At 62.7% G+C, this 109,974-nt stretch carries 115 protein-coding genes, 1 tRNA gene and 2 pseudogenes (2 of these 118 cut by a window edge); 65 read left to right on the top strand and 53 right to left on the bottom strand.

From position 1 onward, the window contains the following. The 14 genes from RPG13_RS02610 to RPG13_RS02675 form a co-directional block, all read left to right on the top strand. On the top strand, positions 1-1,149 hold the 3' portion of the coding sequence (locus RPG13_RS02610; protein ID WP_128242978.1) for an ABC transporter substrate-binding protein. The gene continues 198 nt to the left of window position 1, outside the view; 1,149 of the gene's 1,347 nt are visible here — the last part of the coding sequence; its start codon lies beyond the left edge, outside the window; its stop codon occupies positions 1,147-1,149. Between the two features lie 4 nt (positions 1,150-1,153). Beyond that, positions 1,154-2,083, top strand: coding sequence for a carbohydrate ABC transporter permease (locus RPG13_RS02615; protein ID WP_095487064.1), 930 nt, complete (start codon positions 1,154-1,156; stop codon positions 2,081-2,083). Further along, positions 2,080-2,916, top strand: coding sequence for a carbohydrate ABC transporter permease (locus RPG13_RS02620; protein ID WP_095487066.1), 837 nt, complete (start codon positions 2,080-2,082; stop codon positions 2,914-2,916). Before RPG13_RS02615 ends, RPG13_RS02620 begins: the two co-directional genes overlap by 4 nt. A gap of 21 nt (positions 2,917-2,937) precedes the next feature. After that, a complete protein-coding gene (locus RPG13_RS02625; protein WP_128242977.1) occupies positions 2,938-3,759 on the top strand; it encodes a sugar phosphate isomerase/epimerase family protein in 822 nt (273 codons plus the stop codon). 10 nt (positions 3,760-3,769) lie between these two features. After that, complete coding sequence (locus RPG13_RS02630; RefSeq protein ID WP_095487070.1) at positions 3,770-4,846, top strand: Gfo/Idh/MocA family protein; 1,077 nt, start codon at positions 3,770-3,772, stop codon at positions 4,844-4,846. Further along, on the top strand, positions 4,846-5,664 hold the full coding sequence (locus tag RPG13_RS02635; protein ID WP_095487072.1) for a sugar phosphate isomerase/epimerase family protein: 819 nt from the start codon (positions 4,846-4,848) through the stop codon (positions 5,662-5,664). Before RPG13_RS02630 ends, RPG13_RS02635 begins: the two co-directional genes overlap by 1 nt. Beyond that, positions 5,664-6,497, top strand: coding sequence for an alpha/beta fold hydrolase (locus RPG13_RS02640; protein ID WP_095487074.1), 834 nt, complete (start codon positions 5,664-5,666; stop codon positions 6,495-6,497). The genes RPG13_RS02635 and RPG13_RS02640 overlap by 1 nt, the downstream gene beginning before the upstream one ends. Then, positions 6,494-7,216: a ribulose-phosphate 3-epimerase gene (locus tag RPG13_RS02645; protein WP_095487076.1), complete on the top strand. Its 723-nt coding sequence runs from the start codon at positions 6,494-6,496 to the stop codon at positions 7,214-7,216. The genes RPG13_RS02640 and RPG13_RS02645 overlap by 4 nt, the downstream gene beginning before the upstream one ends. Continuing rightward, complete coding sequence (locus RPG13_RS02650) at positions 7,216-8,253, top strand: ROK family protein (RefSeq protein ID WP_095487078.1); 1,038 nt, start codon at positions 7,216-7,218, stop codon at positions 8,251-8,253. The genes RPG13_RS02645 and RPG13_RS02650 overlap by 1 nt, the downstream gene beginning before the upstream one ends. Continuing rightward, a complete protein-coding gene (locus RPG13_RS02655) occupies positions 8,246-9,331 on the top strand; it encodes an ABC transporter ATP-binding protein (RefSeq protein ID WP_095487080.1) in 1,086 nt (361 codons plus the stop codon). Before RPG13_RS02650 ends, RPG13_RS02655 begins: the two co-directional genes overlap by 8 nt. 377 nt (positions 9,332-9,708) lie before the next feature. Beyond that, a complete protein-coding gene (locus RPG13_RS02660) occupies positions 9,709-10,698 on the top strand; it encodes a sugar ABC transporter substrate-binding protein (protein ID WP_126104658.1) in 990 nt (329 codons plus the stop codon). Continuing rightward, positions 10,695-11,696: an ABC transporter permease gene (locus RPG13_RS02665; RefSeq protein WP_095487084.1), complete on the top strand. Its 1,002-nt coding sequence runs from the start codon at positions 10,695-10,697 to the stop codon at positions 11,694-11,696. Before RPG13_RS02660 ends, RPG13_RS02665 begins: the two co-directional genes overlap by 4 nt. Beyond that, positions 11,693-12,457 (top strand): ATP-binding cassette domain-containing protein, encoded by a 765-nt coding sequence (locus RPG13_RS02670; protein ID WP_095487086.1) that lies wholly within the window; start codon positions 11,693-11,695, stop codon positions 12,455-12,457. Before RPG13_RS02665 ends, RPG13_RS02670 begins: the two co-directional genes overlap by 4 nt. A gap of 56 nt (positions 12,458-12,513) precedes the next feature. Beyond that, positions 12,514-13,599, top strand: a complete 1,086-nt coding sequence (locus RPG13_RS02675; protein ID WP_337124338.1) for a Gfo/Idh/MocA family protein — start codon at positions 12,514-12,516, stop codon at positions 13,597-13,599. Between the two features lie 10 nt (positions 13,600-13,609). Here the strand turns inward: RPG13_RS02675 and RPG13_RS02680 are convergent, their stop codons facing one another. Further along, complete coding sequence (locus RPG13_RS02680) at positions 13,610-13,885, bottom strand: hypothetical protein (RefSeq protein ID WP_095487090.1); 276 nt, start codon at positions 13,883-13,885, stop codon at positions 13,610-13,612. 211 nt (positions 13,886-14,096) lie between these two features. Here RPG13_RS02680 and RPG13_RS02685 point away from each other — a divergent pair, with 211 nt between their 5' ends. Next, positions 14,097-15,071, top strand: a complete 975-nt coding sequence (locus tag RPG13_RS02685; protein ID WP_337124339.1) for an ABC transporter substrate-binding protein — start codon at positions 14,097-14,099, stop codon at positions 15,069-15,071. A gap of 78 nt (positions 15,072-15,149) precedes the next feature. Then, positions 15,150-16,826 (top strand): ABC transporter permease, encoded by a 1,677-nt coding sequence (locus RPG13_RS02690; protein WP_126104653.1) that lies wholly within the window; start codon positions 15,150-15,152, stop codon positions 16,824-16,826. A 6-nt stretch (positions 16,827-16,832) separates the two neighbouring features. Here RPG13_RS02690 and RPG13_RS02695 read toward each other — a convergent pair whose 3' ends face one another. The 3 genes from RPG13_RS02695 to RPG13_RS02705 all read right to left on the bottom strand — a co-directional run bounded on the left by RPG13_RS02695 (position 16,833) and on the right by RPG13_RS02705 (position 19,385). After that, positions 16,833-17,900, bottom strand: a complete 1,068-nt coding sequence (locus RPG13_RS02695) for an ABC transporter ATP-binding protein (RefSeq protein WP_126104652.1) — start codon at positions 17,898-17,900, stop codon at positions 16,833-16,835. 121 nt (positions 17,901-18,021) lie between these two features. Next, positions 18,022-18,774 (bottom strand): 3-hydroxybutyrate dehydrogenase, encoded by a 753-nt coding sequence (locus RPG13_RS02700; protein WP_337126974.1) that lies wholly within the window; start codon positions 18,772-18,774, stop codon positions 18,022-18,024. Between the two features lie 74 nt (positions 18,775-18,848). Beyond that, a complete protein-coding gene (locus tag RPG13_RS02705) occupies positions 18,849-19,385 on the bottom strand; it encodes a TetR/AcrR family transcriptional regulator (RefSeq protein WP_337124340.1) in 537 nt (178 codons plus the stop codon). A 150-nt stretch (positions 19,386-19,535) separates the two neighbouring features. On the opposite strand from RPG13_RS02705, the gene RPG13_RS02710 reads away from it, so the two are divergent. Together RPG13_RS02710 and RPG13_RS02715 are read left to right on the top strand one after the other, a co-directional pair. Further along, positions 19,536-20,795, top strand: coding sequence for an efflux RND transporter periplasmic adaptor subunit (locus RPG13_RS02710; protein ID WP_442921325.1), 1,260 nt, complete (start codon positions 19,536-19,538; stop codon positions 20,793-20,795). Then, positions 20,795-23,881: an efflux RND transporter permease subunit gene (locus RPG13_RS02715; RefSeq protein ID WP_292714039.1), complete on the top strand. Its 3,087-nt coding sequence runs from the start codon at positions 20,795-20,797 to the stop codon at positions 23,879-23,881. Before RPG13_RS02710 ends, RPG13_RS02715 begins: the two co-directional genes overlap by 1 nt. 73 nt (positions 23,882-23,954) lie before the next feature. Here RPG13_RS02715 and RPG13_RS02720 read toward each other — a convergent pair whose 3' ends face one another. Continuing rightward, positions 23,955-24,416 carry a L,D-transpeptidase gene (locus RPG13_RS02720; RefSeq protein ID WP_337126976.1) on the bottom strand — a complete coding sequence of 154 codons (462 nt, stop codon included), beginning with the start codon at positions 24,414-24,416 and terminating at the stop codon, positions 23,955-23,957. Between the two features lie 367 nt (positions 24,417-24,783). Between RPG13_RS02720 and RPG13_RS02725 the strand changes: the two genes are divergently transcribed. Next, a complete protein-coding gene (locus RPG13_RS02725) occupies positions 24,784-25,116 on the top strand; it encodes a hypothetical protein (RefSeq protein WP_127206378.1) in 333 nt (110 codons plus the stop codon). A 34-nt stretch (positions 25,117-25,150) separates the two neighbouring features. After that, entirely contained in the window at positions 25,151-25,318 is a 168-nt protein-coding gene (locus tag RPG13_RS02730) for a hypothetical protein (protein ID WP_126104649.1), read from the top strand. Positions 25,319-25,415: 97 nt separating this feature from the next. Here RPG13_RS02730 and RPG13_RS02735 read toward each other — a convergent pair whose 3' ends face one another. Beyond that, on the bottom strand, positions 25,416-26,102 hold the full coding sequence (locus RPG13_RS02735; protein ID WP_095487104.1) for a response regulator transcription factor: 687 nt from the start codon (positions 26,100-26,102) through the stop codon (positions 25,416-25,418). Positions 26,103-26,149: 47 nt separating this feature from the next. Here RPG13_RS02735 and RPG13_RS02740 point away from each other — a divergent pair, with 47 nt between their 5' ends. Further along, on the top strand, positions 26,150-26,929 hold the full coding sequence (locus RPG13_RS02740) for a response regulator (protein WP_185928140.1): 780 nt from the start codon (positions 26,150-26,152) through the stop codon (positions 26,927-26,929). Positions 26,930-27,002: 73 nt separating this feature from the next. After that, entirely contained in the window at positions 27,003-29,090 is a 2,088-nt protein-coding gene (locus RPG13_RS02745; RefSeq protein WP_337124341.1) for a PAS domain S-box protein, read from the top strand. 134 nt (positions 29,091-29,224) lie between these two features. On the opposite strand, the gene RPG13_RS02750 is transcribed toward RPG13_RS02745, so the two are convergent. Beyond that, on the bottom strand, positions 29,225-29,635 hold the full coding sequence (locus RPG13_RS02750) for a hypothetical protein (protein WP_095487107.1): 411 nt from the start codon (positions 29,633-29,635) through the stop codon (positions 29,225-29,227). A gap of 432 nt (positions 29,636-30,067) precedes the next feature. Between RPG13_RS02750 and RPG13_RS02755 the strand changes: the two genes are divergently transcribed. Beyond that, positions 30,068-31,270, top strand: a complete 1,203-nt coding sequence (locus RPG13_RS02755; protein ID WP_337124342.1) for an aromatic ring-hydroxylating oxygenase subunit alpha — start codon at positions 30,068-30,070, stop codon at positions 31,268-31,270. Positions 31,271-31,446: 176 nt separating this feature from the next. Here RPG13_RS02755 and RPG13_RS02760 read toward each other — a convergent pair whose 3' ends face one another. Both RPG13_RS02760 and RPG13_RS02765 read right to left on the bottom strand, forming a co-directional pair. Then, positions 31,447-32,859 carry an aminotransferase gene (locus RPG13_RS02760; RefSeq protein ID WP_337124343.1) on the bottom strand — a complete coding sequence of 471 codons (1,413 nt, stop codon included), beginning with the start codon at positions 32,857-32,859 and terminating at the stop codon, positions 31,447-31,449. Continuing rightward, a complete protein-coding gene (locus RPG13_RS02765; protein WP_337124344.1) occupies positions 32,828-33,109 on the bottom strand; it encodes a hypothetical protein in 282 nt (93 codons plus the stop codon). Before RPG13_RS02765 ends, RPG13_RS02760 begins: the two co-directional genes overlap by 32 nt. 60 nt (positions 33,110-33,169) lie before the next feature. Between RPG13_RS02765 and RPG13_RS02770 the strand changes: the two genes are divergently transcribed. Genes RPG13_RS02770 through RPG13_RS02780 form a run of 3 tightly spaced genes read left to right on the top strand, consistent with a single transcriptional unit; the run spans position 33,170 to position 36,051 of the window. Next, positions 33,170-34,087, top strand: coding sequence for an ABC transporter permease (locus tag RPG13_RS02770; RefSeq protein WP_126104646.1), 918 nt, complete (start codon positions 33,170-33,172; stop codon positions 34,085-34,087). 25 nt (positions 34,088-34,112) lie between these two features. Next, positions 34,113-34,937 (top strand): ABC transporter permease, encoded by an 825-nt coding sequence (locus RPG13_RS02775; protein ID WP_095487113.1) that lies wholly within the window; start codon positions 34,113-34,115, stop codon positions 34,935-34,937. 40 nt (positions 34,938-34,977) lie between these two features. Continuing rightward, positions 34,978-36,051, top strand: a complete 1,074-nt coding sequence (locus RPG13_RS02780; protein ID WP_126104645.1) for an ABC transporter ATP-binding protein — start codon at positions 34,978-34,980, stop codon at positions 36,049-36,051. Here the strand turns inward: RPG13_RS02780 and RPG13_RS02785 are convergent. The 5 genes from RPG13_RS02785 to RPG13_RS02805 all read right to left on the bottom strand — a co-directional run bounded on the left by RPG13_RS02785 (position 36,015) and on the right by RPG13_RS02805 (position 41,138). Then, positions 36,015-37,325, bottom strand: a complete 1,311-nt coding sequence (locus RPG13_RS02785; protein WP_126104644.1) for a flavin monoamine oxidase family protein — start codon at positions 37,323-37,325, stop codon at positions 36,015-36,017. The genes RPG13_RS02780 and RPG13_RS02785 overlap by 37 nt on opposite strands. Continuing rightward, positions 37,322-38,395 carry an extracellular solute-binding protein gene (locus tag RPG13_RS02790; RefSeq protein ID WP_292637335.1) on the bottom strand — a complete coding sequence of 358 codons (1,074 nt, stop codon included), beginning with the start codon at positions 38,393-38,395 and terminating at the stop codon, positions 37,322-37,324. Before RPG13_RS02790 ends, RPG13_RS02785 begins: the two co-directional genes overlap by 4 nt. Positions 38,396-38,509: 114 nt before the next feature. Beyond that, positions 38,510-39,592, bottom strand: a complete 1,083-nt coding sequence (locus RPG13_RS02795) for an ABC transporter substrate-binding protein (protein WP_337124345.1) — start codon at positions 39,590-39,592, stop codon at positions 38,510-38,512. A gap of 28 nt (positions 39,593-39,620) precedes the next feature. After that, entirely contained in the window at positions 39,621-40,337 is a 717-nt protein-coding gene (betI, locus tag RPG13_RS02800; RefSeq protein ID WP_126104641.1) for a transcriptional regulator BetI, read from the bottom strand. 6 nt (positions 40,338-40,343) lie between these two features. Further along, complete coding sequence (locus tag RPG13_RS02805) at positions 40,344-41,138, bottom strand: class I SAM-dependent methyltransferase (protein ID WP_337124346.1); 795 nt, start codon at positions 41,136-41,138, stop codon at positions 40,344-40,346. Between the two features lie 184 nt (positions 41,139-41,322). Here RPG13_RS02805 and RPG13_RS02810 point away from each other — a divergent pair, with 184 nt between their 5' ends. The 4 genes from RPG13_RS02810 to RPG13_RS02825 all read left to right on the top strand — a co-directional run bounded on the left by RPG13_RS02810 (position 41,323) and on the right by RPG13_RS02825 (position 46,204). Next, on the top strand, positions 41,323-42,942 hold the full coding sequence (locus RPG13_RS02810; RefSeq protein WP_292502301.1) for a phytoene desaturase family protein: 1,620 nt from the start codon (positions 41,323-41,325) through the stop codon (positions 42,940-42,942). Then, the gene (locus RPG13_RS02815; protein WP_337124347.1) at positions 42,929-44,494 is read left to right on the top strand and encodes a phytoene desaturase family protein; all 1,566 of its coding nucleotides are present in this window, start codon (positions 42,929-42,931) and stop codon (positions 44,492-44,494) included. The genes RPG13_RS02810 and RPG13_RS02815 overlap by 14 nt, the downstream gene beginning before the upstream one ends. A gap of 211 nt (positions 44,495-44,705) precedes the next feature. Further along, positions 44,706-45,941 carry an aminomethyltransferase family protein gene (locus RPG13_RS02820; RefSeq protein ID WP_337124348.1) on the top strand — a complete coding sequence of 412 codons (1,236 nt, stop codon included), beginning with the start codon at positions 44,706-44,708 and terminating at the stop codon, positions 45,939-45,941. A gap of 2 nt (positions 45,942-45,943) precedes the next feature. Then, on the top strand, positions 45,944-46,204 hold the full coding sequence (locus RPG13_RS02825; RefSeq protein WP_095487132.1) for a hypothetical protein: 261 nt from the start codon (positions 45,944-45,946) through the stop codon (positions 46,202-46,204). A gap of 249 nt (positions 46,205-46,453) precedes the next feature. On the opposite strand, the gene RPG13_RS02830 is transcribed toward RPG13_RS02825, so the two are convergent. From RPG13_RS02830 to RPG13_RS02845, 4 genes are all read right to left on the bottom strand, one after another. Continuing rightward, positions 46,454-47,512, bottom strand: coding sequence for a dipeptidase (locus RPG13_RS02830; RefSeq protein ID WP_128242996.1), 1,059 nt, complete (start codon positions 47,510-47,512; stop codon positions 46,454-46,456). 171 nt (positions 47,513-47,683) lie between these two features. Further along, entirely contained in the window at positions 47,684-47,983 is a 300-nt protein-coding gene (locus tag RPG13_RS02835) for a GNAT family N-acetyltransferase (protein WP_095487136.1), read from the bottom strand. Positions 47,984-47,986: 3 nt separating this feature from the next. Beyond that, positions 47,987-48,610 carry an alpha/beta hydrolase gene (locus RPG13_RS02840; RefSeq protein WP_127204268.1) on the bottom strand — a complete coding sequence of 208 codons (624 nt, stop codon included), beginning with the start codon at positions 48,608-48,610 and terminating at the stop codon, positions 47,987-47,989. 10 nt (positions 48,611-48,620) lie between these two features. Continuing rightward, positions 48,621-49,553, bottom strand: a complete 933-nt coding sequence (locus RPG13_RS02845) for a VOC family protein (RefSeq protein ID WP_337124349.1) — start codon at positions 49,551-49,553, stop codon at positions 48,621-48,623. A 223-nt stretch (positions 49,554-49,776) separates the two neighbouring features. On the opposite strand from RPG13_RS02845, the pseudogene RPG13_RS02850 reads away from it, so the two are divergent. Then, positions 49,777-51,353, top strand: a pseudogene (locus RPG13_RS02850) (alkaline phosphatase family protein). 49 nt (positions 51,354-51,402) lie between these two features. Here RPG13_RS02850 and RPG13_RS02855 read toward each other — a convergent pair. Beyond that, positions 51,403-52,803, bottom strand: coding sequence for a PRC-barrel domain-containing protein (locus RPG13_RS02855; RefSeq protein WP_337124350.1), 1,401 nt, complete (start codon positions 52,801-52,803; stop codon positions 51,403-51,405). 290 nt (positions 52,804-53,093) lie between these two features. On the opposite strand from RPG13_RS02855, the gene RPG13_RS02860 reads away from it, so the two are divergent. After that, the gene (locus tag RPG13_RS02860; protein WP_126104630.1) at positions 53,094-54,014 is read left to right on the top strand and encodes a diacylglycerol/lipid kinase family protein; all 921 of its coding nucleotides are present in this window, start codon (positions 53,094-53,096) and stop codon (positions 54,012-54,014) included. Positions 54,015-54,043: 29 nt separating this feature from the next. Here the strand turns inward: RPG13_RS02860 and RPG13_RS02865 are convergent, their stop codons facing one another. Continuing rightward, complete coding sequence (locus RPG13_RS02865) at positions 54,044-54,244, bottom strand: hypothetical protein (RefSeq protein ID WP_095487148.1); 201 nt, start codon at positions 54,242-54,244, stop codon at positions 54,044-54,046. A 163-nt stretch (positions 54,245-54,407) separates the two neighbouring features. Between RPG13_RS02865 and RPG13_RS02870 the strand changes: the two genes are divergently transcribed. Continuing rightward, positions 54,408-55,940 carry a sensor histidine kinase gene (locus RPG13_RS02870; RefSeq protein WP_126104629.1) on the top strand — a complete coding sequence of 511 codons (1,533 nt, stop codon included), beginning with the start codon at positions 54,408-54,410 and terminating at the stop codon, positions 55,938-55,940. A gap of 101 nt (positions 55,941-56,041) precedes the next feature. Here RPG13_RS02870 and RPG13_RS02875 read toward each other — a convergent pair whose 3' ends face one another. After that, positions 56,042-56,506 (bottom strand): hypothetical protein, encoded by a 465-nt coding sequence (locus tag RPG13_RS02875; protein ID WP_126104628.1) that lies wholly within the window; start codon positions 56,504-56,506, stop codon positions 56,042-56,044. Positions 56,507-56,517: 11 nt separating this feature from the next. After that, the gene (locus RPG13_RS02880; protein WP_095487154.1) at positions 56,518-56,844 is read right to left on the bottom strand and encodes a DUF883 family protein; all 327 of its coding nucleotides are present in this window, start codon (positions 56,842-56,844) and stop codon (positions 56,518-56,520) included. 337 nt (positions 56,845-57,181) lie between these two features. Between RPG13_RS02880 and RPG13_RS02885 the strand changes: the two genes are divergently transcribed. Beyond that, positions 57,182-57,562 (top strand): response regulator, encoded by a 381-nt coding sequence (locus tag RPG13_RS02885; protein WP_095487156.1) that lies wholly within the window; start codon positions 57,182-57,184, stop codon positions 57,560-57,562. Between the two features lie 39 nt (positions 57,563-57,601). Here RPG13_RS02885 and RPG13_RS02890 read toward each other — a convergent pair whose 3' ends face one another. Both RPG13_RS02890 and RPG13_RS02895 read right to left on the bottom strand, forming a co-directional pair. Continuing rightward, on the bottom strand, positions 57,602-58,153 hold the full coding sequence (locus tag RPG13_RS02890) for an RNA polymerase sigma factor (protein WP_029348707.1): 552 nt from the start codon (positions 58,151-58,153) through the stop codon (positions 57,602-57,604). A 3-nt stretch (positions 58,154-58,156) separates the two neighbouring features. Next, positions 58,157-58,351 (bottom strand): NepR family anti-sigma factor, encoded by a 195-nt coding sequence (locus RPG13_RS02895; protein WP_095487158.1) that lies wholly within the window; start codon positions 58,349-58,351, stop codon positions 58,157-58,159. Positions 58,352-58,588: 237 nt separating this feature from the next. On the opposite strand from RPG13_RS02895, the gene RPG13_RS02900 reads away from it, so the two are divergent. Beyond that, entirely contained in the window at positions 58,589-59,383 is a 795-nt protein-coding gene (locus RPG13_RS02900; protein ID WP_095487160.1) for a response regulator, read from the top strand. Between the two features lie 17 nt (positions 59,384-59,400). Here the strand turns inward: RPG13_RS02900 and RPG13_RS02905 are convergent, their stop codons facing one another. Then, the gene (locus RPG13_RS02905) at positions 59,401-59,601 is read right to left on the bottom strand and encodes a hypothetical protein (protein ID WP_128243003.1); all 201 of its coding nucleotides are present in this window, start codon (positions 59,599-59,601) and stop codon (positions 59,401-59,403) included. Here RPG13_RS02905 and RPG13_RS02910 point away from each other — a divergent pair. From RPG13_RS02910 to RPG13_RS02930, 5 genes are all read left to right on the top strand, one after another. Beyond that, the gene (locus RPG13_RS02910; RefSeq protein WP_023797107.1) at positions 59,600-59,767 is read left to right on the top strand and encodes a DUF1328 domain-containing protein; all 168 of its coding nucleotides are present in this window, start codon (positions 59,600-59,602) and stop codon (positions 59,765-59,767) included. The genes RPG13_RS02905 and RPG13_RS02910 overlap by 2 nt on opposite strands. A gap of 155 nt (positions 59,768-59,922) precedes the next feature. Beyond that, positions 59,923-60,957, top strand: a complete 1,035-nt coding sequence (locus RPG13_RS02915) for a sensor histidine kinase (protein WP_095487162.1) — start codon at positions 59,923-59,925, stop codon at positions 60,955-60,957. Positions 60,958-61,100: 143 nt separating this feature from the next. After that, positions 61,101-61,283 (top strand): hypothetical protein, encoded by a 183-nt coding sequence (locus RPG13_RS02920; RefSeq protein WP_245467561.1) that lies wholly within the window; start codon positions 61,101-61,103, stop codon positions 61,281-61,283. A 135-nt stretch (positions 61,284-61,418) separates the two neighbouring features. After that, positions 61,419-61,745 carry a hypothetical protein gene (locus RPG13_RS02925; RefSeq protein WP_337124351.1) on the top strand — a complete coding sequence of 109 codons (327 nt, stop codon included), beginning with the start codon at positions 61,419-61,421 and terminating at the stop codon, positions 61,743-61,745. 79 nt (positions 61,746-61,824) lie between these two features. After that, positions 61,825-62,067: a YMGG-like glycine zipper-containing protein gene (locus tag RPG13_RS02930; RefSeq protein ID WP_095487166.1), complete on the top strand. Its 243-nt coding sequence runs from the start codon at positions 61,825-61,827 to the stop codon at positions 62,065-62,067. A gap of 94 nt (positions 62,068-62,161) precedes the next feature. On the opposite strand, the gene RPG13_RS02935 is transcribed toward RPG13_RS02930, so the two are convergent. The 4 genes from RPG13_RS02935 to xylF all read right to left on the bottom strand — a co-directional run bounded on the left by RPG13_RS02935 (position 62,162) and on the right by xylF (position 67,244). Continuing rightward, positions 62,162-63,784 (bottom strand): CHASE domain-containing protein, encoded by a 1,623-nt coding sequence (locus RPG13_RS02935; RefSeq protein ID WP_126104625.1) that lies wholly within the window; start codon positions 63,782-63,784, stop codon positions 62,162-62,164. Positions 63,785-63,913: 129 nt separating this feature from the next. After that, positions 63,914-64,714: an ATP-binding cassette domain-containing protein gene (locus RPG13_RS02940; RefSeq protein ID WP_095487170.1), complete on the bottom strand. Its 801-nt coding sequence runs from the start codon at positions 64,712-64,714 to the stop codon at positions 63,914-63,916. Positions 64,715-64,726: 12 nt separating this feature from the next. Further along, the gene (locus tag RPG13_RS02945) at positions 64,727-66,058 is read right to left on the bottom strand and encodes a sugar ABC transporter permease (protein WP_095487172.1); all 1,332 of its coding nucleotides are present in this window, start codon (positions 66,056-66,058) and stop codon (positions 64,727-64,729) included. Between the two features lie 145 nt (positions 66,059-66,203). Continuing rightward, complete coding sequence (xylF, locus tag RPG13_RS02950; protein ID WP_095487174.1) at positions 66,204-67,244, bottom strand: D-xylose ABC transporter substrate-binding protein; 1,041 nt, start codon at positions 67,242-67,244, stop codon at positions 66,204-66,206. A gap of 268 nt (positions 67,245-67,512) precedes the next feature. On the opposite strand from xylF, the gene RPG13_RS02955 reads away from it, so the two are divergent. After that, positions 67,513-68,760 (top strand): ROK family protein, encoded by a 1,248-nt coding sequence (locus RPG13_RS02955; RefSeq protein ID WP_095487176.1) that lies wholly within the window; start codon positions 67,513-67,515, stop codon positions 68,758-68,760. A gap of 34 nt (positions 68,761-68,794) precedes the next feature. Here the strand turns inward: RPG13_RS02955 and phoB are convergent, their stop codons facing one another. The 7 genes and pseudogenes from phoB to RPG13_RS02990 all read right to left on the bottom strand — a co-directional run. After that, positions 68,795-69,484: a phosphate regulon transcriptional regulator PhoB gene (phoB, locus tag RPG13_RS02960; protein WP_031254097.1), complete on the bottom strand. Its 690-nt coding sequence runs from the start codon at positions 69,482-69,484 to the stop codon at positions 68,795-68,797. 16 nt (positions 69,485-69,500) lie between these two features. Further along, on the bottom strand, positions 69,501-70,208 hold the full coding sequence (phoU, locus tag RPG13_RS02965) for a phosphate signaling complex protein PhoU (RefSeq protein ID WP_126104622.1): 708 nt from the start codon (positions 70,206-70,208) through the stop codon (positions 69,501-69,503). Between the two features lie 36 nt (positions 70,209-70,244). After that, on the bottom strand, positions 70,245-71,060 hold the full coding sequence (gene pstB, locus RPG13_RS02970; protein ID WP_095487180.1) for a phosphate ABC transporter ATP-binding protein PstB: 816 nt from the start codon (positions 71,058-71,060) through the stop codon (positions 70,245-70,247). Positions 71,061-71,072: 12 nt separating this feature from the next. After that, positions 71,073-72,686 carry a phosphate ABC transporter permease PstA gene (pstA, locus tag RPG13_RS02975; protein ID WP_337124352.1) on the bottom strand — a complete coding sequence of 538 codons (1,614 nt, stop codon included), beginning with the start codon at positions 72,684-72,686 and terminating at the stop codon, positions 71,073-71,075. Continuing rightward, positions 72,679-74,067, bottom strand: coding sequence for a phosphate ABC transporter permease subunit PstC (gene pstC / locus RPG13_RS02980; RefSeq protein WP_126104620.1), 1,389 nt, complete (start codon positions 74,065-74,067; stop codon positions 72,679-72,681). The genes pstA and pstC overlap by 8 nt, the downstream gene beginning before the upstream one ends. Before the next feature lie 121 nt (positions 74,068-74,188). Next, positions 74,189-75,193: a PstS family phosphate ABC transporter substrate-binding protein gene (locus RPG13_RS02985; protein WP_126104619.1), complete on the bottom strand. Its 1,005-nt coding sequence runs from the start codon at positions 75,191-75,193 to the stop codon at positions 74,189-74,191. 505 nt (positions 75,194-75,698) lie between these two features. Beyond that, positions 75,699-76,160: pseudogene (locus RPG13_RS02990) on the bottom strand (response regulator); the annotation flags it as partial. Positions 76,161-76,328: 168 nt separating this feature from the next. Between RPG13_RS02990 and RPG13_RS02995 the strand changes: the two are divergent. Next, a complete protein-coding gene (locus tag RPG13_RS02995) occupies positions 76,329-76,565 on the top strand; it encodes a hypothetical protein (RefSeq protein ID WP_337124353.1) in 237 nt (78 codons plus the stop codon). A gap of 328 nt (positions 76,566-76,893) precedes the next feature. Here RPG13_RS02995 and RPG13_RS03000 read toward each other — a convergent pair whose 3' ends face one another. Beyond that, on the bottom strand, positions 76,894-77,595 hold the full coding sequence (locus RPG13_RS03000) for a DUF2865 domain-containing protein (RefSeq protein ID WP_337124354.1): 702 nt from the start codon (positions 77,593-77,595) through the stop codon (positions 76,894-76,896). Positions 77,596-77,629: 34 nt separating this feature from the next. Here RPG13_RS03000 and RPG13_RS03005 point away from each other — a divergent pair, with 34 nt between their 5' ends. Continuing rightward, positions 77,630-78,055: a hypothetical protein gene (locus RPG13_RS03005; RefSeq protein ID WP_245465468.1), complete on the top strand. Its 426-nt coding sequence runs from the start codon at positions 77,630-77,632 to the stop codon at positions 78,053-78,055. A 270-nt stretch (positions 78,056-78,325) separates the two neighbouring features. After that, positions 78,326-78,541, top strand: coding sequence for a hypothetical protein (locus RPG13_RS03010; RefSeq protein WP_292401395.1), 216 nt, complete (start codon positions 78,326-78,328; stop codon positions 78,539-78,541). Between the two features lie 206 nt (positions 78,542-78,747). Here the strand turns inward: RPG13_RS03010 and RPG13_RS03015 are convergent, their stop codons facing one another. Next, positions 78,748-79,119: a hypothetical protein gene (locus RPG13_RS03015; protein WP_127288593.1), complete on the bottom strand. Its 372-nt coding sequence runs from the start codon at positions 79,117-79,119 to the stop codon at positions 78,748-78,750. 428 nt (positions 79,120-79,547) lie between these two features. Between RPG13_RS03015 and RPG13_RS03020 the strand changes: the two genes are divergently transcribed. Beyond that, on the top strand, positions 79,548-80,432 hold the full coding sequence (locus RPG13_RS03020; protein ID WP_245329979.1) for a hypothetical protein: 885 nt from the start codon (positions 79,548-79,550) through the stop codon (positions 80,430-80,432). A 445-nt stretch (positions 80,433-80,877) separates the two neighbouring features. On the opposite strand, the gene RPG13_RS03025 is transcribed toward RPG13_RS03020, so the two are convergent. The 5 genes from RPG13_RS03025 to RPG13_RS03045 all read right to left on the bottom strand — a co-directional run bounded on the left by RPG13_RS03025 (position 80,878) and on the right by RPG13_RS03045 (position 83,538). Beyond that, entirely contained in the window at positions 80,878-81,768 is an 891-nt protein-coding gene (locus RPG13_RS03025; protein ID WP_337124355.1) for a glutathione S-transferase family protein, read from the bottom strand. Between the two features lie 26 nt (positions 81,769-81,794). Then, positions 81,795-82,376 (bottom strand): VOC family protein, encoded by a 582-nt coding sequence (locus tag RPG13_RS03030; RefSeq protein WP_127204280.1) that lies wholly within the window; start codon positions 82,374-82,376, stop codon positions 81,795-81,797. A 215-nt stretch (positions 82,377-82,591) separates the two neighbouring features. Further along, positions 82,592-82,666, bottom strand: a tRNA-Glu gene (locus tag RPG13_RS03035). Between the two features lie 90 nt (positions 82,667-82,756). Beyond that, complete coding sequence (locus RPG13_RS03040) at positions 82,757-83,164, bottom strand: VOC family protein (protein WP_127204281.1); 408 nt, start codon at positions 83,162-83,164, stop codon at positions 82,757-82,759. Next, complete coding sequence (locus tag RPG13_RS03045) at positions 83,161-83,538, bottom strand: fimbrial protein (RefSeq protein ID WP_337124356.1); 378 nt, start codon at positions 83,536-83,538, stop codon at positions 83,161-83,163. The genes RPG13_RS03040 and RPG13_RS03045 overlap by 4 nt, the downstream gene beginning before the upstream one ends. A 27-nt stretch (positions 83,539-83,565) precedes the next feature. Here RPG13_RS03045 and RPG13_RS03050 point away from each other — a divergent pair, with 27 nt between their 5' ends. The 3 genes from RPG13_RS03050 (at position 83,566) to RPG13_RS03060 (ending at position 86,651) form a co-directional block, all read left to right on the top strand. After that, positions 83,566-84,651 (top strand): RluA family pseudouridine synthase, encoded by a 1,086-nt coding sequence (locus tag RPG13_RS03050; RefSeq protein ID WP_128284117.1) that lies wholly within the window; start codon positions 83,566-83,568, stop codon positions 84,649-84,651. 207 nt (positions 84,652-84,858) lie between these two features. Beyond that, positions 84,859-85,770 (top strand): RNA polymerase sigma factor RpoH, encoded by a 912-nt coding sequence (gene rpoH, locus RPG13_RS03055; protein ID WP_029348727.1) that lies wholly within the window; start codon positions 84,859-84,861, stop codon positions 85,768-85,770. Positions 85,771-86,141: 371 nt separating this feature from the next. Then, the gene (locus tag RPG13_RS03060) at positions 86,142-86,651 is read left to right on the top strand and encodes a hypothetical protein (RefSeq protein WP_127204284.1); all 510 of its coding nucleotides are present in this window, start codon (positions 86,142-86,144) and stop codon (positions 86,649-86,651) included. A 33-nt stretch (positions 86,652-86,684) separates the two neighbouring features. Here the strand turns inward: RPG13_RS03060 and RPG13_RS03065 are convergent, their stop codons facing one another. The 4 genes from RPG13_RS03065 to RPG13_RS03080 form a co-directional block, all read right to left on the bottom strand. Then, a complete protein-coding gene (locus RPG13_RS03065) occupies positions 86,685-87,557 on the bottom strand; it encodes an MBL fold metallo-hydrolase (RefSeq protein WP_337124357.1) in 873 nt (290 codons plus the stop codon). 151 nt (positions 87,558-87,708) lie between these two features. Beyond that, the gene (locus tag RPG13_RS03070) at positions 87,709-88,368 is read right to left on the bottom strand and encodes a peroxiredoxin (RefSeq protein ID WP_095487241.1); all 660 of its coding nucleotides are present in this window, start codon (positions 88,366-88,368) and stop codon (positions 87,709-87,711) included. Positions 88,369-88,550: 182 nt separating this feature from the next. Beyond that, entirely contained in the window at positions 88,551-88,916 is a 366-nt protein-coding gene (locus tag RPG13_RS03075) for a cell division protein ZapA (RefSeq protein ID WP_095487243.1), read from the bottom strand. A gap of 11 nt (positions 88,917-88,927) precedes the next feature. Next, the gene (locus RPG13_RS03080; protein ID WP_023797069.1) at positions 88,928-89,200 is read right to left on the bottom strand and encodes a DUF4164 domain-containing protein; all 273 of its coding nucleotides are present in this window, start codon (positions 89,198-89,200) and stop codon (positions 88,928-88,930) included. Between the two features lie 272 nt (positions 89,201-89,472). Here RPG13_RS03080 and tkt point away from each other — a divergent pair, with 272 nt between their 5' ends. The 7 genes from tkt to RPG13_RS03115 all read left to right on the top strand — a co-directional run bounded on the left by tkt (position 89,473) and on the right by RPG13_RS03115 (position 99,101). Further along, positions 89,473-91,464: a transketolase gene (gene tkt, locus RPG13_RS03085; protein WP_095487245.1), complete on the top strand. Its 1,992-nt coding sequence runs from the start codon at positions 89,473-89,475 to the stop codon at positions 91,462-91,464. Between the two features lie 154 nt (positions 91,465-91,618). Continuing rightward, the gene (gene gap / locus RPG13_RS03090; RefSeq protein ID WP_337124360.1) at positions 91,619-92,629 is read left to right on the top strand and encodes a type I glyceraldehyde-3-phosphate dehydrogenase; all 1,011 of its coding nucleotides are present in this window, start codon (positions 91,619-91,621) and stop codon (positions 92,627-92,629) included. Positions 92,630-93,045: 416 nt separating this feature from the next. After that, entirely contained in the window at positions 93,046-94,935 is a 1,890-nt protein-coding gene (locus RPG13_RS03095) for a potassium/proton antiporter (protein WP_126104596.1), read from the top strand. Positions 94,936-95,043: 108 nt separating this feature from the next. Beyond that, positions 95,044-96,240 (top strand): phosphoglycerate kinase, encoded by a 1,197-nt coding sequence (locus RPG13_RS03100; RefSeq protein ID WP_337124363.1) that lies wholly within the window; start codon positions 95,044-95,046, stop codon positions 96,238-96,240. 129 nt (positions 96,241-96,369) lie between these two features. Next, positions 96,370-97,395: a class I fructose-bisphosphate aldolase gene (locus RPG13_RS03105; RefSeq protein ID WP_127204287.1), complete on the top strand. Its 1,026-nt coding sequence runs from the start codon at positions 96,370-96,372 to the stop codon at positions 97,393-97,395. A gap of 135 nt (positions 97,396-97,530) precedes the next feature. Continuing rightward, complete coding sequence (locus RPG13_RS03110; protein WP_126104593.1) at positions 97,531-98,271, top strand: DUF899 domain-containing protein; 741 nt, start codon at positions 97,531-97,533, stop codon at positions 98,269-98,271. Between the two features lie 98 nt (positions 98,272-98,369). Beyond that, positions 98,370-99,101 (top strand): SGNH/GDSL hydrolase family protein, encoded by a 732-nt coding sequence (locus RPG13_RS03115; protein WP_095487257.1) that lies wholly within the window; start codon positions 98,370-98,372, stop codon positions 99,099-99,101. A gap of 116 nt (positions 99,102-99,217) precedes the next feature. Here the strand turns inward: RPG13_RS03115 and RPG13_RS03120 are convergent, their stop codons facing one another. Both RPG13_RS03120 and RPG13_RS03125 read right to left on the bottom strand, forming a co-directional pair. Next, the gene (locus RPG13_RS03120) at positions 99,218-99,397 is read right to left on the bottom strand and encodes a hypothetical protein (protein WP_164759070.1); all 180 of its coding nucleotides are present in this window, start codon (positions 99,395-99,397) and stop codon (positions 99,218-99,220) included. A gap of 48 nt (positions 99,398-99,445) precedes the next feature. Then, positions 99,446-100,399 carry a ring-cleaving dioxygenase gene (locus tag RPG13_RS03125; RefSeq protein ID WP_337124366.1) on the bottom strand — a complete coding sequence of 318 codons (954 nt, stop codon included), beginning with the start codon at positions 100,397-100,399 and terminating at the stop codon, positions 99,446-99,448. Between the two features lie 262 nt (positions 100,400-100,661). On the opposite strand from RPG13_RS03125, the gene RPG13_RS03130 reads away from it, so the two are divergent. The 5 genes from RPG13_RS03130 (at position 100,662) to RPG13_RS03150 (ending at position 103,136) form a co-directional block, all read left to right on the top strand. After that, the gene (locus RPG13_RS03130; RefSeq protein WP_126104591.1) at positions 100,662-100,826 is read left to right on the top strand and encodes a hypothetical protein; all 165 of its coding nucleotides are present in this window, start codon (positions 100,662-100,664) and stop codon (positions 100,824-100,826) included. Between the two features lie 77 nt (positions 100,827-100,903). Then, the gene (locus RPG13_RS03135; RefSeq protein ID WP_337124367.1) at positions 100,904-101,506 is read left to right on the top strand and encodes a DJ-1/PfpI family protein; all 603 of its coding nucleotides are present in this window, start codon (positions 100,904-100,906) and stop codon (positions 101,504-101,506) included. A 53-nt stretch (positions 101,507-101,559) separates the two neighbouring features. After that, complete coding sequence (locus tag RPG13_RS03140) at positions 101,560-101,925, top strand: VOC family protein (protein WP_126104589.1); 366 nt, start codon at positions 101,560-101,562, stop codon at positions 101,923-101,925. A gap of 7 nt (positions 101,926-101,932) precedes the next feature. Continuing rightward, a complete protein-coding gene (locus tag RPG13_RS03145) occupies positions 101,933-102,343 on the top strand; it encodes a hypothetical protein (RefSeq protein ID WP_337124369.1) in 411 nt (136 codons plus the stop codon). A gap of 73 nt (positions 102,344-102,416) precedes the next feature. Further along, complete coding sequence (locus RPG13_RS03150) at positions 102,417-103,136, top strand: helix-turn-helix transcriptional regulator (RefSeq protein ID WP_337124371.1); 720 nt, start codon at positions 102,417-102,419, stop codon at positions 103,134-103,136. Positions 103,137-103,315: 179 nt separating this feature from the next. Here RPG13_RS03150 and RPG13_RS03155 read toward each other — a convergent pair whose 3' ends face one another. Beyond that, on the bottom strand, positions 103,316-104,011 hold the full coding sequence (locus tag RPG13_RS03155) for a DUF1013 domain-containing protein (RefSeq protein ID WP_095487269.1): 696 nt from the start codon (positions 104,009-104,011) through the stop codon (positions 103,316-103,318). Between the two features lie 378 nt (positions 104,012-104,389). Here RPG13_RS03155 and RPG13_RS03160 point away from each other — a divergent pair, with 378 nt between their 5' ends. Continuing rightward, on the top strand, positions 104,390-105,532 hold the full coding sequence (locus RPG13_RS03160; protein ID WP_127206716.1) for a helix-turn-helix transcriptional regulator: 1,143 nt from the start codon (positions 104,390-104,392) through the stop codon (positions 105,530-105,532). A gap of 127 nt (positions 105,533-105,659) precedes the next feature. Next, positions 105,660-106,277 carry a LysE family transporter gene (locus RPG13_RS03165; protein WP_292622570.1) on the top strand — a complete coding sequence of 206 codons (618 nt, stop codon included), beginning with the start codon at positions 105,660-105,662 and terminating at the stop codon, positions 106,275-106,277. A 193-nt stretch (positions 106,278-106,470) separates the two neighbouring features. Here the strand turns inward: RPG13_RS03165 and RPG13_RS03170 are convergent, their stop codons facing one another. Both RPG13_RS03170 and RPG13_RS03175 read right to left on the bottom strand, forming a co-directional pair. Further along, entirely contained in the window at positions 106,471-106,611 is a 141-nt protein-coding gene (locus RPG13_RS03170; protein WP_065011316.1) for a DUF1127 domain-containing protein, read from the bottom strand. Between the two features lie 131 nt (positions 106,612-106,742). Beyond that, entirely contained in the window at positions 106,743-107,756 is a 1,014-nt protein-coding gene (locus RPG13_RS03175; protein WP_337124373.1) for an NAD(P)H-quinone oxidoreductase, read from the bottom strand. A gap of 191 nt (positions 107,757-107,947) precedes the next feature. On the opposite strand from RPG13_RS03175, the gene RPG13_RS03180 reads away from it, so the two are divergent. The 3 genes from RPG13_RS03180 (at position 107,948) to RPG13_RS03190 (ending at position 109,780) form a co-directional block, all read left to right on the top strand. Continuing rightward, a complete protein-coding gene (locus RPG13_RS03180) occupies positions 107,948-108,142 on the top strand; it encodes a DUF1192 domain-containing protein (RefSeq protein ID WP_126104587.1) in 195 nt (64 codons plus the stop codon). Between the two features lie 83 nt (positions 108,143-108,225). Then, positions 108,226-109,473, top strand: coding sequence for an MFS transporter (locus RPG13_RS03185; protein ID WP_095487280.1), 1,248 nt, complete (start codon positions 108,226-108,228; stop codon positions 109,471-109,473). Positions 109,474-109,504: 31 nt separating this feature from the next. Then, positions 109,505-109,780 carry an ArsR/SmtB family transcription factor gene (locus tag RPG13_RS03190; RefSeq protein WP_095487281.1) on the top strand — a complete coding sequence of 92 codons (276 nt, stop codon included), beginning with the start codon at positions 109,505-109,507 and terminating at the stop codon, positions 109,778-109,780. 93 nt (positions 109,781-109,873) lie between these two features. Here the strand turns inward: RPG13_RS03190 and RPG13_RS03195 are convergent, their stop codons facing one another. Continuing rightward, positions 109,874-109,974, bottom strand: partial view of a glutathione S-transferase family protein gene (locus RPG13_RS03195; RefSeq protein ID WP_292221444.1) — the final stretch only. The gene runs 556 nt beyond the window's last position; the window shows 101 of its 657 coding nt (coding positions 557-657); its start codon lies off the right edge, out of view; the stop codon is at positions 109,874-109,876.

Here is a 109,974-nt window from a genome sequence, read left to right on the forward strand (position 1 = left end):
GGCAAGGAGACTTTCGGCGACCTGATCAAGGCCTTCAACGAATCGCAGGACCGCATTCTGGTCAAGAACATCGAGCTGCCGCCGCCGAGCTCATCGACGGAAGTCTACCAGGGCCTTGTCCAGCAGCTCGCCCGGCGCACTGGCACGCCCGACGTCTTCAGCCAGGACGTGATCTGGATCGCCGGCTTCGCCGCCGCCGGCTGGGCGCTGCCGCTCGACGAGTATTTTCCCGCGGACAAGCGCAGCGCCTACTTCTCCGGAACCCTCAACGCCTGTACCTATGACGGCAAGCTGACCGCCCTTCCCTGGTTCATGGATTCGGGCATGTTCTATTACCGCAAGGACGTGCTGGAAAAGCATGGCGGCAAGGTGCCGGAAAACTGGGCCGACATGGCGACCATCGCCGCCGCCGCGCAGAAGGCCGGCGACGTCGATTTCGGCTATCTCTGGCAAGGCAAGCAGGCCGAGGTTCTGGTCTGCGACGCCGTCGAGATCATCACCTCCAACAACGGCGCGATCCTGGCGCCCGACGGCAAGTCGTCGCTGATCAACCAGAAGGCGGCGGTCGACGCGATCCAGTTCCTGCACGACACCGTCAACGGGACCAAGATCAGCCCGCAGGACGTCCTGTCCTGGGACGAGGAGCCGTCACGCCAGCCTTTCACCTCGGGCAAGGCGATGTTCATGCGCAACTGGTCCTATGTCTATCCGATCGCCCAGGACGCCAAGGCCTCCCAGGTGGTGGACAAGGTCGGTGTCGCACCGCTACCGGCCTTCCCCGGCGGCAAGAGCTCGGCCTGTCTCGGCGGCTATCAGCTCGGCGTCAACGCCAACTCCAAGCAGCGCGAAGCCGCGATCGAGCTGCTGACCTGGCTGTCGTCGACCGAAACCCAGCATCGCATCGCCCTAAACTTCGGCCTCGCGCCAACGCGCCCGGCACTGTTCCAGGACGAGAAGATCAAGACCGAACAGCCGTTCATGGCGAGCCTCGAAAAAGTATTCACCGGCGCCACGGCCCGTCCGATCACACCCGAATATGCGAAGGTGACGCTGGCCTTGCAGTCGGGCATCTCCAAGGCGCTGGTGTCGGGCAATGTCCAGGCCGAGATGGACGCGCTGGCGGCGCAAATCGACCAGATCGTCGGCTGAACCCATGACCGCTGCGGCCACTGTTTCTGGCATTGGCCGGCCGCGGCTTGGCAAGGCGCTTCCCAGCGCGCTCTGGGCCTTGCTCCTGCTGACGCCGGCCTTCGTGTCCCTGGCGTCGGTTTCCTTCTACCCGATCATCAACGGGCTCTATCTCTCGCTCACCAACACCTCGCTGATCACCCAGGAGAACGAATTCTCCGGTTTCGCCAATTATGTGCAGCTCTGGGGCGACGCGCAGTTCTGGAACGCCTGGTGGCACACGATGTGGTTTACCGCGGCATCCACGATACTGGAGACCGTCATCGGGCTCGGCATGGCGCTCATCCTGTGCGAGGCTTTTAAAGGCCGCGGGCTCGTCCGCGCGGCCATGCTGGTTCCCTGGGCGATGCCGACCGTCGTCACCTCGAAAATGTTCGGCTGGCTGTTCGACGGCCAGAACGGCATCATCAATTACATTCTCCTGCATGCCGGGCTGATCGACCAGAAGGTCAACTGGTATGGCTCTCCCGACACTGCGATGACCACCATCATCATCGCCGACGTCTGGAAGACGACGCCGTTCATGGCGCTGCTGCTTTTGACCGGGCTGCAGACGGTGCCTAATTCGCTGATCGAGGCAGCGCGCATGGATGGTGCCAAGGGCTGGATCACCTTCTGGTACATCCGCCTGCCGCTCTTGATGCCGACCTTGCTGATCGCCGGCCTGTTCCGCGCGCTCGACGCCTTTCGCGTCTTTGACCTCGTTTATGTGCTGACCGGCGGCGGTCCGGCCGATTCGACCGAGACGCTGTCGACTCTGTCCTACAAGGTGCTCTTCTCGACGCTGCAATTCGGCTATGGCTCAGCCGTTTCGACGGCCATGTTCGTCACCGAGGGCATCATCGCACTGGCGTTTTGCCTCTATCTCATCAGGCAGATCAGGAGGGCGCAATGAACGACACACGCTCGCCGCTGCAGACCATCGCCATTTATCTTGGCGCTCTGCTGATCCTGGTCTGGTCCGGCGGCCCGTTCATCTGGCAATTCTCGACCTCGTTCCAGCTCGACAAGGCGCTGACCTCGGGCTCGCCATCGCTGATCCCCGCGCCCTTCACGCTTGAGCACTACTACAACGCCTTCATCGAGAAGCAGCTGCACCGCTATGTCTGGAATTCGCTGGTGGTCTCGCTGGCCACGACATTCCTGTGCCTCTTCGTCGGATCGCTGGCTGCCTTCGCGCTATCGCGGCTGAACGTCAAGGGCCGCTTCGGCATCCTGATGGTCATCCTTTCGGTGTCGATGTTCCCGCAGATCGCGCTGGTCGGGCCGCTCTATCTGGTGGCTACCAATCTCGGCCTGCTCGATACCTATACTGCGCTGATCATAACCTACCTCGCGCTCGGGCTGCCGCTCGTCACCTGGGTGCTGTTCGGCTATTTCGAGACGCTGCCGCGCGAGATCGACGAAGCGGCGCGCATGGACGGCGTCAGCGTTCCCGGCCTGCTCTGGCACATCATCCTGCCGATGTCGCTGCCGAGCCTGGTGACCACGGGCCTGCTTGCCTTCATCACCGCCTGGAACGAATTCCTGTTCGCCCTCGCCTTCACCTCCAACATCGATCGCCAGACGATCCCCGTCGGCATCGCCAACTTCACCAACCTCTATTATGTGCCCTGGGGCGACATCGCCGCAGCTTCGGCCGTTGTCACCGTTCCTTTGATCGTGCTGGTGCTGTTCTTCCAGCGGCACATCATCGAAGGGCTGACCCAAGGTGGCATCAAAGAATGAGCGGCATCAAGGAATGAAAGGATGAACGTGAAAGACCTGAAAGTCGGATGCCAGACCTTTACCTGGGAAATGCTCGGTGACCGGTTTTCCGGTGGCCCCGACGATCTCTTGAAGGCGATCGCCGATGGCGGTTATGCCGGCATCGAGATCACCGACACGATGATCGGCCGCTATGTCGACAGGCCGGCGGAATTCGCCACGGCACTGAAGTCGGCCGGCCTCACCCTGGTTTCCTTCGCCTTCGGCTCGGAAAGCGGCTTCACGCTGAAGGAGAAGATCGGCACCGACCTCGAGACCGCCAAGCGCTGGATCGACTTCGCCGCCGCCTTTCCAGGCGCGCTGGTTTCGATGGGCTCGGCCACCGTCGTGTCCGACGGCCCGCGCGACGACAAATTCGCCATCGCGGCCGACCTCTACAACAAGGCCGGCGAACTCGGTCGCAGGGCCGGCGTCAATGTCGCCGTCCATCCGAGTTCCCATCACAACACGCTGCTCTTTGACCGTGCCGATTATGACCGGATTTTCGGGCTGGTCGATCCGTTGCTCGTCGGCTGGGTGCCCGACACCGGCCACATATTGCGCGGCCATGAAGACATGATCGACACGCTCACCACCTACCGGGACCGCATCCGCTACGTCCACCTGAAGGACGTCGATGCCGGCGGCACATGGGCGATGCTCGGCAAGGGCGTCTGCGATACCGCGGCAGTGATCGACATCGCAAGTGCGGCACCGCGCTTCAACGGTTGGCTGGTGCTGGAAGAGGAATCCGAGACTGCCGCCGCCGATCCAGCGGCCGCCGTCAAGACCAACCGCCAGACCATGCGCGGCTACGGCGCGTGAGGAAGAGACCATGATCCGGAAGCAAGACCGTCGCCTTCGTGTCGGTGTGCTCGGCTGCGGGCCGATCGCGCAATTCGCCCATCTCGAATCCTGCGTGAAGGCCAGTAATGCCGACCTCTATGCGATCTGCGATGCCGCCCCCGATCTCTTGGCGCGCATGGGCGCGACCTATGAACCCGAAAAGATGTATGGCGATTACGATGAGATGCTCGCCGACCCGCAACTGGAGGCGGTGATCGTCGCGACCTCGGACGCCTATCATGTTCCGATGTCGATCAAGGCGCTCGAGGCCGGCAAGCACGTGCTGTGCGAGAAGCCGATCGGCGTCTCGGTCGAGGAAGGCGAGATGCTCGCCGATGCGGTCAGGCGCTCCGGCAAGGTGCTGCAGGTCGGCCATATGAAGCGCTTCGATCCGGCGCTGGAGGCGGCGCGCGATTTCGTCCGCGACGAGATGGGCGAAATCCTGGCGCTGAAGGCCTGGTATTGCGATTCCACCCATCGCTACACCAACACTGATGCGGTCCAGCCGCTTCCCGTCACCAGCAAGCTGGCAAGGAAACCTGGCGGCAATCCGAAAGCCGATCTCAGGCAGTATTTCATGCTCGCGCACGGCTCGCACCTCGTCGACACGGCGAGCTTCCTGTGCGGCGAGATCGTCGCCGTGCGTGCCCGCCTCAACGAGCGTTTCGGCGCCTATTGCTGGTTCGTCGAAACGGAGTTCGCCAACGGCGCGCTTGGCCATCTCGATCTCACCGTGGCCGTCCGCATGGACTGGCACGAGGGTTTTCAGCTCTATGGCGAGAACGGCTCAGTGATCGCGAAGACCTTCAATCCCTGGTATTTCCGGGCGAGCGAGGTTGATATTTTTCACGAGAAGGATGCGACATCACGAAAGCCGCTGGGCGCCGACGGGCATTTCTTCAGGCGCCAGCTCGAAGGCCTCGCCGAGACAGTCCTTGACAACAAGCCGATGCGCGGCGCCAACGTCGAGGACGGCCTTGCCTCGATCCGCGCCATGGTGGCAATCGCCCGTTCGGTCGAGAGCGGCGAGCGCGTCGAGATCGCCAGCGTGACGGGAGCGGTCTGATGCAGATCGGGGTGTTCGCCAAGACCTTCCCGGGGCGTGAGCCGGCCAGTGTGCTGGCGGCGGTGCGCGACGCGGGATTTGCCGTCACCCAGTTCAACCTGGCCTGCGCCGGCCTGCCCTCGATGCCGGATGCGGTCCCTGACGACGCCATCAGCGCCATCGCGGCCGCGTCGAATGCTTGCGGTGTCGCCTTGGTGGCGCTCTCGGGCACCTACAACATGGCCCATCCGGACAGGACTGTGCGCGACGACGGCCTGCGCCGGCTTGGCGTGATCATCGAGGCCGCGGCAGATCTTTCCGTTCCCTTGGTCACGCTGTGCACAGGAACCCGCAACCCGGACGACCAGTGGGCGCACCATCCCGACAATCCCGATCCCTCGGCATGGGCCGACATGGCGGGCGAAATGGAAAAGGCGCTTGATCTCGCCGAACGTCACGGTGTCGACCTCGGCATCGAACCCGAACAGGCCAACATCGTCACCTCGGCGGGAGACGCGATGCGCCTCATTGCAGCGATGGGCTCTAAACGGCTGCGCATCGTGCTCGATCCGGCAAACCTGTTCGAGCAGGCCAGCCCCGCCGAAGCACGCGCCATCGTGGCCGCTGCGGTCGAGACCACGGCCGGCCATGTCGCCATGGCCCATGCCAAGGACCGTTTCGCCGACGGACGCTTCGCCACCGCCGGGCAAGGTGTCGTCAATTTCCCGGATTTTGTCGCCCGACTGAAGGCATCAGGCTTTGACGGGCCGCTGGTGACACATGGGCTTTCGGCTGAGGAAGCGCCCGAAGTCGCCCGTTTCCTCAAGGGGCTGGTGTGATGACCCGCCCGACTACCTTGCTTCGCGACGACGCCGCGCTGCGGGTTTCCGACACAGGCGACGGGCTGGCGGTCGTGTTCCAGCACGGGCTGGGCGGTGGCGAGGCGCAGGTCGCCCAAGCTTTCCCTTCCGGGTCGGGGTCGCGGCGCGTCACGCTGGAATGCCGGGGGCACGGCGCCTCCGAACTGGGCACCAGCCGTCCTTTTTCCCTGAGCATGTTCGCGGACGATGTTGTTGCCGCCGCCGATCAAGCCGGTCTCGACCGTTTCGTCGCCGGCGGCATTTCCATGGGCGCCGCGATCGCCATGCGCCTTGCCTGCCGTCATCCGGACCGTGTCGCGGGCCTGATGCTTGTGCGTCCGGCTTGGATTTTCGGCAGCGCACCCGTGAACATGCGGCCGATCGCCGAGGTTGCCGGCCTCATCCTCGACCACGGCCCTGGCAAGGCGAGAACGATCTTCGCACAATCGCAGACGGCAGCGCGCCTCCAGCGCGACGCACCCGACAATCTCGCTTCGCTGTTCGGCTATTTCGACCGGCCGGATGCCGCCGCGTTCGCGCAGGTACTCGCCGACATCGCCGCCGACGGCCCAGGTGTTTCAGCGAACAACGCCGCGGCCTTTGGCATCCCCACGCTGGTCATCGGCAACGCCATGGATGCGGTGCATCCCCTTTCTGCCGCCCACACGCTTGCCTCGCCCATCCCCGGCGCGGCCTTTGCCGAAATCACTCCCAAGGCGCTCGACAGCGTCAGGCATTTCGCCGAGCTACAGACTGAGATCACCACCTTCCTTCACGCTCACTTCAACATCCGGAGCCTCGTTCCGTCATGACGATCAAATCCCTGTCCGGCCCCGCTGCCATCGCCGCCCTGCCGCGCAAGCGGCTGCTGGGCGAGTTTTCGTTGTGGTCGTCAGACCTTGCCAATATGGAGCGCGACCTGAAGCGCATAGATCCATTTGTCGACCTCCACCACATCGACGTCGCGGACGCCCGCTTCACCCCCGGATTCCTGTTCTTCCCGGATCTGGTGGGGCGGATCGCCGGGCTGACGGCAAAGCCGATCCATGTGCACCTGATGGTCGAAGCGGAGATCGTCGAGGAGCAGACCCGCCAGTTCATCGAGGCCGGTGCCGACCTGATCAGCGTCCATGCCGAAAACGGCGAAGCCGGCCTGCGCGCCGTGCGGCTGGCGCGTGATCTCGGCGCCGAGGCCGGTGTGGTGCTCAGGCTGGAAACGCCGGTCGCTGCGGTCACGCCTTTCCTGTCGCAAGTCGCGTTCGTGACGCTTCTCGGCACATCCATCGGCGTCAAGGGCCAGAGCCTTTCCGACCAGGCCTGCCCACGCCTGTTAGAGGCGCGCACGCTGATGCGGCAAGCCGGCCGTGAAACCGACATCATCCTGGCTGCCGACGGCGGCATCCGCCACGAGACGGTGCCGCGCTTGCGCGCCGCCGGGGCCGAGACGGTGGTGCTCGGATCGCTGGCATTCGGCGACCCCGACCTCGCGCAACGCATGGCCTGGCTGCATGGGCTGAAGGTCGCCGCCTGATGACAAGACTAGCCCTCGCCTTCGATCTCGGCGGAACGGAGCTGCGCGGCGCGCTGGTCGAGAGCGGCGGCCGCGTTGTCGCGCAAGTTTCGGCGCCGACGATGGCGATCGCGGGATCCGATGCGGTGATCGGCCAGATCATTGCACTGGCCGGGGCTCTTCTGACACAGCGCCCACAGGCGGATGTCGTCGGCATCGGCATCGGCGCGCCGGGGCCGCTTGATCCCAAGGCCGGCATCGTGATCGCCCCGCCGACCCTGGCCGGCTGGCACGACGTGCCGTTGATCGACATTCTCGGCCGGCAATTCGGCCTGCCGGTGCGGCTGGAGAACGACGCCAATGCGGCGGCTCTCGGCGAATGGCGCCTCGGCGCCGGCCGTGGCAGCGGCTCGCTGGTGTTCGTCACCGTGTCGACCGGCATTGGCGGCGGCGTGGTTGCCGACGGCCATATCTATCACGGCCGGCGCGGTCTGGCGGCCGAGATCGGCCACATGACCATCACCGGCGAGGGCGATCGCTGCTTCTGCGGCGCTGTCGGCTGTTTCGAGGCGGTCGCCTCCGGAACCGCGCTCGGGCGGCGCGCCACGGCGCTGACAGCGCCGGGCGATGGCTCCCTGCTCAGGCGCCTTTCGGCTGACGGCGACGTTTCGGCCAGGCACGTCGTCGACGCCGCGCGTGCCGGCGATATCAGTGCGCTCGAATTGATCGAGGCGGAAGCGAAGTGGCTCGGCATCGGCTTCACCAACCTGCTTCACCTCTATTCGCCGGACCTGATCGTCATGGGCGGCGGCCTCGCCAACGGTTTCGACCTGTTGGCTCCAACCATCAGGGCAACCGTCGAGCAGCGGGCCATGCCGGCCTACCGGGATGTGCCGATCGTGCCGGCACAGCTCGGCGACCGCGCAGGACTGATCGGCGCGGCCAGCCTGATCCTGTGGGAGGGCGAACCGGGCGCCCCACTGGCGATGGCGCAGGACGACGACAACGAACACGGCGCGACCGAACGTGCCGATGCCAGGGAGACAAGCCATGGCTGAGCTCAAGCTGCGTGGTGCGCGCAAGTCCTACGGATCCGTCGAGATCATCAAGGGCCTTGACCTGGACGTCGAGGACCGCGAATTCGTCGTCTTCGTTGGCCCGTCCGGCTGCGGCAAGTCCACGCTGCTGCGCATGATCGCCGGCCTGGAAAAGATCACCGCCGGCGATTTGCTGATCGATGGCGTGCGGGCCAACGACATCGATCCGTCCGAGCGGGGGCTCGCCATGGTGTTCCAGTCCTACGCGCTCTATCCGCACATGACGGTGGCCGAGAATATGGGCTTTGCACTGAAGATCGCCGGTGTTTCCGCCGCGGAAAAGGAACGCAAGGTGCGAGAGGCAGCCGAGGTGCTGCAGCTTTCGCATCTTCTCGACCGGCGGCCGAAGGCGCTGTCGGGCGGCCAGCGTCAACGTGTCGCCATCGGCCGCGCCATCGTGCGCAATCCCAAAGTTTTCCTGTTCGACGAGCCGCTGTCCAATCTCGACGCCGCCTTGCGGGTCAGCATGCGGCTTGAGCTGATGCGCCTGCATGAACATCTGGCCGCGACGATGATCTATGTCACCCACGACCAGACCGAGGCCATGACCATGGCCGACAAGATCGTCGTGCTGAACGGCGGCAACATCGAGCAAGTCGGTTCGCCGCTCGATCTTTATAACAAGCCGGCAAACATCTTCGTCGCCGGCTTTATCGGCTCGCCGAAGATGAACCTGCTGAGGCTGAAAGTAGCCGCGACTGGTCCCAAAGGCGTCTCCGTCACATTGCCGGACGGCTCGGCCTTGTCCGTGCCAGTTGCGGCGGGCGCAACCCGACCCGGCGACGAGTTGCTGCTCGGCATGCGGCCGGAGCATCTCCGCACCTCGGCCAACGGACAGTTCAAGGGGCAAGCCGTGCTGGCGGAGCGGCTGGGCAGCCTGACAATACTGCATGTCGAGGTCGCGCCCGATGTCACCCTGGTGGTGCAGGCCGAAGGTGGCGACACCACGCCGCTGCACAGCCCCATCGCGCTCGATATTTCTCCCGCGGTCTGCCATCTGTTTCGTATGGATGGCCCGGCGCTGGCCTCGCTGTCTTGAGTTGAATTCCCCGACATTCGGGAGACGTTGGCGGGACAGCGCCAGCGCCTGTCCTTCATCGTCGCGTTCTTCCTCCCTTTCCCTGCTGCGCTGCAGCACATCAAAAGCCGCTGCATACCATTTTAAATCTTGACGCGTGTCAAATTTTTCTAAAACATGCGGAAATGCTGACAGGCATCGGTCAGCGCTCTGGGAGGAGAAATGCCTGACGAAAAGTGGCCCGAACCGGGCGCGGAACCCGCAAACCGTTTGGCAATCGCTGATCGGTCGGCAGCTTGTCATCGCAAGCGCCGGGCTGGCCTTCGCCGGCACAGGCACTCCGTTAGCCGTACAACGGTTCGATTGCGACACAACCAACAATTAGGAGGAGGAAGAGCATGCGTATGTTCAATTGCCTGACGCTTGGCGCAGGTCTGTTTGCAACCGTTATTTCCATGCCCGCCCAAGCCGAAGACGCGGCGAAGGTCGCCGCTATCGTCAAAGGTCTCGACAATCCCTTCTTCCAGTACATGCACCGGGGCATCGAAGAGCAGGCCAAGGCCGACAACGTGGCCGTCACTATCCAGGCAGCCGCCAATATGGGCGACGCCACCGGGCAGGCCGATCGGCTGACCGCCATGGCCATGCAGGATTTCGATTGCTATCTGGTCAATCCGATCAGTGTCAGCAACCTCGTCCAGGCACTGGTCCCTGTCGCCCAGAAGAACAAGCCGATCATCAACATCGACAGCACCATCGACGCCGAGCAGGCCAAGGCCGCCGGCTTCACCATCTCAACCTATATCGGCACCGACAACGTTGCCGCCGGCGTATTGGCAGGCGAGGAGATGCTGAAGCTGGTTCCTGCGGGCTCCAAGGTCGCGCTGGTGGCCGGCATCGTCGGCGATGTCGGCAGCAACGCCCGCATCAAGGGCTTCAAGCAGGCCGTCGAAGGCAAGCTCGAAGTCGTGGTGATGGTCAGCGCCGACTGGGACCGCGAGAAGGCCCTGACCGCGGCCACCGATATCCTGGCCGCGCATCCCGATCTCGCCGGTTTCTTCGCCGCCAACGACATCATGGCGCTCGGCGTCCAGCGCGCCGTCCAGACCTCGGGCAAGGACGTCAAGGTGATCGGCCTTGACGGCATCGTCGATGCGCTGAAATCGGTCGCGGCCGGCGAACTCTCCGCCACCGTCGCCCAGTATCCCTATGTCGTCGGCGCCATGGGCGTGGAGGCCTGTAAGGCGGCGGCCTTGGGCAAGGAACTGCCCGCCAACGTGCCGGCGCCGGTCTTGCTGATCAACAAAGACAATGCCGAAGCCTCGCTGAAGAACTTCCCGCGCCCGGGCGGCGACTATCCCGATCCCTTCCGCGAGATGTTGAAGTGAGCACTCCTGAACAAAACGCGCCCGTGCATACCGCGGGCGCGGCGGAGGAGAGCCGCCCCTCCCTGTCGGCTCTCCTCCTGGATCCTTCCTTCTGGGCCGACTGGGCATCGGTCGTCGGCCTTGTCGGCCTCGTCATCGTCTTCGGCATCGCCCAGCCGGTCTTTCTCAGCATCGCCAATCTGCAGGCCCTGCTGCTAGCGGCGGCGATCCTGGTCGTGCTGTCGATCGGCCAGACCTTCGTCGTGGCGACCGCCGGCATCGATCTCTCGCTGGCTGCCGCGGTTATGCTGGGCGCCATCATCCTCGGCCTCGTCGACGCCGCGGGTTATGGCATCTTCCTCGCCTGCGCGCTGGCTGTCGCCGCCACCAGCGCGGTCGGTTTCCTGAACGGCGTGCTCATCACAGCCGGGAAAATACCCGACTTCGTGGTGACGCTCGGCACGCTTTCGGGCGTCACCGGCCTCGGCCTAATCCTGTCAGGCGGCGAGCCGATAATGGTCGGCTCGACCTTCCTGCTGCGGCTGGCTTCGGGTTCCTTAGGGCCGTTCGGCTATCCCGTCTGGGTGGCGATCGCAGCCGTCATCGTGGCGCATATAGCGCTCTACCACACCCGCTTCGGCGTGCATCTGCTGGCGACCGGCGGCCAGGTCGAAAGCGCCGGCGCGCTCGGCATCCGCACCAACCGGGTCAAGATCGCCGCCTATACGATTTCAGGCTTCTGCGCCGGCATCGCCGCACTGCTCCTGGTGGCGCGCATCGGCTCGGCCGAACCGCAGATCAACACCAGCCTTCTCCTGAATTCGGTGGCGGCGGTGGTGCTCGGCGGAGTCAGCCTGTTCGGCGGCCGCGCCAGCATTCTTGGGCCGGCGATCGGCGCGCTGATGCTCACCGCGTTGGTCAACGGACTGACCCTGCTCAGCGTTTCGGCGTTCTACCAGCCGCTCGCCGTGGGCGCCATCGTGGTGCTGGCCGCTCTGATCATGCGGTACCAGAAATGAGCGCGGTCCATCATATCCCGCCATCCGAGGCGATCCTCGCCTGCCAAGGGCTGAGCAAGCATTTCGGCAGCATTCGCGCCTTCACCGACGTCGCGTTCCAGGCCCGCCGCGGCGAGGTCACCGCTGTCATCGGCGACAATGGCGCCGGCAAGTCGACGCTAATACGCTGTCTGGTCGGCGTGCATGTGCCGGATGGCGGCGAAATCTTCTTCGACGGCCAGCCGCGTCCCTTCGCCAACCCCGACGAGGCGCGCAAGGCCGGCATCGAGACGGTGCACCAGAACCTGGCGCTGATCGACGAATTGACCGTGGCGCAGAACCTGTTCCTCAACCGCGAGATCGTGCGCCGGATCGGCCCCTTTGCCCTGCTCGACCGCAAAGCCATGAAACAACAGGCGCGCGCCATGCTGTCACGCCTGTCGATCAACATGCCTTCGGTCAGCCAGCGCGTGCGGCGCCTGTCGGGCGGACAGCGACAGGCGATCTCAATCTGCCGCGCCGCGGGTTCAGGCGCCAAGGTGGTGGTGATGGACGAACCGACGGCAGCGCTCGGCGTGCAGGAGACGGCCAATGTCGAAGCCCTGATCCGGCGGCTGCGCGAACAGGCCGTCAGCGTCATCCTGGTCAGCCATAATTTTGATCAGGTGCGGCGCCTGTCCGACCAGATCTGGGTGATGCGGGCGGGACGGATGGTGGCAACGGTCCGATCGTCCGAGACCACCGGCAACGAACTCGTCGCACTTGTCACCGGCGCGGCGTAGAGGCAACCCATCCGGCCATCTCGTTACGAATTGAATGATACAAAGGGAGTTTGCGAGTGGCGATAATCCGTGTCGGACTTGTGGGTCTTGGCGAGGTCGCGCAGTCGATCCATCTGCCGGTGCTGGCCGACCAGCGCGATCGCTGGGTGATAGCGGGCGTCCATGACGTCTCGCCGAGCCTGGTGGCGCTGTGCACATCCGAATACCCAACCGCCAAGGCCTTCGAAACGGCAGAAGCGCTGATCAATTCGCCCGACATCGACGCAGTTTTTGTTCTGTCATCAGATGACACCCACAGCCGTTTCGTCCGAGCTGCCGTAGCAGCCGACAAGCACGTCCTTCTGGAAAAACCCGCTTGTCTGACGGTGCGCGAGATCGACGAACTGCTGGTGCTGACGACGAATTACGCCAAGACGATCTTCGTCGGCTACATGCGCCGCTATGCACCTGCCTATCTGGCTGCCAGGGACGAACTACCCGCCTTCGCCGACATCACTCATGTGCGCATCTTCGACCTGATCTCCGAAGGCCGGCATTTCCTGAAGAGGAGCCAGAACATCCTCTATCCCAGCGATATCGACTCGGCGCTACTGGCACGCGGCGCCAGGGAGCGCGACACGCTGATCCGCGAAATCGTGGGTGCCGATGCGCCGGCCGATCTCGTGCGCGCCTATCGCGGCCTGACCGCGCTGTCGTCGCACCACATCTCAGCGATGCGCGGGCTCATCGGCGAACCGGTTCGCGTGCTCGCCGCGCACCGGACCAATGGCGGCGCCAACACCTCAGTGACCTTCGACTACGGCCATTTCGCCTGCCAGTATGACGCGGTGGTCGACGATCTCGGCCTGTTCGATGCCATGATCGAGGTGCGCTCGAACACCAAACGCATCCGCATCGTCTACGACACGCCCTATATCCGCAGCCTGCCGACACGGCTCGAAGTGACGGAAGCCGGACCGCTCGGCCCGGTCACGCGGACCTTCGGGCCGCTCTATGGCGACGCCTTCTCCAACGAGCTGGAGACTTTCCACCGCCACATCTCAGATGGCACCAGGCCATTGACGGACCTGGCGGATTCGCGCCGCGACCTGGCGCTGATGGCCGAGATCATCGCGCGGATGAAGGAGGCTGGCGGGCGCTGAGTGCCCGCGCCTACTTCCCGCAATGGTGATCGTTGATCTTGTTTAGCGCATTCGCGTCGGGTCCGATCCGGTGGTAGGAGCAGGCTCCTGCGGCTGTGGTGACCAACTGCTGGTCATAGTAGCGCGGGCCGCCAAACAGGATGTCGATGATATCGTCTTCGGCGGGAACGTAGCGTTCGGATTGAACCCGGTGGTCGCGGTGCTTGTCGCCCGCGAAGGCGGAAGCGGATAGGCTACAGCCTATCGCGAGAGCGAGCACGCGGATCGCAAAGCGTCTTGTCGTCATCGGCAATCACCTTCTGGCCGTTCAGCGTCTCCCCATACATCCAAAATCGCCAGCCGAGCAAAAGTTCCCCGGATCGTCCGAGGCGACGAAAAACCTGCCATCCTTGCCGATCCCCGCCTGTCACAATAGGTTTATCCTGCGGCGCTAGGGAGAGCGTTCTCGCATCCGGCGCTCAGCCGGATCCGTCTCTTCACACGAAGTGGGGTTTTCCATGCGCAAGATCATTCTCGCCGCCATGTTTTTGGCATCCGCCATCGCAGGCGCTTCAGCTGCCGACGGCACGCTGGTCCTCTATACCAGCCAGCCCAACACCGACGCTCAGCAGACCGTCGATGCCTTCATGGCGAAATACCCCGCAGTCAAGGTCGAATGGGTGCGCGATGGAACACCGAAGATCCTGGCCAAGCTGCGTGCTGAGATCGAAGCCGGCCAGCCGCAGGCGGACGTGCTTCTGATCGCCGACGTTGTGACCATGGAAGGGCTGAAGAAGGAAGGAAGGCTGCTCGCCTATCCCGAGGCCGATGTCTCCGGCATCGACGCCACCCTCTACGACAAGGACAAGACCTATTTCTCGACCAAGCTGATCACCACCGGCATTGTCTACAACACCAAGGCGCCCTTCGTGCCGGCGAGTTGGGAAGACCTCACCAGGCCGGAGGCGAAGGGCCTTGTCGCGATGCCCAGCCCGCTGACCTCGGGTGCGGCGATGATCCACACCGTGACGCTGACCGGAAACCTGCCGGAAGGCTGGGACTATTACAACGCGCTCGCCAAGAACGGCGCCCAGGCAAGCGGCGGCAATGGCGACGTGCTGAAGGCCGTCAGCGGCGGCGACAAGCTGTTCGGCATGATTGTCGACTACATGCCCATCCGCGAAAGGGCCAAGGGCGCGCCCGTCGAGTTCGTATTCCCGAGGGAAGGCGTCTCGGCCGTCACCGAGCCTGTCGCCATACTGTCCACGGCCAAGAACACCGAGGCGGCCAAGGCCTTCGTCGATTTCCTGCTGTCCAAGGACGGACAGCAAGCCGCCGCGAAGATGGGCTACATTCCGGCGCGCGCCGATATTGCCTTGCCGGCCGGCTATCCCGATCGCTCGTCGATCAAGGTGCTGCGCTACGATGCGGCCGCCGCGCTCGCCAACGACGCCGCCAACAAGGAAAAGTTCGCCGCCGTGATGAGCCAGTAGCGAGTCCAGCCGCCAGTGGTATCGTCCGCGCAGTATATCCTCCCCGGGCAGTCCGTGCCGGCACGGCGCGGGCCCGGGGTGCGGACCACATCGGGGTTTCGCGCGTCGGCGCTCGCCGTTCTGCTGGTCATCGCCCTGCTCAGTCTGCTGCCGATGGTCAGGCTCCTCGTCGCGGCCGTCGCGCCGGGCGGTGAGCTCGATTTCGGCGCATTCGCCGAACGCCTGGCCAAGCCCGCCGCCTTACGGGCGACGTGGCATACGCTGGATACTGCCTTTTTCGGCGCCGTGCTGGCGGTCTGCCTCGGTGGCCCCGTCGCCATCGCCGTCACCATGACCGACCTGCCCGGGCGAAAGCCCCTTGGTTTCCTGCTTTTGCTGCCGCTGATGATCGCGCCGCAGGTGACCGCTTTGTCGTGGCTGCATCTGTTTGGCCCGTCCAGCACGCTTCTCGGCATGGTCGGCATGGCGCCGCCACCGGGCACACCCAATCCGATGCTCGGCCGCAATGGCATCATCCTGCTTTACGCAGTCCAGCACGCGCCGATCGTCTTCATCACGTTGCGGGCGGGGCTTTCGCGGATTCCTCGCGATCTCGTCGAAGCAGCCAGGGCCTCCGGCGCCAGGCCGCTCTTCGTGCTGCGAACCATCGTCCTGCCAATCGTGCGTCCTTATATCGTGGCTGCGGCGGCACTCGCCTTCGTTTCCGGCGTCGGCAATTTCGGTATCCCGGCCCTGCTTGGAATGCCGGTCAACTATCTGACGTTGCCGACGCTGATCTATCAGGACCTGTCGAGTTTTGGACCTGGCGTCTTGCCGCAGATCACCGCGCTGTCGGTGCTGGTCGGCGTGCTGGCGCTGGCCGGTGTCACTTGCCAGTCGCTGGCTCTGCGCGGCGCCGCTCACCGCTTTACTTCAGGCACGCCGGCGCGTTTCGAGCTCGGGCGCTACCGCCTGCTGCTGGCCGGTCTCGGTTGGCTGGCGATCGGCTTCATCCTCGTGCTTCCGGCTTGCGCTCTGCTGGCGACGTCGCTCGTGCCGTCCTTCGGTGTCCCGCTTGGCTGGCAAACGTTGACCGCGTCCAACTATGCCGAGGTTCTTGTCCGCCAGGCTTCGACCGTTCGCGCCTTCCGCAATTCCCTTCTTTTTGCCGGTGCTGCGGCACTGATCCTCGCCATCGGCGTCATCCCGGTGACCGCTGTGCTCGAACGGCTCGGCCGGCGTTGGCAGCGTCTCCTCAGCGGCATCGTCGACCTTCCCTATGCGGTCCCCGGCGTCGTGCTTGCGATAGCCTGCATCCTCCTGTTCCTGCGCCCGCTGCCGCTGGTCGGCAGCCTCTATGCAACGGCCTCGATCATCGTGGTCGCCTACGCGATGCGGTTTTTCACGCTCGCCTTGAAACCAGTGGCTACCGCGGTCGGGCAGATTTCACGCGACCTCGACGAGGCGGCGGCGGTGTCGGGTGCTGGGTCCCTGCGCCGGCTTGCAACGATAACCGCGCCGCTCGCCGCACCCGCGGCAGTGGCAGGCGGGCTGCTCGTCTTCATGAGCGCCTTCAACGAGCTGACGGTCTCGGCCTTGCTCTGGTCGAGCGGCAATGAGACGCTCGGCGTGGTGCTGTTCAGCCTCGAGGAAGCAGGCTTGGGAACGCAGGCCGCCGCGATCGCCGTTTCCACGATTGCCGTTGTCGTCGTCCTGCTGCTTGTGCTCGACCGGTTCGGCCGGCGGCTTCCGGCAGGCGTCTTGCCCTGGCGGTAAGCAGCGTTAGGCGCCTGGAATAATCCAGGCGTCCGAGACGGCGACATTCACGCTCTGGCCGACTGCCACTGCCTCGGTGCTGTCGATCAGCAATTCCTGTCCTGGTCCTGGTCCTGGCCCTGGCCCTGGCATCGGCAAGGCCAGCCGCACCTCATGCACCGGACCGCGATAGACGCTGTCGAGCACCGTCGCCGGCATGCCCTCAGGTGAAATCCGCAGCGCTTCCGGTCGCAGCAGGATTTTCACCGGCCCTGCCGATGTCCCGGCACTTCGCGCCACGAGGCGATGCCCGGCTATGTCGACCGTCGCGGTTTCTTCGGCATGATCGATGACTGTCCCCCCAACGATGGAACCGCGCCCAACGAAGCCGGCAACCGTGGCATTGGCCGGGGCGCGATAGACCTCCTGCGGCGCCGCCGCCTGCAGCACCTTGCCTCGGCTCATAATGGCAACGCGGTCGGCCAGCGCCAGGGCCTCGGCCTGGTCGTGGGTGACATAGACGATGGTGGCGCCGGTGCGGCGATGGATGTCGCGAAAGGCGTCGACCATCGACGAGCGCAAATGCATATCGAGATTGGCGAGCGGTTCGTCGAACAAGATAATTTTGGCGTCGGCAACGAGGCAGCGCGCCAGCGCCACGCGCTGGCGCTGGCCGCCGGACAGTTCCTCGATGCGGCGGCTTTCAAACCCATTGAGTCCCACGATATCGAGAACCGCGCCGACACGGCCAGCGATCTCGCCCCGTTTGACGTGCCGGGCTTTCAGCGGATAGGCGACGTTTTCGGCGACATCCATATGCGGCCAAAGCGCATAGGACTGGAAGACGACACCAACGCCGCGCGCTTCCGGCGGCACCTGCCGCTGCGGATCGGCCATCAATTCGTCGCCAAACAGCACGCGGCCTTGGCTGGGCGCCTCGAAGCCGGCGATCAGTCTCAGCATCGTGGTCTTGCCGCACCCGGACGGGCCGAGCAGCGCCGTAAATGAGCCCGCCGCAAAGTCGAGCGAAACGGCGTCAAGCGCGGCGGTTTCATTGAACCGCTTGGTGAGACGCTCCACCTTGATTTCGCTCATGCTTCACCAATCGGCATATCATTGCGTCCCGCCGATTGTTCACGCAACCGGTGCGGCATGGCGTCGGCATACGTTGGAAATCCGGCCGTGACAATGATGGCTGCGGCAATGGCGCCGGTGCTTACTGCGCCGTCCGGCCGCCATCAATCGGCAAGGTTGTGCCGGTGATCTGCTTTGCCGCATCCGAGCATAGGAACAACGCCAGTGCGGAAAGCTCGTCCACGGTGACGAACTCCTTGGTCGGCTGGGCGGCGAGGAGCACGTCGCGCTTAACCTCTTCCTCGGTCATGCCGCGCGCCTTCATCGTGTCCGGAATCTGCTTTTCGACCAGCGGCGTCCAGACGTAGCCGGGCGCGATCGCATTGACGGTGACGCCGTCAAGTGCCGCCTCCAGCGCCACTGTCTTGGTCAGGCCCGCTATGCCGTGCTTGGCCGACACATAGGCTGATTTGAACGGCGAGGCGACCAACGCGTGCGCCGACGCAGTGTTGATGATGCGGCCCCATTTGCGCGCCTTCATACCGGGCAGCACCGCCTTGATTGCAAACAAGGCGGCGAGCAAATTGATGCGGATGATGGCTTCCCATTTGTCGTCCGGGAATTCCTCGATCGGCGCGACATGCTGGATGCCGGCATTGTTGACCAGGATGTCGAGACTGCCGAAGGTCTCTTCGGCCTCGCGCACCATGGCGCTCACCGCTGCCGCATCCATCATGTTGGCGCCGGAGTAACGGCATTTGACGCCGAAATCCGCTTCGATGCCGGCGCGCTCCCGCTCGATGGCAGCTGCTTCGCCCAGGCCGTTGATGGTGACGTTGGCGCGCTCAAAAGCGCTGCTATCGACCTGACCCGAGGGTGCGCACCGGTTTTGGATAGGACGGAAAGGCTGCGCTGGACCGCATCGGACGAGAAACCGTTGGCCGGACGGCTTCTGATGGCATCCTCGATCTATCCCGCAATCTCCAGCAAGGACGATACCAGCAATCGACGTTCGTCCCGTGAAAGGACGTCCGAATCGAAGAGGTTCATGCTGCGAAGCCCTTCGATGGCGAGATAGCAGACCAGCAGTGCCTTGAGGTCCGGCGTCTCTCCCTTGAGCCGCTCGAAGACCTGCCGCCTGAACGATTTTATCGGTGTCAGGAAATCGGGATCCTCGGCGATCGCCGAAAATATCCAGGAAGCCGACGGTTTCGACTCCTCGGCATGTTCGGCTGAAAGCTTGATGTAAGTCGCAAGCGGGCTTTCGCCGATGACGCCGGCCGTGCGGGCGGACTCCAGCGCCTGCTCGAAGGCGCGCAGGTAATCCTCCACCAGCGCCTGCATCAGTTTCGCCTTGGTCGGGAAATTGTACAGCAAGCCGCCTTTCGACACGCCGGCACGGCTGGCGACGGCGTCCAGCGACAGGCTGCCGGGCCCCGTCTCGCGCGCCACGGCGGCGGCGGCGGCGAGAATCTTCTCGCGCGAATTCGCTCTTCGGGCTTTCATCAATCGCTCCCCATACATTAGCCTATGCGGAATTGACAAGACCGTCCAGACGGTACAGTAAGATCGCCGTCATTTGAAATCGGGACCAGTCACAGGTATGTGTTTCGGTCATCCGACCGTTATGCCGGGCCATGGCCAAGGGGACTGTTCGTGATCAAGCGCTTCATCATCGCCTTCATTCTGCTCGTGCTGGTGTGCGGCGGCATCGTCGGCTTCAATTTGTTCCGCGACAATGCGATCCAGCAATTCTTCGCCACGATGAAGCCGCCGGCCGCGACGGTGTCGACGACAATCGTCGAGCCGACCAACTGGACTCCGGGCGTCGAGGCGATCGGCACGGTAAGCGCGGTACGCGGCGTCGACCTGACCGTCGAAACCGCCGGCATCGTCAAGGACATCCTATTTCACGCCAATCAGAAGGTTGAAGCCAACGCGGTTCTCCTTCAGCTCGACGATGCCGCCGAGCGCGCCGATCTCGATGCGACGAAGGCGCAAGCAGCGCTCGACCAGACGGCTTTGACACGCGCCCTTGAATTGCAGAAACGCGGTGTCGGCTCGGAATCGACGCTCGACACGGCGCGGGCAACCGCATCGGCTTCCGCTTCGCAGGTCAACAGGCTGCAGGCGGTGCTCGATCAGAAGCTGCTGACAGCGCCCTTCGGCGGCACGGTAGGTATCCCCAGGATCGATCTCGGCCAGTACCTCTCACCCGGCACTTCCGTAGTGACACTGCAGGACCTGGAGACGATGCGGGCCGATTTCTCGATTCCCGAACAGCAGCTTCCGCTACTGAAGATCGACCAGAAGCTGCGGCTGGGCATTGGCGACGGCGAGCTACCGTTCGCCGGCACCATCCGCGGTATCGACCCGAAGATCGACCCGACCAGCCGGCTGGTGACGGTCAGGGCCGAGGTCGCTAACCCCGAAGGCAAGCTGACCCCTGGCCAGTTCGTGCAGGTGCGCGTCGAATTGCCCGAGGAAAACAACGTGCTGACGGTGCCGCAGACCGCGCTGACCTCCAGCCTGTACGGTGACTTTGTCTTTGTGGTGCGCCCTGCGAAGCCGGCCTCGGCCAATGGCGCGACCCCTGCTGCTGCGAAGCCGGAAGAAAAGCCCGCCACGGATACTGCGAAGCCCGCGGCCGACGCACCCGCGGCAAAACCGGAGGAAAAACCGGCTGCTGCCCCGGCCGAACCGAAAGCGGAAGAACAGAAGCCGCAGCTCGTGCTTGCCCAGGTGTTCGTCAAGCCCGGCCGCCGCAACGCCGGCCTGGTTGAGATCCTGGAAGGCATCGCGCCCGGCGACGAAGTCGTTACCGCCGGCCAGAACCGGCTCTCCAACGGCATGTCCGTTGCCGTCGACAACACGATCGACCCGACCAAGCCGGCAAACCAGCAGGCAACCCAGTAATGAGCTTTTCCGACCTCTTCATCCGCCGTCCGGTCCTTTCGACCGTGCTCGCCTTGATGATCCTGCTTCTGGGTTTCCAGGGCATCTTCAACCTTTCGATCCGGCAGTATCCGGAAGTTGAAGAAACGGCCATCACCATCACCACGGCCTATCCCGGCGCCAGCGCCGACTTGATCCAAGGGTTCATTTCCGCGCCGATCGCCCGTGCCGTCGCTTCGACCGAAAACATCGATTATGTCACGTCGGCGAGCCGGCCGTCCTCCAGCACCGTGACGGTGCAGATGAAACTCGGCTCCAACCCCGACATCGCGCTGAACGAAGTCTTGTCGAAGGTACAAGGCGTGCGCGGCGAGCTGCCGGACGAGGCCGAAGACCCGGTGATCGTCAAGGGCACCGGCGAGCAGTTCGCGATGATGTATATCTCGATGCAAAATCCGAACATGACGCCGGAACAGCTCACCGAATATATCGAACGAGTCGTGCGGCCGCGCATGTCGACGGTCGAGGGCGTTGCCGACGTGCAGATCTTCGGGGCCGCCGAATATTCGATGCGCGTCTGGATCGACCCGATCAAACTGGCGGCGCGCGGCGTGACGGCGGCGGAAGTGCTGACCGCCATCAACGAATCGAATTTTCTCTCCGCGCCCGGTAATACCGAAAACGAGTATGTGGCTTCCTCGATCACCGTCCGCTCGACGCTGCAGACGCCAGAGGCTTTCGCCGCCCTTCCGCTCCGCTCCAACAACGGCAATGTTGTGAGACTGCGCGACGTCGCGCGCGTCGAGCTCGCCGCGGCGAACACCGACACCAGGGTCAGCTTCAACGGCAAGCCCGGCATCTTCCTCGCCATCTTCCCGACGCCGGCCGCCAATCCGCTGACGACAGCGGAGGCGATCCACGAAATTGTGCCGACCATCCAGGAGACGCTGCCGCTCGGCATGACGATCGAGATCGTCTACGATTCGACCGAGCAGATCAGCGCTTCGATCGAGGAGGTGTTCAAGACCATCGGCGAGGCGGTCATCATCGTCATCGTCGTCATCCTGCTCTTCCTCGGCTCATTCCGCTCGGTGTTGATGCCTATCGTGACCATTCCGCTGTCGCTGATCGGCGTCTGCTTCCTGCTGTTTTCGTTGGGCTATTCGATCAACCTTTTGTCGTTGCTGGCTATGGTGCTGGCGATCGGCCTCGTCGTCGACGATGCCATCGTGGTGGTGGAAAACATTCACCGCCACATGGAAGAAGACAACATGTCGCCGATGCAGGCGGCCTTCAACGGCATGCGGGAGATCTCCTCCGCCGTCGTCGCCATGACGATAACGCTGGCCGCCGTGTTCGCGCCGCTGGCCTTCACCGGCGGCCTGACCGGCGCACTGTTTCGCGAATTCGCGGTGACGCTTGCCGGCTCGGTGGTGCTTTCGGGTGTCGTCGCCCTCACCATCACACCGATGATGTCGGCACGCATCCTGAGGGCCGGCTCGCACAGCCGCTTCCAGCGCATTGTCGACAACACGTTCGGGCGCGTCGAAAACCTCTACGAGCGGCTGGTCAGCGGCTCGCTGAAATATCGCCCGGTGACGCTGATGATCGTCATCGCACTGGTCGCCACGACCGGCTTCATGTTCACCAGGACCGCGAGCGAACTGGCGCCGGAAGAAGACCAGGGCTTCCTGCTTTCCCTGGTGACCGCGCCGCGCTACGCGACATCGGACTATACCGAGAGCTACGTCAATCAGATACTCGGCCTGGTCGATGACCTGCCTGAGACGCGGGCACGGTTCTCGGCGGTCGCCTTCGGCGGCGGCCAGACGAACACCGCTTTCGTCGGCTTTGCGTTCAAGGATTGGGCCGAGCGTACGCGCAGCTCGAAGGAACTCCAGGAAGACATCACGGGTCGCCTAAGCAAGGTGGCGGGCGTCGAAGCTTTCGTCTTCGCACCGCCGACGCTCCCAGGCTCCGGCGGCGGCCTGCCGATCACGATGGTGGTGCGCTCGACCGGCGAGGCCTCCCAGGTCTACGAGGCGGCCGAGGACATCAAGAACAAGGCGCAGGCCTCCGGCCGCTTCATGGTCGTGCAGAATTCGATGACCTTCGACGCGCCGCAAGTGACGGTGACGATCGACCGCGACCGCGCCGCGGCGCTCAACCTGCCGATCGCCGACATCGGTCGGACGCTGACCCTCTTGGTCGGTGGCGCCGAAGTGGCGCAATTCGACCGCGAATCCAACAGCTACGACATCATCCCGCAAGTGCCGCAGAAATTCCGCGACAACCCTGAAAAGCTGGCCGAGTATTTCGTGCGCAGCGCGTCGGGCGAGATGGTGCCGCTCTCGGCAGTGGTGAAGATCTCGACCAATGCCTCGCCGGCCGTGATCGAGCAGTTCAACCAGTTGAACTCCGCCACGATTTCCGCTCTGCCATTGCCCACCGTCACCACCGGCGATGGGCTGAAGACCATCGAGGATATCGCGAGGGAAAGCCTGCCCGACACGTTCTTCATCGACTATACCGGCCAGTCGCGGCAGGAGAAGGAACAGGGCTACACGATCATCATCGCCTTCGCGGCAGCCGTTCTCGTCATCTATCTGGTGCTGGCGGCGCAGTTCGAAAGCTTCCGCGATCCGTTGATCATCATGATGTCGGTGCCGCTGTCGATCTTCGGCGCGATCGTGCCGCTCAATCTGGGGCTGGGAACGCTCAACATCTATACGCAGGTCGGCCTGATCACGCTGATCGGCCTGATCACCAAGCACGGCATTCTTCTGGTCGAGTTCGCCAACCAGCAGCGCGAGCTCCACGGGATGCGGCGCCGCGATGCCATCATCGCCTCGGCCAAGGTGCGGCTGCGGCCGATCCTGATGACGACGGCGGCGATGGCGCTCGGCGTGGTGCCGCTGATCATCTCCAGCGGCGCGGGTGCCGCGGCGCGCTATTCGATGGGCCTGGTGATCTTCACCGGCATTCTGGTGGGAACCATGTTCACCCTGTTCGTGGTGCCGATGTTCTACACCTTCATCGCCAGCAAGGACCTGCCGCATCACGCCGAGAAGCCGGACCCGAAGCTGATGCCGGTGCCGATTGATTGATTGACGAAAAAAGGCCGGAACTTCCGGCCTTTTTCTTGGGCAGTCATACCCGTCAGGCCGATCGTCTTGGTAGCTATTTGACGATGACGATCCGGGTGTTGGCCGGGCCAAAAATCTCGACAAGCTGGTAGAAATCGGCGGCGTTGGCCGGATGCAGCCGCACGCAGCCATGCGAGGCCGGCTGTCCCAGGCGCCTGACGAAATTGGTCGCATGGACGGCGTAGCCGCCCTTGAAGAAAACCGAATGCGGCATCGGCGCGTTGTCGTATTTCCTCGAATACCACATTTGGTGCATGCGGGTCGGCTTGAACGAGCCGGTCGGGGTGACATGCCCCTTGGCGCCGGTCGAAACCTTCCACGCGAAGGTCGGCCGCCCATCGACCAGGACTTCCATCGTCTGCTGCGAAAGCGAAATCCGTGCCACGATCTGATTGGCGGCATGGGCAACGCCATTGCCGGCGCCGAACAGAAGAACCGCACCCGTCAGGGCGGCGGCAGCGATGTTGATGAGCTTGGCAGAAATGGCAGTGTACATGAGATCCCCCTGTCTGCCGGACATGGCCGGCTCCAATTCGATGATCGGCTTATCGTCGGGTGATGTTTCGAATTGATTTCGTATCGCAGCCATTTCTGTTTCGAATGTGTTTCCTCTGGTTAACGGCCGGAAGCCTCTCCGAGGGACATCCCGAAGGCGGAACCAAGGACATGACGCCCTCGGCTGGCCGGGCCCGGACCAGCGGAAGGTGCAGTCATCGCTAAACGAAAGCGCGATCTTCCCTCATATGAAAGAAATTTGACTTTCCTCGAAACCAATTTGCAACAAGGCGCGCGCACTAGCGGCATGATCTGGATACAGGCCACCCGCAGAGTTGACCCAACGAAAACAGCCGGCACAAACGAAGATGAACCTGCAATCGAACGCGATGTCCTGGCTTTTCAGGATAAGCATAGCCGCAGCGATCCTTGGCGGCGTCGGCACCTTCGCCGGCGGCCCGACGACGAAGCTTGCGGGGATGACTTCAAGCGAAGTTTCGACCCTGCATGCTGCACTGTTTTTCGCCACGGTCTGGATTGTGTCCAGCCTGCGCATCAACCGGCTCAAGGCCCTCTGGCGGGTCGGTTTTGGGCTGAAGAAGATGCGCGGCCCCTCCGGCAACTTGCAGCCGAGAGGACCGAAGGCCCGCGCCGCGACGGGGGGCTCCGCTGGCGGCGCGGGCGCTTCGGGGTTTCCCTGAAGCAAACCTGAAACCGAATTGGGGAACAAAAACGATGAACACGAAATTTGCTGCTTCGGTGCTTTCCGCACTGCTCTACGCGCAGGGCCTGCTCGGCTTTGCCGGCCTCGCCACCGTGCTCCTGAAAGATCGGGCCCATGCCAGCGAACTCGGCACGGCCTACGAAAGGCCGTCAGGGCCGTCGCTCCTCGTGGTGCGCTGAGTTGCAAGCGCATGCCCCCGAAATCGGAGACGATTTTCGCTGGGGATCATGCGCAAAATTGAAGTGCTACAGTATCCTTTGCGAGGTGGGCCAGCCGTCAGTCGGCGAACTGCGTCGGCGGATCGAACCGGTAACCCGCCCCCCTTATGGTGGTGATGGTTTCGGTGTCGAGCTTGCGGCGCAGCCGCACGATGCGCGAATCGATCGAGCGATCGAAGGCATCGGCATTTTCGGCGGGCGCGGCGGCAATGATGTCGTCGCGCGTCAAAACCTTGCGCGGGCTGGCCAGAAACAGTCTGAGCAGCGCCACCTGACCCGGCGACAATTGTTCTTCAGTGCCGGAGCGATGCATGACCATGGCCGACCGGAGGTCGACCGTCGCGTTCTCCAGCACGACCAATTCCCCGGCGTTCCTGCCGCGCCGTGCCAGCAAGCCGCCGATACGGGCGGCGAGTTCCCTGACGTTGAGCGGGCTTTCGACGACGTCGGCAGCACCGAGTTCGAGCGCCAGCACCTTGTCGACGAGATCGGCCGGCCGGCAGATCAGGATGAAATCCGGCCCGCCCTCGCCGCCATGGCGCCTGAGCAGATCACGCCCTTCCGCCTGGCTGAGGCTGTCGCCGACGACGACGACATCGATGCCCTTTCCGGAAAGCAGGGATTCGGCCTCCCACGGCTGCCGCACCGCGCGCACGTCATGACCGCGCCGTTCAAGATGGTCAGCGAGATTGGTCGCGACCACTTCGGCGACGGAAACAAGCGCGATAATGGATCGTGCAGCCATTTTTTTCCCACCCTGCAACCGGCAACCCAAGATGAGCGCTGGACATGATGTTTATACCCAATCTACTTTCCACTGAAAGCGGGAGCGAGAGCATAGTGCGGGCACGAATTGTCATCGTCGAGGACGAGCCCGATCTGAGAGACGCGGTCGCCGAGTATCTCGGCGCCAGTGGCTATGATGTCGCCACGGCCGAGAGTGCCAGCGCCGCGCGAACCTTGCTGGAAACGCAGTCGTTTCACCTGGCCATCCTCGACATCGCCATGCCAGGCGAAGACGGCCTGTCGCTCGGCCGCTGGCTGCGCTCGAAAATGCCAATCGGCATCATCTATGCCACCGCCGCCGGCACCGCGCTCGACCGCATCGTCGGGCTGGAACTTGGGGCCGACGACTACATCGTCAAGCCTTATGAATTGCGCGAGGTGCTGGCGAGGGTCCGCAGCGTGCTGCGCCGCGTTCCGCAGCCGACCGAGCCGCAGAGCGCCAAGGCCGAAGCAACAGCCAATCGCCGTTACATGAGCTTTGGCCCCTTCCATGCCGATCTCGACGGCAGGTTTGTCACCGGCACCAATGGGACGGTCATCGACATGGCCAAGAGCGAGTTCGACGTGCTGGAGGTCTTCCTGACACGCGCCAACCGATTGTTGACGCGTGCGGCGATCTCCGAGGCGATCGGCTTCGTGGAAGATCCTGAATCGTCGCGCGCGGTCGACATCCGCATCATGCGGCTGAGAAAGAAGATCGAGGCGGACCCGGCCAATCCGAAATTCCTGCGCACGGTGCGCGGCGAAGGCTATATCTTCTCGCTGCCGACCGGCGAAAGCAACTGAGCGGAGCGACCGCCTGGTATCATCTAGCCCGGCGTCACTCTGGCTTGGTACGATTCTGAAATGATGGCTGACCATGACGGTTGAAGCAGCACCCAGCGATATGCACGGCGTCAGGCAGGGCGCGGCGATGGCCGCTGTCCATGTCGTTCGCCGGCTTCGCGAAGCTGGCGACTGGCAGCGCGAGATGGACAGCATTCTTGAAACGCTCTGCGGGGCCATGGATTGCCAGCGCGGCATCCTGTTCCGGTTGCGCGAGTTGCCCGGCCAGGGGTTTGCCCAGTCGGTCGCGGCCTACTGGATCGATCCCCGATTTGGCGGCGAGCTGGCGTCGCCGACGATCATCATGCAGTCGGTCGTCAATTCGGACCCGCTGCTGGAACGGTTGGCGGAGGACGAGCGGCAAGGCAAGATCTTCGCCGGACACACGCGCGACCTCGAAGGCTTTCTGAGGACCGACTTCGAAAAGCAGCACATCAAGTCATTCCTGTCGGTGTCGGTCTTTGCGCATGGCCATTTGTGGGGCACGCTGGCGGTCAACGCCTGCGTGAACGAGCGTGAATGGACCGACGAGGAAGAGGCGACGCTGCACATCGTGGCACTGGCCATCGGCGACGCCATCGAACGATCGCTTTCCGATGCCCATGCCAGCGAAGTGATCCGCCGCACGATGCTGCAGGCTTCTCTCGACGCCATCATCGTCATCGACGAGACCGGTTCTATCATCGAATTCAATCCGGCCGCCGAAAAGATGTTCGGCTACCAGCGCAGCGGCATCCTCGGCAAGGACCTGCTCGACACCGTCGTTCCGGAATATTATCGCAAGGGCTATGTGTCGGGCGCCGAATACATGTCGGGCCGCGGCGCGCCGATGGTCGGCCAGCGGATCGAGACCGTCACCCAGAATGCGGCCGGCGAGGTCTTTCCGATCGAACTGACAGCGACCGAGATGCGAGTCGCCGACCGCCGCCTGATCTTCGGCTCGATCCGCGACCTGCGCGACAAATTGCGTGCCGAGGAAGAGATCGGCCGCCAGCGCGAAAAGCTGCACCAGAACGAGAAGATGGCGGCGATGGGCTCGCTGCTGGCCGGCGTGTCACACGAGCTCAACAACCCGCTTGCCGTGGTCGTCGCCCAGTCGACGCTGTTGCATGAATTCGCGTCTGACCCGCAGACCAAGGTGCGCGCCGAAAAGGTGCGCGCCGCCGCCGAGCGCTGCGGCCGCATCGTCAAGAGCTTCCTCTCGATGGTCCGCCTGCATCCCGCTTCGCAAGCCGAGACCGACCTCAACCAGGTGGTCCGCGCGGCACTCGAAGTGACCGCCTACGGCGCCAGGTCGAGCGGCATCATCATCGACACCGATTTCGCCAGCGGTCCGCTGCTGGCCATGGCCGATGCCGACCATGTGACGCAAGTGGCGGCCAATTTCCTCATCAACAGCCAGCACGCCTTGGCCGGCATTGCCGGCGACCGGCTGATCAAGGTCCGTACGTTTCGCGGCGACCGCGGCAATCCCGGATTTTCGGTCGAGGACAACGGGCTGGGCGTGCCGGAAGCGATACGCTCCCGCATCTTCGAATCCTACTTCACCACCAAGCCGGTCGGCGTCGGCACCGGCATCGGCCTGTCGATCTCGAAATCGATCATCGAACGCCACAATGGCAATGTCTGGTTCGAAGAAGTTCTGCCGAGGGGCGCCCGTTTCGTCGTCCAGTTGCCGGCGATCTCCGCCGGCGCGGCCATCGCCGGCGAAAGCCCGGCGCGCTCGAGCGGATTGCGTCATGCCCTGATCATCGACGACGAGCCGGATGTCGCGGCATCGCTGTCCGACATTCTGGAGTTAATGGGCATCAAGTCGCGGGTCGTGCCGGCCTGGGCATCGGCCGCTGCGACCTTGAACGGCCATATGCCGCCGGACATCGTTTTTTCCGATCTGCGCATGCCCGGCATCAGCGGCATCGCCATCTATCGCGAGCTGCTCGCCGAAAAACCTGATCTGGCGCGGCGTTTCGTGCTGGTCACCGGCGATCTGATCGGTGCGAAAGCCGAAATCGAGGCGTTGCCTGCGCCGCAGCGGCCGCAGATCCTGGAAAAGCCGTTCAGCACGCTGGACGTGCGCGGCGTGCTCTCGGCCATTGCCGAGCAGGCCGCCTTGGGCAGCTAGAACTTCGGACCGGTGGAAACCGGTTTTGGAAAAATCCGATTCTCAACAAAGAGCTAGCGCCCGGAGAAAAAAGACTCCCGACCGACGATGCGGTGGGAGCCTGCCTGGAGCGCTGGAGGGTCGCTCGGGGGGCATCAAAAAACGTTCGGCGTATCGGTGGCTGGCGCGGCATTGGCGATCACGCGGACCGTGCGAGCCTTGTGGATGCCGGACTGCTCGGCGATGACGCGCAGGCAGTCCGCACTCTCGGCGCCCCAGGCCTGCCCTTTGCAGACAAAATCGATCTCCGGCATCGGCAGGCGCGCGGTCTTGGTCGTGGTCGGCGCGCCGTCGACGATGTTTGCCGGCGGGTTTAGTGAAGCGAAGGCTGGGCCAACGGTCGGCGCGAACGCCATGCCGACGAATGCGGCGGCGGCCAGCACCGCGAACAGCGCCATCGGATGGTCGTTGGCGCGTTGGCGCAGCGCCAGCTTTGGCCGGCGGTCGTTGCGCTCCGGCGCCTGCACACGGCGGTCATTGTAGGCAGTCTGGATTTTCGTATACATCGCCGTTCCCTTCGTTGATTTTCTTTTTCTGTTGAAACGAACGTACTCGCGCTTTGTAACAAGCCAACGATGACGCGCATCCGGCAATGTAACGGGCAAGAAACCGGTTTTTCGGCATCTTGGGCAAAACCGGTTCGAGCATCGGCGGACATCGGAATTGCCCTGAAAACAGGCGAGCCCTGGGCTGTTTTTTTCCATCTTCGGGAGCCATGTTTCCCACGCGGCTCTCATGGCTCAAGCCGAGATAAGACGTCTATGCGAACCTTGGCTAACACCCGGAATTTTCGAGATTTCTCAAGCCTTGAGCGTTTGGCTTCCGACAAACAACGTCGGAAGATTTCGCAGCAAGAACTTGATCAATTTCGACAAGCCATTGCAATTCAATGGAAAATATGCTTTTATTGAATGAGCATTCAACAAATGAGAGCTTTTATGAACCCGCACCTCCGCGACGTGGCGATCCCCAACAATTGGGACCGGCGTGGCCTGCCGGCTTGGAGTTATCATTCCGACGCCCTGCTCGAACTCGAGAAAGAATACGTCTTCTGCAACCATTGGCAGATCGCCGGCCACATCTCCGACCTGCCGAACGCCGGCGACTATCTGACCATGGACGTGGTCGGCGAGCGGGCGCTGATCGTGCGCGGCAAGGACGGCGTCGTCCGCGCCTTCAACAACATGTGCCGCCATCGCGGCAGCCGCGTCGTCGCCGATAGCCAAGGCACCTGCAAGAATGCTCTGGTCTGCCCTTTCCACGGCTGGGTCTATAATCTCGACGGCACACTGCGGGGCGCCGCCCGTCCGCGTTCTTTCCCCGATCTCGACAAGACTGAATTCGGCCTGATGCCGCTCGACCTCGAGATCTGGATGGGTCTCATCTTCATCCGCTTCCGCAAGGGTGGCCCGCAGCCGTCGGTGGCCGAGCTCCTGAAGCCGATCGAGGCCGAGATCGCCCACTATGGCGTCGCCGAGATGGTGCCGTCCTGGGGCATCTGGACCCAGAAGAGCCCGGTCAACTGGAAGTCGGTGCGCGACGTCGACAATGAAGGCTACCACGTTGCCATGGCGCATCCCGCATTGCAGGACCTTTACGGCGCGACCTATTTCGACGAGCCGTTCATCAATGGCGTGTCGCGTTCCTTCGCCACTTACAATCCGCATGCCGGACGGCGCTGGAGCGTCGGGCAATACATCAAGATCGCGCCCGTGGCGACGCGTCTGCCGGAACACCTGCGCAAGGCCTGGATCTATTACGGCATCTTCCCTAACAACGCGCTGTCGATCATGCCGGAATCCGTGCAGTTCTATCAGGAGTTTCCGCTATCGACCGGCGAGACGCTGCTGCGCGGCGCCATCTACCGCTACCCCGACGAGACCAGGGGGCAGGCAGCGGCACGCTATCTCGCCTACCGCATCGATCGCGACACCATGAACGAGGACGTGCAGCTTTCCGTGTGGTCCAACGAATCCATGCTATCGGAAGCCTTCGGCGGCTTCTATCTCTCCGACCTCGAATATGGCGTGCGCACCCACCACGACCATCTGCGCAAGCAAATCCCCGTGCTCGGGCTGGAAACGGCGCCGGAGGAAAAGGATATGTGGGCGCTCAACGACGCGCTGCGGTCGAAGTCGTAAAGGCGAGACGGAGAAGCTGCCGATCTCCCCCCTTGCGGGGGAGATGGCCGGCAGGCCAGAGGGGGTCGCCCCACATAGAGCGCCAACCTCCATCTACCGCAGTAGGTCGCGTCCGGTCGAACCGACCCCCTCTGTCGCCTTCGGCGACATCTCCCCCTCAAGGGGGAGATCGGCTGTCACCCTTGCCACACCCCTTCCTTCCGCAAATCGTCCATCGTGCGCGAAATGCCTTCGCGCAGGATCGACACCATGTCATCGATCTGCTCTCGCGTAATGATCAGCGGCGGCGACATCACGCACATGTTGATCAGCGGCCGAACCAGCAGCCCAAGTTCATGGCAATGCGCATCGATGCGCTTGCCGACATCCTTGTCGAGCTGCAGCGGATCCTTGCTTTCGCGATCGGCGACGCACTCGACGCAAGCCATCAGCCCGAGGCCTCGCACTTCGCCGACCAGCGGCAGCTCTTCCAGCGTCTTCAGTTGCGCCTGGAAATAGGGCGCAACCTCACGCGCGTGCGTCAGCACGCTTTCTTCCAGGATATCGAGGTTCTTCAGCGCCACTGCACAACCGACCGGATGGCTGGTGTAGGTCAATCCATGGCCGAACATGGCGTCCGGATGGTTTGAGCGGCGCAGCTGCTCGAGAAGCCGTTCCGAGATGATGACGCCGCCAAGCGGGAAATAGCCTGACGTGACGCCCTTGGCAAAGGTGATCATATCAGGATCGATGCCGAACATATCGCCGGAAGCAAAGACATGGCCAAGCCGGCCGAAGGCGGTGACCACCTCGTCGGAAACATAGAGGATGTCGTTGTCGCGGCAGATTTGGCGGATGCGCTTGAGATACCCGTCAGGCGGCACGATGACGCCGCCGGACGCCTGCACCGGTTCGCCGACGAACGCGCCTATCCTGTCGGCGCCAACACGGCCGACAGTATCGCGGAATTCGTCGACCAGGACATCGGTGAAGGCTGAAATACTCATGCCGCGCGGACGGCGGAACGGATCGGGCGACGACAGCTTGACGACCAGATCGTCGGCGCCGTCCATCCAGTCGCGATCGCGCGGGCGCCCGTTGAGCGAGGCCGACAGATAGGTTGAGCCATGATAGGCGCCGCCCCGGCTCAGGATCAGCTTCTTTTCCGGGCGGCCGCGGACATTGTTGTAGAACTGCATGAAGCGCAGCGCCGTCTCCACGGCCGAGGAGCCGCCGGTGGTGAAGAAGACATGGTTGAGATCGCCCGGCGCATGACCGGCGATGTGCGTGGCGAGTTCCGCTGACGGCGCGTTCATCGTGTACCACGGCGTGTTGTAGGACAGCGCCATCGCCTGATCGTACATCACCCGCGCCAATTCCTCGCGGCGGTGGCCGATATTGACACACCACATGCCGGCCGGCCCGTCGATCAGCTTTTTGCCGGTGCCGTCGGTGATGTAGATGCCGTCACCCTCACCGATCAGGGCGCGCGCCTCTGCGCCGACCGAGCCGGCGAACGGCCAGGGCTGGACGAGGTGGCGCTTGGCCAGCTCGACGGCATGGCTAGGCCCAGCCGTTTCAGTCGCCCTCAAATCTCTTGCAGCCGCCATCGTTGCCTCGCATCGTTTCATCGCAAATTTCATCGGACTGAATTTCGGCGCCAAGCACCGGAAAACCCGGCTTTCTTGGCACAATTTTGACTGTCCGTTCAATCAACATTGCAGAAATAGCGCTTGATTTCAATCCACGGATGCGCGCATGATGAAAGAAAGCCGGCAAGCTCGGAGCGCGATCCGCGATGGCGCCCTGGGTACAAAATTGGGAACAAACAGCCGGTGCGCTAGCAATGGGACGCCGCATGGCAGGACAATCCGCGCCAGCAACCGAGATCACGCCCAGGGCCCTGCCCGAGGGCCCGCAATGACGGCGGCTGCAGAAGGATCGCCCACGTTTGGCATGACGCGGGCCAGGCGAAACGCCCTTCTGCAGTCCGAACCCGTCCAGGGCTTTGCCCTGATCAGCCCGACCTTTCTCTACGCGCTCGTGCTTCTGGTGCTGCCGATATTGGTCGTCGTCGCGCACTCCTTCTGGACGCAGAACTACCTGACCATCGATCGCACCTTCACGCTGGAAAACTACCGAGTTGCGCTGACCGAGCCGATCTATCGCGACCTGCTCTGGCGCTCGCTCTACATCTCGCTGATGGTGAGCTTCTTCACGGTGGTCCTCGCCTATCCGATCGCCTACTTCATCTCGTTCCATGGCGGCCGCCACAAGAGCCTGTGGCTGTTCCTGATCACCATACCGTTCTGGACCAGCTATCTGCTGCGCGTGATGTCGTGGAAGGTCATCCTCGGCTACAATGGCGTGCTCAATTCCGGCCTGATGGGTCTTGGCGTCATCGACGAGCCGTCGACCGCGCTGCTTTACAATTCGAGCGCCGTCATCATCACGCTGACCCACGCCTGGGCGGCCTTCGCAATACTGCCGATCTTCGTCTCGCTGGAAAAAATCGACCGCACGCTGGTCGAAGCGGCCAAGGATCTCGGCGACGGTCCCATTCGCTCCTTTCTGCGCGTGACGCTGCCGCTGTCGACGCCCGGCATCATCTCGGCGGCGCTGATCGTCATGATCCCGACCGTCGGCGACTATGTCACGCCGAAGCTTGTCGGCGGCAAGGACGGCGTCATGATCGCCAACGCCATCCAGGCGCAGTTCGGCAAGGCCTCCAACTGGCCGCTTGGCGCCGCGCTTTCGGTCACCACGATGCTGATCGTGACCCTGATGGCCGGCGCCACCGTGCTGGTCATCCGCGCCGCCCAGAGGCTAGCACGATGACGGCTGGCACGATGAGGCTGGCGCGATGACGGCGATGCGGCGCTTCCTGGCCAGCGGCTGGCTGTCGACCTATGCGTTCCTCTATGTCGTTTTCCTCTACCTGCCGGTCATCTTCCTGCCGATCTTTTCGGTCAACAGCGCCGCGACGCCGAAATTCCCGCTCTCCGGCTTCACCCTCAAATGGTATGAGGACCTGCCACGCACGCCGGCGCTGCTTGACGCTGCCTGGAACAGCCTGGTCGTCGGCGTATCGGCTTCCATCCTCTCCACCGTGCTCGGCATTCTCGCCGCCCGCTCGATCACCCGTTATCGCTACCCCGGCCGCCGTGCCATCAACGGCCTGATCATGGCGCCGCTGGTGCTGCCCGAAATCATCGTCGCCATCTCTATGCTCCTGGTGATACTGCAACTGGGTTTGAGCCTGTCGCTGTTCACCATCGTGCTCGGCCACGTCCTGATCTGCATTCCTTATTCGATGACCGTGCTGACCGCCGGCTTCGAGGGCTTCGACCGCAGCCTGGAGGAAGCCTCCGCCGATCTCGGCGAGAGCGCCTTCGGCACCTTTAGACGGGTGACGCTGCCGATGGTGGCGCCGGCCATCATTTCCAGCCTGCTCGTCTGCTTCACCATCTCGCTCGATGAGTTCATCATCGCCTTCTTCCTGACCGGCACCGAGGCGACGCTGCCGATCTATATCTGGGGCCAGTTGCGCTTCGCCTCGAAGCTGCCTGGCGTGCTGGCGCTGGGCACGCTCTTGCTGGCTGCTTCCTTCCTGCTGATGACCATCGCTGAAATCCTGCGCCGCCGCGCGGCAAGGCGCACTCAGAACGAGGGAGGCCTCCATGCCTAAGCCGCCTCAAGCCGAACGATCCCACCAAACCGAACGACCAATGATCGAGATTCGCAACGTCACCCGCAACTATGGGTCGTTCAAGGCGCTAGACGACGCCTCGCTGACCATCAAGGAGGGCGAATTCTTCTCGCTGCTCGGCCCGTCAGGCTGCGGCAAGACCACGTTGTTGCGCATGATCGCCGGCTTCGACAATCCGACCAGCGGCTTGATCTCGGTCGACGGTCAGTCGATGGAGGGCATCCCGGCCAATCGCCGGCCAACCAACATGGTGTTTCAGAGCTATGCGATCTTCCCGCATCTCAATGTCGAGCAGAACGTCGCCTATGGGCTGAAGCGGTTGAGGCTCGAACGGTCGGAAGAAAAGCGCCGCGTCGAAGAGGCGCTGGACCAGGTGTCGCTGACCGGCCTCGGCAAGCGCCTCGCCACCGAGCTGTCCGGCGGCCAGCGCCAGCGCGTGGCGCTGGCCCGCGCGCTGGTGATGCGGCCCAAGGTGCTGCTGCTCGACGAGCCGCTGTCGGCGCTGGACAAGAAGCTGCGCGAGCAGATGCAGGTCGAGCTGCGCCGCCTGCAGCAGGCGGTCGGCATCACCTTCGTCCTGGTCACGCACGACCAGTATGAGGCGCTGGCGATGTCGGACCGCATCGCCGTGATGTTCGGCGGCAGGATCGCGCAGGTCGCTTCGCCCAAGGAGATCTACCAGCGGCCGGTCAACCGTCAGGTCGCCGACTTCCTCGGCGGCATGAATTTCGTCAAGGCCGAGATCGTCGAGGAGAACGGCGCTTCGCTGGTCCTCGACACGCTGGGCTTCGGCCGCGTCAAAACCGACAAGCCTAGGGCTTTCGTCCGCAATGGCGGCGCTGCGACGCTCGGCATCCGGCCGGAGCGTCTGCGCGTGTTGTGGGACAACGCCACGGCGAAGTTCGAGGTGGCCGGCAAGGTGGTGGAGCGCCATTACTTCGGCGAGATCACCCATCTGATCGTCGAGATCCCGGGATTGGAAAAGCCGCTTTCGGTGACCGAAACCAACGATTTCGGCGCCGACGACATACCGGTCGGCACCTCGATCCGCCTCGCCTACGATCCCGAGGCGCTGGTGGCGATGGCAGACTGAAGGCCCGAGATGATCTTTCGTGCAGCGATGCGCCCAGCCATAACAGCGCCCTCAATGTAGCCCGGGAATGACGGCGACAGTTCGGACGCGGCGAAATGCAGTGGCTGCGCGCCGGCAAGGATGATGCGTTCGGCATCGGTCGCCGTCGCATCGACGATAAGATCGCTGTAGCCGCCGCCGCTCCAGCGATCATGCGTCCAGTCGCGATAGCTGAAATCGAGCATGTCGGCGGCCTCCGTGCCGAGCGCATCCTTCAGCCTCGTCGTCACCTCGGCGCGCAATGCCGTGTCGCCGAGCTCACGCCAGCGCAGGGCCAGCGGCCCGCCGACGAAGACGACCAGCGCGGCATGGTCGTTGTCCTTGCTCACGTCGCAGGCAAACAGCCCTGGCAGGTCGCGCCACATCACCACGCCGCTCAGACCTCTTGCACGCCAGAAGGCGCTGGGATAGCGCACCAGCACTTTGATCACCGCGCCGCTTTGCCAGACACCGAGCGCCCTTCTCAGGCCAGCCGGCAGCGGCGGTGCAAAGTCCAGCTTCGAGGCCGTCATCGGCGGCACCGCGACCAGGGCCGACCGCGCTTCGACCACACCCATCGCCGAGGCGAGACGAACCCCTTCCGGCCCGTGCTCGATGGTTCCGACCGGCGTGTTCAGCCGCACGCGATCACCGAGGTCGCCGGCCAGATCGTCCGCCAGCGACTGCATGGTTTCACGCACGAAATATTGCAGCTCCGAAACCTCGTTGGTGATGCGACGGTCATTGTCGATCAGGTGCCACAGCGGCAGCTTTTCGAGCGCCTGGCACCACAAGCCCTCGATCATCGAACGGAAGGCCGCCTTGGCCTGGTCGGGATCAGGCTGACGGTCGAGCCATTCCGCGACGGTCAATCCGGCAATATCAGGCTCGTCCGGCGCGATCGCATTCATCCGGTCGCGAATCGCCATCGAGCCCAGGTAAGCTCGGTCGGCTTGCTGAGCGCTCATCCGCGGTTGCGTGATGAATTCCCCCTTTACATAGGTCTCAACCAGCGTCTTGCCGCGAGCCTCGACCAGCGCCATCAGTTCCGGCATGTCCTCGCACAGGAATTGGCCACCGCTGTCAACGCGCTCGCCGAGGCCGATCTCCATTGACTCAACCCGCCCGCCGACACGGTCGCGCGCTTCGAGCAGCAGGAAATCGACGCCGGCCTTCTTTAGTTCCAGCGCCGCCGACAGGCCGGTGAAACCGGCGCCGACGATGACGACATCGGTTCGTTCGATCCCGCTCTTCAATAGCCGGCCTTGATCTTCTCGAACTCCTCGATCATCCGCTGCTTGAACTCCGGCGCCACCGGCTGCTGGAACAAGGTCTTGTCGAGGAATTTGTCGAGATTGTCGAAGCCCCGCTCGGCCAACAGCTTGGGCTCGATCGCTTCCATGCCGGCGCCGTTGCCATGACCATAGCCGAATGTCGTGACCATGTAGCCTGACACATCAGGCGCATTGACGGCGTTCAGGAAATCATAGGCGTGGTCGAGATTGCCCGGCGCGTCCTTCATCAGCACATAACCGCACACCCAGGTCGACAGGCCCTCCTTGGTGTTGCGGTTCATGGCGATCGGCACGCCTTGGCCCTTGAGCGTCACAAACGTCTCGTTCCAGCCCCAGGCCAGATCGACCTCGTTGCCGGAGAAGGCCTGATTGATGTCGGTATCGTCGGTCCAGTAGAAGCGGATGTTCTTGTGCACCTGGCGCAGGAAATCGGACGCCTCCTTGAACTGCGCATCGGTCATCTTGGTCCAGTCCTTCAACCCGATGACGAGGCTTGCCAGTGCATAGGCGTCGTCGACATTGTCGCCTATGGTGACGCGCCCTTTGAATTTCGGATCAGAGAAGATCCGCAGCGACTGCGCTTGTTCCGCCGTCACGTTGTCGGTGCGATAGAGCAGCGATGTGTTGCCCCAGTCGAAAGGCATGAACCAGGCCTTGCCGTCGGCGGCAGTAGTGAGATCCTTCATCGCCATGATGCCGGGATTGAGGTCTTTCCAGCCGGCGATGCGGCTGGTGTCGAGCGGCTGCAGCATGCCGGCCTCGCGCCACTTCACCACGCTTTGCGAGCAGGGGTGCGCAATGTCGGCCCTGAAGCCGGCCCGCATCTTCTGGAAGGCCTCGTCCTCGTCACCAAAGAAAGCGAAGGTCGGTTCAGTGCCGTATTTGACGACGTAGGCCGGATGGAGCAGCGGATCCTCGTAGCCCGACCAGTCGAACACGACGAGGTCGCCCCCGTCCGCCGCAACGGCGAGGGCAGCTGGGCCGATCGTGCATGCGGCCGCAACGGCAAGGCGGCGAAGCATGGAACCCATGGCGCGAAACTCCTCATCGTGGGAAGTGGCGCAGCGACGTTACGGAATTTCAGTGACCTTGGCGAGCCCGCCTGCCCGCCGGTTTGGTGGGCAGGCGAGATAGGTAAAACAAGCTCAATAGCCGGCTTTGATCTTCTCGAACTCGGCGATCATCTTGAGCTTGAGATCCGATGGAACCGGCGCCTGGAACAGCGTCTTGTCGATGAATTTCTGCACGTCGTCGTAGCCCTTTTCCTTCAGCACGGCCTGATCGACAGCGGCCATGCCCTTGGCGTTGGCCTGGCCATAGCCCCAGTCCTTGACCAGGATGTTGGCGACTTCCGGATCGTTGACGGCATTGAGATAATCATAGGCCTTGTCGGTATTCCCCGGCGCATCCTTGAACAGCACATAGCCGCAGACCCAGGTCGAAATCCCCTCTTCGGTATCCTTCTTGGCCTTGATCGGCACGCCGGCGGCTACCGACTGCACCGTCGCGTCGTTCCACGCCCAGGCAAGGTCGACCTCGCCGCCGCTCAACAGCTGGACGATATCGGTGGAATCGGTCCAATAGGAGCGAACATTCTTGTGCACCTGGCGCAGGAAGTCCGACGCCTGCTTGAACTGGTCGTCGGTCATCTTTGTCCAGTCCTTGAGCCCGATCGCCAGCGAGGCCAGCGCATAGGCGTCGTCGACATTGTCGCCGATGGAAACCCTGCCCTTGAACTTGGGATCGGCCAAGGCCTTCAGCGACTGGACGTCCTTCTCATCGACCTTGTCGGAATTATAGGTCAGCTGCGAGTTGCCCCAGTCCCAAGGCATGAACCAGGCCTTGCCGTCGGCGGTGGTAGCGAGATCCTTCATCGCCATGATACCGGGATTGAGGTCTTTCCAGGCCGATATCTTCGAGGTATCGAGCGGCTGCAGCAGCCCCGCCTCACGCCATTTCACCACGCTTTGCGAGCAGGGATGGCCGAGATCGGCCTTGAAGCCTGAACGGGCTTTTTCGAACGCCTCGTCCTCATCGCCGAAGAAGGTGAAGGTCGGCGAATCGCCGTTCTTCTCGACATATTTCTGGTGGAAACCGGGATCCTCATAGCCGGACCAGTCGAACACGATCAGGTCCTTGTCCGCGGCAACCGCAAGCGTTGCGACCGAAGCCGCCAGCACACCAGTCAGTGCCAATGTCAGTGTCAGGCGTCGGGCCATGGTCTTCATTGCTGTTCCATCCTCTTTTTTTGATTGTTCATGCAGTCTTGTCGCTGCCGGCTGTTGGCCACGGATAATGCTTTGGAAATGCCGCCGACAGGAACTCGTTCGCCGCCTGCAGCGCGGTTTCGCGGGTGACGTCCTCTGTTCCCATCATCAGGCGCAGCCACAGACCCTCCAGCATGGCACTGAGCGCCAGCGCCATGACTTGCGGCTCGAAGGCATAGCCGCCGCTTTGCTTGAGCGTCGCGCAAAGATCGATGAAGACTTTCTGATAGGCCGCGTCGCGCGCGCCGCACAGCGCCTGATAAGTCGGGCGCGACTTGGCCTCACCCCAGAAGGCGCACCAGGCGGCCAGCTTGCGCTTGTTGCAGATCGAGCGGTCGAAATCGGCGGCAACCAGAGCCTGCAACTGGCGGGCAGGATCGTCGCCAGCCTTGGTGAGGGCAGCGCGCCAGTGCGCGGCATATTCGTCGGCCATGTATGCTAACGTGGCGACGAGCAGCTTCTCCTTGCTCTCGAAGTGAAAGTTGACGATCCCGCGCGACAGGCCGGCGCCATCGGCGACATCGGCCATCGTCGTCTCCGAATAGCCGCGCTTGGCCAGCGAGTCGATTGTCGCCTCGATCAGCTGCAGCTGCCTGACCTCCTTCGACGCCTTGCGACCGCGCTTTTCGGGCTCGTGTCTGCGCGCGGATTCGAGGAGGGCCTCCCTGGCCTCGGCTGTCTTCATGGGCGTGATGGTCTCCAGCATCGCCAGCTATCCAACCGGCTTTCGACCGCGAAGATGAGTGGGACGGTGCTCGCCGCTGTCAAGAACCTTCTGCATGGCTTCCCAGGTTCGTATGTTCTTGTCGACATAGGCCGCACCGACCGCAGCCACAACCGCCGGGTAGAGCGGGCCCTTGAGGCGCTTCAATTCCTCCCGCGCGACGTCGCGATACCAGGGATTGCGGTCATGCACCGTGACGTCTGCAAAGCCTGCCCGGCGCATCGCCGCGGCATAGCGGGCCGGCGATGCCATGGCGAAGGACAGGCCTTCCGCGGCGACATAGGCCTTCATCTCAGGCGACGGCTCGCCGTCGTGCGAGATCATCCAGTTCGATGCCGCGAAGACACCGCCCGGCTTCAGCACGCGAAAGATTTCGGCCAACAAGGTTTCCTTGTCAGACACATGCAGCAGCGCATCCTTCGAGAAAATGACGTCGAAGGAACTGTCGGCGAAGGGCAACGGCCCGGGCGGCGTCTGGACGAAATTGGCGCGACCGGAAAGCCCGCGTGCGGCCGCTCTTTGCCTGGCCATCTCGATCACCGGCGGCTCGACATCGAAGCCTGTAACGTGGGCAGCGCCATGGCGCTCGAGCAGATGCAGCGTGATGCCGCCCGAGCCGCAACCTATGTCGAGGATCGTCTTGCCCTCGAGCGCGAGGCCCTCGACAACCCGGTCGACCTCATCCGGCCCGCCAGGCGACAGATAGCCGTCGCCCCACAGCGCCTCGAGGAAGCGGATGGCAGTGTCGTCATACTCCGGCTCGGCATCTACCGTTTCGATCATCAGACCTCAGTCCAAAGCCCATATCGAATGTTGGCAAAGCCTAGCGGATTAACGCGAAAACGCAACATCATTTGTTGAACATTCATTCAAAATGGCTGGACAATACGGCGACAGCCATGCCAGATTTCGCGTATTCGGGATCGATCACACGAAGCGGTCGGGCAGAAATGAAGGCTGAGCCAAGATGAAATCCTGGGATGCGATCGTCATCGGTGGCGGCCACAACGGTCTGGTCAATGCCTGCTATCTGCAGCGCGCCGGGCTCGACGTGCTGGTCGTGGAGAAGAACGGCTGGGTCGGCGGCGCCGCCACCAGCAGGGAATTGACGCCCGGCTTCCTCTATTCCAACTGCTCCTATGTCTGCTCGCTGTTTCGCCCCGAGATCATGCGCGACCTCGAACTGCCGCGCTTCGGCCTGCAGGTGATTTCCTACGAGGGCGGCGCGGTGTTCACCCGCGACGGCGACTACCTCGCCAACTACCGCGACCACGATGCCCACCGGCGCGAATTCGCCCGCTTCTCCAGGCGCGACGCGGAAGCCTATGACCGCTATTCCCGTGACGTGACGCGGCAGTGCCGCTTCATCCAGCCATTGCTGATGCGCACTGCACCCGACCCGACCAGTTTCCGGCCACGCGACCTCGGCGAACTTCTGTATCTGGGCAGAAAGTTCGCCGGGCTCACGCCTGAGGAAATGGCGCTGACGCTGCGCTTCTGGACCATGTCGATCTCGGACTTCCTCGACGAATATTTCGAGACCGATGTCATCAAGGCGAATTTCGCGCTGTCCGGCATCATCGGCACTGCGCTCGGCCCGATGTCGCCGGGCACCGCCTATGTGCTGCTGCATCACTATATGGGCGAGGTCGACGGCTCCGTCGGCGCCTGGGGCTATGCGCGCGGCGGCATGGGCGCCGTCACCAAGGCGCTTGCCGCGAGCTTCCAGGCCTCCGGCGGCACCATCCGCACCGGCGCCGAGGTCGATCATGTGCTGATCCAGCGCGGCAGGGCCAAAGGCGTCATGCTGGCCGACGGCGAGGAGATTTATGGCAAGCTCGTCGTCTCCAACGCCGATGTGAAACGCACTTTCCTCAAGCTGGTCGAGGAAAAGGAACTGCCCGACGTCTTCCTGCGCCGAGTCAGGAATTTCAAGATCCGCGGCTCGTCGGGCAAGGTCAACATCGCGCTGGATTCGCTGCCCGAATTCCCGGCGCTGCCGAAGGATTCGCCGGTCTATCGCGGCGATATGCATTTCACCGATTCGATGGAGCGCATGGAGCGCGCCTATGACGACTGGAAGGCCGGACGCTGGTCGGCCGACCCTTTCCTCGACATGGTGATCCCGACGACGCTCGACCCGACCATGGCGCCGCCTGGCAAGCACTTCATGAGCTGCTTCGTGCAGTACGCGCCACCGAAGGTGAACGGCCGCGACTGGACCGACGCCGACCGCGATGGTTTTGCCGAAAGCGTGATTTCGCAGATCGCCGAGTATTCGCCGGGCTTCCGCGACCGCATCGTCCATATGGAGGTGCGCACGCCGCGTGAGATCGAGGCCGAGGTCGGCCTCACCGAAGGCAATATCTTCCAGGGCGAACTGACCTTCGACCAGCTGCTGTTCAACCGCCCGGTGCCGGGCTACGCGCAATACCGCTCGCCGGTCACGGGGCTCTATATGTGCGGGTCCTCGACCCATCCCGGCGGCGGCGTCATGGGCGCGCCCGGTCGCAATGCAGCGGCCGAAATCCTGCGCGACCTTGCCAAGCCGACTAAGCATATGAGCCCGGCCCATGACGTTATTTGATGTTGTTGTCATCGGCGGCGGCCACAACGGCCTCGTCGCTGCCGCCACGCTGGCGAAAGCCGGCCGCAAGGTGCTGGTGTTGGAAGCCGCCCGAGACGTCGGCGGCGCGGCGCGCACCGAGGAGTTCGCGCCGGGTTTTCGCGTCTCCTCAATCGCTCACCTGCTGAACCGTCTTCACCCCGAAGTGGTGAAGACGCTGGAGTTGGAGAAGCACGGCCTGCAATTCGCGCGCGACGACTTCGTGCCGTCCGTGGCGCTGTCGAAAGACGGCCCGTCGCTTGTCCTGCACGGCGCCTATGGCGAGGTGCTGACCGGCGCCAGTTCCTCCGAGCAGACCGCCTGGAAGGAGCTGCGTGCGCAACTGCTGCGCTACGCCGGCATCCTGAAGCCGTTCCTTGCACGCCGGCCGCCCGACCTCGGCAGCATGTCGCTGCTTGAGACGGCATCGCTCGGTCAGACCGCGCTGGCATTGAAGAAGCTTGGTAAGGAGGATATGCGCGATTTCCTGCGCGTGCTGCTGATGAACGTTGCCGACCTGCTCGATGAACAGCTTGCCGATATCAGGCTGAAGGGGCTGCTCGCCTTCGATGCCACGCTCGGCAGCCATCTCGGCCCGCGCTCGCCGACCTCGCTGCTCGGTCTCTACTTTCGGCTGGCAGGCGAGGCAGGCGGCACAGCCGGCGCGCAGGTTCTGCCAAAGGGCGGCATGGGTGCTGTCATTTCAGCCATCCGCGCTGCAGCGGAAAAGGCAGAGGTGACCATCCGCACGGCGACTCCGGTGGCAAGGATAATCGTCGAGAAAGGCTGCGCCGTCGGCGTTGTGCTGGCCAGCGGCGAGATGCTCCGCGCCAAGACGATCGTCTCCGCCATCAATCCGGCGACCGCTTTTTTCGATCTTGTCGGGCCGCGCGAGTTAGACACAGGCTTCGTGCGCAAGATGAAAAATATCCGCATGAAGGGCGATGCGGCGAAGCTGCATCTGGCGCTCGACCGGCCGCCGCAATTCACCGGCGTCGATGCCGCCGGCCACAAGGGCCGTCTGGTGATCGCGCCCTCGCCCGATCATGTCGAGCGCGCCTTCAATCCATCGAAGTACGGCGAGTTCTCGCCGGAGCCGGTGATGGAGATCACGCTGCCCAGCCTTGCCGACTTGTCGCTGGCGCCGGACGGCGCCTGTGTGCTGTCTGCGGTCGTGCAGTATGCGCCCTATGCGCTGAAAGAAGGCTGGAGCGTTGGCAAGCCGAAATTCCTCAAGGCGATCATGGCTCAATTGGAGACCTCTGCGCCGGGAATCAGCAAGACTGTGCTTCATGCAGAGCTGCTGACACCGGCCGACATCGAGGCGCGCTACCGGATGCCGGGCGGTCACTGGCATCACGGTGAACTGCAGGCCGACCAGATGCTGATGTCGCGCCCCGTCTCCGGCTGGTCGGGCTACGACACGCCGATCGACGGGCTGTTTCTCGCCGGCGCCGGCTCGCATCCGGGCGGCGGCGTTTCCGGCGCGCCCGGCTTGAATGCCGCGCGGCGCATTATTGGGATGAAGGGGTAGGCATGAATACTCAATCGGCCAAGGCCGTGCTCTACGGCGCCCCCCTCTGTCCTGCCGGACATCTCCCCCACTTGGGGGGAGATTGGCCGCCATCCCGACTTTCGCCAATCACCAACGCCCGAGGAACAAGAGGAGGCGCCCAAGCTGCCGATCTCCCCCCTCGTGGGGGAGATGTCCGGCAGGACAGACGGGGGCGCGAAGGAATGCAGTCATGAATCAGCTACCTACCCTCGACGCCTCAGCAGCCCGCGCCGCAGCACAATCCCATTTCCGTACCTTGCGGCTCGGCACGCCGTTCCAGCCGCGCATCGACGCGCTGGCCAGGACCAATGACTGGTACAATTGGGCCGGCTACCGTGCCCCACATTCGCTGTGGGACGAGGAGCTCGAATATTTCGCCATCCGCAGCCAGGCGGCCCTGTTCGACATCTCGCCGATGACGAAATACCGCATCGCCGGGCCGGACGCCGAGGCCTTCCTCAATCGCGTCACGTTGCGCGACGTGACCAAGCTGAAGTCGGGCCGCGTCCACTACACCGCCTGGTGCGACGACGACGGTTTCGTCCTCGACGACGGCACGCTGTTCCGCCTGTCGCCAACACGGTTCCGGCTGTGCTCGCAGGAACGGCATCTGCCCTGGCTGCTGGATAGCGCCACAGGCTTCGACGTGACGGTCGAGGAAGAAACAGAGGCCGTCGCCGGTCTGGCGCTGCAAGGCCCAACCTCCTTTGCCGTGCTGCGCGATGCCGGTTTCGCCGGCGTCGAAAGGCTGAGGGTTTTTGATCTAGCCGAGTTCCCGCATGACCACGGCACCATCACCATCTCGCGAACCGGTTTCACCGGCGATCTCGGCTACGAACTGTTCGTGCCGGCCGACAAGGCGCTCAGCCTCTGGGACCGGCTGATACTGGCCGGCGAATTACGCGGCATCCGCGCCATCGGCTACACCGCGCTCAATCGCGCCCGGCTCGAAGCTGGGCTGATCGTTGCCAATGCGGATTTCACGACGTCCGAGCATGCCATTCGCGCCGACCGCTTGCGCATGCCGGACGAGATCGGTCTCGGCTTCATGGTCGACCTGCAAAAGGGTCATTTCAATGGCCGCCGCGCCATTCAAGGCGCGCGGGCGAAGAAGCGTCTTCGCCATGTGCTGGTCGGGCTTGAGATCGAGGGCAACATTCCCGCCGAACACGCCATCGTCTACTATCGGAAAAGCCAAGAGGTCGGGCTGGTCAGCGCCGCCATGTGGTCGCCTATGGCCAAGCGCAACATCGCCATCGCGTCGCTGGCGCGGCCGTTTGGCGACACGGTCGTCGACGACCTCTGGGTCGAGATCTACGCCATGCGCGAGTTGCAATACCAGAAGCTGATGAAGCGGGCCAAGGTGGTGCAGCGACCCTTCATCAAGCTCGACCGGCGCACCGCCAATCCGCCGGCAGATTTCTGACCATGACGGATGAGGCAAACAAGCACGACGTCGATGCAGAAGCCAGCGAGCAGTGGGAGCTGGTCAACACGCCGCTCGGCGAAAAATGGTCGGGGCGCACGCGCTATGCCGCGGCCATGTTCTTCTACAAGCGCGGCGAGATGAGCGCCGAGACGCTCGAAGTCTACCGCATCTGCGCGCGGCTGGATTCGACGGATCCGCTGCCGATCATCCGCGACCGCGGCGTCGGCCAGGATTGGCTGAAGCGCATGAGCTTTGAATAGCTCGCCCCAGGGTGTGTTGAGATTCAGGTCAGGCCGCGCCGAGAATGGTGGTTTCCGAGAACCGGAGCGGAGCGTACTTAAAGTACGTGAGCCCGCGCATGACCCCGAAATCGAGATCGATTTCGGAAAGATCATGCGCAAAATCAAAGTTCTACAGCGTCCTTTGCGCGCCCAATAGGGCGCGCGGCGCTGTAGGTAAGCGCAGGAACCGCCGTTCGCAGGCCGGCATCACCTGAATATCAGCAGACCCTACCCGATCGTCTTTTCCAGCATGCTGATCCAGTTGCGATAGGCGATCTTCTCGATCAGCGCGCGACCGAAGCCGCGCGCGGCGAGCGCATCGATGAGCTTCGGCAGGCCGGTCACATCGCCGATCACAGCCGGGATCATGGCGCCGTCGAAATCGGACCCGAGGCCGACGCCGTCTTCGCCCAGCGCCTGCAGCAGCGAATCGACATGGCGCGCCATGATGTCGAGACTGGTGTCGGCATTCATCCTGCCGTCTTCGCGCAAGAATCCGGTGGCGAAATTCAGCCCGACCATGCCGCCCGAGTCGCGGATCGCGCCGAGCTGCCAGTCGGTGAGGTTGCGGGAATGGCCGCAGATCGCATGGACATTGGAATGGGTCGCGACCAGCGGTGCATCACTGATCTCGACCACGTCGCGAAACCCCTTTTCGTTGAGATGCGAAAGGTCAACCATGATGCCGAGCTGGTTGCAGGCGTTGACCAGCGCCTTGCCGGCATCGGTCAGGCCAGGTCCGGTGTCGGGTGTCGACGGAAAGCGGAACGGCACGCCGTGGCCGAAGGCGTTCGGGCGGCTCCAGACGATGCCGAGCGAGCGCAAGCCGGCGGCATACAGCACGTCGAGCATCGTCAGTTCGGGGTCGATCGCCTCGACGCCTTCGATATGGAACACCGCAGCGATCGATCCTTGCGCCATCGCGTTTCGCACGTCGCCGGCGCTGCGGCAAACGGTGAGCGCCGACGCCCGCTCCAGCCTGTACAGGATCGAGGCCATGGCGATGGTGGAATCGAGCGCGTCGGCACGGGAGAGTTCGGGCGGCAACGGCTCGTTGTCGCTGGGTGCCGGCGGCACCGCGCTGCGCCTGGATTTCTCAGCCGGCGGCGGGAAGATCGCGAACATGCCGCCGGCAAAGCCGCCCTTCTTCGCGCGGGGCAGGTCGATGTGGCCGCCCTGCGTCCCTTCGATGAACAGCTTTTCGACATCGGTGTCTTTCGACTGATAGAGCCGGAGCAGCGTATCGTTGTGGCCGTCGAAGACGGGGACGAGATCGGATTCGGTCATCAGGGAGCCATTCGGTTAAGGGGGTGTGCCTCAGACGCAGCCAGTCTGCAGGCGATATGCCTAATTAGGCAAGATGTGCGAACTGCGCAAATGCCAGAGACGTTATCCCGTTGTGGCCACCCGCTCTTCCACCGTCATCCCGCGCGCTCAGGTGGCCGAATTGAGCCGAACCTACTGTTTCAGCACGTCGGCCCATTCCTTGTGACGATGGAACTGGGCGTTGGCGAACGGGCAAAGCGGGATGATCTTCTTGCCCGCCGCGCGCGCGTCCTCGACGGCGCGGGTGACGAGGCGAAGCCCGGCACCCTGGCCGCGAAATGCATCCGGCACCTCGGTGTGGTCGATGATGATCTGGTGCTCGCCGACCTTGGTAAAGGTCATCTCCGCCTCGGCGCCATCAGGCCCGCGCAAGAGATAACGGCCCTTGGAGCCGCGGTCCTCCAGTTCGATCTCCGGCAATTGGTCAAGCATTGCTTACGCTCCTTCTACCGGCGTAGCGGACAGAAATCGCCGCGCCGCCTCGATCTCGTTCGACTGCACCTCATGGCCGCCGTCATGCCACTCCACTGTGACATCGGCGCCATCGGCGCGCAAATACGCCTCCAGCCGCGACGTCAGGTTGGGCGGGCAGATCGGATCGCGCCTGCCGGCGGTGACCAGGATGCGGCGGCCGGCAAGGCTGCCGTGCACCTGCGGCTCGAACGGGATCAGCGGATGCATCAGCACCGCCGCATCGAGAAGCGTCGGCGCAGCGAACACCACCGAGGCCAGGATGTTGGCGCCGTTGGAATAGCCGAGGCCAAGCACCGACGAGGGTTTTGCCGCCTCGACATGTGCCCTGATAAAACCCACCATCTTGTCCGTCGCCCGCGCCAGGTCGCCCATGTCGTAGACGCCCTCGCCGGTGCGGCGAAAGAAGCGTCCCGCACCGTGTTCCGAGACATCGCCGCGCGGCGAGATGATGGTCGCCTGCGGCGCGAGATCGCGCCCGAGCGACAGAAGCTGGCTCTCGTCGGCCCCGGTGCCGTGGAAGACGAAAAGCAGCGCGCTGCCCGGCGAACCGGGCAGCACCTTGTGGATGTAAGCGTCCTTGCTCATGGCCCTGTCCTCAGTCTTCGAGCTTCTGCAAATGCTGTTCGAGATAGGGCCTCAGATGCTGGTGCTGCGTCGGCAGCTTCAGCGCCTCACCGAGATGGGCCGTATCCTCGTCGCGGTCGAAGCCCGGCTCGTTGGTCGAGACCTCAAACAGCACGCCGCCAGGCGTGCGGAAATAGATCGCCCAGAAATAATCGCGGTCGATCACCGGCGTCACCTGATAGCCGGTGTCCATCAGCGCCTTGCGCACTTCGAGTTGCTTGGCGCGGTTTTCGACGGCGAAGGCGACGTGGTGGACGGATCCCGCGCCGAGATCAGCAAAAGCAGCGCCCGGCAGCGCTTCGATATCGACGAAATTGGCGCCATTGCCGTTCTTCACTGCCAGCCGTTTTACGTTGCCGGATGTGTCGACTTCCTCATAGCCCATGAATTTCAGCAGCTCTTCTGTGGCGCCGCCATCCTTGAGTCTGAGCGACACCGAGTGAAACCCGCGGATCGCCTCGTCGGAGGGAATGCCAGCTTTCGCCCATGGCGCACGATGGTCGGCCTTGTTCTCGACCAGCGCAAACCCGTCGCCATCGGGACCGGCGAAGGCAAGCCGCTTCTCGCCGAATGTTTCTTCGCGCGACAGCCCCATGACGCCCTCATCGGCAAAACGCATTTCCCAATAGGCGAGCGTGCCTTCGGGCACCGAATAGACCGTGGTGCCGACCTCGCCGACGCCGTGGCGGCCCTTGCCGATGTTGGGGAAGGGGAAATAGGTCATCACCGAGCCGGGCGTGCCGACCTCGTCGGCATAGTAGAGGTGGTAGACATCCGGCGCGTCGAAATTGACGGTTTTCTTGACCCGGCGCAGGCCAAGCTTTTTTGTGAAGAATTCATTGTTCTGGCGTGCATCCCTGGCCATCGAGGTGACATGATGCAGGCCCTTGATCTGGTCGAGCATTTTCCTGCTCCTTCCCTTGTCCTGTGCGGCCCATGCCGCGGTCCACGCCAATATGAGGACCCGCCAGCCGGCGGCAAAGGCCGCAAACGCAGAATAGAATGTGCTGGAAAAGTGAACAATAAGGCGATTTCTGTTCACTATTCAGAAAACCCGTCAGGCTTGCGTCATCGCCAAAATTCGGCTCCATGAGCGGCACGGATACATGATGGGAAGGATACAGCGATTGGCCGAAAAAGGCAGACGCCAGAACATTCTCCTGATCACCTGCGACCAGTGGCGCGGCGATTGTCTGTCGGCTGTCAGTCATCCGGTGGTGCGGACCCCAAACGTCGACGCACTCGCTGCCGAGGGTGTACTGTTCAGAGAACACTATGGCGGCGCGGCGCCCTGCTCGCCGGCGCGCGCTTGCCTCTACACCGGCCTCTACCAGATGAACAACCGCGTCTGCCGCAACGGCACTCCGCTCGACGCACGCCACGGCAACATCGCGCTCTGGGCGCGCAGCCTCGGCTATGATCCGACGCTGTTCGGCTATACCGACGTGTCGCCCGACCCGCGCGCTCTGGCGCCAGGCGACCCGCGGCTGAAAAGCTACGAAGGCGTGCTGCCCGGCTTCACCGTGCGCCAACTCCTGCCGGAGCATCAGAAACCGTGGCTGTCCTGGCTCAAGGCGCGCGGCATCGATAGCGGCGCCGGCTTTCCCGACATCCATCGGCCGGCGAGCGAGATTGGAGGCAGGATCGAAAGCGCGGTGACCAGCGCGCCGCCCGTCTATTCGAAGGACGAGACCCCAGCCGCTTTCCTGACCGGCGAATTCGTCCGCTGGCTTGGCGAACAGGAGCGCGACACACCGTGGTTTGCGCATCTTTCCTTCCTCAGCCCGCATCCGCCCTTCATCGTGCCGGAGCCTTACAATATGATGTATGATCCGGCCGACGGCACAGCCTTCCGCCGCGCCGCGAGCTGGCAGGCCGAGGCGGAGAGCCACCCCTACCTTGCCTATGATCTTGACCAGCAGCAGCGGGCAAAATTCCGCCCCGGCGCCGAAGGCAAGGTGCGCGATTGGGGCGACGACGATTTTCGCCGCATCCGCGCACTCTATTACGGCATGATCTCGGAGGTCGACGCGCAGCTTGGCCGCATCTGGCAGGCGGTCAAGGCGGCGGGTGCATGGGATGACACCATCATCGTGCTGACCTCGGACCACGCCGAGATGATGGGCGACCATTACATGCTGGGCAAGGGCGGCTTCTTCGACGGCAGTTTTCATATTCCGCTGATCATCCGCGACCCGCGTCGCCGCAATGCGGCCGGCGCCAGCGTCGACCGCTTCAGTGAGGCGGTGGACATAGCGCCGACATTGCTCGATCTGCTTGGCGAGGAAACGCCGCCGCATCTCGACGGACAATCGCTGAAGCCGTTCCTGGATGCCGGGGAGCCGGACAACTGGCGCGAGGCCGCGCATTGGGAGTTCGATTTCCGCTCGGTAGCCGACGGTGATGCCGAGCGCCACTTCGGCATGGTCCGCGCCAGTGCAATCTGGCCGTCATCCGCACGGAAAAATTCAAATATGTACATTTCGGCGGCGGCCTGCCGCCACTGCTGTTCGACCTGGAGAAGGATCGAGACGAGCTAACCAATGTCGCTGGCGACCCGGCCTATTTGCCAGTCCGGCTGGAGCTTGCCGAAAGGCTGCTTGCCTGGCGGGCCGAACATCTCGACCAGTCGCTGGCGCTTGCCGAACTGACCGAGGATGGCGTTGCCGGCCACGTCGCAGGCCTGCCACCTTTCCAGTCATGAAAAGGCCCGCGCCGTTGCCGGCACGGGCCTTTTTCATCGTTGGAGCGAACTACCGCATGATCATGCGCTGTGTGTCGCGGTTTTGCGCATATGTAGCCTTGTCATAGGGGGCCTGCGCCTCGAGCTGCTCCTTGGTGAAGTTCGTGTAGAGATAGCGCTTGCCATCCTTGTCGGTCATGAATTTGAGGTTGTCCATGCCGATCGCCACCTCCTTCTCGCCAACGCCAAGGAAACCGCCGACGTCGATGATGACGGCGTCGACCTTCTTGTCGCCCGTCAGCACGACGTCACCAATTTCACCGACATTGACATCATTGGCGCCATAGACGGTGGTTCCAACCAGATCCTCGGACCGGATTTTGTCGACCGGCATTTCGGTCAGCGCCGACTTGTCGATCGCAGCGGTCTGCGTCTGGTCGGGGGCGGAGGCGTCAGGCGTTGCTGCAGCCGGAGCCTCGGCTGTCTTGTCCATTGGGGCCGGAGCAGCGGTGTCAGGCGTTGCCGCGGGGGCTTGCGCCGTCTTGTCCGCCGGTGCTGGAGCCGGAGTGACGGTAGGGGTGGTAGCTACCGGCGCCGCCGCGTCAGTGGATGCGGTAGTCACCGGGGCGGGATCATAGGGCCTGCGGTCGAACTCCGGCAACGCCTCCAGCCCCTCCTTCGTGGTCTCGGCCACCAGCCAGCGATCACCGTCCCTGTCCGCCCACTTAGCCTTGTCGAACTGATAGGCCACGTTCTTTTCGCCAACCTCAAGGAAGCCGCCGACGCCAATGATTAGCGACTCGGCCATGCCATCCTTGGCCAGGACGATGTCGTTCACGTCGCCGATGTTTTGAGCATCGTCGCCAGTGCCGTTGTAGACGGTTTCACCGATGATGTTGGTGGCAAGGTTCCCATCGGCGCGCTTCACGGGTTCGGCAGGAGCCGGTTCAGCCGGAGCCGCCGGAGCGTTCTGTGCGGTGGTATCGGTCGCGCCAGAAGGGGCTGGAGGAGCCGTGGCCGTGGTGTCGCTGGCCGCAGGAGCCGGATCATAGGGCTTGCGATCGAAGTCCGGCTGAGCCGTCAATTCATCCTTTGTGGTTTGGGCAATCAGCCAGCGGTCGCCATTGCGTTCGGCCCACTGCAGCTTGCTGTAGTCGAAAGTGACATTCTTGGCGCCGACGCCAAGAAAGCCGCCGACGCCGATGACGACGGATTTCGCCTGACCGTTTTCATCGAAGATGACATCACTGACATTGCCGATGTTCTCGGCATCGTCGGCTGTGCCATTATAGACAGATTCACCGATGATATTGGTTACCAAGCTGCCTTCGGCGCGCGGAATGGGGGCAGCCGGAGCGGTATCCTGGACTGCTGGATCCTGCGTCGGCGCCGGGGTTGTGGCCGTCTGCGCGTATGCGCCGGTCGCAATCAACGCTGCGAGTGCGGTGGTGGTTAAAAGGGTGCGGATCATTGTAATCTCCTCGTGCGTTATTTCGTTCACGCCACGGGCCGCCGGTGGGAGATTGGTCGCGGCGCTATATATTCACAACGTCGTGACCGCGCCGTTGTTCCGAAACCATGGCGAGCGTCGTGAAAAAACCCTCCGAACCGCGCCAATCAGGCAGTCGGCCGGTGAGATTCGCGCCTGTATTTTCGTTAGAGCTGCGGAACTTTTTTTCAGCCGCCCCGTTTCAGCCTGTGGCTGGGTCTGTCCTGGTCGATGATTACCCAATGGCTGACAAGAAAAAACGGAGCGGGGGGATGCGATTTGCGGCGGTGCTGAACCAGGAGGGCGGCACCTTGCGCACGATTGATCTTTCCGCGTTCACCGACCGGATGCGCCAGACATTGGAGGCAGCAGGTCACTCCATCGATATCGACATCGTTGCCGGCAATGACATCGTTAGAGCGCTGGACCGCATCGCTTCGAAGCACAGCATCGACATTGTTCTGGCCGGTGGCGGCGACGGCACCATTTCGGCCGCGGCGGCTCGGTTGATGGGCAAGAAGAAGGCACTTGCCATTTTGCCGGCTGGCACGATGAACCTGTTCGCGCGCGGGCTCGGCATCCCACAGACCCTTGACGCGGCAGTGAAATCCTTTGCCGACGGCGAGGTGATCGCAGTCGATATGGCAACCGCCAATGGCCAGCCATTCGTGCACCAGTTCTCGATCGGCATGCATGCCAGGATGGTTCAACTTCGCCAGACCATGGAGTTTGGCTCGCGGTTGGGAAAGATGCGGGCCTCGGCGAAGGCTGCCTGGGCGGCGATCAACAATCCGTCGGCAATGAAGGTGACGCTGACTATCGGCGAAGCCGAGATCGTGACGCGCACCACCGGCATCGGCATCACCAACAATCTGTTCGGTGAGGGTCATCTACCCTATGCCGACAATCCCGCCGGCGGCGTGCTCGGCATCTATGTCACGGTGGCGCGGCGGCGTGGCGAACTGATCAGGTTCCTCTTCGACATGGCGCGCGGCAAATGGCGCGACAGCGAGCACGTCGAAATCCACCAGGCCGACCGGGCCGTTTTGAAAGTCCACTCGGCAACCAAGAAATTCCGAGCCGTCATGGATGGCGAACTGGTCAGGCTTGACCGCGAAACGACGATCGAAATCCGTCCTGGCGCGCTGAACGTTCTCGTCCCGGCGCGCGCTGTCCAAGCGAAGGCCGCGTGATGCAGGCCGGCACAGTCGATCGGAAGGCTTCAGCCTTTGGGAATCTCGCCCTGTTCGTTCCTGGGAAGCTCGCCCTGTTCGGTTGTCGACGTCTTGTCTATCATGTTGCCGTAAATCTCCGCGATGCCCCAGGCGATAAACGCCAAAAGCAGCGCGGCGATCAAGATACGGAAAGTGTGCCACCCCCAGCGTCCCTGGCGGGCTTTGTCTTCAGGAACGATCTTGGGCATGATCGGCCTCCATGTTGTTTGGCGCAAGCATGTCGTTTGGCGCCGGCGGGCGCGGCTGGCAAAACGTGGTTGGGTAACGGTTCCTCAAGGCGAAGGTTCCGGTTTCAGAGCCAGGCAACTGGCCTAGCGCGAATGGCTGCAAGCCGATGCATTTGGGGGCCTTGTGGATAGCAGGGTAGTGAAAAAGCCGACTCTGCCGGTCGATGTGCTTGGCGCGGTTGGCGCCGCGGACCGGCTTGCCGTGCTCCACGGTCTCGATGCAATCGACACGACGGCCGATCCTGACTTCGACCGTATCAGCGCTCTTGCCGCCGCGGTGATGCAAGCGCCTATCGCGCTCGTCACGCTGCTCGGTGTCGAGCGGCAATGGTTCAAGTCCTGTGTCGGCCTGGATGAGACCGAGGCCGCGACCGATACATCTTTCTGCGCCCACGCCATTGCCGCCGGCGACGAGCCGATGGTGGTGACCGATGCGAGCACGGATTCGCGTTTCAACGCCAGCCCGCTGGTCACCGGCGAGCACCATGTCCGTTTCTATGCGGGTGCGGTGATTGTGGTAGCCGGCGCCCGGATCGGCACGCTCTGCGTGCTCGACCGCAAGCCGCGCGCGTCGCCGTCTACAGCCAAGCTCGAACAATTGACGGCGCTCGCCAGTCTCGCCGCCAGCCTGTTCGCATTGAAGGACGCCACCCGCAACGGCGCCAGCGCCGCTGCGGCGCTGGCGCGTGAGGAAAAGCGGCGCGCCATAGCGCTCGACGCCGCCTCGCTCGCTAGCTGGGCATGGGATATCCCCACCGATATGATCGAATGCGATGTCCGGCTGTCCGAGCTGTTCGACCTGCCGCGCTCGAATCGGCTAAGGGCGCGCGATATCCTTGCTGCCATCGACCCGCGCGATGTCTACCAGACCGAGACGCACTTTCGCGACGCGCTGGCCAGCGGTGACGACTATTTTGGCGAATACCGCGTCAAGGGCTTCAGTCCGCCGCGCTGGCTCGCTACGCGCGGCCGTGTCATCGAGCGCGACGGCGACGGCAAGCCGACGTTGATCTTCGGCGTCAATTACGACGTCACCGAACGCAAGCTCGGCGACGAGCGGCAACGGCTCTTGCTGCGCGAGCTGAACCATCGCGTCAAGAACACGCTGGCGACCGTGCAGGCACTGGCGACGCAAACCGTTCGCCATGCCCGCCAGCCGAGCGAGTTCCTCGAAGCCTTTAGCGCCAGGCTTCAGGCGCTAGGCGCCGCCCACAGCCTGCTGTCCGACCGCGAGTGGCGCGGCATCGGCATTCGCGAACTCGTGCAGATCGAGGTCAAGCCATTCGACACCGCCCAACAGCCGCGCATGACGATCTCAGGCGCCGATCTCCTGCTTTCGCCCGACCAGGCGGTCGGGCTCGGCCTGATCCTGCATGAACTGGCCAACAACGCGCTGCAATACGGATCGCTGTCGGCGGCTGCGGGCAAGGTCGATCTCGACTGGAAGGCACAGGGCCGGAAAGGCGCACGGCGTCTTGTGCTGACCTGGCGCGAAAGCGGCGGGCCTGAAGTTGCCTCGCCCGAACGCCACGGCTTCGGCTCGATCCTGATCCGCCGCAGCCTGGCTAAGGTCATCTCCAGCGAAGTGACCCACGAATTCCGACCGGAAGGCGTGTTTGCCGAAATATCGATGCCGCTGGAGGATCTGTCGAAGTGATGGCTCGACCCTGATCCCGAACCGAAGGTCCTCGTCAGCGAAAAGTGGGGTCCGGTTTTCGGATAAGATCATGGTCGAACAAGAAGAAGAATCGCTTCGAGCTATTTCGCTTCGCCGGCATCCGGATCGTCGGCATCGGGCTTTATATTCTCGCGGTAGATGGCGTAGGCGGCGAGTGCGATCGCCGGACCGAGAATGGTGCCCAGGCCACCTTTCCCCTTGAGCAGCGTCGGCAGTATGGCGAGCGCAGCCGTGATGCCGATCGCCTTCATGTCGGCATTGCGCCTCCGCGCCCTGCGTCGGGCGCGCGCGCCGGCCGACAGCTGATAAATAAGCAGGAGGACCCCTGCGATCACCAGGAAGCCGATTCCGAAACCAAAGCAGGCTGCCATCGGCCCGTAGCGGCCCGCCACCCAAATATAGGCCGCTCCGACGAGGAAACCGAGGCCGCACAGTGCTGCAAGTGCCGCGAGCGCATAGACGATTGCAGCCGTGCGCGCGCGACGCACGGCTGCAACGGTCTCACCCGAGGCGAGGCCCGAGATCAGCGATGCCAGCATTCCCATCTGGGCTGAGGCTAGCGGCGCGCGAGAAGCGCGAACAGAAAGCCGACGCCGGCTGCGATCGCCAGCGACGTCACCGGCTTTTCGCGCACGCTCGCCGCCACTTGCGCTTCGAGGTCCTTGGCGTTGCTGCGCAGGGTGTCGAAGGCCGCTTCGCCCTGGGCGCGCAGTTGCTCGACGCCTTCGGTCGCGGCGCGGCGGGCCGTCCCGTAACCATGTTCGCCGGTCTTGGCCAATTGCTTGGTGAGTTTTTCGATATCGGCTTTCAATTGCCTGATGTCGGCCTCGAGATCCGAATTCGCCCGGCTTGCGTTCGCGGTCTTTCCTGCGGCAGTCGCCATTGCTTAACTCCTTGCGCTTGCTTGGTTTCAAACGCTCGATACTCACCAAGGTTCCGAAATCGGAACAAGGTCCATGAAAGGGTGTTTCCGCGTATGAGTCCAGCCCGAACCGAACATCCCAGGACCGGCGTCAGATCAGCAGCCGGCTACCCCCCAGCGCGAGCTAAGCCTGCGGATCGTCTGTTGAACGATCGAGATTCCGTCGTCTGCGACCGACATGTTTTTTTACATAACAGAATGCCAAATAACTTTAGATGACAGGACACCAAATAGCGATCATGACTCCTCTGTTCCCTGCGCTTCCCCTTTTCCCTGCGCGCCACGGAGACATTGCCACGTGCCACCCCTGCTTGACGGATTGCGGATTCTTGTTTTGGAGGATGAATTCCTGATCGCCATGGATGTCGAGCAGCTTTGCCGCGACTACGGCGCCGGCGACGTGACCATCGCCCGCGATCTGGGTGAGATCGATCGCAAGAACGTTGCCTTGCGATTCGACGCAGCCATCGTCGATCTCATGCTGGGCGGCGCTTCGACGCTCGATTTCGCTTCGCGGCTGCGCGAATCGGGCGTGCCTTTCGTCTTCGCCTCGGGCTATTCCGACATGGACGAAATCAAGGTGTCCTTTCCCGATATCAGATTGGTCACCAAGCCCTATTCGGGAGACGACCTCGTGCAGGCAGTGGCGGCGGCGTGCGGGCGCGGACCTCTTGTTTGAGGGTCCGGAAACGGAGGCGCGCATTGCCGGGGTCAGTGTTCAGGCGGCGTTCGACCCCGTCACCTGAGCCGAGATCGCGTCCGGGCCAAACTCGTCATCGCCGGAAATCTTCAGGATTTCCTGCAACCGCGTGCGGGCGCGGCTGACGCGGCTCTTGATCGTTCCGACCGCACAGCCGCAGATCTCGGCGGCTTCCTCGTAGGAAAAGCCCGAAGCGCCGATGAGGATGATGGCTTCGCGCTGGTCCTCGGGCAATTGCTCGAGCGCGCTACGAAAGTCCTTGAGGTCGAGTTGGCCGTGCTGGGCCGGATGGACGGCTAGCCTGGCCGTCATGATGCCGTCGCTGTCCTGCACCTCGCGGCCGCGCTTGCGCATCTGCGAATAGAATTCATTGCGCAGGATGGTGAACAGCCATGCCTTGAGATTGGTGCCCGGCTCGAAGCTTTCATGCTTGTCCCAGGCCTTCACCAGCGTTTCCTGCACCAGATCGTCGGCCTTGTCGGCGTTTTGCGTCAACGATACGGCGAAGGCCCGCAGGCTCGGAATCGAGCCGAGCAGATCGGTCTTGAAGCTCTGGGAGACAGCCGCCATGCCTCAGTCCTTTTTCTGTGCAGGTTGGGCCCGTTCCAACTGGCTGAGCAATTGGGCGAAGCGATCCGGCACATTGTCGGAGACCAGCTCGTCGTAATATTGTTTGAGTTTGCGGCCGATTTCCGAATTTGGCCCGAGCGGGTCGCCGGAAGCAGCCCGGCGCCTGTTTGCAGCGCCAGCCGTGGTATTTTTCGTCATGTCTTCATTTCGCCCTTTGTTCCCAGCACCCGGCCGCCCCTCAACACAAGACGCAAAGCAAGCGGCCCCCTCGTCGGGTTGCCCCATCCCGACCTCAAACGCCGTCCCATTATATTAGTTCCACAACCATCGGAACTTTTTCGGAAATCCGGCGTTTGTGTTTTCAGGGCTATTTTCGGGACTTGTAATCAGCTTGGCCTGCAATCTATGCATTTACGTCAGAGGGAGACGTCCGTCATGAGCCTATCCGCAACCATCGCTCCACACCTGCCGTTCCTGCGCCGCTTCTCGCGGGCCGTTTCCGGATCTCAGGAGAGTGGCGACGCGCTGGTCGCCGCGATGCTCGAAGCCATCATCGCCGACGTCGACATCTTTCCGAACGCGTCGAACGACCGCATCGCGCTCTACAAGGTCTTCGCCAGGCTATTCACCTCGGTCGCCATCCGCGTTCCGCAAGAGCACCCGCAGTCGGCGTGGGAACAGCGCGCCGCCGCCAATCTGAACGCGATCTCACCGCGCCCCCGCCAGGCCTTCCTGCTGGTCGCCGTCGAAGGTTTCAGCGAAGACGAGGCGGCGGAGATTCTCGACGTCGACGATGAGGAGTTCTCCGAACTTCTCACCGAGGCCAGCAACGAGATTTCCCGCCAGGTGGCAACCGATGTGCTGATCATCGAGGACGAGCCGCTGATCGCCATGGACATCGAGCAAATGGTCGAAAGCCTGGGTCACCGCGTCGTCGGGACTGCGCGTACCCACGCCGAGGCGGTGGCTATGTTCGCAAAGACGCGGCCAAAAATGGTGCTGGCCGACATCCAGCTTGCCGACGGCAGCTCGGGCATCGAAGCGGTGAACGAAATCCTGTCGTCCACGCCGGTGCCGGTGATCTTCATCACCGCCTTTCCCGAACGTCTCCTGACCGGCGAGCGGCCGGAGCCGGCCTTCCTCGTCACCAAGCCGTTCAATCCGGAGATGGTCAAGGCCCTGATCAGCCAGGCGCTGTTCTTCGACCGGCATGCGAAAGCCGCTGCATAGGACCGCATAGGCCCAGCCTAGCGCCGCTCTGTTTTCCACAGATCAAACGACGCTGGCCCTTTGCGGCTGGCAAACGTCCTTTGCGCCTCGAACTTTCCCTGCTCGTGACGATTCAATTCGGGCCGGAAAGATTTCCAGGGATCGTCTTTTTCGGGAAATGGTGGAACAAACGGCAGCGAAAGGCGTTTTTGCCACACCATTCGAAGGAGATGGATCATGCTTTACTGGGCGCTCGTATTTCTCGTCGTCGCGATCATTGCAGGCGCTCTTGGTTTCGGCGGCATCGCCGGCACCTCTGCCGGTATAGCGCAGATATTGTTTTTCATCTTTCTCGCTTTCCTGATCATTTCGCTTATCGCGGGCTTGTTCAAACGGGCGTCGTGAACGCTAGGTGCGATCAGACACTGGGAGCCGCACCCCTCAAGCGGTTTCCAGCTACCGCCGGGCGGTGTCCTTCAACGGGACGTCGCTCGGCGGACCTGTTTTGGGAACCCATTTTTCCGTCATCCGTTCAGCCTGGACTGGGCGGGTGAAGTGCGATGCAATCCAGAGCCGGAGACATGAAAGACAGCGGACGAAGTGATGAGATCATCGCTTTGCATTCCGCTGAGAGTGGAATGCAGCTTGGTAGGGCCCTTCTCCATGCGCTGCACAATGCCGGCATCTCGGTTCTCTATCAGGATCGCGAGATGAAAACCGTCTGGGCCCGCAACATGCGCCCGCCATGGGCCTCCGATACGGCCGACAGCAACGGCAACCTGCCACTAGCGCAGGCGGAGCGTATCGGTGCGGCCAAACGCAACGTCATCGCATCCGGCAATCCCGAACATCTTGAACTCAGCATTCCCGCCGACGATGGCGTTCGCTGGTTCCAAATATGGGTGGATGCCGATCACGACGACGGCGGCGCCGTGCAGGGCGTCGTCACCACCATGGTCGAAACGACCGAGCAGAAACGTCGCGAGCAGACCCTGAAGACGCTGCTGCGCGAGGTCAGCCACCGCTCGAAGAACCTTTTGGCCATCATCCAGAGCATCGCCACCCAGACCAGCCGTTATTCAGACACGCTCGGTGATTTCCTGACACGCTTTCGCGGCCGGCTGCAATCGCTTGCCTCATCCCAGGATCTGGTGACCTCGTCCAACTGGCGGGGAGCGGCACTGCGCGAACTGGTGTCCGGTCAGGTCGGCCGCTATGGAGCCGACCCCTCGCGCAGCCTGCGTTTCCAGGGTGCAAATCCATACCTCAACCCCAATGCCGCCCTGCATATCGGCTTGGCCATGCACGAGCTAGCCGTCAATTCGGTCAGCTACGGCGCGCTGTCGCGAGCCGACGGATTCGTCGAGGTGACGGCCGATCTGACGGCTGCTTCCGCTGGTGAGACCGCCCTGTCGCTGACATGGGCCGAAGCCATCGGAGCCAACGACAATCAGCCCAGCGAGAAGCGTTTTGGCAGTGTCGCGCTCGAGCGCGTCGTCCCTGCGTCGCTGAACGGCACGGCGACACTTGAAATCACCAGGGACCGCCTCGAGTATCGCCTTATTGTTCCTCGCGGCAATTTCGAGACCGATTGAGCGGACAACAGCCGAGCCAAAGTGGACTGATACCGGCCGCCCCGGCTTTAACCACTTGTTCACCATAAAGTCCGATGCTGTTTTTCCCAGGCACCGCGACGCATGACGTTTTCGATCGCAGTTTGCTGCGCAGCACGGGAGGAGTGGCTTTGACGGTTGCCGACATCAACAGGCTGGAACAGGCCGCACGCGTTTCGATGGGCGGGTTTCAGGATCTCGAAGCATCCGCGATGCCATCGCCCCGTGCTTCCCTCCCGACCCCCGGCGTCGCCGCAATTGCGCTGGCCGCGGCGGTCGTCCTGGCCGCCGCGTTCCAGTTGATCTAGAGCATCGAAACCAAAGTGGCCGGCGGGTTGTGCTTGCCTCATGTTGACCTGTTTTTCGAATCAATCGCGCGCCAGCCTGCATCGCAGGAACTTTGGCGAATGTGGCCCGTTTCTTATGGCGAGAGGACCGTCGCCATGGAACACATCGCTGCCGTGCTGCTGGTCATTGGTTGTTCGAACACAATGACCGAATGCCGCGAACTGCCCGCATCGGTGAGCGTGTTCGAAACCGCTCAGGAATGCACCGCCGAGCGTCCGTTCGCCTTGGGCGATGTGCAAGTTCAGGCCCCGCGCGTAATTGCCAAATGCCTGCCCGTCGATCCGGCACTGGAGGATGATTACGACCAGATCGTCTGGAATGTGCGTCCAGACGGCACGCTCGACGCTTCCGTTGAGATTTCCAACGTCGAGGTTGTTTCGAACGGCGCGCGCCCCGTAAAAGATTCTCTTAGCCAACAATAAAATCGAGCAGGCAAAACCCTTTTTCGCATGATAAGTGACGGGTGGAGCTACAAGTGAGGACAAAGCGAGGAGTGACTCTATGCGGAAGATGATTATTGCCATGGTTGCCGTGGTCGCAGTCAGCGGTTGCAGCACCACCGAGCGGGATGTCGGCGTCGGCGCCGGTGTCGGCGCTTTGGCCGGCGGCCTGATTGACGGAGGCAAGGGTGCGCTTGTCGGCGCAGCCATCGGTGCCGGTTCCGGCTTGCTGGTGCGCAACCTGCGCAATGGCTATTGCCAGTACCGCGACAACCGTGGCCGTCTCTATACGGCTCGCTGCTGATCCGTTCAAACGCACGAGGCAATAGAAGCAGAGACCGGCTCGTCCGGTCTCTGCTTGCTTGCGCCTTCGAAAACGGTCGGTTTGCGGCAGCGTTTCAGCCCGACAGTGGAATCCTGATTTCCACGCTCAATCCGCCATCGTGAAAATCGCGATTGATCGTACCGCGCAATTCGCGTGTCACGTTCAAATCGATCAGCTTGGTGCCAAAACCGGTTTTGACAGGTGCTTCGAGCTTCTTCTGGCCAACTTCGCGCCAGTTGAGAACCAGCGTCCTGTCGCGCCTGCGACCTTCGACCGACCAGTCGACCTTGAGCGAGCCGACTGAGTTGCCGGTTTCGCCATATTTCAGTGCATTCGTCGCCAGTTCGTGAAAGGTCAGGCCGAGCGCTTGCGTTGTCGTCTCGTCGAGCAGCACCTCTGGCCCCGACAATATCCCCTCGGGAAGCTCCTTGCCGAACACCTGGCCAAGCTCGATGCGCAAGAGATCGCCGAGATCGGCCTTCTGCCAGCGCGAGCGCGTCAGCATGTCCTGGGAGGCCGCCATCGCTTGCAACCGGGCCGAAAAGGAGGAGGAGAACTCGTGGACGTCGGTGGCGTGCGACGCCGTCTGGCGCGCGATCGCCAGCACCCGCGTGATCGAGTTCTTGATGCGGTGCTTCATTTCCTGCAGCATCAGGTCTTTTTCGAGCAGGCTCTTTTCCGTCGTCTCGTGAAGCAGCGAGACCGCGTCATAGGCCCGCTCCTGATAGCGTGCCACCAGCGCGATGGTGCCTGCGAGCAACAGCCCGAACAGGCCGAGCATCACCGGAATGGCGCGCGAGGAGGGTTGCGAGAAGGCGCTTGTCGGCCTGAACAGGATGGTCCACGGACGTCCGGCGATGGTGATCTTGCGGGAAGCCAGCAGCCTGTCGCCGAAGGTCGACACCGGCGGCGTTTCCGACTGGAACAAAAGATGGTCGGCATCCACCTTGCCGTCATAGATTTCGATGTTCACCGGCAGCAGCGGCGTCCGGCTGAGCGCGGTTTGGAACAGATCGCGGGCGCGGAAGGCCGCATAAAGAAAGCCTGATGTCGAGGATCTGGACGCATCGATGCCGTCCGGCGCGGTTTCGACGTTGAGCCGCACGAAAACCAGGAAGCCGGTGAAGGTTTGCGCAGCACCTGTCTCCTGGCCTAGCTGCACGCGCCCGGTCGCGTGCTGCTGGTCGTCGGCCATCGCCTTTTCGATCGCCTCGCGCCGCACCGGGTCGGTGAACATGTCGTAGCCGATGCTGGATTGATTGGAAGCGTCGAGCGGCTCGAACAGCATGATGGGCGTACGCCACGGCAATGTCGTATCCGGATAGACGGCATGGCTGGTGCCATAGTCGTGCAGGATGGCACGCTCGACCGCTGCCTCGTCGCCGGCTCTCGCCAGTCTGAGAAAGCCTATGCCGCGCAGGCCGGCGAAATTGTCGTTAATGCCAAGCGCATCGAAAAACGCCTTGAACTCGCCCCGCGAAATGCCGCCATTGCGAGCGTCGAACAGCGCCTGGGTCGATCGCAGCAGCGACAGATGCAGGTCAATGCGGCTATCGATCCGGTTGAGCGCGTCGTCCGCCGTCGCCTCGAACTTGATGCGCGCCGCTTCCTGCGTCGCGAAATAGGCGAATCCCGCCATCGTCAGGCTGATCAGCGCGACGGCGATGAAAGCGACGGTCGGAAAGAACTTCTTCAATTGCTGCTGCGGCCCATGAACGGTTCCTGACCTTTATGGGCAAGTCCCCGCGCCAACACAATGGCGCGGCCAAACCATCACGACGGCTGGCATATCATGTCGCAGATATTTAGCCGGCTATTTAAAGCCTCAGGCTGCGATCTTCAGCGCACCTGGCCCCGGAATGGCACCGGGCGGACACTTCCCCAGGATGATCATGCCGAGCACCTCGTCCTGGGTCACGTCGCTGGTGCGCGCCGTTCCAACGACCTGACCATTCTTCATCACGCAGACGCGGTCGGCAAGCTCGAACACGTCGTGGATGTCGTGGCTGATCAGGAAGATGCCGATGCCGTCGGCCTTGAGCTGCATGACCAGTTCGCCGACCTGCGCCGTTTCCTGCGGCCCCAATGCCGCCGTTGGCTCATCCATGATCAGGATACGGGCGTTGAACAGGATGGCGCGCGCGATCGCCACCGACTGCCGCTGGCCGCCCGAAAGCTTGACCACCGGTTCCTTGAAGCGCTGGAAGCGGGGATTGAGCCTGCCCATCACCTTGCGCGCCTCGGCCTCCATGGCGCCATCGTCGAGCGTGCCCCAGCCGGTCATCAGCTCGCGGCCGAGGAAGAGGTTGGCGGCGGCGTCGACATTGTCGGCGAGCGCCAGCGTCTGGTAGATCGTTTCGATGCCGTATTTCTTGGCATCGCGCGGATTGGAGATCGAGGCCTCCTCGCCATTGACGAATATCTGGCCCGAGTCGCGCTTGTAGGCGCCGGACAGGATCTTGATCAGCGTCGACTTCCCGGCACCGTTGTGGCCGAGCAGCGCCACCACCTCGCCCGGGAAAAGGTCGATCGACGCGTCGTCGACCGCGCGAATACCACCAAAGGCAATCGAGATGTTCCGCATATCGATCAACGGCGTGCCTGTGCGAGCAGTTGTGTCAACCATGATCGCCCTTCCCTAAACGCGCTTGCGGTAGACGGTGTCGAGCCAGACGGCGATCACCAGGACGGCGCCGACGACGACGCTCTGAAGCGGTGAATCGATGCCGAGCAACACCATGCCGGATTGCAATGACTGCATCAGAAGCGCGCCCAGCATGGCGCCGAGCACCGTGCCGGAGCCGCCGGCCAGCGACGTGCCGCCGATGACGGCTGCGGCGATGACCAGCAACTCGTCCAGCGTACCCAGCGCATTGGTCGAGGCATTGAGGCGAGCCGACGCAATCGCCGCGCTGATTGCGGCCAATATGCCCATGATCATGAACACCTTCATGGTCACCCAGCGCGTGTTGATGCCGGCGAGTTCCGCCGCTTCCGGGTTGCCGCCAATGGCAAAGACATAGCGGCCGAAACGGGTGCGCCTGGTGATGAAGGTCATGACGATGCCCACTGCGACCGCAATCAGCACCGGTATGGCGATGCCATGGGCGATGAACAGCCCGCCTTCGGGGACGGTGATGCCGTTCCGCTGCGCGTATTGGCGCACGATGCCGATTGGCCAGGGATAGGAATTGGCGATCCACACGGCGCCGAGGATGGCGGCGCAGGCGACAACACCAAGCAAGCTCTCCGCCCAGACAGGACGCAGCGGAAACTTGAACCGCTTGCGCTGCGACCGGCCGTTGAGCAGCATGAAAGCGACGGCCGCACAGGCGAGAACGCCGACGATCCAGCTTGCGGTTGCCCCGATCGAGCCACGCGGCCCGCCACCCATGAGCTGGAAGGTGGCGTCGAGCGGCGCGACGGTGCGCCCGCTCGTCATCAGCCACGCCATGCCACGCCAGATCAGCAAGCCGCCCAGCGTCACGATGAAGGCCGGAACCTCGAGATAAGCGATGATGAAGCCCTGGAGCGCGCCTATCATGAGGCCGAGCACCACACCGGCAGCCAATGCGATAATCCATATCCAGGGATTTCCCACCTGGAGCCCCATGACGCGGATCAGGAATTCGGCCTGCGCCACGCCCATCACCATGCCGATCACGCCTTCGACGGAGCCCACCGAAAGATCGATGTTGCGCATCACGATGACCAGCACCATGCCGGTCGCCATGATCGCCACCGAGGAGGTCTGCACCGACAGGTTCCAGAGATTGCGCGGCGTGAGGAAAAGCCCACCCGACAGGATGTGAATTCCAACCCAGATGACCAGCAGAGCGCCGACCATGCCGAGCATGCGTATATCGAGCTCGGTTGCCTTGAGGAACCGTCCGATGGCGCTGAGCTCGGATTCGCGCGCCCGGTCTTCGGCCGTGTGGGCGACCGGTGGGTTGGATGCCGTGTCGGTCATGATGTCCTCCGACCGGGTTGCCGTCTGGCGCGGATGCCGGAACAGAATGCTATTTGCTTTCCACGGTCATTTGAAGCGGAAAGCCTCTCGAAAAACGCCGCGGCCTGACAGCCGCGGCGTTCGTTTCCTTGCGAAATGATCCAGATCAGTTGCAGGCCGCAACGCTGCCCGCGGCGACACCCGCGCAGACTTCGTCCTTCTTGATCCAGCCGGCGTCAATGACGACGTTGAGATTGTCCTTGGTGATGGCAATCGGCGTCAGGAACAGCGACTTGACGGCATTGCCGCCCGGCGTGGTGAAGTCCTTGACGCCCGCAATGTCGGTCATCTGCTTGCCGTCGGCAAGCTGCGAGGCGATCTCGGCGGCGTTCTTGCCGAGCTCTCGCGCGTCCTTCCACACCGATACGGTCTGTGTGCCGAGCGCAATGCGGTTCAGCGCTGCATGGTCGCCGTCCTGGCCGGACACCGGGACGGATCCGGCCAAGCCTTGCGCCGTCAGCGCCGCGACGACGCCACCGGCAGTGCCGTCATTGGCGGCAACCACCGCATCGACCTTGTTGTCGTTGGCGGTCAGGAACTGTTCCATGTTCTTCTGGGCGTTGGCGGGAAGCCAGCCGTCGGTATACGCCTCGCCGACATTTTTGATCTTGCCGCTGTCGATGGCATCCTTGAGCACTTCCATGGAGCCGGCGAACAGGAAATCGGCATTCGGATCGGCGCCCGAGCCCTTGATGAAGACGTAGTTGCCTTCCGGCGCCACCTTGAACACTTCGCGGGCCTGCATGCGGCCGACTTCCTGGTTGTCGAAGGTCAGATAGAACACGTCCTTGTTCTCGATCAACCGGTCATAGCCGACGACCGGAATGCCTTCGTCCAGCGCCTTTTGCACCGCCGGCCCGATGGCCGACGCATCTTGCGCAAGGATGATCAGCGCGTTGGCGCCCTGCGAGATCAAGCTCTCGACATCGGTCAGCTGCTTGCCGGGATTGGACTGCGCATCGGCGGAAATATACTTGTCGCCGGCAGCCTCGATCGCCGTCTTCATGGCGGCTTCGTCGGTCTTCCAGCGCTCTTCCTGGAAGTTCGACCACGAAACGCCAATGACCTTGTCCTTCGCCTGTGCGACCGACGCGAGCGTCAGCGACATGGCGACCCCCGCCAGGATGGCGGCTGCGAATCTCTTCATGATAGTCCTCCCTGCGCCGCGATACGGCGCGACCAAACTGGCCCGAAGGCCGGCACAAAGGCTCTATTTTTTCGAGCCTCGAAAAAATACTGGTCCAACGCCGAAGCGCTGTCAACATCAATTCTGATGGATTTTGATGTCCCTGCCGACTTTTTTCGAGCCCCGGAATAAACAATGACAGGGCCTTCTGCTTCTGCCAGTATTTGTCGGACGCTACCGACGGCTTCCGGTTCATGAGCGGCCGCGGCAAGAGGGAGGAAGCAAAAGAATGTCGGTTGGAATCCGTCATGACGATTTGCGTCGGCGCAACCGGGCGATGGTGATTTCGGCCGTACGCCGGGCAGGCCAGCCGTCGCGAACCGAGATCGCCGCGACCACCGGCCTCAGCCATTCGACCATATCGGCGATCTCTTCCGACCTCATCCAGGAAGGCATCCTGACCGAGAGCAAAGCGAGCGAGACCGTTTCGCTGAAACGCGGCCGGCCGCAGGTCGGCCTTAGCCTCAATCCGGAAGCGGCAGCGGTGTTGGCCGTCGTGTTGTCGCTGAATTTCCTTTCGGTCGCCGTCATCGATTATGCCGGACAAGTGGTCGCCGAGGAACAGCGCCGGCTGGACACGCTGACCATGTCGCGCGACGAGCTGATCGACGAATGTGTCGCCATCGTCCGGCGCCGGCTCGAAGATCCCGATCTCGATGTCCAAAGCGTCGCCCGCATCGCGCTGGCGATCCAGGGCATCACCGATTCCCATGCGCGCGCCATGTTGTGGTCGCCGATCACGCCGCAGACGAACATTGCCTTCGCCGACATTCTGGAACGTGAGTTCGGCATCCCGGCCATCATGGAGAACGACTGCAACATGATGGCCGTGGCGCTGCGCTGGCGCGACCCGGATCGCTACCGCGACGATTTCATCGCCATCCTGCTCTCCCACGGCATCGGCATGGGGCTGGTGCTGAAGGGCGAACTGTTCACCGGCACCCATTCCTCAGGCGGCGAATTCGGCCACATGATCCACCGGCCGGGCGGCGCGCTTTGCCGCTGCGGGCGGCGCGGCTGCGTCGAGGCCTATGCCGGCAACTACGCCATCTGGCGCAATGCAAGGCAGTTGAGCGAGAACGCCGAGCCGGTCGCCGATGTCAGCGACGCCGAGATGCGGGCACTGGCGGCCCGGGCGCGCCAGACGGACGGACCCGAGCGCGAAGCCTACCGCAAGGCCGGCGAAGCGCTCGGCTTCGGGCTTGGCAGCCTGTTCGCGTTGATCGATCCGGCGCCGGTCGCCATGGTCGGCGCCAGCGCTGCCGCCTTCGACCTGATCGAGCCGGCCCTGCGCGAGGCCATCGCTCAGACCGCCGGCGGTCAGCATTCGGGTTCGATTTCCTTCGACACCGAGCCGAACGAGCTGCCGCTGATCCGCGAAGGCTGCGCCATGCGAGCGCTGAGCTTCGTCGACCAGGAGATTTTCGCGCCGGGCGCGCAAGGGAAGTCCGGCACGGCCAGGAAGCACGTGGCCTGAATGGAAGAACGCAGCTTGAATTCAGGCAGTCTGTTCAGTCTTCCCTGATCGCATAGCCCGCGCCGCGGATGGTGCGGATGACATCGGGCATGCGGCCATTGTTGACCGCCTTGCGCAGCCGGCCGACATGGACGTCCACCGTGCGCTCGTCGATGTAGATCGTCTCGCCCCAGACATTGTCGAGCAACTGGCTGCGCGAGAACACCCGACCCGGGTGCCGCATCATGAATTCGAGCAGCCGGAATTCGGTCGGCCCGAGCCGGATCTCGCTCTTCTTGCGATAGACCCTGTGCGATTCGCGATCGAGCATGATGTCACCGACCTTCAGCACGCTGGACAGCACTTCGGGCTTGGCGCGGCGCAGCAGCGCCTTGACCCTGGCCATGAATTCCGGTGTCGAGAACGGCTTGACCAGATAGTCGTCGGCCCCGGTCGAGAGGCCGCGCACCCGGTCGCTTTCCTCGCCGCGCGCGGTCAGCATGATGATCGGCAGCCGCTCGGTTTCGGGACGCACCCGAAGGCGACGGCAAAGCTCGATGCCCGAAACCGCCGGCACCATCCAGTCGAGCACCAGAAGATCGGGCACGTTTTCCTGAAGCCGGATTTCGGCCTCGTCGCCGCGCGTCACCACCTCGACCTGATAGCCTTCGGATTCCAGATTGTAGCGAAGGAGGACGCCCAGCGGCTCTTCGTCCTCCACCACCATGATGCGCGGCGCGATCATCGGCCGGTTACCCCTGTCATGTCGCCGACGCCGACATCGTCGTTTCGTCGAGCTTCGGTCGATCCGCCGGCAATTGCTGCCCGGTCACGACATAGTAGGCGTTTTCGGCGATGTTGGTGACATGATCGCCGATACGCTCGAGATTCTTGGCGCAGAACAGAAGATGCGTGCAGGCGGTGATGTTGCGCGGGTCCTCCATCATGTAGGTCAGGAGTTCGCGAAAAACCGCCGTGTATTTCACGTCGATCTTCTCGTCGGCGGCGCGCAGCTCTTTCAACGCGCCGGCGTTGCGCGACACATAGTGCTCGACCACGCCGCGGAGCTGCTCGAGAACGAGATCCGCCATCGCGTCGATACCGTGCGAGAGATTACGCGGCGTGGCGCTCTGCCCGACGGCGCTGACCCGCTTGGCTATGTTCTTGGCCAGGTCGCCGATGCGCTCGAGATCGCCGGCCATCCGGATTGCGCCAACCACGGCGCGCAGATCTTGCGCCATCGGCTGCCGCTTGGCGATCAGCGTGATCGCGCTGTCGTCGAGTTCGCGCTGCCGCGCATCCATGATGGCGTCATCCGAGACGACGCGCTGCGCCATCGCATTATCTGACGCAAGCAACGCGCGGATCGACGCTGCGACCATCGCGGCGGCGAGCTCGTCCATGTCGCGGATCAGCCTGTCGATGTGCTCCAATTCCTCGTCGAAAGATGCGACGGTATGTTCACCCATGATACTGTCCTCGTGCTCGAAAATTAGCCGGACCGCTTAGCCGAACCGGCCGGTGATGTAGTCCTGGGTGCGCTTGTCGTCGGGGTTGGTGAACATCTTGTCGGTCGCGCCCTCCTCGACCAGATAGCCGAGATGGAACATCGCCGTGCGTTGCGACACACGCGCTGCCTGCTGCATCGAATGGGTGACGATGACGATCGTGTAGTTCTGGCGCAGTTCGTCAATCAGTTCCTCGACACGGGCGGTGGCGATCGGATCGAGCGCCGAACAAGGCTCGTCCATCAGGATCACTTCCGGCGACACAGCGATGGCGCGCGCAATGCACAGACGCTGCTGCTGGCCACCGGAAAGGCCAGTGCCCGACTCGAGCAGGCGATCCTTGACCTCGTTGAACAGGCCGGCCTTCTTCAGGCTCGATTCGACGATGCCGTCCAACTCCGCCTTGCTCCTGGCCAGACCGTGAATGCGCGGACCGTAGGCGACGTTTTCGTAGATCGACTTCGGAAACGGGTTCGGCTTCTGGAACACCATGCCGACGCGAGCTCGCAGCTCGACGACATCGATTTTCGGGTCGTAGACATCCTCGTTGTCGAGCGTGATCTTGCCGCTTACCCGCGCGATGTCGATCGTGTCGTTCATTCGATTCAAGCAACGCAGAAAGGTCGACTTGCCGCAGCCCGATGGGCCGATCAACGCCGTCACCTGGTTCTCGCGGACATCGAGATCCACGTCGAACAGAGCTCGCTTCTCGCCGTAATGAACGGAGACCTTTTCGCCCTTCATCTTGATCGAAGGCTCGTTGGTTCCGCTACTCAGTTTCTGCTCGACGCTGGCTTCCGTCATGATGTTCATATCCTCTACTCCTTACCAGCGCCGCTCGAAGCGCCTGCGCAGTATCACCGCGATGGCATTCATGATGACCAAAAACACCAGCAAAATCAAAATCGCCGCCGAAGTCTTCTGCTGGAACCCCGCTTCAGGAAAATCGGCCCACATGAATATCTGCACCGGCAGGATCGTCGCGGGATCGGTGAAGCCACCGGGAATGTCGACGATGAAGGCGACCATGCCGATCATCAGCAACGGCGCGGTTTCACCCAGCGCATGCGCCATTCCGAGGATGGTGCCGGTCATGATACCCGGCATCGCCAGCGGCAGGACGTGATGGAATACGGTCTGGACCTTGGACGCTCCGATGCCAAGCGCCGCCTCGCGGATCGACGGTGGCACGGCGCGCAGCGAAGCGCGTGAGGCGATAATGATGATCGGCAGGGTCATCAGCGCCAGCACCATGCCGCCGACCACCGGGGCCGAGCGCGGCAGGCCGAAGAAATTCAGGAATACGGCAAGTCCAAGCAGGCCGAAGACGATCGAAGGCACCGCCGCCAGATTGTTGATATTCACTTCGATGATCGTCGTCAGCCGGTTCTTGGGCGCAAATTCCTCAAGATAGATCGCCGCCGAAACGCCGATCGGGAAGGCGATGGCGAGCGTTACGATCATGGTCAGGAACGATCCGACGACCGCGCCCCAGATACCGGCCAGTTCCGGCTCGCGGCTTGCGCCGGTGAAGAAGAAGATCGAGTTGAACCGGCTTTCGATCAGGCCGGCGCTCTTCAGCGTATCGAGCCAGACGATCACCTTGTCCGAAATCTTTCGCGATGCTTCCGGCGTGTCGATGACCCGCAGGAATGCCTGGCCGCTCGCGGCTGGCGCCGTGCTGTCCAGCGCCTCGATCACCGTGCCCTTTGCGACCGCCGTTCCGTTGGCCCCAGGCGACAGCGCGGTCAGCTTGACCGTGCCGCCATTGAACGCGACCAGCAGCGACGACGCGCCGCTCGTCAGCGTGAGCATGCCGTTTTCGCCCTCGGTCGCACCATGGCCGCGCGCCAACGCCAGCATGGCATCGTCGCCGAAGGTCAGATCGATGTCGCCGCTGCTTTGCGAAGGCGTGACGCTTGTCGAAATCGCCTCGTCCGAACCGACGTCGGCAAGCAAACCCTTGAGATAAAGGTCGGCAAAATCGTCAAGTGGAACCGCGTAGTCCACCGTTCCTCCGAGCATCCCCGGATCAGCAGCGATATCTTTGCGCAGGAACACGCCTGTGCCGGTGGAAATCAGTCCGCGCAGCAGGCGCTTGTCCTGACGGCTCGTCACATCCGGAAATTTTGCCGTAAGCGCTTCCTGGGCGATGGCGTCGTAGTTGACGGCGTCGAGTTTCGCCGGGTCGACCTTGGCCGCCGAAAGATCGATCGGCAGCGTCAGATAGTTCTGCCGCAGCGCCGGGATCGCCTGCGTGACGATCGTCGACAGGAGCAGCACAAGGAATAAGCCGGCCAACGCGACGGCTGCGGCGCCAAGCCATTTGAACCATGTTTCCGCACGGTAACGACCCTTTAGCCGCGCCTTCGCGGCGTCGTCGGTATGAATACTGACCGGCCGTCCGACGGCACCGAATGACGAGATCGCATCAGTCATATTGCTCTCGGTATTTCTGGACGACGCGCAAAGCGACGATGTTGAGGGTAAGCGTGATGCAGAACAGCACCAGGCCGAGCGCGAAGGCTGCAAGCGTCTTGGCGCTGTCGAATTCCTGATCGCCCACAAGCAGCGTCACGATCTGCACCGTCACGGTGGTGACCGCTTCGAGCGGGTTGGCGGTGAGATTTGCCGCCAGCCCCGCGGCCATGACCACGATCATTGTTTCACCGATTGCGCGGCTGACTGCGAGCAGCATCGCCGAAACGATGCCCGGAAGGGCCGCGGGAAGGATCACCTTGCGGATGGTTTCAGACTTGGTCGCGCCGAGGCCGGCAGAACCGTCTCTCAGGGATTGCGGAACGGCGTTGATCACATCATCGGAAAGCGAGGAAACAAAGGGAATGATCATGATACCCATGACCACGCCTGCGGCGAGCGCGGATTCTGACGCAACGTTGAGACCCAGGCTTTCGCCCAGACCACGGAAGTAGGGCGCAACCGTCAGCGCAGCGAAGAAACCGTAGACGACGGTCGGAATGCCAGCAAGGATTTCCAATACCGGCTTTGCGACCGCGCGGACGCTTTTGGAGGCGTAATCCGAAAGATAGATCGCAGCCATCAGCCCGATAGGCGCAGCTACCAGCATGGCAATGAAGGTGATGAGCAACGTGCCGGCAAACAGCGGCACCATGCCAAAAATGTCCTGGTTGACCGCCCCGGCTTCCGCTCCGGCGCCGGTGAAGGCGCTCTGTGGCGACCAATGCGTGCCGAACAGGAACTTATAGAGCGGCACCTGTTGGAAGAACCGCAAGGATTCAAAGATGAGCGACAAGACGATGCCGATCGTCGTCAGGATCGCGACCGCCGAACAGGTGATCAAGAATGCGCGAAGAACGCGCTCGACCACGTGGCGCGCCCGGTAGGCCTGTGCGATGCGCGAATAGGCCCAGTAAAATCCGGACGCGGACAGTATGAGCGCGATCCCCCAGATGATCCAGGCGCTGGTCGCATGGATCGATTTGTAGACGGCCGCGGCCGCCTCTTTCGTGGGATCGGCGAAGCCGACAAGCCCGCCAAAGGCCATCGCGCGAGCGTCGCGGATGAAAGCTTCGACCTGCGGAATGCCCATTCCCGACAACTCGGCGGAGAAGCGGTCGGCAATGATCGACGATTCAATTCCCGGCGTCACCATCGACCACAGCACGATCGCAAGCAGCGCGGGACCGGCGGCAAAAAGCGCCAGGAACATGCCATGCTGGCCAGGCAGCGAATGCAGCCGGGCGACGTCGCCATTGACACTGGCAATGGCGCGTGTGCGGCCTATCCAATAGGCCGCAGCAGCCAGAACTAACAGAAGAACAACGAGATAACCGACCATGATTCAGGACGTCCCCTCGACCGCCGGCCATTCACCGGCTCAAAGCACGGGACGTTGGTCCCGCGCTTTGTGCTTTAGAGCATGAGGGTCAGAGCGGATATTTGCCCGGACCCCGAAAAAATCAGGAGCCCATGCCCTTCAGGGCCTTGGCGTTTTCGGCCCACGTGGCGCGCTCGGCGTCCGGCAGCGGGATCAGGCCCTTGTCGGCCAGATAACCCTCAGGACCCCATGCACCCTCCGAGGTGTACTCTGCGATGAACTCTTGCATGCCGGGGATGACGCCGACATGCTCTTTCTTGGCATAGATAAAGAGCGAGCGGGAAACGCCGTACTTGCCGGATGCGATGTTTTCGAAGGTCGGCTCGACGCCGTCGACCTTGTGGCCCTGCAGCTTGTCGGCATTCTGGTCAAGGAACGAGAAACCAAAGATGCCGAAGGCATTGGGGTTGGCTTCCAGCTTCTGGACAATCAGATTGTCGTTTTCGCCGGCCTCGACAAAAGCGCCGTCTTCGCGGATTTCGCCGCAGCCCTTTTCATTAGCCGCCTTCACCTCTTCCTGGCAGGCCGCATCCATGACGAGTTCAACGAACGCGTCGCGCGTGCCAGACGTGGGCGGCGGGCCAAGCACTTCGATCTTTGTCGCGGGAAGCGACGCATCGACATCCGACCAGTTCTTGTAGGGGTTGGCGACGACCTTTCCGTCAACTGCGACATTCTTGGCGAGCGCCTTGAAAACCTGTTCCTTGGTCAGATCGACGACAGTCCCTGCCTTCGAGTTGGCGAGCACGATGCCGTCGAAGCCGACCTTGATCTCGACCGGCGTCACGCCGTTTGCCTTGCAGGTTTTAAGCTCGCTGTCCTTGATGGCGCGCGAGGCATTGGTGAAGTCGGCGGTATTTTCGCCGACGCCCTGGCAAAACAGCTTCATGCCGCCGCCGGTGCCAGTCGATTCGACGACCGGGGTCTTGATCTGCCCGCTCTGGCCGAGCTTTTCGGCGACAGCCGTCGTGAAGGGGAACACTGTGGACGAACCGACGATTTGAATCTGGTCGCGCGCGGCGGCATAACCAGCCGACGCGGCGAGCGCAAGCGCCGCGGCCGACGCCGTAAGGAGGAATTTCTTCATGTGGCCTGCTCCTGTTCGGAATATGGTCTCTCGGCGCCATTCCTTCGGCGCCCGCTGAGGCCAATAGCCCCCGATTATAACAGTCGCATGACAGTTTGATGTCAGCCCGGTAACGCCGCACAGCCATGTCGAAAGGGAAGCGCCGCGGGTCTCGCCGGCACAGCCGTGGTTTGCCGCTGGAATCAGCAGCTTGCACGGTTTCCAGCCGGCATTTCCCTTCGACTGGCGGTGCAATTTGCGCCGAAAAAGAAAATCCGGGCGGGAGCGCGTTGCATGCGGCCAAAGGAGGTCATGGCCGCGCCATCGCCGAAACAGGTCCGTTGGGGTAAATCTGACCCTGTTTCTTGCCGGCGGTCGCTGCTCCCGCCCGTAACTGGAGGAGCGGAACTCGAATGTGCTTATTGTCCCAACCTGGCGCACGCTTTGGTATGGTGCGATCGCGCCATAGTTTCGTCCGCAACGCGTCGCCGAATCTCAAGTGAACTTCTGCAGCCTGACCGGATGCCTATCCCGCGTTGCGCTGGATTTCGCCGTCCGCGCCGAGCCAGCGTTCGACCTTTTCGAGCAAGGCCCTGGGGCTGACGGGCTTGGGCAGATAATCGTCCATGCCCGCCTCCAGGCATCGTTCGCGATCACCCTTCAGCGCATGCGCGGTGACGCCGACGATCGGGACATGCGCGCCGGTCTCTTGTTCCAGCCGCCGAATAGCGGCGGTCGCGTCGTGGCCGTTCATCTCAGGCATCGAAACATCCATCAGGATCATGCGCGGATTGAGCCTGCCGAAGGCATCGAGCGCCTTGCGGCCATTGCCGACGATCTCGAAGCCGTAGCCGGTCTCGCCGAGAATCTGAGTGAAAACCATTTGGTTCACCTCGTTGTCCTCGGCAACGAGGATGTCCAGCCGATGCCCGGTGCCTGCCGGCGCGCTGGTGCGGGGACGAACCGGTGGCGGCTGCAGCAGCGCCCGCCCGGACGCGGCTCCGTATACGGGCAGCGGCGGTTGCACCGGCGATGACTGCGCCATGTCGTTCTCGGAACCGCCGGCCGGCGGCGCGCCGGAATGTGCCCCACAAGCATCAACGTTCCGCTAACCTTAACGGACCGTGACCAGTGCATCGGATTTGGAATTCGGTTGTTGCGCCGCTCCAAACTGGGGCGAATTCGCATTCGCCAAACTGCAGCGCCGCGCCTCGTTTCGGGCGCGCTACGGACGCTGCGGCACTTTGATTTTGCCCGCGATATTCCGACGGTTGCCGCTAGAACCGAAGCCGCGTTACAATCCCGTAAGGGTGTTGTCGATGTTGGGACGGATTCTGCCTTTTTTGCTATGCCCGATGCTGCTGTTCGGGAGCGGCTGCTCGCGCAGTTATGACGGCACCGTCGTCATTCCAAGGCCGCTCGATGTCCGGCGGTTCTGGGACAGGCCGCCGCAGCAGGCGCAAGCCGAACAGCCGCAGTTGCAGACCGATGTGTTTCCTGTGGCGCCCCAAACGCCGAAAAAAGCCGAGGTCCGCAGAACCAACACCCCCGTGGCGCCGAGAAGGCAAATCACCAGGATTTCCAAAGATCCGCCGACGCCGTCATCCGAGCCGGCAAAACCGCTCACTTGCAGGAATGTCAGCCAACCCGGAAAACGGGTCCGCATGGTCTGCGAATAGCCGACCGGCATTCAACGGTGATCTAAATTAAGCTCCACGGGGTCAGTTTTCGGGGAAGAAAGCCGGCCCGACCACCCTTACCGGCCGCGTTTCGGTTAATTTTTCGATCGACTGATGCTGAGCGGCGCCCTTGGCTTCGGCATTGGGAGCCCCGAGATCCGGAGCTTTGGCATCGGGTTCGAGAATTTCTGCAACGGCGCCAAGATCCGGCTTTGTCGTCGGCAATGGAATGATGGCGTTGGCCATGTTGGCGGGTGTTACCGTCCGCGCCCTGAGTTCGGCGACCCGCCGGGAATACCGCTTGACGCTACAAGCCTTGAAATTCGCGTCGTCGCGGTACCGGAAAGCGGCCGCAAGCTCCGTATAGGGTTTTCGCGTCTCGAGAGCGACCATCGCCTCGGTCTCGAGGCTGGCATCCTCCAGCGTATAGAGGTCGACACCGGGATCGTCGCAAATGTAGCGGCACTGATCGACGGTCTCCTTCAGATCGTCTCTTTTGGCGAACTGCGATTTTGGCGCGGGGAAGAAATATCCGTCCGACAGGCGCACGCAAAACAGCATCGGGCTGCCAGCATATTTCAGGCCAGCGGACTGGGTTTTGGCTGCCGAACGCTGGTCCTGCTGCTGCTCTTTCTGCCGATTCTGTTGCTTGGCGGTGGGCGCGCAGCCCAGGGCGGCGAACCTGGCCCGCAGGCCGGCTGTATTCCTGCCCGCATTCGATGCGGCCGCGATCTGGCGTTGCACCTCTGCCTTGCTCCTGACGAGATCGGCACAAGGGTTGAAGAAGAACCCGACCAGCGAACTTTTGGCCGAACATTGGCGCTGTTTCTCCAACCGTTGGATCGCAACAAGCTGCCGGCGAAACTGCGCAAGCTGCGGGCTCGACCCGCCGCCGCGTTCGGCCGAACGCATTTGGCTTTTGATCGCGCTGCAACTATCCGCGTATGAAGAGGAAGTGCCGAGCATAAATGCCGTCACCAATACCGGCACAAGAAACATGTCAGACCAGAAGCGTGTCATTGGAGCGACCATTGCCATTGTTTCTGCCGATAACCTGGAACCGCATTCTTTGTTGATGGTGAATAAGGGTTCTCTAAATGAGCACCACCTAATTCCAGCGAGATTGCAGTTTCAAGAGACTTTAATACTAGTGTATTACATGTATTCGCGTAAATTCAATATTGCACTTTTGTTTCAAGATTGAGACGAAACCAAAAACAACGCCGGCTACCCGCGCCACTGCCGAAAATTTGACCTGACTGGCAGGTTTCGGACTCCTCGATCGACCGGTGAATTTCCGATCAATCCGGCGTTACCGGCAGTTTCGCACTGAAACCTTTGTCCTGTCTTCGGCGTTAAATGGCCATTGCAGCGCCGCGCGTCCCTTTGGGCGAAAGGCCGCTGTAACGTTTTGATTTGGCGCATGGTCCTTTCCGGTCTTGGGCCATGCGCTGGACGGTCAAAGGAGACGCGCATGTCGATTCACTTCACTGTCTCGGGCCTGACCAGAAATCTGTTTCATTCGCTTGGACTGGACCATGAGCGCGCGCCGAGACCTCTCAGTCCTGAGCAAAGTCTTTTGCTGGAATGCTATCTGGCCGGCCAGATTCCGGAATCGGCCTGGAGCGACTACGTCTTCGAAACGCCGGAATTGGCGCGCCATGTCAATGCGAGGCGTGGGCAGCACTAGAGCAATTCCAGGAAAAGTGCGTAGCGGTTTTCCGTCCGGAATTACGTAAGAACAAATACTTAGAGCGGTTCGGCGATTCTATCAAAAGCTGAACCGCTCTAACATCTCGAACCGGCGTTAGGCCCGATCGCTTGGGATCGGCGCCACCGGGCTATGCGTGGCTGAATGGCCGCCCGGAAACGAGCGAGCTTTTGCTTGGGATGGCGTTACTGTTTGGGCGAGCTGAATTGCAGGGTGAAGACGTTGCCTGCAATCCCTTGGGCGAGCGCCGGCGAAAAGCTCAGCGGCAAGCAGTCTTCCACGGCGGCGATCGCGGCATCGACAAAGGATTGTCGTGCCTTCGCGTCGCCGGTCACGTTGATGGCAGCCGGCCTTGGCGGGCCGATTAGCGTGCCATTGCGCTTGAAGCTGAAGCTCAACGTGACGGTTGAATTCCCGGCATCTGCCGGCGGGGTCCAGCACGCCTGGATCGCAGCCCCGACATCATCCATGGTGTTGAGCGATGCGGCATTCGATTGACAGGTGGCGCCTGCCAATACCGCGCCCGCAATCACCCACAGCCCTGCAGCGCGTTTCATTGCAAGTCCTCGTCCTTCCGCCTTGCCCGCACAGCGATATGGTACGGACAATGGTGACGATGACAATATGTTTTGCGAAGGCTTGATGCCCGGCAATTCGCGAAGTCAGGCCGCAGTTTCCCGGGCGAAATGGCCCTTGAGAGCAAAAAGGCCGGCACATGGCCGACCTTTCCTTTTCACCTCGCCCGCGCCAGTACATCCGTGGTCACGGATTGGGGGTGAATTGCCGATCAGTAGATAGGGCTTTGGTTAACAAATCCTTAGCTGGCGGGCTGCTCACCGACGCGTCCTGGCCAACCTTGATCGGCGTTTTCGTGATGAATGCGGAAAGTCGTTTTTAAAACCAGCACAGACTATTAATCGTTGTGCACCAACATGTTGGCGCGTGAGACATATCGAAGTAACTATCGTATTCTGGAAGTCGTTTTATGGCCGTGCTTGGCGCCCTCCCTCCCGACGTTCTCTGTCGACCAATTCGCGAAGCTGATTGGGAAGGGGTGGTTGACTGCCTGTGCCGGGGCTTTCCGAAGCGTGACCGGAATTACTGGATACAGGCGCTGACCCGTTTGTCGCAGCGGCCTGCCGTCGCCGAGTTCCCACAATACGGCTTGGCTTTGGAGAAGGCTGGTCGGATCGTTGGCGTTGTGCTGACCCTATATACCCGTTATCGCGGGCAGGAAGGGGACGAAGTCCGCTGCAACCTTTCAAGCTGGTCCGTCGACGCGGAATCCCGTCCCTATGGCGCCAAATTGGTTACGACGATTCTCAAGCAAAGGGACGTGACGTACACGAATATTTCGCCGGCGCCCGCGACATTAAAGGCTAACTGGGCGCTCGGCTTTCGCCCCTTTTCCACCGGACAATTCGCCTTCTTGCCGGCTTTGAATTCAGTGCCGCAGTCATATCGCGTGCTCGAGGCTCGTCCCGATCTTGCGGAAATGGCGATGCTGCCCGACAGTGAGAGATACATACTCTCGGAACACTCCGCGCTGGGCTGCATGTCATTGATTTGCATTTGCGACGGCGTGGCGTTTCCTTTCGTATTGATGCCGCGCCGAATATTGCGCGGTCTTGTCCCGTGCTATCAGGTCATCTATTGCCGCTCCCTCGCGGATTTGAGCCGGTGCGCCGGCGCTGTGGGGCGCTTTCTCTTGCGAAGCGGCATCCTGCTTTGCGTCGTCGACGCCAAGGAGCCGATTGCAGGTCTGCACGGGCGGTACCGCCACAACAGGGGGCTGAAATATTTCAAGGGCCCCAAACCACCCTCGCTTGGAGATCTGACGTTCACCGAGCTTGTGATATTCGGTCCCTGAACGACAAGCGCAACAACCTGTTGGGCTCTGGCGATGCCGAAAGTGAACCCCCGCCTTGGGCGAGGGTTCCATTTTTGAAGCTACGATCTGCTACTGAACAGGGGCGGTCTGAGCTGGCGGGGTTGCGGGTGCCGGCGTCATCGTGTCGGCTGGAGGTGGCGGCAATTGGCCAGCGGTCGTCGCCTGCGTTCCTCCTGATTGAGTTTGGTCACACGCCGCCAGGGCAGCAAGCGCCAAACCGAACGCGGCGAATAAAGGTAGTTTGCGGGTCATGTACAGTCCCTTCCATGGACGCCACCCGCGCGGCCCCATCATCGGGACCTATGCCCCCAGGTCAACCGTCGCTTCTTCGTCGACGCTTCAAACATTCTTACGTCCAGTAAAAGGCAGGGCTTTCGCCCTCTGTTTTAGGTCGGCTTAGGAAGCAACCGTTAGAGCGAAAGCCTCACGCCTCGGCCTGTGACTTCACATAGGCGATATAGCCGCGCACGTCGCTGGCCGGCTCCGCGTAGGCCTTGCCGAGCTTCTTCTCGATCGCCGCCATATATTCCTTTGCCCATTGGGGCAGCGCGTAGTCGATGACGGCGAGGAATTCCAGCGTCGCCGCCAGGCGGATGTCGGCGATCGATGGGTTCTTGCCGCCGATGAACGGCTTGCCGTTCCTGAAGAAGGAGTGAAAGACCTCCAGCGGCTCGGCAATTGCGGCCGCCGCGGCCTTCTGGGCTTCCGATTTCCTGTCAGGGTGGGCGTCGCTGTGGCCGACCTCGCCGGCATATTGCGGAAAATTCAGCGCAGGATAGGTGGCGCGCGCCACATAGGGGTAAAGCGTGCCGATCAGATAGAACATGGCGCTGTCGATCATTGCCCGCTTGGCCGGCGCCTTGGGATACAATTTCTCCAGCCCATGCTTGTTGGCGAGATACTGCATGATGGCGCAGCTCTCCCACAACACGCCTCTCGGCAAGCCCTTGTCCTCGATCATCGGCGTCAGATGGGCTGGGTTTCGCGCCATGTATTCAGGCGAGCGCGTGTGGCCCCATACGTCGGTCTCGGAATGATCTAGCCCCGCCGCCCGTGCAAACACCCGAACGCTCATGTTATTGACGCTCGGCTTCAGCATGCTGAGCGTCAGCGCGGACTTTTTCGCTGATTTCGCTATGGCCTTCCGCGCGGACTTCGCGGATGCCTTGGCTGCAGGTTTTGCGGGGGCTTTCGTTGCCGACTTGGCGGAAGCTTTCAACGTTTTGGCTGCAGGCTTTGTCGCTGCCTTGGCAACTGGTTTTGTGGCGGCCTTGGCAGCCGGCTTCGTCGCACTCTTCGTTGTCGTCTTTGCCATTGTGTTCCTCCCTCGGGGTGCTGTCGTCAGTATGGATTTTTCGGCGCCCGATCGTCCGACAAGGTGGCGCGTGAGCGCTCGACAAGCGCCTGGATCGCGTCGGCAAGATGCACCTCGGCTATTGCGTAGTCGCCGCGCCCAACGCGGATTTTGTGCGCCTGCATCAGAACGTCGGCGTGGGTGAAGCCCGCCGGCGGCTCGAAACGGTAGGAGGCGAGCTCGATCAGCAGGCCGAGCGGATCCTCGAAATAGATCGAATCCATAAAACCGCGATCCTTGACGCCGCTATGCTTGATGGCGCGCTCGTCGAGCCGGGCGACCGCCTGCAGAAAGGTAACGCGCGACACCGCAAACGCGATGTGATGGACGCAGCCCGGATCGGTCGGCGTGCGCCGTTTCTCCGGCGTGCGGCTCTCATCGGTGAAGATGGTGATCAGCCGGCCGTCGCCCGGATCGAAATAGAGGTGGCTTTCGCTGGCCTTGTCGAGGTTGGGCTGCTCGAAGATGAAAGGCATGCCAAGCACGCCTTCCCAGAAGTCGATGGAGGTCTGGCGCCCGGCGCCGACCAGCGTGATGTGATGGACGCCCTGCGATTGCAGTTTCTGCATTGGCCCTCTCTCCCTACGATCTCCTCGTCCCCAGGACGAGCGTCGATCTATTCGCTGCGCGACAGATTCGTCCCGGCGGCGTTCTGCGCACCGTCCTGGACCCTTGGCCCTTCGGTTACATGAAGCGATGCTAATTCAATTGAGGGCGCCGCACCAGAAGCGACGGCTCCGGCTTTGACCGACGGCGATACCCGTGTACGCAAATTTGAAATCCTTGGTACGCCCAAGGGGAATCGAACCCCTGTTCCCGCCGTGAGAGGGCGGTGTCCTGACCGCTAGACGATGGGCGCGTTCAAGAACCGGCGATATAGGCTGACGGCTGGGAAAAAGCAACTGGCCTTCGGACAGTCTCTAGTGCCGGGAAAATATCCGTTGCAGGCTTACCGTTTTGGCTGGATCAAGTCCCAGAGATTTCCGTGGAGATCGGCGAAAACCGCTACAGTGCCATAGGCCTCGTGTCGGGGCGCCTCACGGAATTCGACGCCCTTTTCGAGCATCAGCGCGTGGTCGCGGGCAAAGTCGTCGGTTTCGAGGAACAGAAAGACCCGGCCGCCGGTCTGGTTGCCGATGCAGCTTGCTTGCAAGTCGCCCGACGCTTCTGCCAGAAGCAGCCGCGCGCCGTGTCGGTCTGCCGGCGCCACCGTGACCCAGCGCTTGCCGCCGCCAAGATCAACGTCTTCGGTGAGTACAAAGCCCAGCTTGCCGACATACCAGGCGATCGCCTCGTCATAGTTTCTGACCACGAGTGCGACCGTGGCGACGCGGCGATTTTCGGCGAAACCAGTCATTTGTTGCGGATCGAAAAGCGACCGATGATGCGGCGCTCAGTAATGGCGTAGACAAAAATGGCGCGGCTGCCGTCGGCAAGCTCCGCATCGATGGAGATGCGATTGCCGGAGAGCGACTGGCTGATGACCTTGGCGCCGACCGGCAGCACGATGTCGCCGGTCAGCGGCTCGCCTGATGGCACCTGGATGTCGCCGGCCAGTGGCGGGCTAGCCGGCGGCGCGGTGCGCGTTTTGTAGACAAGGGCTGCGATCACCACCATAAGGGCAAGGAACAGCAGGCCGAGATTAATGGCGACGAAGCGGACGAGCTTCTTGCGCACCTTTTCGACTTCGGGGTCGAGCGGCTTTTCCTCGTCTTCATCGGCAGCGGCCATGGCAAACATTCCGGAACTTTTTTTTCGATGAGCGCTCATAACGAAGAGGCCCCCATATTGATAGAGGATGGATTGATGGAGGGCGGATCGCCAAACGGGGGATCGCCAGACGGGGGATCGATCATGCTGGAAGCGGGTCCCGATGCGGCCGGCCAGCGCCTCGACCAATGGCTGGCGGGCAAGCTCGGTCCGGACATGTCGCGCAGCCGGGTGCAGATGCTGATCAGGCAGGGCGCCGTCAAGGTCGGCGGCCAGCCGGTCACCGAGACCAAGCGCAAGATGGCGGCCGGTGACCGCGTGTCGGTCGACATGCCGGAGCCGGAGCCGGCGGAGCCGCAAGGCGAGAACATCCCGCTCGACGTCCTCTATGAAGACAATGAATTGATCGTCATCAACAAGCCGTCGGGGCTGGTCGTCCATCCCGGCGCCGGCAACTGGACCGGCACGCTGGTCAACGCGCTGATCCACCATTGCGGCGACAGTCTTTCCGGCATCGGCGGTGTGCGGCGGCCGGGCATCGTCCACCGCCTGGACAAGGAGACCAGCGGCGTCATGGTCGTCGCCAAGACCGACCGCGCCCACAAGTCATTGTCGGAGGCCTTTGCCGACCATGGCCTGACCGGCGATCTCAAACGCGCCTATTTGGCTTTGGTCTGGGGCATACCGATGAGACCGACAGGCACGGTCGACGAGCCGCTTGGCCGCGCCGCCGACCGCGTGCGCCGTGCCGTGGTGCCCGAGGGCCGCGACGATGCCCGCCACGCCGTCACCCATTTCACCGTGATCGAGCGCTTTGGCGAGCAGCAAAAGGAATTTGCCACGGCAAGCCTGGTCGAATGCCGGCTCGAGACCGGCCGCACCCATCAGATCCGCGTCCACATGGCTCATATCGGCCATCCGGTCGTCGGCGATCCCGATTATGGCCAGGCGTTTCGCACCAAGGCGAACCGGCTGCCCGAGCCGCTGAAAGGCCGGGTGAAGGCATTTCCGCGACAGGCATTGCATGCCCGCCTCCTTGAATTTCGGCATCCGACTACCCATCTAACGATGAGGTTCGAGGCGCCGGTACCGAGGGATATGGAGGAACTCGTCGACGGTTTTCGCAAACTCTGAACCGCCTTCCATCCACTCAAAACCTGATTGGCAAAACCTGACAGTCGTTGTTCACTTTGGCGTGACACACTGTTTCGTGTTGAACCAATGCTGTCCTTTCTGGTTTTGTTCCTATATACATCCGCTGTCGCGACGAGCCTTTTGGCGTTCGCGACATATGCCCGCCGCGTTTCGGGGGCACCACTCCAAGAGAGAGGGGGCGCTATCATGGCCCAGTCATTACCCAGTATCGTTTCCGGCGAAGGCGGCCTCAGCCGCTACCTGGAAGAAATCCGTCGCTTTCCGATGCTTCAGCCGCAGGAAGAGTACATGCTCGCCAAGCGTTACGCTGAGCATGAGGACACCACGGCTGCGCACAAGCTCGTCACCAGCCACCTTCGGCTCGTCGCCAAGATCGCCATGGGCTATCGCGGCTACGGCCTGCCGATCGGCGAGGTGATCTCGGAAGGCAATGTCGGCCTGATGCAGGCTGTCAAGAAATTCGAACCGGAGCGTGGCTTCCGGCTTGCCACCTACGCCATGTGGTGGATCAAGGCCTCGATCCAGGAATACATCCTGCGCTCGTGGAGCTTGGTCAAGATGGGCACGACCGCCAACCAGAAGCGCCTGTTCTTCAACCTGCGCAAGGTGAAGGGCAAGATCCAGGCGCTCGACGACGGCGATTTGAAGCCCGATCAGATCACCGAGATCGCCACCCGCCTCAACGTGTCCGAAGCGGAGGTGGTGTCGATGAACCGCCGCCTTTCGGGCGATGCCTCGCTCAACGCACCGATCCGGGCGAGCGAAGGTGAATCGGGTGAATGGCAGGACTGGCTGGTCGACGACCACGAAAGCCAGGAAGAGGCGCTGATCGAGCAGGACGAGCTGGAAAACCGGCGCGGCATGCTGTCCGGCGCTCTTGCCGTGCTCAACGAGCGCGAGCGGCGCATCTTCGAGGCGCGCCGCCTGGCCGAGGAGCCGCTGACGCTGGAAGAGCTGTCGGCCGAGTTCGACATCAGCCGCGAGCGCGTGCGCCAGATCGAGGTGCGCGCCTTCGAGAAGGTGCAGGACGCGGTCAAGGCCGCGGCCAAGCGCCAGATGCAGGCCCTGCGCACCATCGAGGCGCAGCCGGCGGCGTAAGGCTTCCGACGAAACAAATAACGGCGGCGTCAGGCAACTGGCGCCGCCGTTTTTTATGGGTCCTCCGACTGCCGGGAGAGCTGTACCTTGGTGCCATATTCTAGCTAGGGTTGGTTATTGCCCGCCCATGCGACGCGCTACCGCTCCACCAAAGATGCCGGCGGTTTCGGCCTCGCCATCGCGTTCGCAAACGATCTTATTCATAGCGGCATTATAGCAATTTTCCCCAAGCCCCGGAAACCGCAACGCTGCAAATTGTGGCGGCAATGTTCCGGCGCCTTACGAGCTTCCGTCGCGAAATTCCACGAAGCGGCACTTGCGGCAGGCGGGCGCGACAATGGGGCGCCGACCTCGTCTATTTGGAGATGACGATGACGATTTCTCAGTTTCTCACCGCTCTCGAATCCGAAGGTCCCCCAGCCGACCGAGCGAAAGAGATGGACCTGTATGGATGGCTAATTGGAAGCTGGGAAATGGACACGGTCCACTACCTCGACGACGGCACAATCCAGAAATGGAATGGAGAATGCCATTTTGGCTGGGTGCTCGAAGGCCGCGCGATTCAGGACGTTTGGATCAGGCCCAAGCGCCCTGCGCCGTCCACGATGTTTGGCACGACTTTGCGCATCTTCGATCCTGGGATCGATGGCTGGCACATCATATGGAACGACCCGCTCAACCGAGATCACTCGCGCCAGATCGGGCGGGCCGAGGGTAAGGACATTGTCCAGCTCGGCAATGACTCGCGCGGTCTGAAAACTCGATGGCGTTTCACTGAGATCACTACCAACAGCTTCCATTGGATCGGCGAGGAAAGATCTTCCGAGAGCGACCCTTGGCAAATCACGTATGAACATTTAGCCCGCAGAACAAAACCCTGAAGCTAGACTAGCTGGCGTCTGCGACCCATCTCATCACAAGCAATCGAGCGGAAATTTCAAATACCGGCGGCCGTTGGATTCCGGTTCCGGCAAGCGTCCACCATTCATGTTGACCTGCAGCGCGTGCAGGATCAGCCTGGGCATGGGCAGCGTCCTGTCGCGCGCCTCGCGCAACGCCACGAAATCGGCCTCGGTCCTGCAGGCGGCAATATGGGTGTTCTTGGATTTCTGTTCCGCGACAGTGCTCTCCCACAAGGGTTCGCGCCCCTCCGCCTGGTAGTCATGGCCGACGAACAGGCGTGTCTCGTCCGGTAGCGCGAGGATATCCTGGATCGAGCGCCAGAGCCGGGCGGCACTGCCGCCGGGAAAGTCCGCTCTCGCCGTGCCGCTGTCCGGCATGAACAGCGTATCGTGGATGAAAGCGGCGTCGCCGATCACATAGGTGATCGATGCCAGCGTGTGGCCCGGCGAAAAAAGCACCTTTGCCGGAATGCCGCCGACCGAAAAGGTCTTGCCATCCGCAAACAGCCTGTTCCACTGGGATCCGTCGGCAGGAAAATCCGGCCAGTTGTAGATCACCTTCCACAATTTCTGGACGTCGATGATCTTCTCGCCAATCGCCGTCGGCGCTCCGGTCTTCGCGCTGAGATAGTGCGCCGCCGAGAAATGGTCGGCATGCGGGTGGGTGTCGAGGATCCATTCGACGACCAGCCGTTGATCTCTAATGAAGTCGAGCAGGGCGTCGGCATTCTTCGTCGCCGTGGCGCCGGACTTCTCGTCGAAATCCAGGACCGGATCGATGATTGCGCATCGTCGCGTCTGCGGGTCGGCGACGACATACTGGATGGACCCGCTCGGCTTGTCGTAAAAGCCTGCCACCTGCAGCTTGGCCGATGTCGCGTCCAATCCCGGCTCCCTCAACTCCTACCCGGCAGGAATGGTTTTCCCTGCCGGGGCAAAAGAAGAGCATGGTCATTCGCCAGCGCCACGCCGTCAAGCACCGCATGCTCGTGCAGACGAGAAAACCGAAAAATCTCCTGTGCCGCCTCTGCCCTGCTCAGGCAGCGGGCTGCTTGGTCTTCCGGAGATACGGCAGTATCGTCTCATAGGCGCCGAAACGCTTGATCGCATCCTCGTTGGAAACGGCGGCGGTGATGATGACGTCCTCGCCCTGCTTCCAGTTCGCCGGCGTCGCCACCTGGTGCTTGGCGGTCAGCTGCATGGAATCGATGGCGCGCAGGATCTCATCGAAGTTGCGGCCGGTGGTCATCGGGTAGGTGAGCACCAGCTTGATCTTCTTGTCGGGGCCGATGACATAGACCGAGCGCACCGTGGCATTGTCGGCGGGCGTGCGCCCTTCCGAGGTTTCGCCGGCACCGGCCGGCAGCATCTCGTAAAGCTTGGCGACCTTGAGATCCCTGTCGCCGATCAGCGGGTAGTTCACCGAATGGCCGGTCGCCGTCTTGATGTCGTCCTGCCATTTGGCGTGGTTTTCGACCGGATCGACGGAAATGCCGATGATCTTGACGTTGCGCTTCTTGAACTCGCCTTCCAGCCCGGCCATCGTGCCGAGCTCGGTCGTGCAGACCGGCGTGAAATTCTTCGGATGGCTGAAGAGCACCGCCCAGCCGTCACCGATCCATTCGTGGAAGCTGATCGTCCCTTGCGTGGTTTCGGCCGTGAAATCCGGCGCGATATCGTTGATACGAAGGCTCATGACGTGTCCCTACCCTGTGATTGCAGATTTGCAGATCGCAGCCGGCACCCACCGGCGCTGCTCTGCCCTTCTACCACTCCGGTGTCATCCTTCAAACGCCTGTTGCCACCGGCATTGAGGCCGGCGGCGAAAAATTTTCATTGCTTCTCGGCAAATGCAGCAGGAATTTCCGCTGCGCTGGCTCAGGCCTTGTTCACCGCCAGCGTCGTCGCCAGATCTTCCATGCGCTGGGCGAGCGCGCCAAGCGCATTCGTCAGCACGGAATCGTTCTTATCGGCCTTGGTCAGCGCGTCGTCACGCGTCTTGCGCAGCGTCAGCACTTCGCTTTCCATGCCCTTGACGCGTTTTTGCAGTTCCGAAAGCTCGTCCATGACCATGATGCCGGCCATCACGGTCAGCCGCTGGTCGCCGATCTCGCCGAAAGAATCCTTCAGATGCGAGACATAGCGGTCGAAGCGCTCGGCGAGGTCGATCAGATGCTCTTCCTGGCCCTCGTCGCAAGCCATGCGATACTGCTTGCCGTCTATGGAAACCGTGACTTGTGCCATTGGGCCAGCCCCTATCTATCCAACACGGCGCGGATGGTTTCCATGGCGGTCACCAGCCGACGCGACACTTCCTTGTTGGCGTCTTCCAGTCGTTCGGCGCGCGCTTCGGAATTGTCGAGTTCCTGCGCCAGCCGCGAGCGGTCGGCGTTCATGCGCTGCACCTCCGCCTCGGCTTCCGTATAGTCGCGCTCGTGCTCGAGCTTGGCCGCGACGGCATTTTCCAGCCCCTCGATGGCCTTACCCAGCCTCGCGATGACTTCCTTGAGTGTCGTTTCCCCGGTCATGGCTTTCGTCCTGCGCCCTGCCCATCACCGAATCATCCACGTTCAGAACGCGTTATGTCTGAAACATTACGCGCCGTGTGAAGCCGACGTCAATAAAGGTCTCGCGACTGTCCCCTGCTAACGCTAATGTAGGGCCTCCAAGACCCTTCTGGCGCCATCACAAGACCGGCAAAAGCGCGCCGGTTTATTGACTAAAAAGCCGCGCCTGCTATGTGTCGCGCACCCCTTTCCAGGGCTCTCCCAAGGCCCCAAACCCCCACACTGGAGGAAGCATGACCTCGCGTGAACAACATGACCGGATGGCCAATGCAATCCGTTTTCTTTCCATGGACGCTGTCGAGAAGGCCCAATCCGGCCATCCTGGCCTGCCCATGGGCTGCGCCGACATTGCCACGGTGCTGTTCACGCGTTTCCTGAAATTCGACGCCAAGGCTCCACACTGGGCCGACCGCGACCGTTTCATCCTGTCGGCCGGTCATGGATCGATGCTGCTCTATTCACTGCTCTACCTGACCGGCTACGAGGACATCACCCTCGACCAGATCAAGCATTTCCGCCAGTTGGGATCGAGGACGGCAGGCCATCCCGAATACGGCCATGCCGCCGGCATCGAGACGACGACCGGCCCGCTCGGCCAGGGGCTTGCCAATTCGGTCGGCTTCGCACTCGGCGAGCGCATCATGAATGCCGCCTTCGGCAATGACCTTGTCGACCATTACACCTATGTGCTGGCCGGCGACGGCTGCCTGATGGAAGGCGTTTCGCAGGAGGCCATCGCGCTTGCCGGACATCTCAAGCTGAACAAGCTGATCGTCTTTTGGGACAACAACAACATCTCGATCGATGGCCCGGTGTCGCTGGCCGACAACACCGATCAGGTCGCCCGCTTCCAGGCGTCCGGCTGGAACGCCAGCCACATCGACGGCCAGGATCCGGAAGCGATCGCCTATGCCATCGAGGCGGCCCGCCATTCCGACAAGCCGACGATGATCGCCTGCAAGACCACGATCGGCTTCGGCGCGCCGACCAAGGCCGGCACCAACAAGGCGCACGGTTCGCCGCTCGGCGCTGATGAAATCGCCGGGGCGAGAAAGTTCTTCGGCTGGGATTCGGCACCTTTCGATGTCCCTGCCGATATCCTCGATGCCTGGCGCGACGCCGGCAAGACGGGTGTCAAGGCACGCACCGACTGGGAAGGCCGCCTCGCCAAGGCCGATGCCAATTTGCGCAGCGAATTCGAGCGCCGCATCAGTGGCAAGCTGCCGGCGAATTTCGACGCCGTCATCACCGACTACAAGAGGAAGCTCGCCACGGACAAGCCAAAGGTCGCCACCCGCAAATCGTCGGAAATGGCGCTCGAGATCATCAACGGCGCGGTGCCGGAAACGATCGGCGGCTCGGCCGACCTGACTGGCTCCAACAACACCAAGACCAGCCAGACCAAGAACATCACATCAGACGATTACGGCCAGCGCTACGTCCACTACGGCATTCGCGAGCACGGCATGGCGGCCGCGCTCAACGGACTGACGCTGCATGGCGGCCTCATCGCCTATGGCGGCACCTTCATGTGCTTTTCCGACTACGCCCGTCCGGCGATGCGGCTTGCGTCGCTGATGGGCATCCGCTCGATCTTCGTCATGACCCATGATTCCATCGGTCTCGGCGAAGACGGTCCGACCCATCAACCGGTCGAGCATTTGGCCGCACTGCGCGCCATTCCGAACCACAATGTCTTCCGCCCGGCCGACGCGGTTGAGACCGCCGAATGCTGGCAATTGGCCATTGAGCAGGAAAAGACGCCTTCAACGTTGGCGCTGACCCGGCAGAACCTGCCGACGGTGCGCAACGACTTCGTTGCGGAAAACCTCAGCCGCCAGGGCGCCTATGAGCTGGCCGCCGCCAATGGCGATGCGGCGGTGACGATCTTCTCTTCGGGCTCCGAGGTCGAAATCGCGCTGGCGGCGCGCGAGGCGCTGGAAAAGCACGGCCATCCGACCCGCGTCGTCTCGGTCCCCTGCTTCGAATTGTTCGACAAGCAGAGCGCCGACTATCGCAAGAAGACGATCGGCAACGCGCCGATCAAGATCGCCATCGAAGCCGGCATCCGCCAGGGCTGGGATCATTTCATCGGCACCGACGGCATCTTCATCGGCATGACCGGCTTCGGCGCCTCTGGCACGATCGAACAGCTCTATCCGCATTTCGGCATCACCGCCGAAGCGACGGTGAAGGCGGCGGAAGCCCGCCTGCACGGCGAATAAAGCTTGGCGCCCGCGAAAACGCGCGTAGCGGTTTTGCGGGCAGCCTCAGTTTGGTGGACTTAAATCCAACCCATCGACGGCTGGATTCTTTGGCAGCCCGCCGTTATGAAGCTGCGGACTTGATCTTCGGCCTCCAACTCCCAGGGAGAAAAAAATGACCGTCAGAGTTGCCATCAACGGATTCGGCCGCATCGGCCGCAACATCCTGCGCGCCATCCACGAATCCGGCCGCAAGGACATCGATGTGGTTGCCGTCAACGACCTCGGCCCGGTCGAGACCAATGCGCATCTGCTGCGCTTCGACAGCGTGCACGGCCGCTTCCCGCACGAAGTGACGGTTGACGGGGACCAGATCACTGTTGGCACGGAGAAGTTCAAGGTCACCGCGATCAAGGATCCGACGCAGCTGCCTTGGAGGGAGCTCGGCATCGACATTGCGCTCGAATGCACCGGCATCTTCACCGCCCGCGACAAGGCAGCGGCGCATTTGACCGCCGGCGCCAAGCGGGTCCTGGTCTCGGCGCCTGCGGAAGGCGCCGACCTCACCGTCGTCTATGGCATCAACCATGACAAGCTGACCGAGGACCACATCGTCATCTCCAACGCCTCCTGCACCACCAACTGCCTGGCGCCGTTGGCAGCCGTGCTGCATGAGGCCGTCGGCATCGAGAAGGGCATGATGACGACGATCCACTCCTACACCGGCGACCAGCCGACGCTGGACACCATGCATAAGGATCTCTACCGCGCCCGCGCCGCGGCCCTGTCGCAGATCCCGACCTCGACCGGTGCGGCCAAGGCGATCGGCCTCGTGCTGCCCGACCTCAAGGGCAAGCTCGACGGCATCTCCATTCGCGTGCCAACCCCGAACGTCTCGGTTGTCGATTTCAAGTTCATCGCCAAGCGGCCAACGACCGTGCAGGAGATCAACGAGGCGGTGATCGCCGCCTCCAAGGGCAAGCTGAAGGGCATTCTCGCCGTCACCCATCACCCGAACGTGTCGATCGACTTCAACCACGATCCGCATTCCTCGATCATGGCGCTCGACCAGACCAAGGTCATGGACGGCAACTTCGTTTCGGTGCTGTCCTGGTATGACAATGAATGGGGTTTTTCCAACCGCATGGCCGACACAGCCGTTGCATTCGGCAAGACCATCGCCTGATCACAGGACCATCTTCTCGCGACTTGGAAACGCCCGGCTCTGTCCGGGCGTTTTTCATTGGAGCGCCGCGTTCTTGTGTCGGCAGATCGCACGTCTTGGAGATTGGCCTGACGGCCATCGCGCTTCGTCATCCTGGGGCGGAGCAAGGAGCGAAGCGACGCGGCGCAGACCCCAGGATCCATGCCGTGCCGTTGGAGCGTTGCGGCCGTGCAGAATTCTGTTCCGCCGCATTCCGGCTGATGTCACGGCATGAATCCCAGGGTCTGCGCGACGCCGCTTCGCGGCTGCTTCGCCCTAGGATGACGAAGTTGGGCGGCATAGGGCAAAAAACCACCCTCCCGCCTTGCACCGGTCATGTCTTCGCCTCACTCTCCCGTAAAGCGAGAGGTACACGAAATTGAGGGGGCGGTTTTCGGATGGAGCATGCGATCTATCTCGTAACGCTGGTTGGCACCGCACTTGTCGTTGCAGCCGCGTTTTCGAGCCTGATCGCCTTCCGCTTCGGCGCTCCTCTCTTGCTGTTGTTTCTCTGCATCGGCTTGGCCACGGGCACCGACGGCCTCGGCATCCAGTTCGACAATGCGCGGCTGGCTTATTTTGCCGGCTCACTGGCGCTGGCGGTGATCCTGTTCGATTCTGGTTTCGGCACGCCGCTCAATGTCTTGCGGCAGGCGGCCGGACCGGCGCTGTCGCTGGCAACGATCGGCGTCCTTGTGACCACTGGCCTGTTCGGCGTCGTCGCCTATTACCTGCTCGATCTCAGCTGGCTGGAATCCTTCCTGCTCGGTGCCGCAGTTGCCTCGACCGACGCAGCAGCGGTGTTCTTCCTGTTGCGCGCCGGCGAGATCAATTTGCGCGAGCGCGTGCGCTCCACGCTCGAGGTGGAATCCGGCACCAATGACCCGATCGCCATCTTCCTGACCATCACCCTGGTCGAGATCATCGCCGTCAACGCCAATCTCGAGGCCGGGGTGCTGGCTACCGACCTCGTCCTCGGTTTCCTTCTCAACATGGGGCTTGGCGCTATCGTCGGCATTTTCGGCGGCCTTGCCATCGTGCGCCTCGTCGACCGGCTCAATCTCGACCACGGGCTGCTGCCGATCTTCGTGCTGACACTGTCGCTGATGGTGTTCGCCGCCGCGGGCGCCATTGGCGGCTCCGGCTTTCTGGCGGTCTATCTCGCCGGCCTCATTGCCGGCAATTCCGACATCCGCGCCGTCACCATCCTCAAGCGCTTCCAGGACGGCATGTCGTGGCTGGCACAGATCATCATGTTCCTGATCCTCGGCCTGTTCGCGACGCCTTCGCAATTTCCGGCGATCCTGCTGCCGGCGGTGCTGCTAGGCTTGTTCCTGATCTTCGTGGCGCGGCCAATCGCCGTCTGGCTTTGCCTGATGCCGTTCCGTCTGCCGCGCCCGGAAGTCGCCTTCATCTCATGGGTGGGCCTGCGTGGCGCGGTGTCGATCCTGCTCGCCATCACGCCGCTGCTTGGCGGCCTTGAGAACGGCCGCCTCATCTTCAACACCGCCTTCATCGTCGTGCTGGTGTCGCTGGTCATCCAGGGATGGACTGTCGGACCGCTGGCGCGCCGCCTCGGCCTGATCGTGCCGGCCCGCCTGGGGCCACTGGACAAGGTCGAGCTCGAATTGCCCGGCTCCGCCCATCACGAGCTTCTCGCCTATCGCGTAGCACCTGGCAGCCCAGTGGCGCGCGGTGAGCGCATTCCGCGCTGGGCGCGGCCGTCGCTGGTGCTGCGCGACGGGCGCTCGATGCGCTTCCAGGACATGGGCAGGCTCGCCGCCGGCGACCATGTCTACATCTTCGTGCCGGATCGCTATCCAGCCCTGCTCGACAAGCTGTTCGCCAGCCGCGCCGTGGTCGATCCCGAGGATGCGGACTTCTTCGGCGCCTTCGCCGTCGATCCGGCGCGCTCCGCCGCGGAACTGGAAGCGGCCTACACGCCGGGCCTGACCGAGGAGGAACGCAAGCTGACCGTCGGCGACCTGGTGACGGAGCGGCTCGGCGGCCATGCCGAATATGCCGACCGCGTGCTGATTGGTCCGATCGAGCTGATCGTCCGCGACGTCGACGACAAAGGCAAGATCACCGGCCTTGGTCTTTCCCTCGAGCCGACCGCGCCGGTGGCACGGGTGCCGGTGTTCCTGAGTGCCGGCGAAATCGGCGACCGTATCGTTGCCTTTGCGCGCAATTGGCGCAAGCGGGTCAAAAAGCAGAGTGGCGAGGCGCTGACGGACGCGGAACCGGCTCCACAGCCGGTGGTGGAAAAGGCAACCGACGAGGGCTGACGGCTCCCGACACGGGCTGTGGTCATTTTCCGCGTAGCACCATTGCAGGTCTTGCATCGTCGTTGTTGCGGGTTAAGGTCCCGGCGATTTTTCGCGAAAGGGAACAGCATGGCCAGCTTCAAGACACTGGACGACATCGGCAATATCGATGGTAAGCGCGTGCTGGTGCGCGTCGACCTCAACGTTCCCGTCGCCGACGGTAAGGTCACCGACGCCACCCGTATCGAGCGCATCGCGCCAACCATCGCCGAGCTTTCCGGCAAGGGCGCTAAGGTCATCCTGCTTGCCCATTTCGGCCGGCCAAAGGACGGACCGTCGCCTGAATTCTCGCTTGAGCCGATCGCCACGGCGACCGCGGAGGTGTTCGGCCGCCCTGTCGGCTTCGCATCCGACTGCATCGGCGACAAAGCCGCGAGCGCCGTCGCCGCCATGGGCAACGGCGACGTGCTGCTGCTCGAAAACACCCGCTTCTACAAGGCCGAGGAGAAGAACGACCCGGCCTTCACCGAAAAGCTCGCCGCCAATGGCGACATCTTCGTCAACGACGCCTTTTCCGCCGCCCACCGCGCCCATTCGTCGACGGAAGGGCTTGCGCACCTGCTCCCGGCTTTCGCCGGGCGCACCATGCAGGCCGAGCTCGACGCGCTGGAAAAGGGCCTCGGCAATCCCGTCCGCCCTGTCGTTGCCATTGTCGGCGGCGCCAAGGTCTCGAGCAAGATCGACCTCCTGATGAACCTGGTAAGGAAGGTCGACGCGCTGGTCATCGGCGGCGGCATGGCCAACACCTTCCTGGCCGCGCGCGGCACCGATGTCGGAAAATCGCTGTGCGAGCATGATCTCGCCAACACCGCCAAGCAGATCATGATCGAGGCGGCCGAAGCCGGCTGCGCCGTCATCCTGCCGGTCGACGGCGTCGTCGCCAGGGAATTCAAGGCGGGCGCGGCCAGCGAAACTGTCGCTATCGCGGAGGTGCCGGCCGACGGCATGATCCTCGATGTCGGCGAAAAGACCGTAAAGACCGTTGCCGACTGGATCGACCGCGCCGCGACGCTGGTCTGGAACGGTCCGCTCGGCGCCTTCGAGATCGAGCCGTTCGACAGGGCGACGGTGGCGGCAGCCAGGCACGCTGCGGCCCGCACCAAGGCCGGCAAATTGGTCTCGGTGGCCGGCGGCGGCGACACGGTGGCCGCACTCAACCACGCCGGCGTCGCCGACGACTTCACCTACGTCTCGACCGCCGGCGGCGCCTTCCTGGAGTGGATGGAAGGCAAGCCGCTGCCCGGCGTCGATGTGCTGAAGCGCTGAGGCGAGAAAGCGAACGGGGCGTTTGCGCGTTTCAATCGATTCGAGCTTTCCGCTTGGAATGGTTCGACTTGAACCTGCCTTGCTCTAGTGGTCTGCTAGGCTGGAACAACCGTTTCAGGGAGAAGCACAATGAGCGAACGTCTCGAGGACATTGCCGCCGCGATGGTGGCCGGCGGCAAGGGTCTTTTGGCCGCCGACGAAAGCTCCGGCACCATCAAGAAGCGCTTCGACGTGATAGGCGTCGAATCGACCGCCGACAGCCGCCGCGACTATCGCGAGATGATGTTCCGCGCCAAGGAGGCGATGACCAGATACATTTCCGGTGTCATCCTCTATGACGAGACCATCCACCAGAAGGCCGCCGACGGCACGCCGCTTGTCGACATTATCAAGGCGACCGGCGCCATCCCAGGCATCAAGGTCGATGCCGGCGCCAAGCCTCTGGCCGGCTACCCCGGTGAAACGATCACCGAAGGCCTCGACGGTCTGCGTGAGCGGCTTGCCGACTATTACAAGCTCGGCGCCCGTTTCGCCAAATGGCGTGCGGTGATCGACATCGACGTCGCCAAGGGCGTGCCTTCCGCCACGTCGATCGGCTCGAACACCCATGCGCTCGCCCGCTATGCGGCGCTCTGCCAGGAGGCCGGCATCGTGCCGATCGTCGAGCCGGAGGTGCTGATGGACGGCGCCCATGACATCGGCACCTGCTACGAGATCAGCAAGGCAACGCTGACGAAGCTCTACACCGAGCTCTACGCAGCCCGCGTCGTCCTCGAAGGCACCATCCTGAAGCCGAACATGGTTCTCGCCGGCAAGAAGTCGGGCAAGGTGAGCAGCCCCGAGGAAGTCGCCGAAAAGACCATAAAACTGTTCCGCGAAACGGTGCCGGCCGCAATTGGGGGCATCGCCTTTCTCTCGGGCGGACAATCGGACGAGGAGGCGACCGCCAACCTCAATGCCATCAACGCCATCGGCCCGCATCCGTGGAAATTGACCTTCTCCTACGGCCGCGCCTTGCAGGCGGCGCCACAGAAGGCGTGGAGCGGCAAGGCGGCCAACGTCGCCGCTGCCCAGGCCGCCTTCGCCCACCGCGCCCACATGAACCATCTGGCCGCGCTTGGAAAATGGCAGCCGGAACTGGAACAGGCCGCCTGACCGGTTTTTTTGCCTTCATCCGGACCCGGGTCATGTGCCGGGTTCCATGTGCTCTGAAATCGCTCCAAAAATGCGAGGACCGTGTCGGCTTGCGTCGAGCCCAAACGTCCTTGGGGCTCAACGAGGAGCAGACCCATGCCAAGCAACAAGATCGTTTCACGGGAAGACTGGTTCCAGGCGCACAAGGCGCATCTGGCCCGCGAGAAGGAATTGACGCGATTTCGCGACCGCATCGCTGCCGAACGGCGGGAATTGCCCTGGCTGAAGATCCGGAAGGACTATGTCTTCGAGACCGAACAGGGCCCGAAGAAACTGGCCGAACTATTCGCCGGCGCAAGCCAGCTGATCGTCTACCACTTCATGTTCGGGCCGGGCGCCGATTACCGTTGCGAAGGTTGCTCCTTCCTTGCCGACCACATCGACGGCGCCAACCAGCACCTCAAGCACCACGATGTGTCGCTTGTCGTGATCTCGCGGGCACCGTTGGCTGAATTTCTGCCCTACAAACAGCGCATGGGCTGGAAATTCGACTGGGTGTCGTCCTACGCCTCGGATTTCAACTTCGACATGCAGGTTTCCTTCACCGACAAGCAGATCGCATCCGGCGACACGACCTACAATTTCGAGCAGCGCGCGCGCAAATCAAAAGACCTTCCCGGCATCAGCGTGTTCTACAGGGATGACAACGGTGACATCTTCCTAACCTTCATGTCGCGCTCCAGGGGCGGCGATCCGCTGATCGGCGCTTATCATTATCTCGACCTGACGCCGAAGGGCCGCAACGAGACCGGCCCCTACCACAGCCTGATGGACTGGGTGCGGCTGCACGATGAATATGCAGACCGGCCCGAGATGCCGGACGCCTGTTGCCATTGACGACGGGCCGTCGACGCAAGGTCTTTCGCCTTTAGCCCGATATGCGCTAAGTGCTGCTCGCTATGCCCTTTAACGGACTTGCCCATTAACGGTTTGCGATGCAGCGCTTTCTTGCCCTCCTCACCTGGCTCGCCTTTCCGGTCTATGTCTGGCAGGGGCTCGGCGTGCGCCGCCGCACCACCCGCATGCTGCCGGCGCAGGGTCCGGTCATGCACGAGATATCAGGCCAGGCGCCGGCGGTCTCGCTTCTGATGCTTGGCGATTCTTCCGCCGCTTCGGTCGGCATCGGCAATTCCGAGTATGGGCTGGCCGCGCAACTGGCTGATCTGATCTCGAAACGCACTGGCCGTGCGGTGCGCTGGCGGGCAGCCGGCTTCAACTCGGCGACCTCAGGCCAGATCCGAGACCACGTGCTGCCCAATCTGTCGGCCGATCCGTGGACGCATATCGTGCTCGCCATCGGCACCAACGACACTAAGAACTTCCACTCGGTGCCACGCTTCAAGAGCGATTTTGGCGGCCTGCTGTACGCGCTGCGCGCCAAATGGCCGGAGGCGCGCGTGGTGTGGTCGCCGGTGCTCGAATTCACCCGGGCACCGGCAATGCCGCCGCTGCTCGGAAAGATCCTGGAAATCCGCGCCGCCGAGATGAACCGGATGGGCGAGCGCCTTTGCCTCGAACGCGGCGCGGTGCCGGCGCCGCGCCTGCCGATCACCGATGCCGAAGCCGGCTTTGCGTCCGACGGATTTCATGCCTCGGAAGCCGGCTACCGGGCCTGGGCGGAACATCTCGTCGGCTTGGTGCTCGCCAACGAACCACGCGTCGCGTAGCGGGTCGCCGGTCCTAATGCATGTCGCGCAAAAGTGTGCAGCGGTTTTGCGATAACGACATGCATAAAACAACAACCTAAAGCGCGTCGCGTGAGGTCGGTCGAACGCGACGCGCTTTAGGTCCAATGCCCCAGCGCCGCTGTGATCGAAATCGCCGCCATCGCCAGCACCGCCAGTTTCCAGAAATCGCTGCGCCGCTTCAGCCCCGGCCAGCCGAGCGGCTTGATCAGCTGGATGACCATCATGGCGACGATGACGAGCGCGAGGAGTTTCGACATGCCGCCTTTGACCAGCATCACAAGCGGCTGTCAAAGCGCTCCTTTCGCTCGCTCGCGATAGAGTTGCTATGCCAGCGGCTTGAGGCCGGCCTCGATCGCAGCCCGGTTCGGTTCGAGGAACGGCGGCAAGGCCAGCTTTTCGCCCAGCGTTTCCAGCGGCTCGTCGGCGGTGAACCCGGGGCCGTCGGTGGCAATCTCGAACAATATGCCGTTCGGCTCGCGGAAATAGAGCGAGCGGAAGTAGTATCGTTCGACCTCACCGCTTGACGGCAGACGGAACTCGGCCAGCCGCGCCGTCCATTGATGCAAGGTCTCCTGGTCGGGCGCCCTGAACGCGACGTGGTGGACCGCCCCGGCGCCTTGACGTGCCGGCGCAAGACCCGGCTGCACCGCGACATGAAGCTCCGCCGCCGGCCCGCCTGCTCCCATTTCGAAGACATGAACCAGACCCTCGCCATCTGGCGACGCATAATCACGCGCCTTGCGCATGTTCATCACCCTGGTCAGCACCGCCTCGGTGTTGGTGATGTCGGGAACGCTGATGACGATAGGCCCGAGCCCGCGTATCTGGTGCTCGACTGGGACTGGGCTTTGAGACCAGGGATGGCTGTCGCCCTTGCCGCCATCGCTGACGAGGCGCAGGCGCTGGCCCTCTGGATCTTCGAAATCCAGCGACGGATAGCCGCCGATGTCGCCGATCTCTCCCGTCGCGACGGCCTCGCCGGCCAGGCGATCCTTCCACCAGGCAAGACTTTCGGGGCTGGCGACCCTCAGGCTCGTCCGCACGATGCTGTTGGTGCCGCGCCGTTCGCGTCCGACCGGCCAGTCGAAGAAGGTGATGTCAGTGCCAGGCGTCGCCTCTGCATCGGCATAGAAGAGGTGATAGGCTGACGTGTCGTCCTGATTGACCGTCTTCTTGACCAGCCGCAGCCCCAAAGTGCCGGTGTAGAAACGAAGGTTTCCCGGCGCATTGGCCGTGATTGCGGTCAGATGGTGAATTCCTGTCAGTTGCAGGCTCATGGTCATCTCCCTGATCTCCGAGGAATTTTCTCCCTCAATATCAGAACGCCGGCCCTATCGCTGCTGCGAATTCCAACCGTCCGTCGTTGAAAGCTGAACGACTCAACCCCGGCAGAGCGACAAAAAAGCCTGCTTCTCTCGTGCAGGCGGGATCGGAACCGGCAAAACCTGGCACGCTCGCCAAAGACCGCTCAGCCTCCTGACAGACTGCTGTCAGGAGGGGTGTGCGATAGTGTCTCCATCGAAAGAGAGGAGACCAGCCATGAACGGTTTTACCATTCTGCACAGCGTGCAGCGCTATGTCGGCAAGATCCGGACGATGCGCAACGAGATCCGCACCCGGCGTTTCATGAATGGCTTGCCGCAGAGCATCCGCAAGGACATCGGTTGGCCGGATAATTACGAAGGCCGCCACGGTCGCGGGTGATTTTTCGCGGCAGCGGCTGGATGCGGACGCCAAGGCGCCCAGATATAGATCCGGCGGGCCGAAGGACGGAGCAGGAAATGTCCGAACAGAAAACCATCGGCGTCGTTTTCATCGATCGCTTCGCCGACTGGGAATACGGCCTGCTGGCGGCTTCGGCGGTCGAATGGTTCGGCGCACGCGCGGTGTCGCTGACGCCGAACGGCAAGCCGGTGACCTCGGCCAGCGGATTTATGCTGACGCCCGATCGCTCCACCGAGGTTGATGAAAACACCGATCTCGACGCCGTCGCGGTCATCGGCTCCGACCTATGGGTCGATGCACCGCCTGATATCTCCGGACTGCTGACGGCAATTGCGGCACGCGGCGGCGTGATCGGCGGCATCTGCGCCGGCACATTGGCGTTGGCGCGTGCCGGCCTGTTCGACAAGGCCAAACACACCAGCAATGGTCGTGACTGGATCAATGAAAAGGAACCGGGTTACCCCGGCGCCCAGAACTATCAGGACGTGCCCTATGCCGTCGCCGACGGCCGCATCGTGTCCGCGCCGGGTTCGGCTCCCGGCACCTTCGCTCTTGCCTATTTGAAGACGCTCTATCCCCAGAGAACAAGCGACCTCGCGCAGATGCGCACGCTGTTCGCCAGGGAGTATGCCGAAGGGGAACATGCTGAAGTCTCCTGACAGTATGGTGTCAGGAGCGGCGTGCAATAGTGCGACAGTATCAGGAGACTGACATGGCCTTCATCCCTGCAAAAGCCTCGGCATGGTTCGAGATCCCCGTCACCGACATGGATCGGGCGCGCGCCTTTTATGGATCGGTGCTTCAGAACGATCTCGCTCTGGAGGAGAGCGGCCCGAACCCACTGGCCATGTTCGCCACGCAGGACCGAATGGCATCCGGGCACGTCTACCCCGGAAAACCAGCGGCACCGGGAACCGGCCCGACCATCCATCTGTCGGTTGCCGCACCGATCGAAGATGCCATGGAACGGGTGAGGCAGAACGGCGGCCAGGTCGTCTCGCCGGCGATCTCCATTCCGGCCGGCACATTCGCCTATTGCCTCGACCCGGACGGCAACAGCTTTGGGCTCTTCGTCTAGGTGCCGCATGGCAAAAAGCTGGAACGACAGGCTGAACACACCGGGCATCAACGGTATCAAGCCGACGCCGCGCACTGTTGGCGACATCGTCGAGGGCCAGCCGATGCTGGTGCCGACGGCACGGCAGGTCGATGATTTCATCCGCTCCATCCCAAAGGGCGTCGACATGGACGTCCGCGCATTGCGCACCGCGCTCGCCATCGAGCACGGCGCCGAAGTGACATGCCCGGTCACTATCGGCTATCATCTGCGCACTGTCGCCGAGGCCGCCAACGAGGATCTTGAACGCGGCATGCCGCTGAGCGACATCGCGCCGTTCTGGCGGGTGCTGGATGCAAAGACGCCGACAACAGGGAAATTGTCCTTCGGCGCGGCATTCGTCGCCGCGCAGCGCAAGCGCGAAGAGCTCGAACCATAATGCATGTCGCCCAAAAGTGGGAACCGGTTTTGGGACCACGACATGCATAGAAACAACACCGAGGGACCATACGATGCGCCGTGCCGACAGGCTCTTCCAGATCGTGCAGCATCTGCGCGGTGGCCGTCTGGTCACCGCCCAGAAGCTGGGCACGTGGCTCGAGGTTTCCGAGCGGACCATCTACCGCGACATCGCCGACCTGCAATCGACTGGTGTGCCGATCGACGGCGAGGCCGGCATCGGCTACATGATGAGGGAGGGTTTCGACCTTCCGCCGCTGATGTTCACGCGTGATGAGATCGTCGCGCTGGTCGCCGGCGCCCGCATGGTGCGCGCGTTTGGCGGCGCTGCCATGGCGCGGGCCGCCGACGAGGCGCTGGTCAAGATCGGCGCCGTGCTGCCCGATGCTGAAAAGGACCGCATCGCCCGCACAGAGATCCACACGCCGATGTGGGTGGTGAGCGACGCCGCGCGCGAGGCGATCGACCTGATCGAGCGCGCGGTGGAAAAACGCCAGGTGCTCACCATCGACTATTCCGACGAGGCCGGCCGCAGCACCGCGCGCGACATCAGGCCGCTAGGCCTATGGTTCTGGGGCAAGGTGTGGACGCTGGTCGCATGGTGCGAGATGCGCGACGATTTCCGCGCTTTCCGTATCGATCGCATCGCTTCGGTGGTCATAGCCGGCCGCGTCTTCAAGCCGGAGCGCGGCAAGCAGCTCGCAGATTTCTATCGTGCGGTTGAGCGCAGCGAGGATTACGGGATGGCACCGGACCGAGCCGCGCGAACTTAGGCGCGGCGCCTTTCCTTCTCCCCTTGTGGGAGAAGGTGGCTTGGCGCGCAGCGCCAAGACGGATGAGGGGTGTTGGAAGAAACTCCAACGCCGCGATCCGTCCGGCACCCCTCATCCGACCGAGCTTCGCTCGGCCACCTTCTCCCACAACAAAGGGGAGAAGGAAAGGGCGCCGTTCCTCAATCCTCGTCGTCGGTATCCTCGTCCTTCGACTTCAGCGCCGAAAGCTTGGCAAAGACGGCGTTGGCGTCGAGTTCCGCATCCTCGTCCTTTGGCTTCTCCGGCGCCGGCACCAGCCGCTCGGTCAATGCAGCCGGCAGCAGCGTGTCGCCGGCCGGCTGTGCCTGCTCGCGGCCACGCGAGGCGCGGTTGACTTCCATGTCGAGATCGATCTGCGAGGCGAGACCCAGCGTCACCGGATCCATCGGCTGCAGATTGGCCGAGTTCCAGTGCTTTCTGTCGCGGATCTGGTCGATCGTCGACTTGGTGGTGCCGACGAGGCGCGCGATCTGCGCGTCCTTCAGCTCGGGATGGTTGCGCACCAGCCAGAGTATGGCGTTGGGCCGGTCCTGGCGCTTCGACAACGGCGTGTAGCGCGGACCTTTGCGCTTGGATTCGGGCACCCGCACCTTGGGGTCGGACAGCTTCAGCCGATGGTTCGCATCCTTCTCGGCACGTGCGATCTCGTCGCGGGTCAGCTGGCCAGTCATGATCGGGTCCATGCCCTTGATGCCTTGCGCCGATTCGCCATCGGCGATCGCCTTGACCTCGAGCGGATGCAGCGAGCAGAACTGCGCGATCTGCTCGAAGGAGAGCGCGGTATTGTCGACCAGCCAGACGGCGGTCGCCTTGGGCATCAGCAGCGTATTGGCCATTGCAAAATATCCTTCTCGTTCGCCCGCGTTCCCGCGCGGGCGGTGGTTTTAGAGCCACCAAAATGGGAAATTCGCGGTCTGTATAACCGCTCTCTCGCCATTTCGCAACGTTTTTGGCGCGTGGCGGCGAGGACGGCGGGAGATATCGAACCTGTCAAGGCAGCCCTTCAGCTTCGGCGCCGTGCATCGGCGTTTCGGCTCCGCAGGTTATGGCTTGGCCGAGCGCCAGAAGAGTAGTCCTGCTCAGGTTCAGCCCGCCATCGGCGAGGTGGGATTGAGGGCAGCATCGCCTGATTCAGCGGCGATGCAACTTGCGCGAGAGCTTCCGTGTGCTAGGCTTCATCAGCCAAATGTGCGCAGCAACGGAAGGCCATCATCATGGCTGACGTGACCATCCATTCAGTTTCCACCGTTGTTGGTCAGATCTACGAGGCCGCCTATGATCAGGAGCGCTGGCCTGATGTGGTCGTGGGGCTGCGCGACCTGTTCAAGGCATCGCGAAGCTGTATCGCGCGGCTCGATCAGCAGGCGTTCAGCGCGGTCGGGACTGTCGATGACCCGGGGCTGTGTTCTCCCGAGGCGGCAGCGGCACACATGCGTGACCCCATCAGCACGGTCGCGGCAGCGCTGCCGGTGGGCAAAATCTATGATCGGACGCGGATAGCTGGAGACGTGGCGGCGTTCCGTCGCCGCGAACTCTGGCAAGAGTGGATGAGGCCGCGCGACATGCATCACGGACTCGCCTCCAATCTTCTGGCTTCCAACGGCTCCTATTGGTTTTTCGATATCCATCGCGGCTCGAAGCAGGGCGCGTTCGGTGCCGACGACATCGATCTGTTGCAGAAGATCGTGCCGCATATGCTGCGCGCTGGGGAGATCGGCCGGCAGTTGGAGAACACGTCGGCGCTGGCATCGGCCTTCTCGCATCTGCCCTTCGGCGTGTTTCTGGTGGACGGCTTTCAGCGTATCGCCCAAATGAACGAGGCCGCCGAGGCAATGCTGGCACGGCCCGACAGCCCTCTGGCACTGAATGGCGGCACGATCGTCGCCTCCAATCTCAGGGATGCTCAGCAGCTTCAGCGGCTGGTCGCGAATGCCTGCTCGCTACATGGCGGCGCCATGCTCGGGACCGGAGGAACGCTGCTGGTGCCATCGGACCGCGAGCGATTTGACCTGACACGGTTGGTGCTGTCGGTTGCCCCATTCGTCGACGCCCGCGCCTATGGCCTGGCGTCGGAGCGTTGCGCGGTGATCATGGTCACGGAGGTCGCCCGGCGCATTCCCGACGGTTTCGAGACCCATATCCGCTACCTGTTCGATCTGACGGCGGCTGAGGCGAAGCTTGCAACAGCCTTGGCATCGGGGCGGTCGCTGAAGGAAACCGCGGCGAATTCGAACATAACCGTGAAGACCTGCCGCACTTATCTCGAACGGATTTTCTCCAAGACCCGCACCCGGCAGCAGAGCGAACTGGTCGCATTGCTCAAGAGCACGGAACCACTCAGCGGGCGCGGCTGGTAACCCGCCAACAAAACGTCCTCATGTCGGCATTTGCCGACTGTTAGAGGGGAAGTGTTTCATCCACATTTCGCTTCGGTAGCGGCGATCTGCCCTTGGGAGAGCAGACGCCGCCGATGTGGGCTGATCGATGTTGGAAACCGGGCACGCTGTCGCGGCGGGGTTGTTTCCGTTCGCCATTTCCTATGCGCTGTTGGCAATGCTGCCGGGCGCCAATTTTGCCGTCGTCGCGCAGGCCGGGCTAACCGCGTCGCGTGCCACAGCGCTTTCGGCTGCCGCCGGTATTGCCCTTGGCGCGAGTTCGCTGGCGGCGATCGTCGCGACGGGAGCCGGCGCGCTGCCGCCGGGAGGCATCGCACACCAGATGGCCGCCAGCCTTTACGGCGCAATTCTGGTCTTCATCGGCTGGAATTCGATGCGGCGGGCGCTGTCGATCAAAGCTGGCGCCAACGAGCCTAAGCCGGTTCCAATCGTTCGATACTTCCGGCTGGGATTTATCACGGCAGCGGCAAATCCTGCCACCGCGCTGTTTTTCGCAACCTCGACGCTGAATTTAAATGCTCGCGGGGCAACTCACCTGTCCGTGGTCGCATTGGTGTTTGCCATTGCGATCGCCTGGTTTGGTCTTCTCGGCCTTTCCATTTCCCAACCGGCCACACGGCGATTTTATAGTCGTTTCCGAAAGCATGCGGACATTGTGCTGGGAGGAGCCTTGGTGGCGCTCGGCTTTGCCGCACTTGGTTATTGAGAAAGATACACGCAGCCGCCGCTGTTACACGGACCTCAAACGACAAAACCCGCCGGACAGGGTCCAGCGGGCTCGGAACCGGCGACGGAAAAACCCGTCTGTTGCGGCTCTGGCTTCTAAAGCATGATCTCGGACCGAAACGCCGCTGCACAAAAAGGCGGCTTGATGCTTTCGGGCGAGATTACACTCGAGATCAAAGCGCCTTGCGGGCGATCCTCTCGATGTCACCACGGTTGATGCCAAGGTCGTTGAGCTGACGGGCGTTCAAGCGGTTCAGTTCGCGCACGGTTTCATTGTACATGCGCCAGTTACGGAAAGCACGGATCGGGTTCATGGTAGTCCTCCATCGTTTCGATGCCGCTCAAATAGGCATCGTTGATGAAAAGTTGAACAGACGCTTTTGCATGGCCGCAATGCGTTTGTTGCATTGCACAATTAAGCTTTTGTTCAGCTTGTTACCGCCCGTCAGCCGACGTCGAGCACGATCTTGCCGATATGCTCGCCCTCCTCCATCCGCTCATGCGCCCGCCACGCTTCCTTGAGCGGGAGGATCATGTCCATCACCGGTGCCACCTTGCGGGTGCCGAGCAGCGGCCAGACCTGCGCCTCCAGCGCTGCGGCGATTGCCGCCTTGAACTCGACGGTGCGCGGCCGCAGCGTCGAGCCGGTGTGGGTGAGCCGCTTGACCATGAGCTTCGAGAAATCGGCGGTGGCTGTCGCCCCGCCCTGCGTGGCGATCTGGACGATGCGGCCTTCCACCGCCGCGGCCTCGTAGTTTCGCGCCACATAGTCGCCGCCGACCATGTCAAGGATAACGTTGGCGCCGCGGCCGTCGGTCGCGTCCTTAACCGCTGCGACGAAATCCTCCTCGCGGTAGTTGATCGCCCGGTCGGCGCCGAGCTTCAGACAGGCGTCGCACTTTTCCTGGTTGCCGGCAGTGGTAATGACATAGGCGCCGAAGGCCGAGGCGAGCTGGATCGCCGTGGTGCCGATCCCCGACGAGCCGCCATGCACGAGCAGTGTCTCGCCGCTCTTAAGGCCGCCGCGCTCGAAGACATTATGCCAGACAGTGAAGTAGTTTTCCGGCACTGCCGCCGCTTCGGTGTGGGTGAAGCCTGCGGGCAGCGGCAGCACGCTGCCGGCATGGACCTTGACATATTCGGCATAGGCGCCGCCGGGCGTCAGCGCGCAGACCCGATCGCCGACGCGCCAGCGCGATATCTCATCGCCAAGGGCTGCAACTTCGCCCGACGCTTCGAGACCCGGCAGGTCCGACGCACCGGGCGGCGGTGGGTAGACGCCCTTGCGTTGCTGCACATCCGGCCGGTTGATGCCGGCGGCGCGCACCCGGATCAGGATTTCGCCGGGACCCGGCACCGGCACGTCGCGCGTTTCGGGTTTCAGCACCCGTGGTCCGCCGGGTTCCGAGATCGCAATGGCGATCATCGTCGCTGGAATTCTGTTCTGTCCATTCGCCATGAATTTTCCCGTCTCGCTTCGCCAGTTTCTTGCCAGCGGCCAGTTTCTTGCCGACTATTTGCATCCATGCCCCTGCCCTATGTATGCTGATTGCCAAATCAGGCAAATGGCCACTGCAGCGCCGGGCGTCCGATTGGACGCGCTATGGATGCTGTAGCAGTCTAATTTTTGCGCATCAGGGAGGAGCGACGATGGCGATCTTCGACGACGAACCCAAAAAGAAAGCGCGCCCGCACGAGATCGGTCAGGATCTGTCGCTGCTTTCGGTCGACGAACTGTCCGAGCGGATCGGCATCCTGCGCGACGAGATCGCCCGGTTGGAAGCCGAGCTCAAGTCCAAGGGCACCACCAAATCAGCGGCCGAGGCGCTGTTCCGCCGCGGATAGTCTCCAGAGCCGAAGCGCCCGCCGCCGAAAAGCCCGAATGCGACTGTCTTCAGATCCTCCCTAATTCCAGCCGGATCAGCTAAATGTTTGCAAGCTACCGACCGATCCTCTCGCTGCTTCGCGGCACCGCTTTCCTGCTGGCGGCGACCGGATTGCACGGGCTGCTATTGCCGCTGCGCGGCCAGTTGGAGGGTTTCTCGACCGCATCGCTCGGCCTGATGGGCACGGCCTGGGCCGGCGGCTTCGTCACCGGCTGCTTCTTTGCGCCGCGCATCGTGCGTCGCGCCGGTCACGTACGCGCTTTCGGCGCCTTTGCGGCATCGGGAGCCATCGTCGCACTGCTCACCGGCCTGATCATCGACGAATATTTTTGGATCCTGCTGCGCGCCTTCACCGGTTTCACCATGGCCGGCGCCTTCATGGTCATCGAAAGCTGGCTGAACGAGAAGTCCACCAACGAGAACCGCGGCGCCGTCTTCGGCCTCTACATGATGGTCACCTATGCCTCGATCATGGGCGGCCAGATGATCGTTGCCGGCGGCGACGTGAAGTCGGCCTCGCTGTTCATGATCACCGGCATTCTGTTCTGCCTGTCGCTCATCCCGACCGCGGTGTCGACGGCGTCACACCCCAAGCCGCTGCAGGACGTCTCGCTCGACGTCAAGGGGCTCTATGCCAATTCGCCGGTGTCGGCGATCGCCTGCGTTTTGATCGGCATCGCCAACGGCGCCTGGGGCACGCTCGGCGCCGTCTATGGCGCCCGCATCGGCATTTCCACGGCCGAGATTGCGCTGATGATGAGCCTGGTGGTCGTCGCCGGCGCAGCCATGCAACTTCCGGCCGGGCGTCTTTCCGACAAGACCGACCGCCGCTTTGTGCTTGCGGGCCTGGCCTTCGGCGCGGCACTGTTCGCCGTCGCGGTCTTCCTGTTCGAGCCGCGCTCCGGCGTCTTCGTCATCGTCTGCACTGCCGCCTACGGCGCCTTTGCCTACACGCTGTATTCGATCGCCGTGGCCCATGCCAACGATCACGCCCGGGCCGAGGATTTCGTCAAAGTGTCGGGCGGGCTGCTGCTGCTCTACGGTTTCGGCACAATGATCGGGCCGCTGCTGGCCGCCGGCCTGATGGGCTGGATGCGGCCGGAAGCCCTGTTCCTTGCGACTGCCTTCGCGCATCTTTGCCTGGCGGGCTATACGCTGCTGCGCATCAGCCGGCGCGCGCCGGTGCCGATCGAAGACCGCGACGCCTTCAAGACACAACCGGCCGAGCGCTCGATCACGCCGGAGGCACTGCGGCTCGATCCGCGCAGAAAGCCTGAAACCAACGGTTGAGATTTGGAAAACTTTGCCTCACAAATAAGGCATGATGTTTTCCGACGCCTTTATGGCGATTGCCGATCCCAACCGGCGCTATCTCTTGGAAGAGCTCCGGCGCGGCCCGAAGACCGTCAACGAACTTGCCGCCGGGTTGCCGGTCTCGCGCCCGGCTGTTTCGCAGCATCTGAAGGTGCTGCTCGACGCCGGGCTGGTCAATGCCAAGCCGGAAGGGACAAGGCGTGTCTACACGGTCAGCAGTGCCGGCTTCCTGAAGCTCAACATCTGGCTCGACCAGTTCTGGGACGCAGAGCAGCTGGGTTGACCCGGAGATGCGCCGTCACGTCTTGGCCAGTGAAGCGCTAAGCGCGTCGTTGGGCGGGACGTACGTCGTTGGGCGGGACGTACAGTGTCGGGCCTAACCGTTGTTGTAGGGGAACAGCTTGAAATAGGGCTGCGCTTCCTCGATCACGCGGGCGACAGACGGCCGCCGCAGCAGCCGGTCGTGGTAGCGCCTCA

Origin of the sequence: Mesorhizobium sp. ISC15 (assembly GCF_037162615.1) — a bacterium.
In the GTDB taxonomy this organism is placed as follows: Bacteria; Pseudomonadota; Alphaproteobacteria; order Rhizobiales; family Rhizobiaceae; genus Mesorhizobium; species Mesorhizobium mediterraneum.

Bases quoted from the DNA above. Each gene is read 5' to 3' on its own strand.
- RPG13_RS02725 (WP_127206378.1), top strand. From the start codon at position 24,784: ATGAACCTGCAATCGAACGCGATGTCCTGGCTTTTCAGGATAAGCATA.
- RPG13_RS03135 (WP_337124367.1), top strand. From the start codon at position 100,904: ATGTCCGAACAGAAAACCATCGGCGTCGTTTTCATCGATCGCTTCGCC.
- RPG13_RS02855 (WP_337124350.1), bottom strand. From the start codon at position 52,803: ATGATCCGCACCCTTTTAACCACCACCGCACTCGCAGCGTTGATTGCG.
- RPG13_RS02770 (WP_126104646.1), top strand. From the start codon at position 33,170: ATGACGGCGGCTGCAGAAGGATCGCCCACGTTTGGCATGACGCGGGCC.
- xylF (WP_095487174.1), bottom strand. From the start codon at position 67,244: ATGAAGAGATTCGCAGCCGCCATCCTGGCGGGGGTCGCCATGTCGCTG.
- RPG13_RS02790 (WP_292637335.1), bottom strand. From the start codon at position 38,395: ATGGGTTCCATGCTTCGCCGCCTTGCCGTTGCGGCCGCATGCACGATC.
- RPG13_RS02810 (WP_292502301.1), top strand. From the start codon at position 41,323: ATGAAATCCTGGGATGCGATCGTCATCGGTGGCGGCCACAACGGTCTG.
- RPG13_RS02895 (WP_095487158.1), bottom strand. From the start codon at position 58,351: ATGACGAAAAATACCACGGCTGGCGCTGCAAACAGGCGCCGGGCTGCT.
- RPG13_RS03145 (WP_337124369.1), top strand. From the start codon at position 101,933: ATGGCAAAAAGCTGGAACGACAGGCTGAACACACCGGGCATCAACGGT.
- RPG13_RS02625 (WP_128242977.1), top strand. From the start codon at position 2,938: ATGAACGTGAAAGACCTGAAAGTCGGATGCCAGACCTTTACCTGGGAA.
- RPG13_RS03190 (WP_095487281.1), top strand. From the start codon at position 109,505: ATGATGTTTTCCGACGCCTTTATGGCGATTGCCGATCCCAACCGGCGC.
- RPG13_RS03105 (WP_127204287.1), top strand. From the start codon at position 96,370: ATGAGCGAACGTCTCGAGGACATTGCCGCCGCGATGGTGGCCGGCGGC.
- RPG13_RS02640 (WP_095487074.1), top strand. From the start codon at position 5,664: ATGACCCGCCCGACTACCTTGCTTCGCGACGACGCCGCGCTGCGGGTT.
- RPG13_RS02730 (WP_126104649.1), top strand. From the start codon at position 25,151: ATGAACACGAAATTTGCTGCTTCGGTGCTTTCCGCACTGCTCTACGCG.
- RPG13_RS02715 (WP_292714039.1), top strand. From the start codon at position 20,795: ATGAGCTTTTCCGACCTCTTCATCCGCCGTCCGGTCCTTTCGACCGTG.
- RPG13_RS02875 (WP_126104628.1), bottom strand. From the start codon at position 56,506: ATGGGAATGCTGGCATCGCTGATCTCGGGCCTCGCCTCGGGTGAGACC.
- RPG13_RS02720 (WP_337126976.1), bottom strand. From the start codon at position 24,416: ATGTACACTGCCATTTCTGCCAAGCTCATCAACATCGCTGCCGCCGCC.
- RPG13_RS02860 (WP_126104630.1), top strand. From the start codon at position 53,094: ATGCGATTTGCGGCGGTGCTGAACCAGGAGGGCGGCACCTTGCGCACG.
- RPG13_RS03165 (WP_292622570.1), top strand. From the start codon at position 105,660: ATGTTGGAAACCGGGCACGCTGTCGCGGCGGGGTTGTTTCCGTTCGCC.
- RPG13_RS02820 (WP_337124348.1), top strand. From the start codon at position 44,706: ATGAATCAGCTACCTACCCTCGACGCCTCAGCAGCCCGCGCCGCAGCA.
- pstB (WP_095487180.1), bottom strand. From the start codon at position 71,060: ATGAACATCATGACGGAAGCCAGCGTCGAGCAGAAACTGAGTAGCGGA.
- RPG13_RS02695 (WP_126104652.1), bottom strand. From the start codon at position 17,900: ATGAGCGAAATCAAGGTGGAGCGTCTCACCAAGCGGTTCAATGAAACC.
- phoU (WP_126104622.1), bottom strand. From the start codon at position 70,208: ATGGGTGAACATACCGTCGCATCTTTCGACGAGGAATTGGAGCACATC.
- RPG13_RS02775 (WP_095487113.1), top strand. From the start codon at position 34,113: ATGACGGCGATGCGGCGCTTCCTGGCCAGCGGCTGGCTGTCGACCTAT.
- RPG13_RS03010 (WP_292401395.1), top strand. From the start codon at position 78,326: ATGTCGATTCACTTCACTGTCTCGGGCCTGACCAGAAATCTGTTTCAT.
- pstA (WP_337124352.1), bottom strand. From the start codon at position 72,686: ATGACTGATGCGATCTCGTCATTCGGTGCCGTCGGACGGCCGGTCAGT.
- RPG13_RS03100 (WP_337124363.1), top strand. From the start codon at position 95,044: ATGGCCAGCTTCAAGACACTGGACGACATCGGCAATATCGATGGTAAG.
- RPG13_RS02680 (WP_095487090.1), bottom strand. From the start codon at position 13,885: ATGACGACAAGACGCTTTGCGATCCGCGTGCTCGCTCTCGCGATAGGC.
- RPG13_RS02940 (WP_095487170.1), bottom strand. From the start codon at position 64,714: ATGGTTGACACAACTGCTCGCACAGGCACGCCGTTGATCGATATGCGG.
- RPG13_RS02670 (WP_095487086.1), top strand. From the start codon at position 11,693: ATGAGCGCGGTCCATCATATCCCGCCATCCGAGGCGATCCTCGCCTGC.
- gap (WP_337124360.1), top strand. From the start codon at position 91,619: ATGACCGTCAGAGTTGCCATCAACGGATTCGGCCGCATCGGCCGCAAC.
- RPG13_RS02635 (WP_095487072.1), top strand. From the start codon at position 4,846: ATGCAGATCGGGGTGTTCGCCAAGACCTTCCCGGGGCGTGAGCCGGCC.
- RPG13_RS03025 (WP_337124355.1), bottom strand. From the start codon at position 81,768: ATGGCAAAGACGACAACGAAGAGTGCGACGAAGCCGGCTGCCAAGGCC.
- RPG13_RS03020 (WP_245329979.1), top strand. From the start codon at position 79,548: ATGGCCGTGCTTGGCGCCCTCCCTCCCGACGTTCTCTGTCGACCAATT.
- RPG13_RS03185 (WP_095487280.1), top strand. From the start codon at position 108,226: ATGTTTGCAAGCTACCGACCGATCCTCTCGCTGCTTCGCGGCACCGCT.
- RPG13_RS02735 (WP_095487104.1), bottom strand. From the start codon at position 26,102: ATGGCTGCACGATCCATTATCGCGCTTGTTTCCGTCGCCGAAGTGGTC.
- RPG13_RS03060 (WP_127204284.1), top strand. From the start codon at position 86,142: ATGACGATTTCTCAGTTTCTCACCGCTCTCGAATCCGAAGGTCCCCCA.
- rpoH (WP_029348727.1), top strand. From the start codon at position 84,859: ATGGCCCAGTCATTACCCAGTATCGTTTCCGGCGAAGGCGGCCTCAGC.
- RPG13_RS03170 (WP_065011316.1), bottom strand. From the start codon at position 106,611: ATGAACCCGATCCGTGCTTTCCGTAACTGGCGCATGTACAATGAAACC.
- RPG13_RS03075 (WP_095487243.1), bottom strand. From the start codon at position 88,916: ATGGCACAAGTCACGGTTTCCATAGACGGCAAGCAGTATCGCATGGCT.
- RPG13_RS03030 (WP_127204280.1), bottom strand. From the start codon at position 82,376: ATGCAGAAACTGCAATCGCAGGGCGTCCATCACATCACGCTGGTCGGC.
- RPG13_RS02645 (WP_095487076.1), top strand. From the start codon at position 6,494: ATGACGATCAAATCCCTGTCCGGCCCCGCTGCCATCGCCGCCCTGCCG.
- RPG13_RS03050 (WP_128284117.1), top strand. From the start codon at position 83,566: ATGAGCGCTCATAACGAAGAGGCCCCCATATTGATAGAGGATGGATTG.
- RPG13_RS03070 (WP_095487241.1), bottom strand. From the start codon at position 88,368: ATGAGCCTTCGTATCAACGATATCGCGCCGGATTTCACGGCCGAAACC.
- tkt (WP_095487245.1), top strand. From the start codon at position 89,473: ATGACCTCGCGTGAACAACATGACCGGATGGCCAATGCAATCCGTTTT.
- RPG13_RS02930 (WP_095487166.1), top strand. From the start codon at position 61,825: ATGCGGAAGATGATTATTGCCATGGTTGCCGTGGTCGCAGTCAGCGGT.
- betI (WP_126104641.1), bottom strand. From the start codon at position 40,337: ATGCTGGAGACCATCACGCCCATGAAGACAGCCGAGGCCAGGGAGGCC.
- RPG13_RS02685 (WP_337124339.1), top strand. From the start codon at position 14,097: ATGCGCAAGATCATTCTCGCCGCCATGTTTTTGGCATCCGCCATCGCA.
- RPG13_RS02615 (WP_095487064.1), top strand. From the start codon at position 1,154: ATGACCGCTGCGGCCACTGTTTCTGGCATTGGCCGGCCGCGGCTTGGC.
- RPG13_RS02740 (WP_185928140.1), top strand. From the start codon at position 26,150: ATGTTTATACCCAATCTACTTTCCACTGAAAGCGGGAGCGAGAGCATA.
- RPG13_RS03155 (WP_095487269.1), bottom strand. From the start codon at position 104,011: ATGGCCAATACGCTGCTGATGCCCAAGGCGACCGCCGTCTGGCTGGTC.
- RPG13_RS02900 (WP_095487160.1), top strand. From the start codon at position 58,589: ATGAGCCTATCCGCAACCATCGCTCCACACCTGCCGTTCCTGCGCCGC.
- RPG13_RS03015 (WP_127288593.1), bottom strand. From the start codon at position 79,119: ATGAAACGCGCTGCAGGGCTGTGGGTGATTGCGGGCGCGGTATTGGCA.
- RPG13_RS02745 (WP_337124341.1), top strand. From the start codon at position 27,003: ATGACGGTTGAAGCAGCACCCAGCGATATGCACGGCGTCAGGCAGGGC.
- RPG13_RS02780 (WP_126104645.1), top strand. From the start codon at position 34,978: ATGATCGAGATTCGCAACGTCACCCGCAACTATGGGTCGTTCAAGGCG.
- RPG13_RS02705 (WP_337124340.1), bottom strand. From the start codon at position 19,385: ATGAAAGCCCGAAGAGCGAATTCGCGCGAGAAGATTCTCGCCGCCGCC.
- RPG13_RS02750 (WP_095487107.1), bottom strand. From the start codon at position 29,635: ATGTATACGAAAATCCAGACTGCCTACAATGACCGCCGTGTGCAGGCG.
- RPG13_RS02915 (WP_095487162.1), top strand. From the start codon at position 59,923: ATGCAATCCAGAGCCGGAGACATGAAAGACAGCGGACGAAGTGATGAG.
- RPG13_RS02765 (WP_337124344.1), bottom strand. From the start codon at position 33,109: ATGCGGCGTCCCATTGCTAGCGCACCGGCTGTTTGTTCCCAATTTTGT.
- pstC (WP_126104620.1), bottom strand. From the start codon at position 74,067: ATGGTCGGTTATCTCGTTGTTCTTCTGTTAGTTCTGGCTGCTGCGGCC.
- RPG13_RS02925 (WP_337124351.1), top strand. From the start codon at position 61,419: ATGGAACACATCGCTGCCGTGCTGCTGGTCATTGGTTGTTCGAACACA.
- RPG13_RS02835 (WP_095487136.1), bottom strand. From the start codon at position 47,983: ATGCTTGACCAATTGCCGGAGATCGAACTGGAGGACCGCGGCTCCAAG.
- RPG13_RS02880 (WP_095487154.1), bottom strand. From the start codon at position 56,844: ATGGCGACTGCCGCAGGAAAGACCGCGAACGCAAGCCGGGCGAATTCG.
- RPG13_RS02805 (WP_337124346.1), bottom strand. From the start codon at position 41,138: ATGATCGAAACGGTAGATGCCGAGCCGGAGTATGACGACACTGCCATC.
- RPG13_RS02655 (WP_095487080.1), top strand. From the start codon at position 8,246: ATGGCTGAGCTCAAGCTGCGTGGTGCGCGCAAGTCCTACGGATCCGTC.
- RPG13_RS02630 (WP_095487070.1), top strand. From the start codon at position 3,770: ATGATCCGGAAGCAAGACCGTCGCCTTCGTGTCGGTGTGCTCGGCTGC.
- RPG13_RS03140 (WP_126104589.1), top strand. From the start codon at position 101,560: ATGGCCTTCATCCCTGCAAAAGCCTCGGCATGGTTCGAGATCCCCGTC.
- RPG13_RS02825 (WP_095487132.1), top strand. From the start codon at position 45,944: ATGACGGATGAGGCAAACAAGCACGACGTCGATGCAGAAGCCAGCGAG.
- RPG13_RS02660 (WP_126104658.1), top strand. From the start codon at position 9,709: ATGCGTATGTTCAATTGCCTGACGCTTGGCGCAGGTCTGTTTGCAACC.
- RPG13_RS02945 (WP_095487172.1), bottom strand. From the start codon at position 66,058: ATGACCGACACGGCATCCAACCCACCGGTCGCCCACACGGCCGAAGAC.
- RPG13_RS03095 (WP_126104596.1), top strand. From the start codon at position 93,046: ATGGAGCATGCGATCTATCTCGTAACGCTGGTTGGCACCGCACTTGTC.
- RPG13_RS03125 (WP_337124366.1), bottom strand. From the start codon at position 100,399: ATGAGCCTGCAACTGACAGGAATTCACCATCTGACCGCAATCACGGCC.
- RPG13_RS02905 (WP_128243003.1), bottom strand. From the start codon at position 59,601: ATGATCCATCTCCTTCGAATGGTGTGGCAAAAACGCCTTTCGCTGCCG.
- RPG13_RS03080 (WP_023797069.1), bottom strand. From the start codon at position 89,200: ATGACCGGGGAAACGACACTCAAGGAAGTCATCGCGAGGCTGGGTAAG.
- RPG13_RS02650 (WP_095487078.1), top strand. From the start codon at position 7,216: ATGACAAGACTAGCCCTCGCCTTCGATCTCGGCGGAACGGAGCTGCGC.
- RPG13_RS03045 (WP_337124356.1), bottom strand. From the start codon at position 83,538: ATGGCCGCTGCCGATGAAGACGAGGAAAAGCCGCTCGACCCCGAAGTC.
- RPG13_RS03120 (WP_164759070.1), bottom strand. From the start codon at position 99,397: ATGCTGGTCAAAGGCGGCATGTCGAAACTCCTCGCGCTCGTCATCGTC.
- RPG13_RS03175 (WP_337124373.1), bottom strand. From the start codon at position 107,756: ATGGCGAATGGACAGAACAGAATTCCAGCGACGATGATCGCCATTGCG.
- RPG13_RS02620 (WP_095487066.1), top strand. From the start codon at position 2,080: ATGAACGACACACGCTCGCCGCTGCAGACCATCGCCATTTATCTTGGC.
- RPG13_RS02815 (WP_337124347.1), top strand. From the start codon at position 42,929: ATGACGTTATTTGATGTTGTTGTCATCGGCGGCGGCCACAACGGCCTC.
- RPG13_RS02890 (WP_029348707.1), bottom strand. From the start codon at position 58,153: ATGGCGGCTGTCTCCCAGAGCTTCAAGACCGATCTGCTCGGCTCGATT.
- RPG13_RS02795 (WP_337124345.1), bottom strand. From the start codon at position 39,592: ATGAAGACCATGGCCCGACGCCTGACACTGACATTGGCACTGACTGGT.
- RPG13_RS03130 (WP_126104591.1), top strand. From the start codon at position 100,662: ATGAACGGTTTTACCATTCTGCACAGCGTGCAGCGCTATGTCGGCAAG.
- RPG13_RS03180 (WP_126104587.1), top strand. From the start codon at position 107,948: ATGGCGATCTTCGACGACGAACCCAAAAAGAAAGCGCGCCCGCACGAG.
- RPG13_RS02955 (WP_095487176.1), top strand. From the start codon at position 67,513: ATGTCGGTTGGAATCCGTCATGACGATTTGCGTCGGCGCAACCGGGCG.
- RPG13_RS03150 (WP_337124371.1), top strand. From the start codon at position 102,417: ATGCGCCGTGCCGACAGGCTCTTCCAGATCGTGCAGCATCTGCGCGGT.
- RPG13_RS02830 (WP_128242996.1), bottom strand. From the start codon at position 47,512: ATGACCGAATCCGATCTCGTCCCCGTCTTCGACGGCCACAACGATACG.
- RPG13_RS03160 (WP_127206716.1), top strand. From the start codon at position 104,390: ATGGCTGACGTGACCATCCATTCAGTTTCCACCGTTGTTGGTCAGATC.
- RPG13_RS02760 (WP_337124343.1), bottom strand. From the start codon at position 32,859: ATGGCGGCTGCAAGAGATTTGAGGGCGACTGAAACGGCTGGGCCTAGC.
- RPG13_RS02840 (WP_127204268.1), bottom strand. From the start codon at position 48,610: ATGAGCAAGGACGCTTACATCCACAAGGTGCTGCCCGGTTCGCCGGGC.
- RPG13_RS02985 (WP_126104619.1), bottom strand. From the start codon at position 75,193: ATGAAGAAATTCCTCCTTACGGCGTCGGCCGCGGCGCTTGCGCTCGCC.
- RPG13_RS02910 (WP_023797107.1), top strand. From the start codon at position 59,600: ATGCTTTACTGGGCGCTCGTATTTCTCGTCGTCGCGATCATTGCAGGC.
- RPG13_RS03115 (WP_095487257.1), top strand. From the start codon at position 98,370: ATGCAGCGCTTTCTTGCCCTCCTCACCTGGCTCGCCTTTCCGGTCTAT.
- RPG13_RS03040 (WP_127204281.1), bottom strand. From the start codon at position 83,164: ATGACTGGTTTCGCCGAAAATCGCCGCGTCGCCACGGTCGCACTCGTG.
- RPG13_RS03110 (WP_126104593.1), top strand. From the start codon at position 97,531: ATGCCAAGCAACAAGATCGTTTCACGGGAAGACTGGTTCCAGGCGCAC.
- RPG13_RS02755 (WP_337124342.1), top strand. From the start codon at position 30,068: ATGAACCCGCACCTCCGCGACGTGGCGATCCCCAACAATTGGGACCGG.
- RPG13_RS02865 (WP_095487148.1), bottom strand. From the start codon at position 54,244: ATGCCCAAGATCGTTCCTGAAGACAAAGCCCGCCAGGGACGCTGGGGG.
- RPG13_RS02845 (WP_337124349.1), bottom strand. From the start codon at position 49,553: ATGCTCGACCAGATCAAGGGCCTGCATCATGTCACCTCGATGGCCAGG.
- phoB (WP_031254097.1), bottom strand. From the start codon at position 69,484: ATGATCGCGCCGCGCATCATGGTGGTGGAGGACGAAGAGCCGCTGGGC.